94 protein-coding genes and 1 riboswitch are annotated in these 107427 nt (G+C 72.3%); of the genes, 40 read left to right on the top strand and 54 right to left on the bottom strand.

Annotation, left to right across the window (positions count from 1 at the left end):
- Window positions 1-116 precede the first annotated feature (116 nt).
- The 7 genes from ACFXOA_RS22130 to ACFXOA_RS22100 all read right to left on the bottom strand — a co-directional run bounded on the left by ACFXOA_RS22130 (window position 117) and on the right by ACFXOA_RS22100 (window position 5375).
- Window positions 117-449: a TcmI family type II polyketide cyclase gene (locus tag ACFXOA_RS22130; RefSeq protein ID WP_385031099.1), complete on the bottom strand. Its 333-nt coding sequence runs from the start codon at window positions 447-449 to the stop codon at window positions 117-119.
- Window positions 450-468: 19 nt separating this feature from the next.
- Entirely contained in the window at window positions 469-948 is a 480-nt protein-coding gene (locus ACFXOA_RS22125) for an SRPBCC family protein (RefSeq protein ID WP_385031096.1), read from the bottom strand.
- Between the two features lies 1 nt (window position 949).
- Complete coding sequence (locus tag ACFXOA_RS22120; protein WP_385031093.1) at window positions 950-1207, bottom strand: acyl carrier protein; 258 nt, start codon at window positions 1205-1207, stop codon at window positions 950-952.
- A 16-nt stretch (window positions 1208-1223) separates the two neighbouring features.
- Window positions 1224-2483 carry a beta-ketoacyl synthase N-terminal-like domain-containing protein gene (locus tag ACFXOA_RS22115; protein WP_385031090.1) on the bottom strand — a complete coding sequence of 420 codons (1260 nt, stop codon included), beginning with the start codon at window positions 2481-2483 and terminating at the stop codon, window positions 1224-1226.
- Window positions 2480-3748 carry a beta-ketoacyl-[acyl-carrier-protein] synthase family protein gene (locus ACFXOA_RS22110; protein WP_385031087.1) on the bottom strand — a complete coding sequence of 423 codons (1269 nt, stop codon included), beginning with the start codon at window positions 3746-3748 and terminating at the stop codon, window positions 2480-2482. Before ACFXOA_RS22110 ends, ACFXOA_RS22115 begins: the two co-directional genes overlap by 4 nt.
- Window positions 3745-4188, bottom strand: a complete 444-nt coding sequence (locus tag ACFXOA_RS22105; protein ID WP_385031084.1) for a cupin domain-containing protein — start codon at window positions 4186-4188, stop codon at window positions 3745-3747. Before ACFXOA_RS22105 ends, ACFXOA_RS22110 begins: the two co-directional genes overlap by 4 nt.
- 68 nt (window positions 4189-4256) lie before the next feature.
- The gene (locus ACFXOA_RS22100; RefSeq protein ID WP_385031081.1) at window positions 4257-5375 is read right to left on the bottom strand and encodes a TcmI family type II polyketide cyclase; all 1119 of its coding nucleotides are present in this window, start codon (window positions 5373-5375) and stop codon (window positions 4257-4259) included.
- A gap of 277 nt (window positions 5376-5652) precedes the next feature.
- Here ACFXOA_RS22100 and ACFXOA_RS22095 point away from each other — a divergent pair, with 277 nt between their 5' ends.
- Entirely contained in the window at window positions 5653-7287 is a 1635-nt protein-coding gene (locus tag ACFXOA_RS22095; RefSeq protein ID WP_385031111.1) for an FAD-dependent oxidoreductase, read from the top strand.
- Window positions 7288-7323: 36 nt separating this feature from the next.
- Here the strand turns inward: ACFXOA_RS22095 and ACFXOA_RS22090 are convergent, their stop codons facing one another.
- Entirely contained in the window at window positions 7324-8844 is a 1521-nt protein-coding gene (locus ACFXOA_RS22090; RefSeq protein WP_385031078.1) for an alpha/beta fold hydrolase, read from the bottom strand.
- Window positions 8845-9092: 248 nt separating this feature from the next.
- Between ACFXOA_RS22090 and paaK the strand changes: the two genes are divergently transcribed.
- Entirely contained in the window at window positions 9093-10382 is a 1290-nt protein-coding gene (gene paaK, locus ACFXOA_RS22085; protein WP_385031075.1) for a phenylacetate--CoA ligase PaaK, read from the top strand.
- Window positions 10383-10475: 93 nt separating this feature from the next.
- Here the strand turns inward: paaK and ACFXOA_RS22080 are convergent, their stop codons facing one another.
- The 3 genes from ACFXOA_RS22080 to ACFXOA_RS22070 all read right to left on the bottom strand — a co-directional run bounded on the left by ACFXOA_RS22080 (window position 10476) and on the right by ACFXOA_RS22070 (window position 13961).
- Window positions 10476-11405, bottom strand: coding sequence for a class F sortase (locus tag ACFXOA_RS22080; RefSeq protein WP_385031072.1), 930 nt, complete (start codon window positions 11403-11405; stop codon window positions 10476-10478).
- Window positions 11406-11495: 90 nt separating this feature from the next.
- The gene (locus tag ACFXOA_RS22075) at window positions 11496-11996 is read right to left on the bottom strand and encodes a sortase (protein WP_385031070.1); all 501 of its coding nucleotides are present in this window, start codon (window positions 11994-11996) and stop codon (window positions 11496-11498) included.
- Window positions 11997-12437: 441 nt separating this feature from the next.
- Window positions 12438-13961, bottom strand: a complete 1524-nt coding sequence (locus ACFXOA_RS22070) for an acyl-CoA synthetase (protein WP_385031067.1) — start codon at window positions 13959-13961, stop codon at window positions 12438-12440.
- Window positions 13962-14236: 275 nt separating this feature from the next.
- Here ACFXOA_RS22070 and ACFXOA_RS22065 point away from each other — a divergent pair, with 275 nt between their 5' ends.
- A complete protein-coding gene (locus ACFXOA_RS22065; RefSeq protein ID WP_385031064.1) occupies window positions 14237-16093 on the top strand; it encodes a serine hydrolase in 1857 nt (618 codons plus the stop codon).
- 670 nt (window positions 16094-16763) lie between these two features.
- Window positions 16764-18152 carry an endo-1,4-beta-xylanase gene (locus ACFXOA_RS22060; RefSeq protein ID WP_385031061.1) on the top strand — a complete coding sequence of 463 codons (1389 nt, stop codon included), beginning with the start codon at window positions 16764-16766 and terminating at the stop codon, window positions 18150-18152.
- A gap of 288 nt (window positions 18153-18440) precedes the next feature.
- Here ACFXOA_RS22060 and ACFXOA_RS22055 read toward each other — a convergent pair whose 3' ends face one another.
- The gene (locus tag ACFXOA_RS22055; RefSeq protein WP_385031058.1) at window positions 18441-20015 is read right to left on the bottom strand and encodes a phytoene desaturase family protein; all 1575 of its coding nucleotides are present in this window, start codon (window positions 20013-20015) and stop codon (window positions 18441-18443) included.
- Window positions 20016-20233: 218 nt separating this feature from the next.
- On the opposite strand from ACFXOA_RS22055, the gene ACFXOA_RS22050 reads away from it, so the two are divergent.
- Entirely contained in the window at window positions 20234-20866 is a 633-nt protein-coding gene (locus ACFXOA_RS22050; RefSeq protein WP_385031055.1) for a DinB family protein, read from the top strand.
- A gap of 9 nt (window positions 20867-20875) precedes the next feature.
- On the opposite strand, the gene ACFXOA_RS22045 is transcribed toward ACFXOA_RS22050, so the two are convergent.
- The 4 genes from ACFXOA_RS22045 to ACFXOA_RS22030 all read right to left on the bottom strand — a co-directional run bounded on the left by ACFXOA_RS22045 (window position 20876) and on the right by ACFXOA_RS22030 (window position 25938).
- Window positions 20876-23122 (bottom strand): tetratricopeptide repeat protein, encoded by a 2247-nt coding sequence (locus ACFXOA_RS22045; protein WP_385031052.1) that lies wholly within the window; start codon window positions 23120-23122, stop codon window positions 20876-20878.
- Between the two features lie 31 nt (window positions 23123-23153).
- Complete coding sequence (locus tag ACFXOA_RS22040; RefSeq protein WP_385031049.1) at window positions 23154-24044, bottom strand: oxygenase MpaB family protein; 891 nt, start codon at window positions 24042-24044, stop codon at window positions 23154-23156.
- Between the two features lie 88 nt (window positions 24045-24132).
- Complete coding sequence (locus tag ACFXOA_RS22035; RefSeq protein WP_385031046.1) at window positions 24133-25290, bottom strand: methyltransferase; 1158 nt, start codon at window positions 25288-25290, stop codon at window positions 24133-24135.
- A 435-nt stretch (window positions 25291-25725) separates the two neighbouring features.
- A complete protein-coding gene (locus ACFXOA_RS22030; protein WP_385031043.1) occupies window positions 25726-25938 on the bottom strand; it encodes a hypothetical protein in 213 nt (70 codons plus the stop codon).
- A 209-nt stretch (window positions 25939-26147) separates the two neighbouring features.
- Here ACFXOA_RS22030 and ACFXOA_RS22025 point away from each other — a divergent pair, with 209 nt between their 5' ends.
- A complete protein-coding gene (locus ACFXOA_RS22025) occupies window positions 26148-26957 on the top strand; it encodes an endonuclease I family protein (RefSeq protein ID WP_385031040.1) in 810 nt (269 codons plus the stop codon).
- A gap of 151 nt (window positions 26958-27108) precedes the next feature.
- Here ACFXOA_RS22025 and ACFXOA_RS22020 read toward each other — a convergent pair whose 3' ends face one another.
- The gene (locus ACFXOA_RS22020) at window positions 27109-27603 is read right to left on the bottom strand and encodes a DUF1269 domain-containing protein (protein WP_385031037.1); all 495 of its coding nucleotides are present in this window, start codon (window positions 27601-27603) and stop codon (window positions 27109-27111) included.
- Window positions 27604-27739: 136 nt separating this feature from the next.
- Between ACFXOA_RS22020 and ACFXOA_RS22015 the strand changes: the two genes are divergently transcribed.
- Together ACFXOA_RS22015 and ACFXOA_RS22010 are read left to right on the top strand one after the other, a co-directional pair.
- On the top strand, window positions 27740-28855 hold the full coding sequence (locus ACFXOA_RS22015; protein WP_385031034.1) for a chemotaxis protein: 1116 nt from the start codon (window positions 27740-27742) through the stop codon (window positions 28853-28855).
- A gap of 109 nt (window positions 28856-28964) precedes the next feature.
- Window positions 28965-29372, top strand: a complete 408-nt coding sequence (locus ACFXOA_RS22010) for a hypothetical protein (RefSeq protein ID WP_385031031.1) — start codon at window positions 28965-28967, stop codon at window positions 29370-29372.
- Window positions 29373-29451: 79 nt separating this feature from the next.
- Here the strand turns inward: ACFXOA_RS22010 and ACFXOA_RS22005 are convergent, their stop codons facing one another.
- From ACFXOA_RS22005 to ACFXOA_RS21980, 6 genes are all read right to left on the bottom strand, one after another.
- Window positions 29452-30858: an NADP-dependent succinic semialdehyde dehydrogenase gene (locus ACFXOA_RS22005; RefSeq protein WP_385031029.1), complete on the bottom strand. Its 1407-nt coding sequence runs from the start codon at window positions 30856-30858 to the stop codon at window positions 29452-29454.
- 136 nt (window positions 30859-30994) lie between these two features.
- Window positions 30995-31528, bottom strand: coding sequence for an ATP-binding protein (locus ACFXOA_RS22000; RefSeq protein ID WP_385031026.1), 534 nt, complete (start codon window positions 31526-31528; stop codon window positions 30995-30997).
- Between the two features lie 154 nt (window positions 31529-31682).
- On the bottom strand, window positions 31683-33779 hold the full coding sequence (locus ACFXOA_RS21995) for a xanthine dehydrogenase family protein molybdopterin-binding subunit (RefSeq protein ID WP_385031023.1): 2097 nt from the start codon (window positions 33777-33779) through the stop codon (window positions 31683-31685).
- A gap of 44 nt (window positions 33780-33823) precedes the next feature.
- The gene (locus tag ACFXOA_RS21990) at window positions 33824-34819 is read right to left on the bottom strand and encodes an FAD binding domain-containing protein (protein ID WP_385031020.1); all 996 of its coding nucleotides are present in this window, start codon (window positions 34817-34819) and stop codon (window positions 33824-33826) included.
- On the bottom strand, window positions 34816-35388 hold the full coding sequence (locus ACFXOA_RS21985; RefSeq protein WP_385031017.1) for a 2Fe-2S iron-sulfur cluster-binding protein: 573 nt from the start codon (window positions 35386-35388) through the stop codon (window positions 34816-34818). The genes ACFXOA_RS21990 and ACFXOA_RS21985 overlap by 4 nt, the downstream gene beginning before the upstream one ends.
- A 38-nt stretch (window positions 35389-35426) precedes the next feature.
- Entirely contained in the window at window positions 35427-35822 is a 396-nt protein-coding gene (locus ACFXOA_RS21980; RefSeq protein ID WP_385031108.1) for a hypothetical protein, read from the bottom strand.
- A gap of 392 nt (window positions 35823-36214) precedes the next feature.
- Between ACFXOA_RS21980 and ACFXOA_RS21975 the strand changes: the two genes are divergently transcribed.
- The 3 genes from ACFXOA_RS21975 (at window position 36215) to ACFXOA_RS21965 (ending at window position 38508) form a co-directional block, all read left to right on the top strand.
- Window positions 36215-36553: a DUF6479 family protein gene (locus ACFXOA_RS21975; RefSeq protein WP_385031014.1), complete on the top strand. Its 339-nt coding sequence runs from the start codon at window positions 36215-36217 to the stop codon at window positions 36551-36553.
- A gap of 109 nt (window positions 36554-36662) precedes the next feature.
- Window positions 36663-37577, top strand: coding sequence for a cation diffusion facilitator family transporter (locus ACFXOA_RS21970; RefSeq protein ID WP_385031011.1), 915 nt, complete (start codon window positions 36663-36665; stop codon window positions 37575-37577).
- A 103-nt stretch (window positions 37578-37680) separates the two neighbouring features.
- Window positions 37681-38508 carry a VOC family protein gene (locus ACFXOA_RS21965; RefSeq protein ID WP_385031008.1) on the top strand — a complete coding sequence of 276 codons (828 nt, stop codon included), beginning with the start codon at window positions 37681-37683 and terminating at the stop codon, window positions 38506-38508.
- Between the two features lie 3 nt (window positions 38509-38511).
- Here ACFXOA_RS21965 and ACFXOA_RS21960 read toward each other — a convergent pair whose 3' ends face one another.
- Entirely contained in the window at window positions 38512-39093 is a 582-nt protein-coding gene (locus tag ACFXOA_RS21960; RefSeq protein WP_385031005.1) for a DUF6328 family protein, read from the bottom strand.
- Between the two features lie 284 nt (window positions 39094-39377).
- Here ACFXOA_RS21960 and ACFXOA_RS21955 point away from each other — a divergent pair, with 284 nt between their 5' ends.
- Entirely contained in the window at window positions 39378-39764 is a 387-nt protein-coding gene (locus tag ACFXOA_RS21955; RefSeq protein WP_385031002.1) for a VOC family protein, read from the top strand.
- Window positions 39765-39800: 36 nt separating this feature from the next.
- Here the strand turns inward: ACFXOA_RS21955 and ACFXOA_RS21950 are convergent, their stop codons facing one another.
- Together ACFXOA_RS21950 and ACFXOA_RS21945 are read right to left on the bottom strand one after the other, a co-directional pair.
- On the bottom strand, window positions 39801-40283 hold the full coding sequence (locus tag ACFXOA_RS21950; RefSeq protein ID WP_385030999.1) for a GNAT family N-acetyltransferase: 483 nt from the start codon (window positions 40281-40283) through the stop codon (window positions 39801-39803).
- Between the two features lie 264 nt (window positions 40284-40547).
- Window positions 40548-40676, bottom strand: a complete 129-nt coding sequence (locus ACFXOA_RS21945) for a DnaJ family domain-containing protein (RefSeq protein ID WP_385031105.1) — start codon at window positions 40674-40676, stop codon at window positions 40548-40550.
- Between the two features lie 276 nt (window positions 40677-40952).
- Between ACFXOA_RS21945 and ACFXOA_RS21940 the strand changes: the two genes are divergently transcribed.
- Both ACFXOA_RS21940 and ACFXOA_RS21935 read left to right on the top strand, forming a co-directional pair.
- On the top strand, window positions 40953-41531 hold the full coding sequence (locus tag ACFXOA_RS21940; RefSeq protein WP_385030996.1) for a hypothetical protein: 579 nt from the start codon (window positions 40953-40955) through the stop codon (window positions 41529-41531).
- Complete coding sequence (locus ACFXOA_RS21935) at window positions 41528-42157, top strand: hypothetical protein (protein ID WP_385030993.1); 630 nt, start codon at window positions 41528-41530, stop codon at window positions 42155-42157. Before ACFXOA_RS21940 ends, ACFXOA_RS21935 begins: the two co-directional genes overlap by 4 nt.
- Window positions 42158-42256: 99 nt before the next feature.
- Here ACFXOA_RS21935 and ACFXOA_RS21930 read toward each other — a convergent pair whose 3' ends face one another.
- Together ACFXOA_RS21930 and ACFXOA_RS21925 are read right to left on the bottom strand one after the other, a co-directional pair.
- On the bottom strand, window positions 42257-43054 hold the full coding sequence (locus ACFXOA_RS21930; protein ID WP_385030990.1) for a tyrosine-protein phosphatase: 798 nt from the start codon (window positions 43052-43054) through the stop codon (window positions 42257-42259).
- 105 nt (window positions 43055-43159) lie between these two features.
- The gene (locus ACFXOA_RS21925; protein WP_385030987.1) at window positions 43160-43654 is read right to left on the bottom strand and encodes a DUF6325 family protein; all 495 of its coding nucleotides are present in this window, start codon (window positions 43652-43654) and stop codon (window positions 43160-43162) included.
- Window positions 43655-43857: 203 nt separating this feature from the next.
- On the opposite strand from ACFXOA_RS21925, the gene ACFXOA_RS21920 reads away from it, so the two are divergent.
- From ACFXOA_RS21920 to meaB, 4 genes are all read left to right on the top strand, one after another.
- On the top strand, window positions 43858-46245 hold the full coding sequence (locus ACFXOA_RS21920) for an ATP-binding cassette domain-containing protein (protein WP_385030984.1): 2388 nt from the start codon (window positions 43858-43860) through the stop codon (window positions 46243-46245).
- Window positions 46246-46404: 159 nt separating this feature from the next.
- Window positions 46405-48261 (top strand): methylmalonyl-CoA mutase subunit beta, encoded by a 1857-nt coding sequence (locus ACFXOA_RS21915; RefSeq protein WP_385030981.1) that lies wholly within the window; start codon window positions 46405-46407, stop codon window positions 48259-48261.
- Window positions 48261-50495 carry a methylmalonyl-CoA mutase gene (gene scpA, locus ACFXOA_RS21910; RefSeq protein ID WP_385030978.1) on the top strand — a complete coding sequence of 745 codons (2235 nt, stop codon included), beginning with the start codon at window positions 48261-48263 and terminating at the stop codon, window positions 50493-50495. Before ACFXOA_RS21915 ends, scpA begins: the two co-directional genes overlap by 1 nt.
- Before the next feature lie 10 nt (window positions 50496-50505).
- The gene (meaB, locus tag ACFXOA_RS21905) at window positions 50506-51495 is read left to right on the top strand and encodes a methylmalonyl Co-A mutase-associated GTPase MeaB (RefSeq protein ID WP_385030975.1); all 990 of its coding nucleotides are present in this window, start codon (window positions 50506-50508) and stop codon (window positions 51493-51495) included.
- 65 nt (window positions 51496-51560) lie between these two features.
- On the opposite strand, the gene pgm is transcribed toward meaB, so the two are convergent.
- Entirely contained in the window at window positions 51561-53207 is a 1647-nt protein-coding gene (pgm, locus tag ACFXOA_RS21900; protein WP_385030972.1) for a phosphoglucomutase (alpha-D-glucose-1,6-bisphosphate-dependent), read from the bottom strand.
- A 744-nt stretch (window positions 53208-53951) separates the two neighbouring features.
- Here pgm and ACFXOA_RS21895 point away from each other — a divergent pair.
- The 9 genes from ACFXOA_RS21895 (at window position 53952) to ACFXOA_RS21855 (ending at window position 63714) form a co-directional block, all read left to right on the top strand.
- Window positions 53952-55124, top strand: a complete 1173-nt coding sequence (locus ACFXOA_RS21895; protein ID WP_385030969.1) for a glycosyltransferase family 4 protein — start codon at window positions 53952-53954, stop codon at window positions 55122-55124.
- Window positions 55121-56611: a sugar transferase gene (locus ACFXOA_RS21890; protein WP_385030966.1), complete on the top strand. Its 1491-nt coding sequence runs from the start codon at window positions 55121-55123 to the stop codon at window positions 56609-56611. Before ACFXOA_RS21895 ends, ACFXOA_RS21890 begins: the two co-directional genes overlap by 4 nt.
- A 3-nt stretch (window positions 56612-56614) precedes the next feature.
- Entirely contained in the window at window positions 56615-57973 is a 1359-nt protein-coding gene (locus ACFXOA_RS21885) for an O-antigen ligase family protein (protein ID WP_385030963.1), read from the top strand.
- Window positions 57970-59586, top strand: coding sequence for a lipid II flippase MurJ (locus ACFXOA_RS21880; RefSeq protein ID WP_385030960.1), 1617 nt, complete (start codon window positions 57970-57972; stop codon window positions 59584-59586). Before ACFXOA_RS21885 ends, ACFXOA_RS21880 begins: the two co-directional genes overlap by 4 nt.
- Complete coding sequence (locus tag ACFXOA_RS21875; protein ID WP_385030957.1) at window positions 59576-60328, top strand: polysaccharide deacetylase family protein; 753 nt, start codon at window positions 59576-59578, stop codon at window positions 60326-60328. Before ACFXOA_RS21880 ends, ACFXOA_RS21875 begins: the two co-directional genes overlap by 11 nt.
- The gene (locus ACFXOA_RS21870; RefSeq protein WP_385030954.1) at window positions 60325-61470 is read left to right on the top strand and encodes a glycosyltransferase; all 1146 of its coding nucleotides are present in this window, start codon (window positions 60325-60327) and stop codon (window positions 61468-61470) included. The genes ACFXOA_RS21875 and ACFXOA_RS21870 overlap by 4 nt, the downstream gene beginning before the upstream one ends.
- A complete protein-coding gene (locus ACFXOA_RS21865) occupies window positions 61467-62135 on the top strand; it encodes a YveK family protein (protein WP_385030951.1) in 669 nt (222 codons plus the stop codon). Before ACFXOA_RS21870 ends, ACFXOA_RS21865 begins: the two co-directional genes overlap by 4 nt.
- A complete protein-coding gene (locus tag ACFXOA_RS21860; RefSeq protein ID WP_385030948.1) occupies window positions 62132-63298 on the top strand; it encodes a GNAT family N-acetyltransferase in 1167 nt (388 codons plus the stop codon). The genes ACFXOA_RS21865 and ACFXOA_RS21860 overlap by 4 nt, the downstream gene beginning before the upstream one ends.
- A gap of 110 nt (window positions 63299-63408) precedes the next feature.
- Entirely contained in the window at window positions 63409-63714 is a 306-nt protein-coding gene (locus tag ACFXOA_RS21855) for a chaplin (protein WP_385030945.1), read from the top strand.
- A gap of 84 nt (window positions 63715-63798) precedes the next feature.
- Here ACFXOA_RS21855 and ACFXOA_RS21850 read toward each other — a convergent pair whose 3' ends face one another.
- On the bottom strand, window positions 63799-64659 hold the full coding sequence (locus ACFXOA_RS21850; RefSeq protein WP_385030942.1) for a tyrosinase family protein: 861 nt from the start codon (window positions 64657-64659) through the stop codon (window positions 63799-63801).
- Between the two features lie 17 nt (window positions 64660-64676).
- Window positions 64677-65150, bottom strand: a complete 474-nt coding sequence (locus ACFXOA_RS21845) for a tyrosinase family oxidase copper chaperone (RefSeq protein WP_385030939.1) — start codon at window positions 65148-65150, stop codon at window positions 64677-64679.
- A gap of 191 nt (window positions 65151-65341) precedes the next feature.
- Between ACFXOA_RS21845 and ACFXOA_RS21840 the strand changes: the two genes are divergently transcribed.
- Both ACFXOA_RS21840 and ACFXOA_RS21835 read left to right on the top strand, forming a co-directional pair.
- Complete coding sequence (locus tag ACFXOA_RS21840) at window positions 65342-66634, top strand: cytochrome P450 (RefSeq protein ID WP_385030936.1); 1293 nt, start codon at window positions 65342-65344, stop codon at window positions 66632-66634.
- A 110-nt stretch (window positions 66635-66744) separates the two neighbouring features.
- Window positions 66745-67917, top strand: coding sequence for a glycoside hydrolase family 26 protein (locus tag ACFXOA_RS21835; protein ID WP_385030933.1), 1173 nt, complete (start codon window positions 66745-66747; stop codon window positions 67915-67917).
- 77 nt (window positions 67918-67994) lie between these two features.
- Here ACFXOA_RS21835 and ACFXOA_RS21830 read toward each other — a convergent pair whose 3' ends face one another.
- Window positions 67995-69419 (bottom strand): hypothetical protein, encoded by a 1425-nt coding sequence (locus ACFXOA_RS21830; protein WP_385030930.1) that lies wholly within the window; start codon window positions 69417-69419, stop codon window positions 67995-67997.
- 173 nt (window positions 69420-69592) lie between these two features.
- On the opposite strand from ACFXOA_RS21830, the gene ACFXOA_RS21825 reads away from it, so the two are divergent.
- The gene (locus ACFXOA_RS21825; protein ID WP_385030927.1) at window positions 69593-70858 is read left to right on the top strand and encodes a molybdopterin-dependent oxidoreductase; all 1266 of its coding nucleotides are present in this window, start codon (window positions 69593-69595) and stop codon (window positions 70856-70858) included.
- A gap of 307 nt (window positions 70859-71165) precedes the next feature.
- On the opposite strand, the gene ACFXOA_RS21820 is transcribed toward ACFXOA_RS21825, so the two are convergent.
- The 3 genes from ACFXOA_RS21820 to ACFXOA_RS21810 are packed head-to-tail and all read right to left on the bottom strand — an operon-like array spanning window position 71166 to window position 73335.
- Entirely contained in the window at window positions 71166-71951 is a 786-nt protein-coding gene (locus ACFXOA_RS21820; RefSeq protein WP_385030924.1) for a class I SAM-dependent methyltransferase, read from the bottom strand.
- On the bottom strand, window positions 71948-72607 hold the full coding sequence (locus tag ACFXOA_RS21815; RefSeq protein ID WP_385030921.1) for a DUF2064 domain-containing protein: 660 nt from the start codon (window positions 72605-72607) through the stop codon (window positions 71948-71950). Before ACFXOA_RS21815 ends, ACFXOA_RS21820 begins: the two co-directional genes overlap by 4 nt.
- Complete coding sequence (locus ACFXOA_RS21810) at window positions 72604-73335, bottom strand: glycosyltransferase family 2 protein (protein ID WP_385030918.1); 732 nt, start codon at window positions 73333-73335, stop codon at window positions 72604-72606. Before ACFXOA_RS21810 ends, ACFXOA_RS21815 begins: the two co-directional genes overlap by 4 nt.
- Before the next feature lie 124 nt (window positions 73336-73459).
- Between ACFXOA_RS21810 and ACFXOA_RS21805 the strand changes: the two genes are divergently transcribed.
- Both ACFXOA_RS21805 and ACFXOA_RS21800 read left to right on the top strand, forming a co-directional pair.
- Entirely contained in the window at window positions 73460-74227 is a 768-nt protein-coding gene (locus ACFXOA_RS21805; protein ID WP_385030915.1) for a response regulator transcription factor, read from the top strand.
- Window positions 74228-74231: 4 nt separating this feature from the next.
- Complete coding sequence (locus ACFXOA_RS21800; protein ID WP_385030912.1) at window positions 74232-75344, top strand: sensor histidine kinase; 1113 nt, start codon at window positions 74232-74234, stop codon at window positions 75342-75344.
- A 9-nt stretch (window positions 75345-75353) separates the two neighbouring features.
- Here ACFXOA_RS21800 and ACFXOA_RS21795 read toward each other — a convergent pair whose 3' ends face one another.
- Window positions 75354-76445, bottom strand: a complete 1092-nt coding sequence (locus ACFXOA_RS21795; RefSeq protein WP_385030909.1) for an NAD-dependent epimerase/dehydratase family protein — start codon at window positions 76443-76445, stop codon at window positions 75354-75356.
- A 215-nt stretch (window positions 76446-76660) separates the two neighbouring features.
- On the opposite strand from ACFXOA_RS21795, the gene dhaK reads away from it, so the two are divergent.
- From dhaK to ACFXOA_RS21780, 3 genes are read left to right on the top strand one after another with little or no spacing between them, the layout of a single operon-like run.
- Window positions 76661-77653: a dihydroxyacetone kinase subunit DhaK gene (gene dhaK / locus ACFXOA_RS21790; protein WP_385030905.1), complete on the top strand. Its 993-nt coding sequence runs from the start codon at window positions 76661-76663 to the stop codon at window positions 77651-77653.
- 35 nt (window positions 77654-77688) lie between these two features.
- Window positions 77689-78300, top strand: a complete 612-nt coding sequence (dhaL, locus tag ACFXOA_RS21785) for a dihydroxyacetone kinase subunit DhaL (protein WP_385030902.1) — start codon at window positions 77689-77691, stop codon at window positions 78298-78300.
- Window positions 78297-78707 (top strand): PTS-dependent dihydroxyacetone kinase phosphotransferase subunit DhaM, encoded by a 411-nt coding sequence (locus ACFXOA_RS21780; RefSeq protein WP_385030899.1) that lies wholly within the window; start codon window positions 78297-78299, stop codon window positions 78705-78707. The genes dhaL and ACFXOA_RS21780 overlap by 4 nt, the downstream gene beginning before the upstream one ends.
- 80 nt (window positions 78708-78787) lie before the next feature.
- On the opposite strand, the gene ACFXOA_RS21775 is transcribed toward ACFXOA_RS21780, so the two are convergent.
- Entirely contained in the window at window positions 78788-82279 is a 3492-nt protein-coding gene (locus ACFXOA_RS21775; RefSeq protein WP_385030896.1) for a phosphodiester glycosidase family protein, read from the bottom strand.
- 253 nt (window positions 82280-82532) lie between these two features.
- Between ACFXOA_RS21775 and ACFXOA_RS21770 the strand changes: the two genes are divergently transcribed.
- Window positions 82533-83039 carry an NUDIX domain-containing protein gene (locus ACFXOA_RS21770; RefSeq protein WP_385030893.1) on the top strand — a complete coding sequence of 169 codons (507 nt, stop codon included), beginning with the start codon at window positions 82533-82535 and terminating at the stop codon, window positions 83037-83039.
- Between the two features lie 230 nt (window positions 83040-83269).
- Here ACFXOA_RS21770 and abc-f read toward each other — a convergent pair whose 3' ends face one another.
- The 3 genes from abc-f to ACFXOA_RS21755 form a co-directional block, all read right to left on the bottom strand.
- The gene (gene abc-f, locus ACFXOA_RS21765) at window positions 83270-84907 is read right to left on the bottom strand and encodes a ribosomal protection-like ABC-F family protein (RefSeq protein ID WP_385030890.1); all 1638 of its coding nucleotides are present in this window, start codon (window positions 84905-84907) and stop codon (window positions 83270-83272) included.
- Between the two features lie 210 nt (window positions 84908-85117).
- A complete protein-coding gene (locus ACFXOA_RS21760; protein WP_385030887.1) occupies window positions 85118-86317 on the bottom strand; it encodes a PP2C family protein-serine/threonine phosphatase in 1200 nt (399 codons plus the stop codon).
- Between the two features lie 22 nt (window positions 86318-86339).
- Window positions 86340-87167 (bottom strand): GNAT family N-acetyltransferase, encoded by an 828-nt coding sequence (locus ACFXOA_RS21755; RefSeq protein WP_385030884.1) that lies wholly within the window; start codon window positions 87165-87167, stop codon window positions 86340-86342.
- A 417-nt stretch (window positions 87168-87584) separates the two neighbouring features.
- On the opposite strand from ACFXOA_RS21755, the gene ACFXOA_RS21750 reads away from it, so the two are divergent.
- Window positions 87585-88457: an RNA polymerase sigma factor SigF gene (locus ACFXOA_RS21750; protein WP_385030881.1), complete on the top strand. Its 873-nt coding sequence runs from the start codon at window positions 87585-87587 to the stop codon at window positions 88455-88457.
- 198 nt (window positions 88458-88655) lie between these two features.
- On the top strand, window positions 88656-89918 hold the full coding sequence (locus ACFXOA_RS21745) for a sulfite oxidase (RefSeq protein ID WP_385030878.1): 1263 nt from the start codon (window positions 88656-88658) through the stop codon (window positions 89916-89918).
- A gap of 99 nt (window positions 89919-90017) precedes the next feature.
- On the opposite strand, the gene ACFXOA_RS21740 is transcribed toward ACFXOA_RS21745, so the two are convergent.
- Together ACFXOA_RS21740 and ACFXOA_RS21735 are read right to left on the bottom strand one after the other, a co-directional pair.
- Entirely contained in the window at window positions 90018-90914 is an 897-nt protein-coding gene (locus tag ACFXOA_RS21740; protein ID WP_385030875.1) for an NAD(P)-dependent oxidoreductase, read from the bottom strand.
- A gap of 47 nt (window positions 90915-90961) precedes the next feature.
- Window positions 90962-91681 (bottom strand): adenosylcobinamide amidohydrolase, encoded by a 720-nt coding sequence (locus tag ACFXOA_RS21735; protein WP_385030872.1) that lies wholly within the window; start codon window positions 91679-91681, stop codon window positions 90962-90964.
- 243 nt (window positions 91682-91924) lie between these two features.
- Between ACFXOA_RS21735 and ACFXOA_RS21730 the strand changes: the two genes are divergently transcribed.
- Entirely contained in the window at window positions 91925-92965 is a 1041-nt protein-coding gene (locus ACFXOA_RS21730; RefSeq protein ID WP_385030869.1) for a PRC and DUF2382 domain-containing protein, read from the top strand.
- Between the two features lie 110 nt (window positions 92966-93075).
- On the opposite strand, the gene ACFXOA_RS21725 is transcribed toward ACFXOA_RS21730, so the two are convergent.
- The 5 genes from ACFXOA_RS21725 to ACFXOA_RS21705 all read right to left on the bottom strand — a co-directional run bounded on the left by ACFXOA_RS21725 (window position 93076) and on the right by ACFXOA_RS21705 (window position 99419).
- Window positions 93076-93876 (bottom strand): ABC transporter ATP-binding protein, encoded by an 801-nt coding sequence (locus ACFXOA_RS21725; protein WP_385030866.1) that lies wholly within the window; start codon window positions 93874-93876, stop codon window positions 93076-93078.
- Window positions 93873-94958, bottom strand: a complete 1086-nt coding sequence (locus tag ACFXOA_RS21720; protein WP_385031102.1) for a FecCD family ABC transporter permease — start codon at window positions 94956-94958, stop codon at window positions 93873-93875. The genes ACFXOA_RS21725 and ACFXOA_RS21720 overlap by 4 nt, the downstream gene beginning before the upstream one ends.
- A gap of 89 nt (window positions 94959-95047) precedes the next feature.
- Entirely contained in the window at window positions 95048-96079 is a 1032-nt protein-coding gene (locus ACFXOA_RS21715; RefSeq protein ID WP_385030863.1) for an ABC transporter substrate-binding protein, read from the bottom strand.
- Between the two features lie 70 nt (window positions 96080-96149).
- Window positions 96150-96337: riboswitch (cobalamin riboswitch) on the bottom strand.
- Window positions 96338-96574: 237 nt separating this feature from the next.
- Complete coding sequence (locus ACFXOA_RS21710; protein ID WP_385030860.1) at window positions 96575-98422, bottom strand: acyl-CoA dehydrogenase; 1848 nt, start codon at window positions 98420-98422, stop codon at window positions 96575-96577.
- A gap of 46 nt (window positions 98423-98468) precedes the next feature.
- Window positions 98469-99419: a carbohydrate kinase gene (locus ACFXOA_RS21705; RefSeq protein WP_385030857.1), complete on the bottom strand. Its 951-nt coding sequence runs from the start codon at window positions 99417-99419 to the stop codon at window positions 98469-98471.
- Window positions 99420-99634: 215 nt separating this feature from the next.
- On the opposite strand from ACFXOA_RS21705, the gene ACFXOA_RS21700 reads away from it, so the two are divergent.
- Window positions 99635-100204 carry a dihydrofolate reductase family protein gene (locus ACFXOA_RS21700; RefSeq protein ID WP_385030855.1) on the top strand — a complete coding sequence of 190 codons (570 nt, stop codon included), beginning with the start codon at window positions 99635-99637 and terminating at the stop codon, window positions 100202-100204.
- Window positions 100205-100603: 399 nt separating this feature from the next.
- Here ACFXOA_RS21700 and ACFXOA_RS21695 read toward each other — a convergent pair whose 3' ends face one another.
- The 7 genes from ACFXOA_RS21695 to ACFXOA_RS21665 all read right to left on the bottom strand — a co-directional run bounded on the left by ACFXOA_RS21695 (window position 100604) and on the right by ACFXOA_RS21665 (window position 107282).
- Window positions 100604-101479, bottom strand: a complete 876-nt coding sequence (locus ACFXOA_RS21695) for an ABC transporter substrate-binding protein (protein ID WP_385030853.1) — start codon at window positions 101477-101479, stop codon at window positions 100604-100606.
- Between the two features lie 5 nt (window positions 101480-101484).
- Window positions 101485-102177 (bottom strand): GNAT family N-acetyltransferase, encoded by a 693-nt coding sequence (locus ACFXOA_RS21690; protein WP_385030851.1) that lies wholly within the window; start codon window positions 102175-102177, stop codon window positions 101485-101487.
- Between the two features lie 49 nt (window positions 102178-102226).
- On the bottom strand, window positions 102227-103138 hold the full coding sequence (locus tag ACFXOA_RS21685) for a YihY/virulence factor BrkB family protein (RefSeq protein WP_385030848.1): 912 nt from the start codon (window positions 103136-103138) through the stop codon (window positions 102227-102229).
- A 125-nt stretch (window positions 103139-103263) separates the two neighbouring features.
- Window positions 103264-103581, bottom strand: a complete 318-nt coding sequence (locus tag ACFXOA_RS21680) for a cupin (protein ID WP_385030845.1) — start codon at window positions 103579-103581, stop codon at window positions 103264-103266.
- A 32-nt stretch (window positions 103582-103613) separates the two neighbouring features.
- Window positions 103614-105248 (bottom strand): glycoside hydrolase family 13 protein, encoded by a 1635-nt coding sequence (locus ACFXOA_RS21675; RefSeq protein ID WP_385030842.1) that lies wholly within the window; start codon window positions 105246-105248, stop codon window positions 103614-103616.
- A 108-nt stretch (window positions 105249-105356) separates the two neighbouring features.
- Window positions 105357-106304, bottom strand: a complete 948-nt coding sequence (locus tag ACFXOA_RS21670; RefSeq protein ID WP_385030839.1) for a carbohydrate ABC transporter permease — start codon at window positions 106302-106304, stop codon at window positions 105357-105359.
- 15 nt (window positions 106305-106319) lie between these two features.
- Window positions 106320-107282, bottom strand: coding sequence for a carbohydrate ABC transporter permease (locus tag ACFXOA_RS21665; RefSeq protein ID WP_385030836.1), 963 nt, complete (start codon window positions 107280-107282; stop codon window positions 106320-106322).
- Window positions 107283-107427 lie beyond the last annotated feature (145 nt).

The raw sequence follows: 107427 nt of genomic DNA, 5'->3' as shown, positions 1-107427 counted from the left end.
GTGGGGTTTTTTTTTTTTTTTTTAGGATTGGGGGGGGGGGGGGGGGGCGGCCGGCCCCCCACCGGGGGCCCCGCGGGGCCGGCGGGGGGGGCGCGCCGGGGCCCCCCCGTCCGCGTTCAGGCCGGGCGCTCCCGCTCCCAGCGGTAGAACTGCTGCGCCATCGCGTCCTTCGGACCACGCCACGTCTGCGGGTCGTACGGACTGACGTAGGCGGTGAGCCGGTCGCTGACCGCCTTGAACTCCGGGTGCTCGGTCACCTTGGCGATCTCCGGCCCCGGAGGCCTTTCGGACTCGATCAGGTGCAGGTACACGTCGCCGAACTGGTACAGCGTCCGCCGGTGGACACCGACGAGGTGGGGCAGCTCGGTGTTGTCCGACTCCGCGAACAGCTTCGCGATGTCCGGCGCGGATCCGGGCGCCATCCGGGCGACGATCAGTGCGTGATGCATCTGGCTGCCTTTCGGGGCATCAGTTGGCGGGGACGGAGGCGGATCGGCGTTCCCGGTCGCGCTGCTCGATCTTGTTCCGGATGAGCTCCATCTGGAGACGCGAGTTGCGGTTGATGTTGTCGGTCATCCACGCGTCGTCGACCGGGGCGTCGGGGCGCATCGCGAAGTCCTGGCGCCAGTGCATCCGCGTGCCGCCGGGGACCTCCGCGTACTCCCACCGGATGTCCATGTGCTGGAACGGGCCGGGCTCGACGCGGCGCGCCTGTACGTTGAGTCCCTGACGGTCCGTGGTGCGCTCCGAGACCCAGCTCCAGACCTTGCCGTTGTCGTCCGGGTGCATGGTGAGGCGGAAGGTCGTCTTCTGGCCCTCGCGCGCCAGGACCTCGACGGCCGCGTACTCGCTGAAGAGCTGCGGCCAGTTCTCCAGGTCGTTGGTCATGTCCCAGACGAGGTCCAGGGGGGCCGCGATGGTGATCTCGTTCTCGGTGTGTCCGGACACGTCAGACTCCTGTCACTGGGGTGTTGTTCACGAGGTCGAGGAACTCGCCGGGCGTCCTGCACCGGTCGGCGTCCGCGGGCAGCGGCCGGCCGTAGCGGTTCTCCAGGGCGGCGACGATCCCGAGCAGGCCGAGCGAGTCCAGGCCGTACTCGTCGAAGGCCGAGCCGGGACGGGCGGCCATCTCCGACGGGTCGACGGTCAGGCCGGCGCCGTTCTTCATGAGCACGGCCAGCTCTTCGTACGTCAGTCGGTCGTTCATGAGGGGCTGCTCCTTCTCACACAGTGGTTTCGGTGGGACGCCGCAGGACCAGAGCCGCGTTGGACCCCATGAGTCCTCGGCTCAGCACCAGCGCCGTCCGCATCTCGGCGGGCCGCGCGCGACCGGTGACCAGGTCCAGGTCGTGGTTCACCTCGAAGACGTTGGGCGTCGGAGGGACCAGCCCGTGCTCCATGGCGAGAACCGCGGCGGACGTGTCCAGGACCGGTGCTCCGCAGTAGGCGCGGCCGGTGCCCGTCTTGGGCGCGGTGACCGGGACTCGCCGTCCGTGCGCGCCCAGCGCGTCCGCGATGGCGAGGGCCTCGGCCCGGTCCGCCGCGGGTACGCCCATCGCGTCGGCGAAGACCACGTCGATCTCCTCGGGCGCGCAGTCCGCCTCGCGGAGCGCCCCTTCGATGGCGCGGGCGAGTCCGGCGCGGGACTCGTCCCAGCGTGCCGCGCCGGTGAAGGTGGCGGCGTGGCCGGCCAGTTCGGCCCTGACCCTGGCGCCGCGGGCGCGGGCCGCCGTCTCCTCCTCGACCACGAGCATGGCTCCGCCCTCGGCCGGGACGAACCCGCAGGCGTCCGCGGTGAACGGCCGGTAGGCGCGCGTGGGTTCCTCGCAGAGGCTGAGGTCGTCGTAGCCGAGCTGGCACACGACGGAGTACGGCGCGAGCGGTGCCTCGGCGGCGCCGACGACGACGGCGTCGGTGCCCCGCCTGATGGACCTCGCGGCGTGCATGAGGGCGTCCAGGCCCCCCGCCTCGTCGCTGGCCACCACGGCGCAGGGGCCCTTGAAACCGCCACGGATGGAGATCTGGCCGGTGCTCGCCGCGTAGAACCAGGCGATGGACTGGTAGGGACCGACGAATCGGGAGCCCTCCCCCCACAGCCGTTGCAGCTCGCGCTGGCCGAACTCGCCGCCGCCCGAGCCCGCGGCGGTGACGACGCCCACCTTGAACGGTTCGCTCTCGTAGTCCGCGCGCCCGAGGCGTGCGTCGTCGAGGGCGAGGTCCGCGGCCGCCATCGCGTAGTGGGTGAACCGGTCGGTCTGGACGAGGAACCTCTCCTCGATGAACGCGACCGGGTCGAAGTCCCTCACCTCCCCCGCCACTCGCAGCGGGAGGTTCTCGCAGCCCTCGCGGGACACCCGGTCGAGGACGCTGACGCCCTCCTGGGTCTGCTTCCAGAAGGCGCCGGCGCCGGTGCCGTTGGGGGCGACGACGCCGATCCCCGTGATGACGGAGTTGCGCCGCTCCGGACGTGCCGGGTGGTTCATGGGTTCCTCCCGCCTGATCGGGTCATGGCGACGGCGGACTGGAACCCGCCGAAGCCGCTGCCGACCGAGAGCACACTGCGCAGCTTGAGCGGCCGGGCGGTGCGGGGTACGTAGTCGAGGTCGCACTCGGGGTCGGGGACCTCGTAGTTGGCCGTCGGCGGTACCGTCTGGTTCTTGAGGGCCAGGACGCAGGCGGCGATCTCGATCGCTCCGATGGCGCCGAGAGAGTGGCCGACCATCGACTTGATCGAGCTCATCGGCACCTTGTACGCGTGCGAGCCGAGGGCCTTCTTGACCGCCGCCGTCTCATGGCGGTCGTTCTGTTTGGTGCCCGAGCCGTGCGCGTTGACGTAGTCCACCTGCGAGCCGTCGAGCCGGGCCTGTGCGAGGGCGCTGTTGATGGCCTCGGCCATCTCCAGTCCTTCGGTGGTGAGCCCGGTCATGTGGTAGGCGTTGCCGAAGGTGGCGTAGCCCGATATCTCGCAGTAGACGGTGGCGCCGCGGGCGCGGGCGTGTTCGAGCTCCTCCAGCACGAGGACCGCGCCGCCCTCCCCCATCACGAACCCGTCGCGGCGGGCGTCGAACGGCCGGGACGCGTGCTCCGGGTCGTCGTTGTTCGCCGAGGTCGCCTTGATCGCGTCGAAGCAGGCGACGGTGATGGGGGTGATGGGCGTGTCGGACGCTCCTGCGACGCAGATGTCGGCCCTGCCGTCCTCGACGGCGTGGAAGGCGTACCCGATCGCGTCGAGTCCTGAGGTGCAGCCCGTCGAGACGGTCTGCACCGGACCGTGGGCACCGACCTCCTCCGCGACGGCGGAGGCGAGCGTGCTGGGCGCGAAGGCCCTCTCGAGGTGGGCGCCGGCCGGCCGGTGGTCGACGTCCCAGCGTGAGCCGCTGCCGCTGACGGCGACGTAGTCGTGCTCCAGCCGGGTGGTGCCGCCGACCGCCGTCCCGAGGGAGACCCCGATGCGCCAGGGGTCCTCCCGCTCGAGATCGAGACCGGCGTCGCCCAGCGCCTCCCGGGCCGCCACGAGGGCGAACTGGATGTAGCGGTCGGAACGGGCGATGAGGTCCGCGTCCAGGCCGTGGGCGACGGGGTCGAAATCGCACTCGGCTGCGATGCGCGAGCGGAACTCCGCCGGGTCGAACAGCGTGATCCCCCTGGTCGCGGTGCGGCCGTTGGAGAGCAGGTCCCAGAAGGCCGGGGCTCCGATCCCTCCGGGTGCGACCACGCCCACTCCGGTGACGGCGACGCGCCGGGTCATGAGGCGGCTCCCGTTCGTTCTGGCGGCGCGTAGCCGTCGCTGGGGTCCGCGGTCTCCGTGACCTCGGTGTCCACGTGCCCGAGCTCCGGGCGCGGGGCGAGAGGGCCGAGGTGGAAGACCATGCGTGCCTCCACGTCACCGACGTTGCGGAAGCGGTGGCGGACGTGCGGCGGGATGAGCAGGCCCTGGTCGGGCCGCATGGCGAACGTCTCGCCGTCCAGGTCCACTTCGAGGAGTCCGTCCACGACGTACACGAATTCCTCGGAGTACGGGTGGTAGTGCTCGCCGATGCGGTCCCCGGGGTCGACGAGGGCCAGCCCCATGAAGCCGCTGGTGGCGCCCACCGTCGTGGGTGTGAGCATGGCGCGCAGGTCTCCGCCGCGCCTGCGGTTGGGCTGAGTCTCGCTGAGGTCCACGATGCGAGGCCGGTGGGTGGTCATGGCTGGTCTCCTCCAGGCACTTGTGCGGTGTGACGGCAGTGCGGGGCGTCCCCGGTGCCGCTGACGCGTCAGGACTCGGTGGCCCGACGGTCGGTGATCAGGTCCATCTCCGCCTGCGCGAGGATGCGCGCGGCCTCCTGGTCGGTCGTCGGCATGCCGTTCGCACCGCCGTCGAGCAGCCGGCCGAGCATGGCCGCCTTGCGGTGGCCGCCGATGCCGAGCGCCTGCGTGGGCTGCGCGTCGAGCGGGCCGCTGACCTCGAGGAGGCGGACCACGATGTCGTCGCGCTGGAAGATGGTGCTGCTCTCGATCGGGCTCGCGAGGTCGTCGGCGGCCTCCTCGTCCTGGCCGGCGAGCAGCTTGGCCAGCGCCATGCCGCAGCCTTCCTTCGCCTGGTAGAACAGCGCGTGCCGGTCCACGTCGGCGGAGCCGTGACGGCCGGCCTTGACGTGGTGGACCGTCGGGAGCGCCGCACGGGTGAAGAACATCCGCGCGGAGTCCGGGTCGCTGAGGTCCCTGTCCTGCTCCAGGTAGGGGTTGATGGCCTCCTCGACCGCCCGGACCTCGGGCTGGCGGGAGACGTGGCGCAGGGCGGCCATGAGATCGCCCTCGACCTCGACCGCCCGCACGACCCGGTTGCCGTGCATGAAGAGCGAGGTGCGGCGCAGCCGGGTGTTCTCGTCGACACGGGCCTGCGGGGAGTCGTAGTCGGCGAGGATCTTGGCGACCATCTCCTCGGTGCCCGGCTTGACCGTGAAGGTGAGGGCGTGGCGCACCACGCCGTCCCCGAGCCGCGGCGCGGACTGGAGATTGCCCTTGAGCGGCTCGGCGTTGTTCTCGAACGCCGCCCCGGTCTCCCGCAGGACGCTGAAGCGGAGGGAACGGGTGTCGCGTACGCAGCTGTGGAGGGGCTGCACCGTGGCGACGTGCTCCTCGCTGTTCACCCAGGCGAGGAACGGCGGGGCGCTCTCCCACTCACTGGTGATGAGCCACTGCGAGGGGTTCTCGATGGACTGGCACAGCTGGTCGCTGATGTGTCCCGGGATCGAGGCCACCTGGTTGCGCATGTGCTCGTACGCCTCGAGGAACTGGTTCTGGGCGCCGTCGTGCAGGTCCAGCAGCAGTATGACCCGGAGCCTCGAACCGTCGAAGGCGGACTGAGATATACGTTCCGAGAGGGTTGTCATCTTTCGCTCTCCTTCGAGACGGTACGGCGGCCACGTCCCGTGGCCCCTCGTGATCCGTCGGTGTCGGTCGGAAGCGGCACAGGTCCCTCCCCGTCGGCACGTGACATCCCGCCCCCGTGCCGCGGAGCATCGCTCCCGCGACTGATCGTGGAACGCCGCTCCGGGCGGCGCGAGATTTATGAACCGTTCAGGTGAGGCATGGGCGGATGTCCGGCCGAAGGCCCCCGTGGAGGGCATGAACAGTGCATCCCGTCATGCGTCCCAGCTGGAGCAGCAGATGAACGAGAACGTCGACCTACGCGTACCGGTCCTCATCGTGGGCGGCTCCCTGGTGGGCCTGTCCACGTCCCTCTTCCTGAGCCGGCTCGGTGTCCGCCACCTGCTGGTCGAGAAGCACAGCAGCACCTCGACCCATCCGCGCGGGCGCGGCAACAACGTCCGCACGATGGAGGTGTTCCGCGCAGCGGGCGCGGAACGGCTGATCCGGGACGCCGCGTCGGTGCTCGCGGACAACCACGGGATCCTCCAGGCCGGGTCGCTCACCGGCGACGACCAGGAGTGGCTGTTCAAGGAGATCGACCCGGGCGGCGGGCTGGCGCGGTTCAGCCCGAGCGGCTGGTGCCTGTGCAGTCAGAACGACCTGGAGCCGGTCCTGGTCACCCACGCCCGCGCGCAGGGCAGCGAGCTGCGCTTCTCCACCGAGCTGCTCTCCTTCGAGCAGGACGCGGAGGGGGTGACCGCGGTGGTGAAGGACCGGGAGACCGGGAAGCACACGACGGTGCGGGCGGACTACCTGGTGGCGGCCGACGGGCCCCGCAGCCCCGTCCGGGAGCAGCTGGGCATCGGCCAGACGGGACCCGGCGACCTCTTCCACAACGTGAGCATCACGTTCCGTTCACGCGGACTCGCTTCGGTGGTCGGTGAGCGGAGGTTCATCGTCTGCTATCTGACCGCCCCGGATGCGGACGGCGCGCTGCTGCCCGTGGACAACGAGGAGCGCTGGGTCTTCCACGCGCCCTGGCAGCCCGACCGGGGCGAGACCCTGGAGGACTTCACCGACGAGCGGTGTGCGGATCACATCCGCAGGGCGGTCGGAGCACCTGACCTGGACGTCGAGATCACGGGCAGGGCTCCGTGGCACGCTGCCGAGAGGGTCGCCGAGCGCTACGGCGTCGGGCGGGTCTTCCTGGCCGGGGACTCGGCGCACGAGATGTCTCCCACGGGGGCGTTCGGCTCGAACACGGGCATCCAGGACGCTCACAACCTGGCCTGGAAGCTCGCCGCCGTCATCGACGAGGTGGCCGGCCCGGGCCTGCTCGGGACGTACGAGGCCGAACGGCTTCCCGTGGCCAAGGCCACGAGCGCGCGCGCGTCGGCCCGTTCGAGCGAGCACAGTCACCCCGGGTACGCGCCCGCGGGCGGGCCGGGTGGTGGCCGTCAGGGTGGCATGCTCACGGTCGCCCTCGGCTACCGCTACGTGCGGGGGGCCGTCCTCGGCGTCGATCCGGGCCTGCCCGTGGTCCCTGAGGGCATGGGGCTGACGGGCGAACCAGGCACGCGGGCGCCGCACATGTGGCTCGGCAGGGACGGGGAGCGTGTGTCGACCCTGGACCTGTACGAGAAGTCGTTCGTGCTGCTGTGCGACTCCGGCCGGCAGGAGTGGCGTTCGGCGGCGCAGCAGGTCGCCAAGCGCCTGGGCATTCCGCTCCAGGCTTTCGGGGTCGGAACCGGCCGTGGTGCCGACCTCGAGCCGGAGAACGGTGCCGACTGGGCGGCCGCGCACGGTACTTCGGCCGAGGGCGCCGCGCTCGTGCGCCCCGACGGATTCGTGGCCTGGCGTTCGGAGGGTGCCGCGGCAGACCCCGAGGCGACGCTGTACGAGGTCATGCTGACGCTGCTGCACCGCGGCTGACGGGCCCCGGGCCGGCGGGCTCCGCCTCGGGGCCCGTCAGCCGACACCGAACGACACGAGGGCGTCGAGGAATGCCCGCGGGTTGTCCCGGTGCACGAGGTGGCCCGCTTCGACCGAGACGAATCGCCCGCCCGGTATCCGGTCCGCCATCGAGGCGAGCTGCCGCTGGTCGACGTGGCTGCGGGATCCGCCGACGACGAGTGTCGGGGCCGTGATGTCACCCAGGCACTCCAGGACGGCCGGGTCCGGATCGTGTAGCTGGGCGTCGACGGACGGGACGACCGGCCAGTCGAAGCCGAGTTCGCCCTCGGGCCGGTCGGCCCGGGGGCGTGGCGGGTCGAGCGGGACGAAGGTCGGGGAGTCCTCGATCACCAGGGCTCCGATGAGCGCCGGCTGGAGCTCGGCGAGGAGGAGGGCGGCCGCGCCTCCCATGGAGTGCCCGATCACGGTGGCACCGGCCAGATTGCGGGCCTCCAGGAATGCGTGCAGGTCGTCACGGAAGAATTCGAGGCTGTAGCGGCCTGGCCAGTCGCTGAGGCCGTGGCCCCGGAAGTCGAGCGCGTAGACCCGGTGGCGTCGGGAGAGCCGTTCGGCGATGTCCGTCCAGTCCCGGCTGCTGCCGCAGCGTCCGTGGGCGAGGACGACGGGGGGCGCGGAGGGGTCGCCCCATGTGCGGTGCGCGAGCCTGATTCCTCCGGCCTGCACGCTGGTCACGTCGGGGTCGAGGAAGGCCGTGACCGTGCGGACGAAGGCGCCGGGATCGTCCATCCAGGGGAAGTGGCCCGCCTCGCGCTGGACGGCGAACTCGCCCCGGGGGAAGAGGCCGACGAGCTCCGCGGCCCGGTCGGGGGTGGGGCCGCCGTCGTACTCCCCCGCGAGGACGAGCACGGGGACGGACAGTTCGCGGAGGGCGGCGACCGTGGCCTCGGTGTCGATCCCGCTCTCCGGGTAGTAGAACGACGCCGCCTCGGCGTTGCGCTGCACGGGGGACAGCGCGGCGTGCTCCCGGGCCGCCGCGTCCCAGCGGCCGTAGGTGAACGGCCGTACCGCTTCCCATGTCTCGGGGGTGGCCCGTCCCGCCAGGATCTCGTCCAGCGCGGCCGTCGCGTCCGGGTACCAGGGCTCATCGCGACGCAGTGCGGCGGCCTCGCGGCGGTCCTGGCCGGTCGCGGGGAGACCCAGGGTGCCGGTTCCCGGTGTGACCAGGGTCAGGGTGCGCAGTCGCCGGGGGTGTTTCGCCGCGTAGAGCGCCGCGAGTTCCGCGGCGGCGGAGTGGGCCAGGACGTCCGCCTGTTCGAGGCCGAGATGCACGCGAAGTGCCTCGACGTCGTCGACGAGCCGGTCGACGCGGTACGTGGAGGGATCGTGCGGTACGGCGGAGTCTCCGGTTCCCCGCAGGTCGAGCAGGACGAGCTGCCGCACCTGGGAGAACCCGCCGAGGTCCCCGAAGTACCGGGACGCCCGCATCGGTCCGCCGGGCAGGCAGATCAACGGTTCGCCCTCCCCCATGAGGTGGTAGGCGAGTTCGGTTCCATCGTATGAACTGAAGATCGGCATGTAGGCCATCCAAGCAGGGCGGGTCCTGCCTCGCGGCCCCGTCCGCCCTCGGCGAATCAGGACGGAGCCGCCTCTCGGGCCACCCGCCGCCGGTGTCGTTCCCGGGCCGCACCCGGCCGGCGCGGAGCCGCCGACCGGGGTTTTCCACAGCTCGTTCCCGCCCCTTGCCAAGACCACCGGCCTCCTGAATTACTGCTCACAGGAGGCGACCGAATGGTCGGTCGCCCGACGGCGAGGGGATGATCCATATGACCGCGCTGCTGGATGCCGGGGAGCGGCTCGACCGCGACGAGCTCGAAGCCCTTCAGCTGGAGCGCCTCAGGGCCACGCTCAGGCACGCCTACGCGAACGTGGGCTTCTACCGCGCGGCCTTCGACAAGGCGGGGGTGCGTCCGGAGGACTGCCGTACGCTCGCCGATCTCTCCCGCTTCCCGTTCACCGTGAAGGCCGACCTGCGTGACAACTACCCGTTCGGGATGTTCGCCGTTCCCGAGGACCGGGTGCGGCGCCTCCACGCGTCCAGCGGCACGACCGGCCGGCCCACCGTGGTCGGGTACACCGAGCAGGACCTGGACACCTGGGCCGACGTGGTCGCCCGCTCCATCCGGGCGGCGGGCGGGCGTCCCGGCCACAAGGTTCATGTCGCCTACGGGTACGGGCTCTTCACGGGCGGCCTCGGCGCCCACTACGGGGCGGAGCGGCTGGGCTGTACGGTCGTTCCGGCGTCCGGAGGCATGACCGCCCGCCAGGTGCGGCTCATCCTGGACTTCCGGCCCGAGATCATCATGATCACTCCGTCCTACATGCTGACCCTGCTGGACGAGTTCGAACGCCAGGGAGTGGATCCCCGCTCGACGTCGCTGAAGGTCGGGATATTCGGGGCCGAGCCCTGGACCGAGGAGATGCGCCGTGAGATCGAGGAGCGGTTCGCGATCGACGCCGTCGACATCTACGGGCTGTCGGAGGTCATGGGACCCGGAGTGGCTCAGGAGTGCGCCGAGACCAAGGACGGGCTGCACATCTGGGAGGACCACTTCTACCCGGAGGTCGTCGACCCCTTCACCGGCGAGGTGCTGCCCGAAGGGGAGCAGGGCGAGCTGGTCTTCACCTCGCTCACCAAGGAGGCCATGCCGGTGATCCGGTACCGGACCCGGGATCTGACCCGTCTGCTGCCGGGCACGGCCCGCACGTTCAGGCGCATGGAGAAGGTGACGGGCAGGAGCGACGACATGGTCATCCTCCGGGGCGTCAACCTCTTCCCCACCCAGATCGAGGAGATCGTGCTGCGGACACCCGGTGTCGCACCGCACTTCCAGCTGCGCCTGACCCGGCAGGGCCGCCTGGACGCGCTGACCGTACGGGCGGAGGCGCGGGCCGGCGCGACGCCGGCGGAGCGGACGTCGGCGGCCCTCTCGATCGCGGCGGCCGTGAAGGAAGGCGTGGGGGTGAGCGTCGAGGCCGAGATCGTCGAACCCGGCGCGCTGGAGCGTTCGGTCGGGAAGATCAAGCGGATCGTCGATCTCAGGGAGGCGCACTGAGGCACCCTCCGGGAGTACGCGAGGCCCGCCCTGATCCGACGCCGGCCGGCAGCACGCGCCTCTCTCGCGCTCATGACCCGGCGCAGGCGCCCGTCAGCGCGTACCGGTCAGAGCCGCGAAGACCACGACGTTGTCCTCGTAGCCGGCCTTCTTCGTGAAGGCACCACCGCAGGTGATGACGCGCAGCTCGGCACGGTCCGCCCGGCCGTACACCTTCTCGTCGGGAAAGTTCTTCTTGTCGTAGACCTCGACGGCGTAGACGGTGAACACCGCGGTTCGCTGGTCCGCCCGGACGACCTCGATGGTGGCGCCCTTGCGTACCGCGTCCAGTTGGCGGAAGACGCCGGGGCCGAGACGAGTGTCGACGTGACCGGCCACGACGGCGGTTCCGACGGCTCCCGGCACGGTGCCGCCCGCGTACCAGCCGGCGAGCACGGGGTTGTTGTCGGGCGGAGGCTCCAGGGCGCCGGTGGCGTCCAGGTCCAGCTCCATCATCGGCGCATCGACCTTGGCCGACGGGATCCGCAGCCTGAGCGGTGTCGACACGGGAAGCGGCCGAGCGCCGTGGGGCGACGGCCGCGTGCTGTGGTGAGGCGACGGGGCGGGTGTGGCGGCGCCACTCCCAGCGGGCCGGCTCCCCGGCCGTTCGGGGTGCTCCGGGCTCGGCGGGGCGAGGACCAGCGGTGCCGTGCGGACAGGGCCTACGGGGCGGAGGACGGGAGGTGCGGTGGAGCGGCGTACGAGCGCGGGAGGCTCCGCGGGGACACGGTCCGGCGCGAAGTAGTCGACGACCGGGCGAAGCGACGCGGAGGTGGCCGACGGATCGTGACCGGGCAGGGGCGCTTCCGGGAGGACCCGTGGCGCGGCTGCGGCGCCGGCCGCCGGGGGCCGCTCAGGAGTCTCGTCGCGCAGTCCTGCGGCCACGAGAGCGGTCCCCGCCACCAGTGCCCAGACGAGATGCTTCACCGCCGGGAACGACGAGGGTGGCGTGGTGCTGGTGCTGGTGCTGCGCCCGGTCTCCATGACTTCTCCCTCTGCTCACATCGGATCCTGAGGTGCTGCGGAGGGCCGGCCGGTGGGGCGGCCGGCCCCCCGTCGGGTCCGGGACCGGGGTCAGGAACGTGTGGCCGCGGTTCGGCGGCGCAGCCTGACCACTCCCCCGGCCGCGGCGGCTGCGAGCAGCACACTGCCGGCGGCGAGCTGGGTTCCCTGGTCGGTGGGGGCCCCGAATCCTGCGTCGACCCCGCCTGAGGGGGCGCGTTCCACGATCTCGTAGGTATCCGTCATCTTGATCCTCGGCGGGCACTTCACCGTCACCGTGTCGGTGCCCGGCTCCGTGCCGCGCGGGACCTCGAAGACACCGACGAGGGTGCCCTTCCGTTCCCCTTCGAACAGGTGGAAGGCCCCTCCGGCCTCGGATGTGCCCTTGCCGTAGGTCTCCTTGCCGCAGGCTCTGGTGCTGACGGTGACCTCGGAGCCGGGTGAAGTCCTGGAGGGACTGATGTGAATGGTCTGTTCGCCCGAGGGCTCGGCCGCCGCTCCGGCGGTCGGGGCCGCCAGGGTGAGGCAGCCGACGGCCAGACAGACACCCGCGGCGATGCGTGTGTTGCGCATGTGGATCCTCCAACGGAAGCAGGGTCCGGCCGGTCTGCACGGCGCCTCTGCTGTGCTCCCGAGAGAACCGACAGACCGTCACCCTCGCAACACGGGATCCGCGGGTCCTCGTCACCCGGCCAGTCGCCGAGCTCGGCGGTGGGTCCACCGTTTACGCAGGTCATTCGCTGCGGCGGGAAGAACTGAGGAGCGATCACGCCGGGGGCGGCGAACGGGCTAACCCGGCACGCCATGACGAGTTGAGGCCCGTGCGGTGAGGCGGTGCTCCCCGAGGTTCCGCAGGCCCCGTCGAATCCGCGCCCGTCGCGATGCCACCCCGGTGCGTCCGCCGACACGCCTGGACGTGTCCCGGCGTCCCTGATCTCCCTGCTCACCCGCCGCGGATCCCGCTACTCGTCCATCCGGCTGAGCGACGGGACCGGCCGCGTGACTGACACGGTGTCACGGCCGTGACGTGAACCGGTCCCGCAGATCACGCTTGAGGATCTTTCCGCTGGCGTTGCGCGGCAGTTCGCCGACGAAGACGACCCTCTTCGGTGCCTTGAAGGAGGCGAGCCTCGCGCGAGCGTGATCGATCAGTTCGGCTTCCCGCGGCACCGGCCCCTTCCCGTCGCCCCGCAGGACCACGAAGGCGGTGACCGCCTCGATCCAGCGGTCGTCCGGCAGGCCGACCACCGCCACCTCGGCCACTGCCGGATGGGTGTAGAGAGTGTCCTCCACCTGCCGGGAGGCGACCAGCACACCTCCCGAGTTGATGACGTCCTTCACGCGGTCGACGACGGTGAGGTATCCCTCGGAGTCCCGGACGGCGAGGTCCCCGGAGTGGAACCACCCGTCACGGAACGCCTCCGCCGTCTCCTCGGGCTTGTCCCAGTACCCCTGGCACAGCTGAGGGGAGCGGTAGACCACCTCGCCCGGCGTGCCGTCGGCAACCTCCTCGCCCTGTTCGTCGACGACCCTTGCCTCGACGAACAGGACGGGCCGCCCGCAGGAGTCCATACGCCCCTCGTGCTCGTCGGGACCGAGGACGGTGGCGAGCGGGCCGATCTCGCTCTGCCCGAAGCAGTTGTAGAACGCCAGGCCGGGCAGACGCTCCCGCAGCCGCTCGAGGACGGGAACGGGCATGATCGACGCACCGTAGAAGGCCTTGCGCAGGCCACCGAGATCACGGGTACCGAAGTCGGGGTGGTTGGCGAGCCCGATCCAGACGGTCGGCGGAGCGAAGAGGCTGTCCGCCCGGCCCGCTTCGACAAGGTCGAAGATCCGCCCGGCGTCGGGACCGTCGAGGACGGTGTTCTCCGCACCCACCGCCAGGTAGGGCAGCAGGAACACGTGCATCTGGGCGGAGTGGTAGAGCGGAAGCGAGTGCACCGGGCGGTCCGTGGCGCGCAGGCCGAGTGCGGTGATGGCACTGACGTACTCGTGGACCAGCGCCCCGTGCGTCATCATCGCGCCCTTGGGCTGGGCTGTGGTGCCTGAGGTGTAGAGCAGCTGGACCAGGTCGTCGGCACCGGGTTCCCGCGCCGGGAGGAAGGGGCGTGGCTGGTCCAGTGCGCCAAGGAGGGAATCCGGGGCGTCGCGCAGCGCTCGTACCGTCCGCCCCTTCGGGACGCGCGGGGCCAGGCCTGGATCTGCCAGCACGAGCGTGCTTCCGGACTGTTCGAGGATGTAGGCGAGATCGTCGCCCGTGAGGTTCTGATTGACCGGCACATGGACCAGCCCCGCACGTGCGCATGCCAGGAAGGCGATGAGGTAGGCATCCGAGTTGTGGGCGTACGACGCCACCCGGTCGCCGGGCCGCAGTCCGTGTGCGGTGGTCAGCACGGAGGCGGCGGTGCTGACCGCTTCGTCCAGTTCGGCATAGGTCCAGGACCGCTCGCCGTACCGCAGGGCGGTGCTCCCCGGGCTGCGCCTCGCACTGCGGGTCACGATGCCGTCGACCGTGCTGCTGCGTACACCTGTCATTCGGTGATCCTGTGCGGCTGGGCGCCGGGGGTCAAGAGTCCGGGCGCCGGTGTCCCGGGAACAGGGCGCCCGCGCCCGGACCCGGCGTGACGGGGGGCCGCGGTGACGGCGCATCACGGTACCCGGCCGGGGCGGGGCGTTTTGTGGCCACGGGGGCCTCCCGCCGACGACGTGTGTGACGTAACCTCCGCTTCGGCAGGAAGTTTCACGAACGAACGAGATTTCGAAAGTTACTTTCACGCGGGTGCTTTCGGCATGAGGGGAAGGGGTTCCGGATGACCGGGGACGTGTCGGAGCGGGGAGTGAGCCGCCGCGGGCTGGGCGGCGGGATACTGGCGCTCGGCGGAGCGCTCGCACTGGCTCCGATTCCCTTCGCCGGGGCCGCGGGAGCGGCGGCCGGGGCGGAGCGGACAGGACAGTTGCCGGACACACCATCAGGGACCGGGACGGACATGGCATCAGGCCGGGGCGGCACCACTCTGCGTCGCGGGCCGGCCGCTCGTGCCGGACTGCTGGAGGAGCAGCTCGAGCAGCTCGTCACCGACGCGGAGACGTACCTCGGCGCATCGCCGGTCCACCCCTGGTACGCGGGCGCGGTGCTGCTCGCCGGCCGCGGCGGCACCGTGGCACTGCATCGGCCGATCGGCCGGGCGGTGCGCTATTCGGCGTACGACGAGAAGACGGACACCGGGGTGGAGTTTCCCCGGGACCAGCAGATCGCCATGGCCGAGGACACTGTCTTCGACCTCGCGTCGGTGTCCAAACTGTTCACATCCATCCTCGCGGTGCAGCAGATCGAGCGTGGATCGCTGGAACTGGAGGCGCGTGTCGCCTCCTACCTTCCCGAGTTCGCCGGCGGGGGCAAGCAGGACGTGACGGTACGCCAGCTGCTGACGCACACCTCCGGCTTCCGCTCCTGGATCCCGCTGTACAGCGAGCCGACCCGCGAGGGGAAGCTGCGGCTCATCTGGGACGAGGTCCTGGCCTCGCCTCCCGGGACGAAATACCTCTACTCCGACCTCAATCTCATCTCGCTGCAGCTGATCATCGAGAAGATCACCGGTCGCGGCCAGGATGAGCTGCTCCGCGAGGAGATCACCGCTCCACTCGGGATGCACCGCACGCGCTACAACCCCCCGGCCTCCTGGAAGCCGAAGATCGCGGCCACGGAGGACGCGCGGCTGCCCTGGTCCGGACTCGAACGAGGCCTGGTCTGGGGTGAGGTCCACGACGAGAACGCCTTCAGCCTGGGGGGTGTCGCCGGCCACGCCGGGGTCTTCTCGTGTGCGTGGGACCTCGCGGTACTGGCTCGCACCCTGCTCAACGGAGGCGTCTACGGGAGCTCCCGGATCCTGTCCGATGAGTCCGTCGAGCTCCTGTTCACGGACTTCAACACGGCGTTCCCCGGAGACGAACACGGCCTGGGCTTCGAGCTCTACCAGCACTGGTACATGGGCGCGATGGCCACCCCGCGCACCGCGGGCCACACAGGCTTCACCGGCACGAGCCTCGTCCTGGACCCGACGACGGACTCGTTCCTGATCGTCCTGGGCAACTCCGTCCATCCGGTGCGCAACTGGCGATCGGGCAGCGCACCGAGGGTCGCGACCGCCAACCGCATGGCGCGGGCGGTCCCGGTCCGGCCCGCCCGCGGCAGGACGGCGTGGTTCTCCGGCATGGCGAGTTCCGCCTCGGCGACACTCGCCCTCCCGGCGCTGCGCCCCCGGTCCTCACGCGCGCTGCTGAGCTGCGACATCTGGTGGGACACCGAGCCCGCGTCGGACTTCCTGGTGCTGGAGTCCTCCTCCGATTCCGGGGCGACGTGGCAGCCGCTGCCGTTCACGACCACGCCGGCGGAGGGACGGTCCCCCAGTCCGAGTTCCCATCCGGAGGGCGTCGTCTCGGGCTGGTCGGGGCGTGTCTGGCACCGGCTGGAGGCGGATCTGGGAGGCTTGCGGGGCAAGGAGGTACGGCTGCGCTGGCGTTACACCACCGACCAGCTGTACGTGGGCCGAGGCGTCTACGTCGACGGTGTCCGGGTCGAGGACGGTGGACGCACACTCTTCGACGAACGAAGGTCCGCCGACGCACGCGGCATCGAGGCCACGGGGTGGACGGCGTCCGCGGACTGACGGCCGGCCGGAGGCCGGACGTACGGTGACCGAGCCGCAGCCCCCTGGCCGGTGACCGGAACCGCCCGGTCGGCCGAGGACCGGGCGGCACTTCGCACCGGTGCCGGGCAGCACGCCGGTACAGCCGGCCCCGCCCCATGCACGCCCCTTAAGGCGCAGCCCGAGCGGCGCGCCATCCGCACGCCGCGGGTGGCGCGCCGCTTCCGCGTCACGCTCCCGCCTCCGCGGAGCGGGCAGGAGTCTGCAGCGGGACACCCTGATCGCATCACGGCCTCCACGGTTCGAATGTTTCGAGATGTCCTATCGAGTATTTCGGTACACACGACCGGCACGCGGAGATCGCCGGCGCCCAGATCCAGCATCACACCAGGACACCGCACGTCTACGCTGGTAGAGCGCACAACCACCCTCAAATGAGCGGGAGTTGGCTCGGAAATATTTCGGAAACCTGGCGTTGACGCGACTTCTCGCTGCGCGCATACTCTCCCTCGCTCCCCTTGTTCCGCAGTCGGCGCTTCCGTCCGCGGACTCACCCCAGGAACCTCCGCCGCCGGCATCGCGGAGCGGGAGCACACGGAACACCCGCACAGCACCTCGAACGGTCCGAATCCCCCTGCCCGGGCATCAACTCACCTTGCCCGGCACCGGAAGAAGAGGCTGGAAAATCGTGATGGACCAGATTCCCCCACGCGGTGCCCCCACCCGTCCCCCGGCTCTTGCCCGACGGGCCTTGTCGTTCGTCGCGGCGGGTGCCCTCGCGGTCACCGGTGTCGTCGCGTTCGCCGGTGGCGCCGAAGCCGCCGGTGCACTGGGCGACGCAGCCGCGGCCAAGGGCCGCTACTTCGGAACGGCGGTCGCTGCGAACCACCTCGGTGAAGCGCAGTACGCCTCCACCCTGGACGCGCAGTTCGACTCGGTCACCCCCGAGAACGAGATGAAGTGGGACGCGGTCGAGAGTTCGCGCAACTCGTTCAGCTTCTCCGCTGCCGACCAGATAGTCAGCCATGCGCAGAGCAAGGGCATGAAGGTCAGGGGCCACACGCTCGTGTGGCACTCACAGCTTCCCGGATGGGTCGGCGGGCTCGGCGCCACCGATCTCCGCTCGGCGATGAACAACCACATCACCCAGGTCATGACCCACTACAAGGGGAAGATCCACTCCTGGGACGTGGTGAACGAGGCGTTCCAGGACGGCGGAAGTGGTGCCCGGCGCAGCTCGCCCTTCCAGGACAAGCTCGGTGACGGCTTCATCGAGGAGGCGTTCCGGACCGCCCGTACGGTCGATGCCGACGCCAAGCTCTGCTACAACGACTACAACACCGACGGCCAGAACGCCAAGAGCAATGCCGTCTACGCGATGGTGAAGGACTTCAAGGCGCGCGGCGTCCCGATCGACTGCGTGGGGTTCCAGTCCCACTTCAACAGCAACTCGCCGGTGCCGTCGGACTTCCAGGCCAATCTGCAGCGCTTCGCCGACCTCGGGGTCGACGTGCAGATCACAGAACTGGACATCGAGGGTTCCGGGTCCGCCCAGGCGGCCAACTACACCAAGGTCGTCAATGCCTGTCTGGCCGTCACACGATGCAAGGGCATGACCGTCTGGGGCGTCACGGACAAGTACTCGTGGCGCAGCAGTGGGACACCGCTGCTCTTCGACGGTGACTACAACAAGAAGCCGGCCTACGACGCCGTGCTCGCGGCTCTCGGCGGCTCGACCGGCGGCGGTGACGACGGCGGCGAGGACGGCGGTGGGAACACCGGTGCCTGCACGGCCACCTACACCCGGACCGCGGCATGGGACGGGGGCTACAACGGGCAGGTGACCGTCAAGGCGGGCAGCTCGGGGATCACCTCATGGTCCGTCCCGATGACCGTTCCGGCCCCCCAGAAGATCTCCGCCCTGTGGAACGGAACGCCCACCACGTCCGGCAGCCTGGTGACGGTCAAGCCTGCCTGGAACGGGACGTTGGCAGCCGGCGCCTCGACGACCTTCGGTTTCACCGTCACGACGAACGGCAGCACCGCGGCCCCCGTACTGGGCGCCTGCTCCGCCTCGTGACGGTCCCGCGCGGTCGGGGGACGGCACACACCGCCTCCTGAGCGGCCGCGCCAGGACTCCGCCGCGATCGGGTCGCCTGCGCACCAGCGCCCCCACCCGGCACCCCGGTCCGGCGGGCCGGGTGGGGGTGGCGAGGCCCGCACCCGCCGCCTCCACCCGAAATCGCTCCGCCCCGCCCCCGCCGTCGCCCGGCCGGGCGGGGCGGAGCTTCGTACCTTCACCGGCCGGACCCGAAGTGCCGTTGGGGGGAGAGCCGTTCCTCTCGCGGTCGGGGCCGGTCCGCAGTTCTCACCGGCCGAGCGCCGCCATGGCCGCGTTGTGGCCCGGTACCCCGCTGACTCCGCCTCCCCGGACGGCTCCCGCGCCGCACAGCAGCACGTGGGGATGCGCGGTCTCCACACCCCAGCGGCCCGTGTCGCCGGTCGAGTAGGGGAACGCCAGGTCGCGGTGGAAGATGTGGCCGCCGGGGAGTCCTAGATCACGCTCCAGGTCGAGTGGTGTCCTCGCCTCGATGCACGGCCTGCCGTCGGCGTCCAGAGCCAGGCAGTCGGTGACCGGCTCCGCCAGATGGGCGTCGAGTTCGGCGAGGGTGGCCCGCAGGAGAGCGTCGCGGGCGGTCTCGTTGTCGGCGGTGAAGAGCCGGGCGGGGGCGTGCAGTCCGAAGAGCGTGAGGGTCTGGTAGCCGCGGGCGGCGAGGCCGGGGCCCAGGATCGACGGGTCAGTCAGGGAGTGGCAGTAGATCTCGGAGGGCGGCGCGGCCGGCAGCCGCCCGGCCGCCGCCTCCCGGTAGGCGGTGGCCAGCTGTTCGTACCCCTCGGCGATGTGGAAGGTGCCGGCGAAGGCATGGCGCGGGTCGACCGAGCGGTCGCGCAGCTCCGGCAGCCGCGTGAGCAGCATGTTCACCTTCAGCTGGGCACCTTCCGCGGGGGCGGGGGGTTCCTCGCCGAGAAGTGCGGCCAGTTCCTGCGGGGACGCGTTGACGAGGACCTTTCCCGCGCCGATGACGTACTCCGCGTCCGGGGAGCGGACGCCGACCTCGGCCTGGCCCTCGTCGGTCTCGATGCGCGTCACCTCGTGCGACGTCCTGATCTCGGCGCCTGCGTCCCGTGCCGCCGCGGCCAGTGCGTCGGTGAGCGCTCCCATGCCGCCGACGGGGACGTCCCAGTCACCGGTGGAGTTGCCGATCACGTGATAGAGGAAGCAGCGGTTCTGGACGAGGGACGGGTCGTGGGCGTCGGCGAAGGTGCCGATCAGCGCGTCGGTGAGCACGACACCGCGCACCAGGTCGTCCGCGAAGGCCCGTTCGACCGCGAGGCCGATCGGCTCCTCGAACAGCGTCCGCCAGGCGTCCTCGTCGTCCACGCGTGAGCGCAGGGATTCGCGGTCCGGGAGCGGTTCGGTGAGGGTCGGGAACACGCGTCCGGCGACCCGTCCCGTCATCCCGTAGAAGCGTCTCCAGGCGTCGTACTCCCGGTCGTCCCCGGTGAGCGCGGCGAACGACTCCCGGGTGGCGTCCCCGCCCACGAGCAGTCCGGTGTGCCTGCCGCCCCGCACTGCCGGGGTGTACGAAGAGATCGTGCGCCTGCGTACGGCGAAGTCGAGGCCGAGCTCGTCGACGATCTTCCGGGGAAGGAGCGAGACGAGGTAGGAGTAGCGGGAGAGCCTGGCGTCGACCCCGGCGAAGGGGCGGGCCGACACGGCGGCTCCCCCGGTGGTGCCGAGGCGTTCCAGGACCAGGACGCTCCACCCGGCACGGGCCAGATAGGCGGCGGCCACGAGGCCGTTGTGACCGCCGCCGACGATCACCGCGTCGTAGCGGGTGAGCGCCGGGCCGCCGGGGAAGGACGTCTCGTCTGCGGGCATGCTCCTTGGTAGCACGGGACGCTTCCCCCGGACAGAGGAGCGCCCCGGTGCCGGGTGGAGCCCGCTCCCCGGAAACCACGGGTGCCGGGTGGAGCCCGCTCCCCGGAAACCACGGGTGCCGGGTGGAGCCCGCTCCCCGGAAACCACGGGCGCCGCGCCCGGTTCGTGTGCGACAGTGCCGGTCCCGTCCGTGCTTCCCACCCGCCGCAGGAGCCGCTGTGAAGACACCCGCCCGCCTCGTTCCGCTGCTGGAGCAGTTCGACTGGGGCTGCGAACGGCTCACGAGGAGAATGGCGGGTCCCTTCGTCGACAGCGGGAACGGCACCGACGTGGGGACTCCGGCACTGACCGACGAGGAGTACCTGTGGGAGCCCGTCCCGGGGTGCTGGTCGGTGCGGCCCCGCCTCTCCGGCCCGGGTCCGGGGGCCGCCGCGCTGACGGGATCGGGTGACTGGGGGCGCGACACCGCTCCCTTCCCGCACCCTTCCCCGCCGCCCTTCACCACCCTCGCGTGGCGTCTGAGCCACCTCGGCGAACTGCTGGCGCTCCGGGCGGATCACACGGCGGGGAGCCACAGCATGACGAGGGAGGACTACCGCGTGGCGGGGAGCGCGGCCCAGGCGCTCACCGCCTTCGCCGCCGCGGCGGCCGCGTGGCGTGCGGCACTTCTCGGCGCCGACGACGCGGCACTGGACACGGTCGGGTACAGCACGTACCCGTACGGCAGCGATCCCGAGGACGCCTTCCTCGACGTGGTGTGGTGGGTCAACCAGGAAGTCCTGCACCACGGCGCGGAGATCGCCCTGCTGCGGGATCTCTACCGTGTGCGGGTGGCCGGGTCCGAGGGCTGAGGCCGAGGGTCAGCGGGCCGGCGTCCGGGTGGTCGGCTCCCGCAGATCCGCGACCCTTCGGTAGAGGCCGGCGGCTTCGTCGCCACGGCCGAGCCGTTCGAGGCACTGCGCCTCGTCGTTGCGGCCGGCGAGTGTGTCGGGGTGGCCGGGCCCCAGGACCCGTTCACGGACGTCGGCGACCGTGCGGTAGTCGGTGAGCGCCTCGGCCCAGCGTCCCAGCCAGCCGAGTGCGACAGCCACTTCACGTCGGCTGAGGAGGGTGTCCGGGTGTCCGGGGCCCAGGGTCCGCTCGCGTATCGCGCAGACCTCTCGCGCCTCGGCCAGCGCCTCCTCCCAGCGTGCGAGACGGCCGAGGCTGACGCAGAGTCCGTGCCTGGCGCGGAGCGTCTCGGGGTCGGTGGGACCGCAGGCGCGGGTGCGGTCGTCGACCAGCGACCGGTAGAGCTCGAGGGCCTCCGCACCGCGGCCGAGGCGCCCCAGGCTGACGCCGGTCCCGTAACGCGCGGAGAGCGTGTCCGGGTGATCGTCCCCGAGCTCGGCCGCACGCGCGTGCGCCACTTCGCGGTACGTCCGGAGGGCCTCGGCCCATCGGTCCATCCGTCCGAGCGAGCAGGCCACTTCGTACCGGGTGGCCAGTGTGTCGGGGTGTGTCGCGCCGAGCACGCGGCCGCGTACTACGGCGACGTCCAGGGCCATGCTGTACGAGTCCTCGACACGGCCCAGCATGCCCAGGCTGAGGGCCAGGTCGTGGCGGCAGCGCAGGGTGTCGGGATGCTCCGGGCCCATGGAGCGCTCCCTCGACGCGAGCAGCGCCGCGTGGAGCTGGTGCGCCTCGAAGTGACGGCCGAGCCGGCCCAGCGCGTACGCACTCTGCTGACGGGCCGTGAGGGTCTCGGGGTGGTCGGGGCCCAGCGTACGCTCGCGGCCTTCGCGGACGCGGGTGAACTCACGCAGCGCCTCCGCGGTGTGTCCGGCGCGGCTGAGCGTACGGGCGGCCTCGTACCTGCTGGCGAGGGTGTCGGGGTGGTCGGGGCCGAGCGCGTGTTCGCGCTCCTCGGCGACGGCCCGGTGCACCTCGCAGGCCTCCTCCCAGTGGCCCAGCCGGCCGAGATTCACCCCGGCGCTGTGTCTGCTCGCGAGGGTCGCGAGCAGCGCGGGTGCCGGCACCGGGCGGCTCGGAACCCCGGGAGGGAGGCCGGTGACGTGAGCGCCCCGGGCGGTGGTCCACGCCCCCGTCAGCGCGGTCGCCCCGTCGAGGGCGTCCGCCCCGCCGGACTTCGGGCGGCCGGGCTTGTGACCGGTGGTCATGTCGCGGGTCCAGTCGGGCAGTCGGGGCTCCCCGGAGCCGACGGCGGGCCCCCGGACGGCACCGGCCGGGCGTCCCGCCCCGGGCACACGCTGCTCCCCGGTCCGTCCGGACACGATTCTCTGCCGCAGGTCACCGGCGTCCGCGGGCCGGTCCTCGGGGGTCTTGGCCAGCAGGTCCAGAACCATGTCGTCGAAGAAGACGGGGAGTTCGGCCCGGCGGGACCGGGGCGGTTCGGGAGCGGTGTCGCGGTGCCCGATGAGGACGGACCACGAGTCCTCCATGTCGAACGGCGGTACGCCGGTGGCGATCTCGTACAGCACGCAGCCGAGGGAGTAGAGGTCGCTGCGGTGGTCGACCTCTCCCCCGCTGATCTGCTCGGGCGACATGTAGTGCGGGGTGCCCATGGCTATGCCGGTGCCGGTCAGCCGTGAGGTGAACCCGATGTCGCGGCCCAGCCTGGCGATGCCGAAGTCACAGATCTTCACGGCCCCGTCGTGGAGCCGCATGATGTTCGCGGGCTTGAGGTCCCGGTGCACGATGCCCTGCTGGTGGGTGTAGCCGAGCGCGTCGGCCACCTGCTCCGCGATGTCCACGACGTCGTCCACCGGCAGCGGGGCCTGCGCGTTGTCCTCCAGGAGCTGGCTGAGGTTGCGTCCCTCCAGGAGCTCCATGACGAGATAGAGGATCCCTTCCGACTCCCCGAAGTCATGGACGACGGTCACCCCTCGGTGCTGGAGCGCGGCGGCCACACGCGCCTCCCGCCGGAAGCGCTCGCGCAGGACGCGTGTGAAGTCCTGGTCGTGCGACGGGCCCACGGGCTTCAGGCACTTGACGGCCACCTGCCGTCCCAGCGACTCGTCCCGCGCACGCCACACCTCACCCATTCCACCGCGCCCGATGACGTCGAGCAGCTGATAGCGGCCATGGATCAGCCTGGTGTCCCCCATCGTCCGCTGCCGCCCCCGTCCACTCCGCCCGCTACCGCTGCCGCGCTCTCCCAGGTCCGTCCAGTATGGCTGCCTGTCTGCGGAGTTTGTACGGGGTGGGGCGACTCCCCTTGCCGAGCCGGGCCATCGCCTTCTCGACGTGTCCGGGTGGCAGGCGCCGGCGGAGCCGGGCGGGTACGGCGCGCAGGACCCTCCCGGCCGCGTGCAGGCGTCGGTCCACCGTCGCCTGGGGCGGCGCCGGCCTGCCGTACAGCTCGTGGGCGTACGCGGGCAGGGAGTCGTAGGCGAGTGCGGCCACCCTCCGCCAGAGCAGCGCACGTACCGGGGTCAGCAGGGCGGGGACCGGGGGGTCACGCAGGAATGCGTCGACGTCGCGGGCCTCCGGTCCGGCCGCCAGCTCAGGCCGGATCCGCGTGAAGTAGGCGTCGAGGGCGGCAGCGTCGCCCGGGACTTCCTCCGGGGCGAGGCCAACGAGCCGGGCGGACTCGCGCTGCTCGTCGACGTAGCGGTCGGCCTGGGTGCCGGTGAGCGGGAAACCGGAGCGGATCTGGACCCTCAGATAGGAGTCGATCTCGGCGCAGTGCACCCAGAGCAGCAGATCCGGCTCGTCGATGCCGTAGACCTCCCCGGTCCCCGGATCGGTGGCCCGGAGCAGCCGGTGGATCCTGCGGACCTTCGCCCCGTACGCCTCTGCGGCCTCGGTGGTGCCGTAGGTCAGGGTGCCGACGAAGTCCGCGGTGCGCATCAGCCGTCCCCAGGCGTCCTCGCGGAAATCGGAGTTCTGCATGACACCACGGACCGCCCGCGGGTGGAGTGCCTGAAGGTACAGGGCACGGATGCCGGCCACCCACATCATGGGATCCGCGTGCATCTGCCAGGTGACCGAGCCGGGGCCGAAGAGACCCGGGTCTGGATTCCTCATGGCCTCGTGCCTTCCCTTTCGCCGGGGAGCCGAACCTCGCCGCGGGTGTACGCGGTCGCCCCTTGCCGGGTGCGCCTCACCCGTCCCGTCAGCGTCTGACGGCCCGAAGGACGACGAACTTCGGATCGCCGGCGACGGTGACGCAGTTCCCGAAGATCCTTCGGAGCTGGGTGTGGTAGCCGAGGTGCCGGTTGCCGACGACCCACAGTTCGCCGCCCTGGCGCAGCGCCGCCCGTGCGCCGTGGAACATGTTCCTCGCGGTGGAGTCGGTGACGGCCTGGTGCGAGTGGAACGGCGGGTTGCTCAGGACCAGATCGACGGAGGCCGGGGGAACGTCCGCCATCGCGTCGCCGACCAGGAACGCGGCCTCGGCGCCCGGCGGGGTGTTGTCACGGAAGGTCGCCTCCGCGGAGGCGACGGCCTGGTACGACTCGTCGATGAAGGTGACTCCGGCCTCGGGGTTGGCGAGCGCGGCAGCCGTACCGACGACCCCGTTCCCGCAGCCCAGGTCGACGACCCGGTCGGGACCGGTCCGGTCCGGGAGGTGCTTCAGGAAGAAGCGGGTGCCGATGTCGAGGCGTTCCGCGCAGAAGATCCCCGCGTGGTTGGTGACGGTGCGACCGGACACCGCGCCGATGCCGTCCGGCAGACGGTAGCGGTGGGGCCAGGGGCTGGGCGTCCTCGGCAGAGCCGGGTCCGGGGTGCAGAAGATCAGCCTGGCCTTCTTCACGGCGAGGGAGGTGCGGGTGGGCCCGATGATCCGCTCGAACAGGTCGAGGGTGGAGGTGTGGATCTCCTTCACCATGCCGGTGCCGATGACGACGGTCCCCGCGTGCACGGCGGGCGCGATCCGGTGGAGCTGGTCCTCCAGGAGGGACAGGCTCTTGGGCACCCGCACGAGAAGGAGATCCACGCGCCCGGGCGGGACGTCGCGCACCGACCGCATGTCCACCGAGCCGGGGGCGGCGCCGTTGCGCGCCAGATTGGCGAGGGTCGCCCGCCGGGCGAGATACGAGTCGGTGATCTGTACGGGGCTGTGGGCGGCCAGCACGGTGGAGAGTGCGCCCCAGCGGTCGCCGACGACGGCCACGGTACCGGCCGTGCGGACCGGCTCGCCCTCCTCCGCCCCTTCGAGGTGGCGCAGGAGGTACTCGTCGGCGGCGTCCCAGGCTCGGAGCTGGTCGCGCGGGTCGTCCGGAAAGCGGGCGAGGTCGAATTCGCCCTGTGACGTCGTCAAACGGTTCATGTTGCGTTCAGGCTAGCCGAGCGGCGGGGCGCGGCTCGCACGCTCCCCGCCGCCGCGGCGGCCGCCTGCCTCCGGGGTCCCGGTGACGGACCGTGCCGGTTCGCGGGTTCCGGGCGCTCCTCCACCGCGCCGTCGCCGGCGCCGCCCCTTCGTCGACTCCCTCCTCGGCCTCGCGGGCGCACGCACCGGGACACGCTTTCCGGTCCCCGGTCCGATGGGAACCGGAGACCTGACCGAAGACCCAGGGTCTTTCGTCTGGATCAGGCCGGATCAGGGAGCGGCGCCTGGTGCCGTGCATCACACGGCGGAGTCGCATGGGGTCTCCCCTGCTCGAACGGAGTCGAGAGCCGGGGGAAGGAGCGTCGGGGACCGACGACAACGCCGCGAGGTGCGGCACCAGGGCACGCGAGCCCGGCGTGATCCGCACGAGAGGCTCTAGGGGAGCCGCTTCTCGATGGCCGACCTCCCCTCCTCGGAGATCCTGTGCCGCGCCCATTCGAGGCTTTCCGGTGTCAGGTCCCGCCCCGAGGCGAGGACCAGGTCCTCCGCGGTGGGCTGGTCGTCGCCGCCGGTGTGCAGCAGCCGGTCGGGGGTGACCCCCCGTGCGTCCCGCGCGGGTGCGGATAGGGATTCAGGCTCTTCGCTCATACCGCCTCCTCGTCCTTGCGGCAATTCTCGCGCCGGGGAGGCATCGGCGCATCCGATGCGGCCGGACAGGAGGCCGGACAGCCACTTGACTTGCACATGATAATCACGCAACGTTCACATGGCGGCACCGTGCGTGTGGAAGGCTCCCGGTCCGGAGCCGGATTCCGGACACACGACAGCGCTCAGCCGCCCCGGAAAGGACACCCCACATGTCCGTTCGTCGCCGTATCTACGCGCGTCCGCTACTCGCCACGGCCGCCTCGGTCCTGATTCTGACCTGCGCCGCCGCCACCGCCCCCGCGACCACCCCCGACGGATCGGCCGTCACCACCCTCGACGACACCTACTACCAGGACGCCCTGGGCAAGACCGGTACCGCGCTCAGGAGTTCGCTCCACACGATCATCAGCGACCAGACCACCCTCTCCTACAGCCAGGTGTGGGACGCCCTCAAGGCCACCGACGAGGATCCGGCCGACGCCTCCCGCGTGATCCTCCTCTACACCGGCCGTTCGCAGTCGAAGAACGACAACGGCGGCGCCGTGGGGGACTGGAACCGCGAGCACGTGTGGGCGAAGTCCCACGGCGACTTCGGTACGTCCACCGGCCCCGGGACCGACATCCACCACCTGCGCCCCACGGACGTCCAGGTCAACTCCATCAGGGGCAACAAGGACTTCGACAACGGCGGCAGCGCCGTGGCGGGCGCTCCCGGCAACTACACCGACGGAGACTCCTTCGAACCACGTGACGCGGTGAAGGGGGACGTCGCCCGGATGATCCTCTACATGGCGGTGCGCTACGAGGGCGACGACGCCTTCGCCGACCTGGAGCCGAACGACAGCGTGAACAACGGCTCGGCCCCGAACATCGGGCGGCTGTCCGTGCTGAAGCAGTGGAGCCAGGAGGACCCGCCGGACAGCTTCGAGCAGAACCGGAACGACGTCATATTCGAGCGGTTCCAGCACAACCGGAACCCGTTCATCGACCACCCGGAGTGGGTCGAGGCGATCTGGTAGGCGGCCGGACCGGCCGCGCGCAGCGCGCCCCGGGCTCCTCGCGGGAGCCCGGGCACGGCCGGTCCGCTCCCGCGCCGGACCACCCGGCTCGGCCAGGACGGCCCCCGGGGAGGATGCGCACCGGCCGGCCCCACGGCCCGGCACCCCGGCGTCACTCCCCCTCGTCGCCGAAGATCTCCCGGAGCTTCGCCTCCCGCTCCGCGTCGAGGTTGCTGTGCAGCAGCCGCGCCCCGCCACCGGGGAGCGACTCGCTGATACGGCTGGGGACCTCGTCCGTGGTGAGGAGGAAGAGAGCGGACGTACCCGGGGTCACCTTCTCCTTGACCTCGGCGATGAACTCGTCGTCGATGCCGATGTCCGCGAGCCGTCCCCCCAGCGCCCCCGCCGCCGCACCGATGGCCGCCCCCAGCAAGGGCATGAGGAAGATGAGCCCGAAGAGCATCCCCCAGAAGGTACCGCTCAGGGCGCCCGCGCCGACGAGGTTGATCAGCTGCTTCGTCTTCGGCTTCGGCCGGTCGACGGGCCAGGTGACGACGGCGGCGTCGAGGATCTTGACCAGCCCCTCCTTCTGCAGCGACTTCAGGGAGGTCTCGACGTTCTCGGCGCCCTCGGCGGACTGGAACTTCCACACGGTGAGCGTGGACATGGCACACACCTCCGGAACAGGCGGAATAATTCGCCCATATTAGGATCAAACGGTATGAATTGACTCGTCGAACGATCCGCTCCCCACCCAGGGGCGACATCAGCAACGCCGACCCAGAGCCCTCCGGGAGGGAACGATGGATACGGACGCCCTGACGCCCGGCCTACTGCAGGAACTTCGCGCCACCAGGACCTATCCGGCGCTGTCACTGACGATGCCGACCCACCGCCGGGCACCGGACAACGCCCAAGACTCCGTGCGCCTGAGGAATCTGGTGGCCGAGGCCGCCCGCCGCCTGGACGAGGACCCGCGCGTGACCCCGGAGGCCCGCAGTGCGGTGAAGGCGCAGCTGGACCGGGCGGTCGCGGAGGTGGACCAGCGCCGGGCGCAGGACTCCCTCGTCATCCTCGCCGACGCCGACGAGTACCAGATCTGGCAGCTGCCGCGCACCGCACCCGAGCGGGTGGTCCTCAGCGACAGCTACCTCACCCGCAATCTCGTCGCGGCGAAGGCCGGCGCCCAGCCGTTCCGGGTCCTCACCCTCTCCGCGGAGCACGCGTGCCTCTTCTCCGGCACGAACGACGGACTGACCCCCGAGCACCGGGGCGGATTCCCCCTCACCGCTCCGCACGAGGCACCCAACCCCCAGCGCGAGGAGCGGATCGGGGACACCCCGAGCACCTACAGCAGCGAGGACGCGCGCAACTTCCTGCGCACGGTCGACGAGAAGCTGCGCGCGGTGACGGCCGCGGATCCGCGGCCGCTCTTCCTCGTGGGCCTGGCGCCCGCTCTCTCGCTCCTCGACGAGGTGGGCGAGAGCGCGAAGCCGGCCATCGGCCGGGTCGCGAAGGGTACGACCGCCGGCACGAGCGGCCCCGAACTGGCCAAGGAGCTGGCTCCCGCCCTCGAGGAGTGGCGCCGGGACACCGCGACGGGCATCCGGACCAGGCTCGACGGCGCCCAGAGCAGTCACTCCTTCGCCGGAGGACTCGACGAGGTCTGGCTCGCCGTCAAGGAGGGCCGCGCGGGACTGGTCGCGGTCGAGGAGCACTTCGAGCGGACGGTCAGGGTGACGGACGGCCATCTGGAGCCCGTGGGTCCTGACGTCGCCGCCTCGTCGGACGACCGGATCCGCGAGGACATCGTCGACGAACTGATCGAGGCGGCACTGGACAAGGGGTGCGAGGTCGCGTTCGTCGCCGACGACTCCCTCGCGGACCACGGCCGGCTGGCAGCGGTCCTGCGGTTCTGACGGCGCGTCGCGCGTGAGGATTATGTGAACGATGTCTAGGTTTGGCGCTCCGAAGTCGATCTCACCGCGTGATCTCACCGATCACGTCGTGCACGAAGGAGAGCCATCCATGGACCGATTCAGGCGCGCGTCGGCTGCGGCGCTGCTCACAGCGGCGGCGCTGGCCGGCGCCGTGGGCGGGGCCGCGGCGTCGTCCGGTGTCCCCGCACCGCCGTCCGGGGAGCGCGCGCAGGACCTCGCGGCGCGACCGGCCCTCTCCGCCTACGCCACCGCCCGCAACGTCGCGGCCTGGGAGGAGTTCCGTATCCACGGCTCCGCCCGCAACATCGGCGCCGGCACCCCGGTGACGCTGCAGCAGAAGCAGGGCGAGCGCTGGGTGGCGCTGCCCGCCACGATGAGCACCGGCCGGACCGGCGAGTACAGCCTCCGCGTCAGGCTGGGGATGAAGGGCGAGAACGCCCTCCGTATCGTCGGCGGCGGCGCCGTCTCACCGGTCGTGCACACGGTCGTCGGCTGAGCCCTCTTCCGCGCACGCCTCGGCCGCCCCGCACGCACGCAGGGCGGCCGAAGCACGTCGTGCGGGGCCGGGGCCCCGCTCAGCCGGCGTCAGGGGCCGGGCCGTACCAGACGGTGGTGGCGTTGCAGAACTCCCGGATTCCGTGGCCGGCGAGCTCCCGGCCGTATCCCGATCGCTTCACCCCGCCGAAGGGCAGTGCGGGGTGGGAGGCCGTCATCCCGTTGAAGAAGACACCGCCCGCTTCGATGTCCCGCACACAGCGGTCCATCTCCTGCTGATCGCCGGTCCAGACGTTCGAGCTCAGCCCGAACGGTGTGTCGTTGGCGAGGTCCACGGCCTCGTCCAGATCGGCGACCCGGTAGAGCGTCGCCACCGGCCCGAAGGTCTCCTCCCGGTGGATGCGCATGGCCGGCGTGATCCCGGTGAGCACGGTGGGCTCGTAGAACCAGCCACGGTCCAGGCCGTCGGGGCGCCGCCCACCGCACAGCGCGGTGGCACCCTTGCCGAGGGCGTCGGTGACGAGCTCCTCGAGGTCGGTCCTGCCCTGTTCGCTGGAGAGCGGCCCCACGTCGGTGGACTCCTCCAGCGGATCGCCCACGGTCAGGGCGCGCATGCCCGCGGTGAACCGCTCGGCGAACGCGTCGTACACGTCCGTGTGGACGATGAAACGCTTGGCCGCGATGCAGGACTGGCCGTTGTTCTGGACGCGGGCGGTGACCGCGGTCGCCGCGGCCTTCTCGATGTCGGCCGACGGCATGACGACGTAGGGGTCGCTGCCGCCGAGTTCCAGCACCGTCCTCTTCACCTCGTCGCCGGCGACGGAGGCGACCGCGCGGCCGGCGGGTTCACTTCCGGTGAGTGTCGCCGCCGCCACCCGGGGGTCCCGGAGCACGGCCTCGACCGCGCCCGAACCGATGAGGAGCGTCTGGAAGCACCCTTCGGGGAAACCCGCCCTGGAGAACAGGTCCTCGATGTACAGGGCGGTCTGCGGGACGTTCGAGGCGTGCTTGAGCAGTCCGGTGTTCCCCGCCATGAGCGCGGGCGCGGCGAAGCGCACGACCTGCCAGAGAGGGAAGTTCCACGGCATCACGGCCAGGACGACGCCCAAGGGCCGGTAGTGCACCCGGGCCCGCGCGGCGCCGGAGTCCTTGACGTCCGTGTCGGAGGGGTGCTCGTCGGCGAGAAGGCGCTCCGCGTTGTCCGCGTACCAGCGCATCGCCTTGGCGCACTTGGCGGCTTCCGCGCGGGCGGCCTTGACCGGCTTGCCCATCTCGACGGTCATGGTGCGGGCGATGCCGGCCTGGTCGTCGTCGAGGAGGTCGGCGGCCCGGTGCATGAGGCGCGCCCGCTCGGCGAAGTCCGTCGTGCGGTAGCTTCGGAACGCCTGGTGGGCCGTGGCGATCCTGCGCTCGGTCTCCTGCTCGTCCAGCGCGTCGAACGTCCTGATCGTCTCGCCGTCGGCGGGATTGACCGTCGCGATGGGCATGCTGTCTCTCCTTGCGTCGCTCTTCGTCCGTCCCGCGTCGCGGGCGCGCGACGCGGCTCCCCCACGCACACGTACCCGGCCGGCGCGGATCATGCGTGCCGCGGGCACGCCGTCCTCGCCGGCCGGGCCGGTGCGGTCACACGAGTTCGGCGACCGGTGCCCCTTCGGCGGCCGGCACGGCCTCGGGCGCGGGGGTGACGTCGGCGACCGGCGCACCCTCGCCGGCCGGGCCGCCGAGGAACGTACGGCCGCCGGGCAGCGGGGTCCGCGGAAGGAGGCCGGTGGTACACGGCGTCTCCGCGTACCGCGTGAACCACACGACCTTGCCGTCGGTGGTCCGGCAGGTGCCCCAGCTGTCGCTCAGGGCCATGACACGGCTGAGGCCGCCGCCGCCGCCGTCGAGCAGGCGGGGCATCCGCGGATCGTTGTCGGCCACCGACACCGTCAGGTGCCGGCCCGTCCAGCGGAGTTCGACGACGCACTCGTTGTCGTCGCCGACGTGCCTCTGGACGTTCGTCAGGAGCTCCTCCGCGGCCCGGCACACGGGCCGGACGTGCAGATCGAGACTCCAGTGACGAAGGTGCGCGGCGACTATGCGCCGCAGCTGGGAAATGCGCTCTGCCGACACCTGCAGTTCGACCAGATAGTGCCGGTCGAGTGGAACGGTCATCGTCGAGGCTCCTCACCACGCGAGGCCCACGGCTTCGACCCGTCTGAACCAACGACCCCCGAACACGAAGCGTGAGCAGTAATCACTTCTGGGTCACTCATCAGGGTGACCCCGGGGGGCCGGTTGCGCAACCGAAGCGGTCCGTCACCGGGTGTCACGGCAGGTAGGGCAGCACCTTGTCGGGGGTGAGGGGCAGTTCCCGCAGCCGGGCGCCCGTGGCGTGCCGCACCGCGTTCCCGATCGCCGCCGCCGTTCCGACGATGCCGATCTCGCCGATGCCCTTGCTTCCCATGGGGTTGAGGTGCGGGTCGTCCTCGTCGATCCAGTGCGCCTGGATGTCCGGGACGTCCGCGCAGGAGGGCACGTGGTAGGAAGCCAGGTCGTTCTCGGTGAAGTCACCGAAGACGGGGTCGATCCCGCTGCCCTCGGTGAGGGCCATGCCGAGGCCCATGACCATGCCGCCGATGAACTGGGAGCGCGCCGTACGGGAGTTGAGGATGCGTCCGGCCGCGTACACGCCGAGCAGCCTGCGTACGCGGATCTCACCGGTGAGCGAGTCGACCGCCACCTCGGCGAAGTGGGCGCCGAAGGCGTGCCGGGCGTAGGGGGATTCGAGCGCCGCCTCCTCCCGGGTGTCGGCGGTGACGGTGACGCCCTCGGGGGGCAGCGGCCCTGTGCGGGCGGCGAGCCGGTCCCGGAGGGCGGTCGCGGCCTTGTGCACGGCCGAGCCCCAGGAGGCGGTTCCGGAGGAGCCGCCCGCGACGGACCCGAAGGGCAGGTCGCTCCTGCCGATGTCGGTCCGCACGTTCTCCACGGGTGTCCCCAGGACCGAGGCGGCGATCTGTGCCAGCACGGTACGGGCTCCCGTGCCGATGTCGGTGGCGTTGACGCCGACGCGGTACGAGCCGTCGGGCGCGGCGTGCGCGGAGGCGGCCGACGGCGCGACGAGGACCGGGTACGTCGCCGACGCGACGCCGGTGCCGAGGAGCCAGGGCCCGTCCTCACGGACGGCGGGCTCCGGGTCCCTGCCGTTCCATCCGAAGCGCTGTGCGCCCTCGCGCAGACAGGCGGCGAGACCGCGGCTGCTGAAGCGCCGTCCGCTGTCGGGTTCGGTCCGCGGCTCGTTGCGCAGGCGCAGCTCGACGGGGTCGATCCCGAGGGCGCAGGCCAGTTCGTCCATCGCGGACTCCAGGGCGTACATCCCCGGCGCCTCTCCCGGGGCGCGCATCCAGGACGGGCTGGGCACGTCGAGTGCCACCACGCGGTGTTCCGTGCGACTGTGCGGCGAGGCGTACATGACACGAGCGGGGACCGCGGCCTGCTCCACGAACTCCTTGATCCGCGAGGTGTGGGTGACGATCTCGTGGGTGACGCTGGACAGGACGCCGTCGCGGCCGGCGCCCAGACGTACGCGCTGGAGGGTGGGCGCACGGTGGCCGACCACAGCTGCCATGGAGCGCCGGGGCAGCGCCAGCTGCACCGGCTGCCCGGTGTGGAGGGAGGCCATCGCGGCGAGCACCACCTGGGGGCGTGGGGTGCCCTTCGAGCCGAAGCCTCCGCCGACGTGCTCGGAGAGGACCGTGACGTCGTCGCCGTCGATCCCGAACGCCTTGGAGAGGCTGTCGCGCACCGCGTTCGAGCCCTGACTCGAGTCGTGGACCGTCAGGTGCCCGTCGGCCCAGGAGGCCGTGGAGGCGTGCGGTTCCATGGGGTGGTTGTGCAGTGGGCGCAGCGTGTAGACCGAGTCGATCCGCACCGGCGCGGCTTCGAACGCCCGCATGGCGTCACCGCGTTCACGCAGGCCGGGGTGTCCCCCGTTGGCCTCGTCCGGCGTGTAGAGCCCGGGATGGTCGCCGGTGAGGACGACGTCGTGCCCGTGGGTGGAGTACTCGACGTGCACCGCCGCTGCCCCGGCCCTCGCCGACTCGGGGGTCTCCGCCACGACGAGGGCGACGGGCCAGCCCCGGTGGGGCACGTGGTCGTCCTGAAGTACGGAGAGGATGGGGTCGTCCGGCTCCTCGAGCCGTGGGGCGTTCTCGTGGGTCAGGACTGCGCGCACGCCCGGGTCGGCGAGGGCGTCGGCGGTCCGGACGGCGGTCACGCGGCCGCTCGCGACGGTCGCGGGGACGATCCAGGCGTGGAGGTGGCCCGGTCGGGTGTGCTCGGCGGCGTAGCGGGCGGCGCCGGTGACCTTGTCGCGGCCCTCGCGGCGTACGACGGGCGCGCCCAGCGCCCGGGGGGTGTCGCTCATGACGGAAGCCTCGGTTCCTCGGGGTGTGCGAAGCGGCTCGCGGATCAGGCGCTTCCTGTCCGGGAGCCGAGCTCGGTGAGGGCGGCGACGGCCAGCCTCCGGGCCAGGACGACCTTGAAGCCGTTGTCGCGCAGGGGGGTGGCGGCGGCGAGCTCCGCGTCCACCGCACGGGTCAGGACGTCCTCGACGGGCTGCGCCCCGCGGATCATGTCCTCGGCGACTCGGGCTCGCCACGGCCGGTGCGCGAGCCCGCCGAACGCCAGCGCCACCCGCTCGACCCGGCCGTCACGGACGCCGAGCACCGCCGCGACGGAGGCCAGGGCGAAGGCGTACGAGGCGCGGTCCCGTGCCTTGCGGTACAGGGAGACGGCGCCGTCCGGCGGTGGCGGCAGCACCACTTCGGTGAGCAGTTCGCCCGGACGGATCACCGTGTCCTGGTCGGGGTTGTCCCCCGGGAGCCGGTGGAAGTCGGTCACCGGGACGGTCCGTTCTCCCTCGGGGCCGTGCAGCTGCACCGTGGCGTCGAGGGCGGCGAGGGCGACCGCCATGTCCGAGGGGTTGGTGGCGACGCACTCCTGCGAGTGGCCCAGCACCGCCAGATCGCGGTGCGCGCCCTCACGTGCCGGGCAGCCCGATCCGGGAGTCCGCTTGTTGCAGGGTTTGGAGACGTCCTGGAAGTAGGGGCAGCGGGTGCGCTGGAGCAGGTTCCCGCCGGTGGTGGCGGTGTTGCGCAGCTGCCCCGACGCACCGGCCAGCAACGCCTGGGACAGGGCGGGGTACCGGCGCCTCACGTCGGGGTGGGCGGCGAGGTCGCTGTTGCGTACGGTCGCGCCGATCCGGAGCCCTCCGTCGGCGGTGGGTGTGACCCGGTCCAGCGGCAGCCGGGTGACGTCGACGAGCAGAGCGGGCGACTCCACCCCCAGCTTCATCAGGTCGACCAGGTTGGTGCCGCCTCCGAGGAAGCGTGCGCCGGGGTGCCCGGCCCCTGCTCGGACGGCCTCCGCCACAGATCCGGGGCGCAGGTAGGCGAAGGGCTTCACGGGGCCACGTCCTCGATCGCCTCGACGATGTGGGGATAGGCGCCGCACCGGCACAGGTTGCCGCTCATGCGTTCGCGGATCTCGTCCCGGTCCAGGGGCGCCGGTCCCTCCGCGGCGAGCGCGGTCCACGGGGTCACGTGGGACGGGAAGCCGTCCTCGGCCTCACCGAGCATGCCGGCGGCGGAACAGATCTGTCCCGGGGTGCAGTACCCGCACTGCAGCGCGTCCCGCTCCAGGAACGCGGACTGCAGCGGATGCGGCTCGTCACCCGAGGCCAGCCCTTCGACGCTGGTGATGTGCGCGTCCTGCTGGGCGACGGCCAGGAGGAGGCAGCTGTTGGCGCGACGCCCCTCGACGAGGACGGTGCACGCACCGCACTGCCCGTGGTCGCAGCCCTTCTTGGCTCCGGTGAGTCCGAGGTGCTCACGCAGTGCGTCGAGCAGCGTGGTGCGGTGATCGAGCGTCAGGGTCCGTTCCTCACCGTTGACATGGAGGGTGAAGGTCGAACGGTCGCCGTCGGAGGGGGCCCGTGCCGCTTCCGTGCCGACGGCCCCCAGGGTGTCGTCCATCTACGCGTGCCTTCCTGCTCGGGTGTGGTGCGTCGTGGTCACGCGGGACGGTGGCTCTCCAGCCGCAGACGGATCTCCTGCTCCTGGTCGCCCGCCGCCGTCCCGACGAGCCGTACGGAGAAGGCGTCCGCCAGGAGGGTCCGCAGCCGGTCGACGGCCCAGTAGCCGCCCTGCGCCTCGACCATCACCGGCACGGAGAGGCGTTCGGGCCCCGGACCGGCCTTCGTCTCCGAGACGTCGACGGTCGCCGTCCACACGGTGGGACGGGTGTCCGACGCCTCCTGCGGGGTGTCGCTCTCGGGGCGGTCCGACACGAAGGCGCGGCGCAGCACGTCGAAGACCGTGCGTGCGTCCTCCTTCGGGCAGCCGGTCACCGCCACCACCACGTCTCCGCTCTCCTGGTGCGGCTGCGTCTGTTCCTTCGCGCTGTTCACCATGGTTCCTTTCGGTGGAGGCGTCCGGACGCCCCTCGGAGGACCCACCGCGGTCACGGGCCGGGAAGTCGTCGTCCACGACACGCGGCACCACCGCGGGGCACTCCTCGTGCGTCCCGGGCCTTACTCCAGGCTCACCCCACGGCGTCGTGTCTGCGACACGAGCGAGGGCCGTGCGCCCAGCGGTGCCGGCTCAGGCGGCCGGCCGCCTGAGCCGGGGCGGCATGGGGGGCGTGCCCCTGGGAACCCGAGACCCAGGCGTGGATACCCGCCCCGTGATCATCGTGTAGCCGATTCGCGCCATATGAAACACATTTACCTTGACATCGCCATAAAACATGAATTCATGTCAATGGCTGTCTGTGATCGACTCCCCGGGGTATGCGCCATGCATGGACGTAACGAACGGAGCAAGGGACACGCTCGCCGCCACCCTCGCCGACGACGGACCGGGCGCGGTGGGTGTGGTCGTCGGCGTGGTCGGCCTCGCTGTGGTGGTTCTGCTGATCGGCGCCTTCTGGTTCGGCATGAGGCGCCGTGACAAGGAGTCGCCGCCTCCGCGCCCCGAGGAGCAGCCGCCCCGTCCGGACCACCGGACCGAGATCCGGGAGAGCGGCCCCCACCACCGGGACGACTTCCCCGCGGACGGCCGGGCGATGACCCCGTACGAGCTCAGCGACCACGGCAACGAGCCGGTCCGGCCGCCGGAGGACGACGAACGGCGTGACTGAGACACGTTCCGCACGGCTGTCCGCGCCCGCCGACGAGTACGGCCGGACAGCCGTTTCCGGCCCTGAGCGCTCACGTCTTCGATCGGAGGAACATGAAACCGGGGGGCATATGAACCAGCCCGAGTCGGACCGCAGGACACGCGTCACCGTCCTCGTCGCCCTGGCCGCCAATCTGGTGATCGCTGCGGCGAAGACAGTGGGGGGACTCCTCTCGGGGTCCCCCGCACTCCTTTCCGAGGCCGCCCACTCCGTGGCGGACAGCGTCAACGAGGTGTTCCTGCTGGCCGCGCTGCGGCGCAGCAACCGTCCGCCCGACGCCCGCCACCCCTTCGGATACGGCAAGGAGCGCTACTTCTGGTCGCTCCTCGCCGCCGTCGGCATCTTCGTCGTGGGCGGCTGCTTCTCGTTCTTCCAGGGCTTCGAGGCGCTGGGCCGGGACGAGCAGGAGTCGTCGGGCGGGTACACGGTCGGCCTGATCGTCCTCGCCGTCGCGCTGCTCGCCGAGGGGGCTTCCCTGGTACGGGCTCTGCTGCAGCTGCGCCGCGAGAAGGGCGCCGCCCGCGATCCGGCGCTGCGCACGGTCATCGCCGAGGACAGCACGGCCGTGCTGGGCGTCCTGCTGGCCATGGCGGGCATGGTGCTTCACCTGGTGACGGGCGATGCCGTCTGGGAGGCCTCGGCCTCGCTGGGAATCGGGCTGCTGCTGGTCTACGTCGCGTTCCGGCTCGGCCGGGACGCCCGCGACCGGCTGATCGGGGAATCCGCCGACCCGGAACTCCGACGGGGCGTGGAGGAGATGCTCACGTCGCAGGCGGAGATCGACAACGTGGCGGCGCTGTTCACCATGGGCCTGGGCCTCGACTCCGTGCTGGTGGCCGCCAGGGTCGATCTGGCGCCCGGGATCGACAGCGAGGAGGTGGAGCGGGTCTCCGTCCGGATCAAGCGGTCGATCGGCGACAACTGGCCGGAGGCGGAGCACGTCTTCCTCGACATCACCAACGCTCCCCCGCGCGGCGGGGTCTGATCCCCCTCCTCGGCGTGTTGCGGGAGTCGCCGGAGCGCATGAGGCTGGTCCTGGCCGCGCGGCACCGGACAAGGCATGCCGCAGAACGATAAGGCAGTGGACCATGACCTCTAGCGATCCGCGGACCGCTCCCGAACCTGCGGTGCTGAGCGGTGCGAGCGCCCCGTGCTGGGTGCATCTGGTGACCCGCGACCTCGAGGACGCGCAGCGCTTCTACAGCGCCGTCCTCGGCTGGACCTTCCGCCCCGGACCCCTGGGCCGCGAGTTCGTGATGGCACGCTCCCAGGGTGTGCCGGTGGCCGGGATCGGCGCCGTCGCCACCGCCTACCAGGTGGCCGTCGCCTGGATGCCGTACTTCTCGGTCCGCGACGCGGACGTCGTGACCGACCGGATCCGTGAACGCAGCGGAACCGTGGGGGTGGGCCCGCTCACCGTCGGACAGGGACGGGCCGTGCTGGCCGCCGACCGGGACGGAGCCTCCTTCGGTGTCTGGGAGTGGACGGGGCGGGCCGCCACCCTCGCACCGTCCGGCAACCGGGCGCACGCCTGGCTGCGTCTGCGTACGCGGGACGCGTTCGACGCCGCGATCTTCTACGGCGAGGTGCTCGGCTGGGAGAGCGGTGAGCCGGGCGGCTGCGAGGTGGCGTACGTCAAGGAGGAGGTCCTCGTGCGCTGCAACGGCCGCCCGCTGGCCCGGATCAGTTCCGGTGCGGTGGAAGCCGCGCCCGATCCGCAGGTGCGGCCGCACTGGCAGGTGCAGTTCCCGGTCCCGGACGTCAGCTCGACCGTCGAGGCGGCGCAGCGAAGCGGTGGGACCCTCGTGGAACTCCGGGAGGTGCAGCACGGCAGTGAGGCGACCCTGCGGGACCCGGACGGCGGGCTCTTCACCGTGACGGATGTGCGGGGCCCCGCAGAGCCCGGCGAGGGCTGACCCTCAGGGGCGCCGGCCCCGGTCCTCGGTGTGCCGGGCCTCGTCCTCGTCACCGGTCGCTCCGTCGCCGCCCCGTGCCATGGCCCACAGCGGGAAGACGAACCAGCAGACCAGGAACCACAGGGCCATCGCTCCCACCAGCCACAGGGCCGCCGTGTTGTGCAGCGCGACGCGCAGTATGAGCAGGAGGGTGCTGCACATGGTGCAGAAGAGCAGACCGAGCCCCAGCTTGGTGAGGCGCGACGCCCAGGTGACCGTCTGCGGCTTCATCCGGCGCCCGGTGAGCAGCCGGTGGTAGGACACGGGTCCGATGAGCGCCGCGGCGGTCGCCGATCCGAACATGACGGTCACGACGTAGATGTTCCGGTCGGTTGTGGAGAGGTCGGCGAACCGGGGCTGGAAGACCACCGCGAGCAGGAATCCGAAAAGGATCTGGACGCCCGTCTGCGCGACCCTGAGCTCCTGCAGGAGCTCTCCCCACTGCCGGTCGGCCCGCTCCTCCTCCGTCTCTCTCCGCCCGCTGCGCGGGTTGGTCCCTCCATCGGTTCTGCCGTTTCCGTCGCTGCCCGTGGGTATCTGTCCCATGGAGTCCTCCGCCACCTCGTAGAGGTGGTACTGGTTCCCCGCGGATCCGCTGTGAATCCCGGCGCCGCACGGACATGGCCGACGGGCCGGCGTACCAGCCGTGCTCTCCAGGGTGGGCCTGCGGCCGGCTTTCCACCATCGCACCGGACGCGTGCCGGCCGCGGGCCGAGGGCTCGACGCCTCTCGACGACACGCCTAACATCGGCGTACGGCATCGCGCGCCGGTCACCGTCCGGGTGAGGCGTGGAGGTAGCCCGTGAGATGCCTTCTGGAGGCATTCCACCGTGTCCGTCGAGCTGAACCACACCATCGTCCACTGCCGGGACAACCGCGAGTCCGCGGAGTTCCTGGCGCACATCCTCGGCCTGACCGCGGGAGCGGAGTGGGGCCCGTTCGTCCCGCTCGTCCTGTCCAACGGGGTCACTCTCGACTTCGCCACCGTGCCCGCCGCCTCGATCTCGGTGCAGCACTACGCGTTCCTCGTGTCGGAGGCGGAGTTCTCCTCCGCCTTCGAGCGGATCGAGGCGCGGGGGATCACGTACTGGGCGGATCCCCACCGCAGGCACCCCGGCGAGATCAATCACAACGACGGCGGGCGCGGGGTGTACTTCCCCGATCCCAGCGGTCACGGGATGGAGCTGATCACCCGCCCGTACGGCGGCCGGCCGTAGCACTCCCCGTCCGCCGGCGGGGTCCGGGGCCGCGCTCTACGGGTGTTCCGTGGGCAGGACGAATTCCGGCCGGTCCCACATCACCGCCGGCGGACGGGCCCGGACGGTTCCCGCGCGTTCCGCGCCCACCGCGCGGTAGAAGCCCTCGGCCGGCGGGTGCGCGACCACACGCACGGAGTCCAGCCCCGCGCGGCGTGCCTCGTCGCGGAGATGGGACACGAGGAGCCTGCCCACGCCCGTCCCCTGGACGTCGTCCGCGACGAACATCAGGTCGAGTTCCGGCGGGGACAGGATCAGGGAGTAGAAGCCGAGCACCCGGCCGTCAGCCGCTTCGGCGACATGCACCGCGTGGGCCTCGATGTAGTCGGGTCCCACCCTGTATCCGGCGACCATCGGGGCGTACGGCCCCTCGTACGCACGTGACGACGTGACCAGGCGGGTGAGCCTTCTGGCGTCCCGTGCGACGGCGCGCCGGACCCTGACCTCCCGGCCCCGGCCGACCGTAATGCTCGATCTCATACCGCGAGTATTACGCACGTGGGGCACCGACCGCGCCACAGCGGCCGCTTCCCTCCGCCCGCCGGCGCGCGACGGGGCCTCGACGTCCAGCGGCGGAGGTTCGGCAAGGGGCCCTCCGGCGGCCGGGCGAGCGCCGCGCGGATCGCGTCGTGCCTCGTCCAGGATGCGCCGGACCTCTGCCTCCGACCTCGCTCCCGCGGCTCCTCCCTGGCGTCCTCCACCGCATTCCGCAGTGCCGGCGACGGAGGGAGGGCGGACAGCCCCTCACGCTCCGTCTTCGCCTTGATCCACCACATCGGGTCGTACGGCTTGTCGAGGCCCTGCAGGGGCTCCCGCACCCGGGAGATCGGTGAAGGCGCCGCGCTGCTCCGCCTCACGGATCTGCCGGTCCACCCAGGTCTCGGAGCTCACACCGGCGGGCCTGCGTTCGGACACTCCGCACGCCTTTCACAACTCGCCCCGCGATGAGGCGAGTTCGGCCTCCCTGCGGCTCGGCCGGACGGCGTCTTCCAGGATACCGGCGACATCGTCGGCATGAACGCGCCTGAGGGGGTAACACGGCTGGTGCACAGAGCCCGGGCCGAGCACGGAACCGGGCCCGCACCGGAAGGGGTTGACGAGAGTGGAACAGCACGACGCACCGAACGCCGGCCGACGGGAGCGTCGGCCATGACCACTGTGCTGATCGTTGTCGCCGTACTCCTGGTGGCGGCGCTGGCCTTCTTCCTCGTCCGTGGGAGGGGTACCGGCGGGCACGGGCTGCGGCGACGCTTCGGACCCGAGTACGACCGGACCGTCGCCCGTCACGACGGCGACACGAAGGCGGCCGAGCACGAACTGGCCGAGCGCGTGAAGCAGCACGGCTCGCTGTCCGAGCGGCCCCTGCCGGCGGAAGCCCGCGAGGCGTACGCCCGCCGGTGGACCGAGGTGCAGGAGCAGTTCATCGACTCCCCCAAGGACGCCGTCGTCGCGGCCGACGCCCTGCTGGCCCGGCTGGCCCGGGACCGCGGCTTCCCGGACGGCGCCGGCTTCGAGGAGCAGACGGCCGCGCTCTCCGTCCACCACGCCCACGAGGTGGACGGCTACCGCAGGGTCCACACCGCGGTACGCGGCCAGGGCGACACCGAGGAGATGCGGAAGGCCCTGATCGAGTCCCGTGCGCTGTTCGACGTGCTCCTCGCGGACGCACCGGACACGCACACCAGGACGGACCGACACGAAGCGAAGAAAGGCAGTGCGACAGCATGACCGACCGCAACGAGCACACGACGGAGTCCGTCCCGGCCGCGGAGCGGCTGCGTGACGCCGGCACGAACGGCGCCACGCCCGAGGCCCGGCCCGCCGCGGCGACGGGCAGAAAGCCCGGACGGACGCCGGACTCCGAGCTCACCACCGCTCAGGAGCACAGGCCCGGCGCCGTGTCCGCCACCACGCCCGGCGAGAAGCCCGGCGCGACCGCCGGACTCACCCCGGGCGAGGGGAAGGGCCTGGACCCGAAGCACGCGGGCAGCGGCGAACCGGCCGTTCCTCCCGCGCCGCGTACCGCACCCGAGGTTCCGCCGACGGCCGGGCGGACCGGCCGTGACGGATCGGCCGGCACGGAAGGGCCCCTGGTACCGCGCGGCGAACAGGACAAGCTGGCGCAGCGCATGCAGCACGCCGTCACGGAGTTCGTCGAGAGCCCGCGCAGGGCGGTCGAGGAGGCCGAGAGCACGTTCGACGAGATCGTCTCGGGTCTGACCGAGGCGCTGGCCGAACGCAAGCGTGTGCTGCGCGCGAGCTGGCAGGGGCAGGACACCGAGGCACAGACCGAGGAACTGCGCATCGCGCTCCAGCGCTACCGGGACGTCGGCGAACAGCTTCTGAAGATCTGAGGCGGTGCGCCGCCCGCAACGGGCCCGGTGCCGTGTCCCCCGCGTCGCGGGAGCACGGCACCGGGCCCGTCCGCGCGCCGGGAGTCTCCGGGCGAGCCGTCAGACGGGGACGGCCAGGTCCGCCCGGAGGCTCTCGGCCACCGCCGGGGTGGGGCGCAGCGCCTTGACGAGGTACCCGTCGAGCCCGCCCCAGCGCTCGTTCATCGCGTCCAGGGCGGCTTCGAGGTAACGGGGCCGTGCCTCGATGACCGCGGAGGCGATGCCCGGATCGCCTCCCTCGTCCAGGAAGCGGGCCACGGCCGGCGCGTACGCGGCGCGCACGGCCCGGTTGACGGCGAGGAACTCCGCCCGTACGACCTCATGGGAGGCGCCCGCCAGCATGAGCAGCAGCGCGGTGGCCCAGCCCGTCCGGTCCTTGCCGGTCGCGCAGTGGAAGAGGAGCGGACGCGACCGGGGGTCGGCGACCGTGTCCAGGAAGGCCCGGTAGGCGGCGGCCGCGCCCGGGGACAGCACCATCTTGCGGTAGGTCTGCGCGAAGAGTTCCTCGGCCTTGCCACCGCCGAGCAGGGCGTTCGCCCCCTCGGGGTCGGCGAGCAGGGCCCGCAGCCTCGCCGGGGACACGCCCGGGTTGTCGCCGAGGACGTCGGCCACGAAGAGCCTGGCGCCGGCCGGCAGCCGGTCGGGGGCCCATCGGCGTTCCTCGGCGGTACGCAGGTCGACGACGGTGCGGATGCCCAGTGCGGCGACCGCCATGTCGTGTTCGGCGTCGAAGTCGCTCAGCTGGCCCGAGCGCAGGAGTATTCCCTGTCTCAGGCGGCGAGTGCGGCCCAGGGCGATGCCGCCCAGGTCGCGCAGGTTGACAACGGTCGATGCGGGGACGGCCCGGGCGGTCTGCACGATGAATGCCTCTTTCCCGACAGACTGCAGGTCGGAATCAACGTCGCACGGCGTGCGAGTATTCGACGAAGGAACGTGAGGTACCGGAGTGCCGTCCGGCAGTGGTCAGTCGGCGAGGATCCTCGTCTTCTGCTCCGAGAACTCGGACTCGGTGATGGCTCCCCGCTGCCTCAGGTCCGCGAGCCGTTCGAGCAGGGTGATGACGTCGTCCCCGCCGTCGGCCGGCACCCGCTCGTGGGCCAGCAGCTGTCCTCCGGCCTCCCGGACCACCCGGGTGAGCGGAACCGACCAGAGGTCCTCCCACACGATCAGCGCGGCGGAGCTCCCGGCGGGCATGCGGCCGAGTACGTCGAGGTCGGTGAGTCGCGGCAGCCCGGCCGGAAGGTCCTCCGGCGGCTCGAAGGGCACCAGCCCGCCCGGGTCCATCTCCCCCGGCGCCACAGGCTCGGGAGCGTCGTCGCCGGCTCTTCGGGCGAAGGCGAGATCGAGGATGCGCACCGCCTCGGACGCGACGGCGTCGGACAGGGCGGGGGCGATCGCGTCGGCGAAGCTTCCGCCGGGAAAGGTGACGACGAGGTACTCCACGGGTCCCACGGCCACGGTGCGTCCTTCCCCTGCGGTTCTGGATCGACAGCAGCTTAACTTCGGACATTCAGTGACGCACTGTGAAATAACATCCCGCTGCGCCGTCGGCTTCGCGTGACCGGTCAGGAATGGAGAAGCAAAGGCCCCCTGCCCCCCCGTAGCGTGTCGAGCAGGGGGACCGCGCGGAGGTCCCGCGAGCAGATGGGGAGTCGAGGAGCATGACCACCAGGAAGACCACGGGGTCGTCCGGGCCGCAGGCGTCCGACAACCACGACCGCATCCGTGTGCACGGCGCGCGTGTGAACAACCTTAAGGACGTCAGCGTCGAGATCCCCAAACGGCGGCTGACGGTGTTCACCGGAGTGTCGGGCTCGGGCAAGAGCTCCCTGGTGTTCGGCACGATCGCCGCCGAGTCGCAACGGCTGATCAACGAGACCTACAGCGCCTTCGTGCAGGGGTTCATGCCCACGCTCGCCCGCCCCGAGGTGGACGTGCTGGAGGGGCTGACCACCGCGATCAGCGTCGACCAGCAGCGGATGGGTGCCGATCCCCGGTCCACGGTCGGCACGGCGACGGACGCCAACGCGATGCTCCGGATCCTGTTCAGCAGGCTCGGGAAGCCGCACATCGGCCCGCCCAGCGCGTACTCCTTCAACACCGCCTCGGTCCGGGCGAGCGGCGCGATCACGGTCGAGCGCGGCAACAGGACCAAGGCCCAGAAGGCGACCTTCCACCGCACGGGCGGGATGTGCACGCGCTGCGAGGGCCGGGGCTCGGTCTCCGACATCGACCTGACCCAGCTCTACGACGACTCCAAGTCCCTGGCGGAGGGCGCGTTCACCATCCCCGGATGGAAGTCGGACAGCCAGTGGACCGTCCAGGTCTACGCCCAGTCCGGTTTCGTCGACCCCGACAAGCCCATCCGCGACTACACGAAGAAGGAACTCCGGGACTTCCTCTACGGGGAGCCGGTCAAGGTCAAGGTCAACGGCGTCAACCTCACCTACGAGGGGCTGATCCCCAAGATCCAGAAGTCCTTCCTGTCCAAGGACAAGGAAGCGATGCAGCCGCACATCCGGGCCTTCGTGGAACGCGCGGTCACCTTCACGACCTGCCCTGAATGCGACGGCACGCGGCTCAGCGCGGACGCCCGGTCCTCCAGGATCGAGCGCGTCAGCATCGCCGACGCCTGTGCGATGGAGATCCGTGACCTGGCCTCATGGGTCTCCGGTCTGGAGGAGCCGTCGGTGGCCCCCCTTCTGGCCTCCCTGCGTCACACACTCGACTCGTTCGTGGAGATCGGCCTCGGCTACCTCTCGCTGGACCGGCCGGCGGGCACGCTGTCGGGCGGTGAGGCACAGCGGGTCAAGATGGTGCGCCACCTCGGCTCCTCGCTCACCGATGTCACCTACGTGTTCGACGAGCCCACCATCGGGCTGCACCCGCACGACATCGAGCGGATGAACAACCTGCTGCTCAGGCTGCGCGACAAGGGCAACACCGTCCTCGTCGTCGAGCACAAGCCGGAGACGATCGCGATCGCCGACCACGTGGTCGACCTCGGCCCGGGCGCCGGTTCCGGCGGTGGCACCGTCTGCTTCCAGGGCACCGTGGCGGGTCTGCGGGCCGGTGACACCATCACGGGGCGGCACTTCGACGACCGCGCGGCGGTCAAGGAGACGGTGCGCGAGGCCACCGGCTCCCTGGAGATCCGCGGGGCCACGGCGAACAACCTGCGCAAGGTGGACGTCGACATCCCGCTGGGGGTGCTCGTCGCCGTCACGGGTGTCGCCGGTTCCGGCAAGAGTTCCCTGGTGCACGGGTCGATCCCCGCGGGCGAAGGCGTGGTGACGGTCGACCAGAGTCCGATCCGCGGTTCCAGGCGCAGCAACCCGGCGACGTACACCGGGCTGCTCGACCCCATCCGCAAGGCGTTCGCCAAGGAGAACGGCGTCAAGCCGGCGCTGTTCAGCGCCAATTCCGAGGGAGCGTGCCCCACCTGCAACGGCGCGGGTGTCGTCTACACGGACCTGGCCATGATGGCGGGCGTCGCCTCCCCGTGCGAGGACTGCGAGGGCAGGCGGTTCCAGGCCGCTGTGCTGGAGTACCGGCTCGGCGGCCGCGACATCAGCGAGGTGCTGGCGATGTCGGTGGCCGAGGCGGAGGAGTTCTTCGGCGAGGGCGAGGCCCGCCTCCCGGCCGCGCACCGCATCCTGGAGCGGCTCTCGGACGTCGGTCTCGGCTACCTCAGCCTCGGGCAGCCGCTCACCACGCTCTCCGGCGGTGAGCGCCAGCGCCTCAAGCTGGCCACCCACATGGGCGACAAGGGCGGGGTGTACGTCCTGGACGAGCCGACCACCGGTCTGCACCTCGCGGACGTCGAGCAGTTGCTCGGACTGCTCGACCGGCTCGTCGACTCCGGCAAGTCCGTGATCGTGGTCGAGCACCACCAAGCCGTGATGGCTCACGCCGACTGGATCATCGACCTGGGCCCGGGCGCCGGACACGACGGGGGCAAGGTCGTCTTCGAGGGCACCCCGGCCGCTCTGGTCGAGGCCCGGTCCACCCTCACGGGCGAGCACCTCGCCGCGTACGTCGGCGGCTGACGGGTTCACCGGTCCGGCCCCGCGGGCATCAGGCTCCGGAAGCTGATGCCCGCTCATGGACAAGGCCCCGTCACCTGGGAAAATCACCGCATTCCGACGAGGGCAAGGTCACAACCGATGCCCCTGCTGCTCCGAAGAGCGCTGACCTAGCATCTGAGCATGACGGTCCTGCCTGCTGACGGGCTTTCGCCGGCCGCCGATCTCCCAGCCCCTTCGCACGACCGTTGGCAGAGCCTTGTAGAGGGCGTCCTGCGCAGGTCGGGCAAGGAGGCCACGGGAGCGGCCGCCGAGGAGGCGCTGTCCACCGCGCTCGGGGACGGGCTCACCGCCCGCCCTCTGTACACCTCCGCCGACGTCTCGCCGGACTCCGGTCTGCCGGGCTTCGCCCCCTTCACCCGGGGAAGCCTGGCCGCCGGGAACGCCCCGGACGGCTGGGACGTGCGCCAGCGTCACGCGCTGACCGACCCCGTGCTGCTGAACGACGCGCTTCTCGCCGACCTGGAGAACGGCGTCACCTCGCTCTGGCTGTCCGTGGGCCGGCCCGGTGGTGTCCCGGTCTCCGGGCTGGCCCGGGCGCTGGAGGGTGTGCTTCTCGACCTGGCGCCCCTGGTCCTGGACGCCGGCGCCGATCCGGGCCCCGCGGCCGGGGAACTGCTCCGCCTCTGCGAGGCCCGCGGCATGGCGAAGGAGTCCGTGCGCGGCGGCCTCGGGATCGATCCCCTCGGGGAGTCCGCCCGCGCGGGAACGCCGCCGGGACTGGAGGCGGCGGTCCACTGGGCGCGGCTGTGCTCCGACGCGTACCCGGGGCTGCGCGCCCTGACGGTCGACGCACTCCCCTACCACGAGGCCGGCGGCTCGGCAGCCGAGGAACTGGGGCTCTCCCTGGCCACCGGTGTGGCGTACCTCCGGGCTCTCACCGGGTCGGGGCTGTCCGTCGAGGAGGCGTGCGGGCAGCTGGAGTTCCGGTACGCGGCGACGGCCGACCAGTTCCTCACGATCGCGAAGCTGCGTGCGGCACGGCGGCTGTGGTCCCGCGTCGCCGAGGTCTGCGGCGCCACGGAGGCGGGGGCCCAGCGCCAGCACGCCGTGACCTCGCCCGTGATGATGACGCGCCGTGACTCGTGGGTGAACATGCTGCGGACCACACTGGCCTGCCTGGGCGCCGGCGTCGGCGGGGCCGGCTCCGTCACCGTGCTGCCGTTCGACCACGCTCTGGGCCTGCCCGACGCGTTCGCGCGGCGGATCGCACGGAACACCTCCACGATCCTGATCGAGGAGTCGCATCTGGCCCGGGTGACGGATCCCGCGGGCGGTTCCTGGTACGTCGAGCGGCTGACCGACGAACTCGCCGTCGCCGCATGGTCGTTCTTCCAGGAGATCGAACGGGCGGGAGGCCAGGCCGAGGCGTTGGCCTCCGGCATGGTCGAGGAACGGCTCGCCACCACCTGGGCGGCCCGCAGCGAGGGCCTGGCGCGGCGGAACGAACCGGTGACCGGGGTCAGTGAGTTCCCGCATCTGGCCGAACGGCCCCTGGAACGCGAGCCGCACCCGGAGGCCGCTCCGGCGGCCGGGCTGCCCCGCGTCCGCCGCGACGAGGCCTTCGAGGGACTGCGGGTCAGGTCGGACGCGCACCTGGCGGCCACCGGAAGCCGGCCCAAGGTGTTCATCGCCGCGCTGGGGCCCGCCGCCGCGCACACGGCCCGGGCCGCCTTCGCGGCGAACCTGTTCCTCGCCGGCGGTGTCGAACCCGTCCACGAGCCGGTCTCCGTGGACGCGTCGACCGTGGGAGCCGCCTTCGCGGCGAGCGGGGCGTCGAGCGCCTGTCTGTGTTCGACGGACGCGCTCTACGCCGAACAGGCCGAAGCCGTCGTGACGGCCCTGCGGGCCGCCGGCGCGCGGCGCGTCTTCCTCGCCGGACGGCCGGAGGAAGCCTCCGGGGCCGACGTCCACGTCTTCGCCGGCTGCGACGTCGTCGCCGTCCTCTCCTCCGAACTCGACCGCATGGGAGTGGCGTGATGCAGCCCCACGAGAACACCGGGGCCGCGCAGCGCCCCGTGCCGGACTTCTCCGGCATCGGCCTGAACGGGGAGACCCCCGCGCCCGTCTCCGAGGAGCGGTGGCGTGCGGAGCTCAAGGAGTCGGCCGGACGGCCCGAGGAGGAACTGCTCTGGGAGACCCCCGAGGGCATCACGGTGAAGCCGCTCTACACCGGGCGCGACCTGGAGGGGCTGGACTTCCTCGGCGGCTACCCGGGCATCGCCCCCTACGTGCGCGGCCCCTATCCGACGATGTACGTCAACCAGCCGTGGACCATCCGCCAGTACGCCGGATTCTCCACGGCCGAGGAGTCCAACGCCTTCTACCGGCGCAATCTCGCGGCCGGGCAGAAGGGCCTGTCCATCGCCTTCGACCTGCCCACCCACCGCGGCTACGACAGCGACCACCCGCGGGTGACGGGGGACGTCGGCATGGCGGGGGTGGCGATCGACTCGATCTACGACATGCGGCAGCTGTTCGACGGCATCCCGCTGGACCGGATGTCGGTGTCGATGACGATGAACGGGGCGGTGCTGCCGGTACTGGCCCTGTACATCGTCGCCGCGGAGGAGCAGGGGGTGCCCCCGGAGAAGCTGGCCGGGACCATCCAGAACGACATCCTCAAGGAGTTCATGGTCCGCAACACCTACATCTATCCGCCGGGCCCCTCGATGCGGATCATCTCGGACATCTTCGCCTTCACCTCGCGGAGGATGCCCCGCTACAACTCCATCTCGATCTCCGGCTACCACATCCAGGAGGCCGGCGCGACGGCCGATCTGGAGCTGGCCTACACCCTGGCCGACGGGGTGGAGTACCTGCGCGCCGGCCGGGAGGCGGGCCTGGACGTCGATGCGTTCGCACCGCGTCTGTCCTTCTTCTGGGCGATCGGCATGAACTTCTTCATGGAGATCGCGAAACTGCGCGCGGCACGCCTCCTGTGGGCCAGGCTGGTGGGCAGGTTCGAACCGAAGAACCCCAAGTCCCTCTCGCTGCGCACCCATTCGCAGACGTCGGGCTGGTCACTCACCGCGCAGGACGTGTTCAACAACGTGACGCGCACGTGTGTGGAGGCGATGGCGGCCACACAGGGGCACACCCAGTCGCTGCACACCAACGCACTCGACGAGGCGCTCGCGCTCCCGACGGACTTCTCTGCGAGGATCGCCCGCAACACCCAGTTGCTGCTCCAGCAGGAGTCCGGGACGTGCCGGGTGATCGACCCGTGGGGCGGCAGCGCCTACGTGGAGCGGCTCACGCACGACCTCGCGGAGCGGGCCTGGCAGCACATCGAGGAGGTCGAGGCGGCGGGCGGCATGGCCAAGGCCATCGACGCCGGTATCCCGAAGCTCCGGATCGAGGAGGCGGCGGCCCGCACGCAGGCGCGTATCGACGCCGGGCGCCAGCCGGTGATCGGCGTGAACAAGTACCGGGTGGAGAGCGACGAGGCGATCGACGTCCTCAAGGTCGACAACTCCTCGGTGCGCGCCCAGCAGGTCGAGAAGCTGCGACGGCTGCGCGAGGAACGGGACGAGGCCGCCTGCCAGGACGCGCTGCGGGCGCTGACCGCGGCGGCCGGGCGGGACCCGGGCCCGGAGCTCGAGGGCAACCTCCTCGCCCTGGCGGTCGACGCGGCCCGGGCGATGGCGACGGTGGGGGAGATCTCGGACGCGCTCGAGAAGGTCTACGGGAGGCACGCGGGCCAGATCCGTACGATCTCCGGGGTGTACCGCAAAGAGGCAGGGGAGTCACCGTCCGTGGAACGCACCCGTACGTCGGTCGACGCCTTCGAGGAGGCCGAGGGGCGGCGTCCGCGGATCCTCGTGGCGAAGATGGGGCAGGACGGCCACGACCGGGGGCAGAAGGTGATCGCCACGGCCTTCGCCGACCTGGGCTTCGACGTCGATGTCGGCCCGCTGTTCCAGACGCCGCGCGAGGTCGCCCGGCAGGCGGTCGAGGCGGACGTCCACATCGTGGGTGTGTCCTCCCTGGCCGCCGGTCACCTCACGCTCGTCCCCGCCCTCCGCGAGGAACTGGCCGCCGAGGGCCGGGAGGACATCATGATCGTGGTGGGCGGGGTGATCCCGCCGCAGGACGTGGAGGCGCTGCACGCGGCCGGCGCCGCCGCGGTGTTCCCGCCGGGGACGGTGATCCCGGACGCGGCCCACGGCCTCGTCGCGCGGCTCGCCGCCTCGCTCGGCCACGAGCTGTGAGCGGTCGGCTGTGGCGGTGAACATCGACGTCGACGCCTACGTCGAGGGCGTGCTCGACGGCAGACGGTCGTTCGTGGCCCGGGCCATCACCCTGGTGGAATCGGTGCGCCCCGATCACCGGGCGCAGGCCCAGCGGCTGCTCGGCGCGCTGCTGCCGCACTCGGGCCGTTCCAGGCGGATCGGGATCAGCGGCGTCCCGGGGGTGGGCAAGTCCACGTTCGTCGACGCCCTGGGAACCATGCTGACGGGCCTCGGGCACCGTGTCGCGGTGCTTGCCGTGGACCCGTCGTCGAGCCGTACGGGGGGTTCGATCCTGGGCGACAAGACCCGGATGGAACGGCTCGCGGTGGACGACCGGGCCTTCGTACGCCCCTCCCCCACGTCCGGCACGCTCGGCGGGGTGGCCAGGGCCACCCGGGAGTCGATCGTGGTGATGGAGGCCGCCGGCTACGACGTGGTGCTGGTGGAGACGGTGGGTGTCGGCCAGTCGGAGACCGCGGTCGCCGGCATGGTCGACACCTTCCTGCTCCTCACCCTGGCCCGCACCGGCGATCAGCTCCAGGGCATCAAGAAGGGGGTCCTGGAGCTGGCCGACGCCGTCGCGGTCAACAAGGCGGACGGTCCGCACGAGCGCGACGCGCGTTCCGCCGCACGCGAACTGGCGGGCGCGCTGCGGCTGATGCACCCGGTGGACGCGGCGTGGACGCCTCCGGTGCTGACGTGCAGCGCCAGGGAATCGACCGGGCTGGACGCGCTGTGGGAGCGGCTGGAGCAGCACCGCACGCTGCTGGAGTCGACCGGCCGGCTGGCGGAGAAGCGCAGTGAGCAGCAGGTGGCCTGGACCTGGGCGATGGTCCGCGACGAGCTGCTGGACGCCCTCCGAGGCCACCCGGAGGTGCGGTCGCTCGCTCCGGTCGTGGAACAGCGGGTCCGGGAGGGCGAGCTGACGGCCACGCTGGCGGCCGAGCAGATCCTGCGCGCCTTTCGCGGGGAGCGCTGAGGGCCCCCGGCGCCGACGGTCTCCCGAGAGGCCGTGGGCCCGGGGATCCGGGCCCACGGCCTGCCTCAGCCCGCCGATCCCAGTGCGTCGGAGACCAGGGTCCGGGCCTCGTCCTGCACCCTGGCGAGGTGCTCGGGCCCCTGGAAGCTCTCCGCGTACACCTTGTACACGTCCTCCGTGCCTGAGGGCCGTGCCGCGAACCAGGCGTTCTCCGTGCAGACCTTGAGCCCGCCGATGGCCGCACCGTTGCCCGGCGCCTCGGTGAGGACCGCGGTGACCGGCTCTCCCGCGAGGGTTCCGGCGGTGACCTGCTCGGGTGAGAGCCTGGCCAGGACCGCCTTCTGCTCGCGGCTCGCGGGGGCGTCGATCCTGGCGTAGGCCGGGTCACCGAACCTGCCGGTGAGTTCGCGGTAGTGCTGGGAGGGCGTCGAGCCCGTGACGGCGGTGATCTCCGAGGCGAGCAGGGCGAGCAGGATGCCGTCCTTGTCGGTGGTCCACACCCGGCCGTCCCGGCGCAGGAAGGACGCCCCGGCGGACTCCTCCCCGCCGAAGCCGAGGGTTCCGCCGAAGAGGCCGTCGACGAACCACTTGAATCCGACGGGGACCTCCACGAGCGGGCGCCCGAGGTCGGTGGCGACCCGGTCGATCATGGAGGAGGAGACGAGTGTCTTGCCGATGCCCGTGCCGGCCGGCCAGTTCTCCCGGTGGGTGTAGAGGTAGCGGATCGCGACGGCCAGATAGTGGTTGGGGTTCATCAGACCCCCGTCGGGGGTGACGATGCCGTGCCGGTCGGCGTCGGCGTCGTTGCCGGTGGCGATGGTGTAGGCGTCGCGCTTCTCGATCAGGGAGGCCATGGCGTGGGGGGAGGAGCAGTCCATCCGGATCTTCCCGTCCCAGTCCAGCGTCATGAAACGCCAGGTGGGGTCGGCCAGGGGGTTGACCACCGTGAGGTCCAGCCCGTGCCGTTCGGCGATACGGCCCCAGTAGGCGACCGAGGCGCCGCCGAGCGGGTCCGCCCCGATCCGGATTCCGGCGTCGCGCACCGCGTCCAGGTCGAGGACGGCCGGGAGGTCGTCGACGTAGCCGGTGAGGAAGTCGTGCCGGCCCGTGGTGCCGGCGGCGAGGGCCCTGGCGTGGGTGACCCTGCGGACCTCCTTCAGCCCGCCCTCGATCAGGGCGTTGGCGCGGTCCTGGATCCACGACGTGGCGTCGGAGCCCGCCGGGCCGCCGTGCGGCGGGTTGTACTTGAAGCCGCCGTCGGCGGGCGGGTTGTGCGACGGGGTGACGACGATTCCGTCGGCGAGGCCGGACGTGCGGTCCCTGTTGTACGTCAGGATGGCGTGCGACACGGCGGGGGTGGGTGTGTAGCCGTCGTCGGAATCGATCAGGACCGTGGCCCCGTTGGCTGCCAGCACCTCGAGGGCGGTGATCCGGGCGGGTTCGGACAGGGCGTGGGTGTCGGCGCCGAGGAACAGGGGTCCGTCGGTGCCCTGGCGGGCCCGGTATTCGCAGATGGCCTGCGTGGTGGCCGCGATGTGGTCGTCGTTGAACGCCGCCGCGAACGCGGATCCGCGGTGCCCCGAGGTACCGAACGCCACCCGCTGGCCGGGGTCGGCCGGATCGGGCCGGAGCGTGTAGTAGGCGGTCACCAGGCGTGCCACGTCCACCAGGTCTCCGGGCTGCGCCGGCTGACCGGCACGTTCGTGAACCATCTGTTCTCCTCTTGTCCTCGTCGGCCGTTCGCTGACCGTGACCGGGGACCGTCGTCCCCCGTCGCACCCGATACTGCCCCGTCGACGGTGCTCACCGGTACACGGCACCCGAGGGCGGCCCCGAGGCCGGCCGGTGACGCGGACCCCGGCATCCGGGAGCACGCGGCAGCCCCGGTCCGGGCACCCCGCCTCGCACTCGGAGCCCTCGCGCACGTCCGGTGCGCGGCCGCGCGGCCCTGACGTGGGTCATGGGCGACGCGGTGCGCGGTCCCGCAGGCCAGGACGGCACCGCCTTCGGTGCGCGGGACGGAGGGCCGCACCGGTGCGGTCCCCCGGCCCCGGTCCGCTTCGCACGGGACAGGCCCGGGAATGCCGCGCCCGAATGGCGGACACGACGGAGCGAGGAATTGCGAGTCACAACTCCGCGCCGAATTCGGCGTAATACCGCTCGGCACCTCCGAGCCCCGCAGGTGCGCCGAGGGTGTTCGGCCGGGCCATCATGCGACACCGTTCAGGACGGTTACTGTCAGCGGCGTCTGACACGCCGTCGCATTCGGTAACCGGTGGTCGGGGGCGTCGGCGGCGGCGATCCACGAAGACACGAACGCGAGTCCTCCGTGTTTTCCCAGGCACTCTCTGCCACAGTGCAATTCGGTTTTACCTACTTGATCCCCGCCACCAATTGCCTGCCGCCGGTGCATTCCCGAAACCGGCTCTTCGGGGTCCTGTGAAAGAGAGCCGTGCGTGCTGCAGAAGAGTTGCACCGATGAGAAACGACTGACGGTCCTCCACCTGGTCCAGCCGGTCGAAGGGGGCGTCGCGCGAGTCGTGACCGACCTCGTGGCGGCACAGGTCCGGGCCGGACTGCGGCCCGTCGTGGCCTGCCCGCCGGACGGGCCGCTGGCGGACGGGGCGGCCACCGCCGGCGCCCGGGTGTATCCCTGGCCCGCGGGGCGCTCGCCCGGTCCACGCCTCGCCCGGGAAGTCCTCACCGCCGCCCGTCTGGTGCGCGCGTGTGCTCCTGACGTCGTCCACGCCCACAGCGCGAAGGCGGGACTCGCGGGCCGTCTGGCCGTGCGGGGCACGGTTCCGACGGTGTTCCAGCCTCATGCCTGGTCGTTCGAGGCGCTGGAGGGCCGGGCCGCCGAACTCGCCGCCGCCTGGGAACGGTACGGGGCCCGATGGAGCGACCGCATCCTCTGCGTCAGCGAGTCCGAGCGGAGGAGGGGCCAGCACGCGGGTATCAGGGCACGCTGGTCGGTGATCCGCAACGGCATCGACCTCGGCCGCTTCCGTCCTGCCCACGGGGACCGCACGGCTGCCCGCGCCTGCCTCCCGTCACGTGCCGGACTCCCGGCGGGCGCCCCGCTCGTCGTGTGTGTCGGGCGCCTGAGCCGGCAGAAGGGACAGGATCTGCTGCTGCGGGCCTGGCGCACGGCGTCGGTGGGTGACGCCCGGCTGGTCCTGGTGGGCGACGGTCCGTGCGCGGACGAGCTGCGCCGGGCGGCACCGCCGGGGGTGGTCTTCGCCGGGGCCGCGGCGGACGTGCGGCCCTGGGTCAGGGCGGCCGACCTGCTGGTCCTGCCGTCGCGCTGGGAGGGGATGGCCCTGGCCCCGCTCGAGGCCATGGCCTGCGGCACGCCGGTGCTGCTGACCGATGTGGACGGGGCGAGGGAGAGCCTTCCCCCGGAGCACCTTCCCCACTGCCTCGTACCGCCCGAGGACCCGGCCGCCCTTGCGTCCGCGCTGACCACGCTGCTCGGCGACGCCGCACTGCTGGCGGAACTGGGCCGCACCGCTCAGGCGCGTACCCGGTCGGTCTTCGACGTCACCAGGACCGCCGGTGCGGTCCTGACCCTCTATCAGGAACTTGTCGGCCTGTCCCGCCCCACGACGAGGAAGCGCACCGAGCGATGACGACGGAGAGTGCCCCTGTCCCCCGAGCCGCCCAGGCCACCGCCGTACGGCGTGCCGCCTCGGCGATCCGCCCGCAACGCAGCGGCGACGACGGCGCCCCGGTTCCGCGGCGCGCCGCGGGGGCGTGGCGCCGCGGCGCTCCCGCCGCCCTGCTCGCCTCCGACGTGCTGGCCCTTGGCCTGGCCGCGGCGCTTGCCGCCCCCGGAGGCTGGCCGGTGACCGTCCTTCTCGCGCAGGCCGCCGTCCAGGTGCTCCTGCACGCCCACCGGGGGCTCTACCGGACGGGACTGTCCCCTTCCGTCCTGGCCGAGCTTCCCGCGCTGACCGGGCTGGCCGTCGCCCAGTGGTACATCGTCGCCGAGGTGGTCTCCGCCCTGGCCCCCCGTCACTCGACGGGCTGGGCGGCGCTCGCGTGCGCGGCGGGAGTCCAGATCGCGGTGAGCTGCGGGGCGCGGGCCTTCGTGCACCGCGGGGTGCTGTGGTCGGCCGCGCGTCATCCGCGCTCCACCCTCGTCGTGGGCGACGGCCCTCTCGCCGACGCCGTCGTCGCCGTACTCCAGGAGCACGGCCGTTACGGCATGCGGCCGGTCGGCAGGGTCACCGGCGCCGGTCAGGACACCGAGGTGACGGCGGACGCGGGTGCCGGCGAGGCACCGCTGCCGGTCCTGGCCTCGGTGCAGGACGCCGGCAGGGCCGTCGTGCAGAACTCCGTACGGCATGCCGTCTTCACCGTGCCGCCCGAGGCCGCACCGGACGGGGAGGAGCTGTTCTCCCTGTTCACCCGGCACGGATGCAGGGTCTGGCTGATCAGCGATCAGGGAACGGTGGTGCGCTCCCGGACCGCACCACGCCCCGACCACGTCTGGGGGTTCGCGGTCCACTCACTGCACCCGGCGGCGGGCCGATGGCCGGCCCGGCTGGTGAAACGCGCGATGGACGCCGTCCTGGCGTCGGCCGCGCTGGTGGTGGCCTTCCCGGTGATGGCCGCCTGCGCACTCGCCGTGCGGGTGTGCGACGGACCCGGGGTGATCTTCCGCCAGGAACGTATCGGCGAGTCCGGACGCCCCTTCGTGCTGCTGAAGTTCCGCACCCTGCGTCCGGCCGACGAGAACGAGTCCGCCACGCGGTGGAACGTCGCGTCGGACGGACGCATGAGCCGGGCGGGCAGGCTGTTGCGCAGGACGTCGCTCGACGAGCTGCCCCAGCTGTGGAACGTCGTCCGCGGCGACATGAGCCTCGTCGGACCGCGTCCCGAACGCCCGTACTTCGTCTCGCAGTTCAGCAGGACTCACCCCGGTTACCGGGCACGGCACCGGATGCCGGTCGGCATCACGGGGCTGGCGCAGGTCAACGGTCTGCGGGGGGACACGTCGATCGAGGACCGGGCCCGCTTCGACAACCGGTACATCGAGACGTGGTCGCTGTGGCAGGACATGTGCGTGCTGGCGCGCACGGCCGGCTCGGTGTTCAGGCTCGGAGGCAGCTGAACCGTGGCCCTCACCGTAACCGCCGCGCCCGCCCCGCCGACCGCCCGGGAGGCCACGCCTCCCGGCGGCCCGGGCCACCGGTGGACCTTGCTTCCGCTGATCGCGGCGGTTCTCCTCGTGGCTCTTCCGCCGGGCACCCTGGGGGACGGACCGGCCGGAGTCCCGGTGGCCGACCTCGTGTCGGGTGCGGCCGTGCTCGTCTGCGCCGGCCGGCTGCTCCTCCTCCGGCGGCGTCCGCTCTCCCCCACCGCGGCGGCGGTGCTGGGGCTGCCCGTGGTGGGTCTGGCGGTGGCCACGGTCACCGCCGCGGACCCCGTGGCGGCCCTGCCGGGTTTCGTCCGGTACCTGCAGGTCTTCGTCCTCGTGCCCGCCACCGTGGTCCTGCTGCTCAGGAACGCCCGGGACTTCCGGGTGCTCGCGGGCGCCCTGGTCGTGCTGGCGTCGATCGAGGGCGGGGTCGGAGTCCATCAGTACGTGACGGGCTCCGGGGCCTCCTACATGGGTGAGGAGATCCGCGCGGTCGGCACGTTCGGGCCCGGTGACGTCATGGGGATGGCCACGGTGGTCGGCTACGGCCTGGTGGCGGCCACCGCGTTCGCCCTGCGCGGGTCCCCGGGAGCGACCGGCCGGGCCAGGCTGTGGGCCGGTGCCACCGCCGCGCTGCTGGCCGTCCCGCTCACGCTCTCCTTCAGCCGCGGCGCGTGGATCGCGACGGCGGCGGGGGCCGTCGCCGTGATCGTGCTGACCGGGCTGCGGCAGGCCGTGCGCGCCCTCGCGGTGACCGGAGCCGCCGCTGTCGTACTCGTCGGCGGCTTCGGCATCGGTTCCGACATGATCGCCCAGCGGCTCACCAGCATCACGGAGGTCACCAGCGCGCCCGACCGGTCCGTCAACGACCGCTACACCATGTGGGCCGCCGCCACCGGGATGTGGCGTGAGCAGCCGGCGACCGGAGTCGGCCTGAAGGGCTTCCCGGCGCACCGGGACGGCCATGCCTCGATCGGGCTCTCCTCCGGCAGCGACACGGAGGGGGCGGGCCAGGAGTTCCGCAGGCAGCCGCTGCTCTCCCCCCACAACATGTATCTGCTGGTGCTCAGCGAGCAGGGGCTCGTCGGCTGCGTCCTCCTCGCCGGATCGTGGCTCGCCCTCCTGGCCGCCGGAATCCGCCGACTGGCGCGGGCACGTGCCGGCGGGTCGGCGGCACTCGACTGCGGCCTCGTGGCCGTCGGCCTGATGACATGGCAGACGGTCGACTTCCTGTACGCGGACATCGGCGGCCCCTCCACCCTCCTGACCGGGATCGTGCTCGGTCTCGCCGCCTGGTGGGCACTGGCCGCCCACGAGGGGGCGACCGCCGGGTGAGTGGTACGACGACCGGGCCCGCCGCGGAGAGGACAGCCGTCGGGGCTGAGGTTCCCGGGACCCCGGCACGGTCCGGGGGCCTGCTGGCCCGCGCGGTGGGCGGGGCCGCGGGACTGACCGTGGTGGCCGCGCTGCTGGGGCTCGTACGCGACCAGGCCGTCGCCCGGCTCTTCGGCGCCAGCCACGCCAGCGACGCCTTCCTGATCGCCTGGACCGTACCCGAGATGGCGGCGACCCTGCTGATCGAGGACGGTATGGCGCTGCTGCTGGTGCCCGCGTTCAGCCTGGCCCTGACGCGGCGCGCGGCCGGCGGCCACGCACAGGACCCGGTGCGGGCGCTCGTGGCCGACACCCTCCCCCGGCTGTTCGCCACGCTTGCCTGCGCGGGCGGTCTGCTGGTGTGGGGGGCTCCCTGGGCCGTCGGCGTGCTCGCCCCCGGGCTGGACGATCCCCGGCTCGCCGTGGACTGCACCCGCCTGACGGCCGTGACCGTCCTCACCTTCGGCGTCACCGGCTACTTCAGTGCCGCGCTGCGGGCGCACGGCCGTTTCCTGGCGCCGGCCGGCGTCTACATCGCGTACAACATCGGGATCATCGCGACGACCCTGGCGCTGCACTCCCTCTGGGGGGTGCGTGCTGCGGCCGCGGGCGTGGCTCTCGGCAGTCTGCTGATGATCCTGACCCTGCTGCCCGCGTTCGTCCGGCTGATGCCCCGCCGGCGTGCCGGCCGGAGGGTGAGGGGGCGTGGCCCCGCCCTGCTCGGAGCCACGGTGCTGGCGCCGGTCGTGCTGTTCGTGGTGAGCCGTCAGGCGCAGGTGCTCGTCGAGCGGATCCTGGCCTCCTCCCTGCCGGACGGGGCGATCTCGCACCTGAACTACGCGCAGAAGGTGGCTCAGCTGCCGATGGTGCTGTCGATGATGATCTGCACGGTGACCTTCCCCCTCGTCGCGCGGGCCATGGCCTCCGGCGACGCGGAGGGGGCGCGCCGCCGGGTGGAGCGTGACCTCGCGCTCGCCGGGACGGTGGTGCTGCTCGGTACCGCCACGGTTCTCGGCTGCGCGGAGCAGATCGTCGAAGTCCTCTTCCAGCGCGGGGCCTTCGACGCCGCCGACACCGCGGCGACGGCGGCGGTCATGCGGGTCTACGCGCTGGGGCTGCTCGGCCACACCCTGGTCGGCGCCCTGTGCAGGCCGTACTTCTCGGCCGGGCGGCCCACCTGGTACCCCCTGGGCGCCATGGCCGCCGGACTCCTCGTCACCACCCTGGCCGGTCTTCTGCTGACAGGTCCGTTCGGCGTCGAGGGCATCGCCGCCGCCAACGCCGTCGGCATCACCACCGCGGCGCTGCTGATGCTGCTGGGCCTGGGCTCACGGGCGGTCGCCGTGCGGGCCGGTGCCGTCGCGTTCTCGTTGACCCGTCCGGTGGTGGCGGCCGCGGCGGCGGCCGGCGCCGGACGGCTCGCGGCGGACCTGGCGCCCGGGCCCGTCGTGGGCCTGGCGGTCTGCTGTGCCGTGATCCCCGCGGCGTTCCTCCTCACGGCTCTCGCGCTCAGGGCGCCCGAAGCCCTTCATCTGATGGCACTCATCCGACAGAGGTTCCCCCATGGCCGCTGACACCTCGGCACTCCCCTCCCGTACGCTGCCCCGCCGTTCACCGCCGTGGATCCTGACCTACCACTCGGTGGGCGACCCCGTCGACGATCCGTACGGCATCACCGTCTCCGCGGACCGGCTGGACGAACAGCTGACCCGGCTGCGGCGCCGCGGCCTGACCGGCGTGGGCATCTCGGAGCTGCTGCGCGCACGGGCCGCCGGACGGCGCGGCCTGGTCGGGCTGACCTTCGACGACGGGTACGCGGACTTCCTCGACGAGGCGCTCCCCGTACTGCTGTCGCACGGCTGCTCGGCGACGGTCTTCGTGCTTCCCGGCAGACCCGGCGGGTCCAACGAGTGGGACCCGCTCGGCCCGCGCAAGCCCCTGCTCACCGAGGAGGGCGTGCTCACCCTGGCCGCGTCGGGCATGGAGATCGGATCGCACGGCATGTTCCACCGGGATCTGACGGCGCTGTCCGACGACGAACTGCGCGCGGAGACGCACGGCAGCCGGGAGGCCCTCGGCCGGATCCTCCGGCAGCCCCCGGAGGGATTCTGCTATCCGTACGGGACGGTGGACCGCCGAGTGGTCGAGTCGGTGCGGGAGGCCGGCTACACCTACGGCTGCGCGCTCGTCCCCGGCTCCCTCTCGGGCCCGCTCGCCCTTCCGCGCACGCACATCAGCCACGCGGACCGCGGAGCGCGCCTGCGGGCCAAGGAGGTGCGGCACCGGCTGCGCAACCGGTCCGGTGAGGCCGGATGAGGGCACTGCACGTCATCACGGGCCTGGGCATCGGCGGGGCGGAGCAGCAGTTGCGTCTGCTGCTGCGTCACCTGCCGGCGCGCTGCGACGTCGTGACGCTCACCAACCCCGGTGCGGTCGCCCGGGGTCTTCGCGAGGACGGCGTGCACGTCCGGGACCTGGGGATGCGGAGCAACCGGGATCTCGGCGCGGTGCCGAGGCTCGCCGGGCTCATCCGCCGCGGCGGCTACGACCTCGTGCACACGCACCTCTACCGCGCCTGCGTCTACGGCAGGATCGCCGCGCGTCTGGCCGGGACCACCGTGGTCTCCACGGAGCACTCGCTGGGAGACGCGGAGATCGAGGGCCGGCCGCTGACCCGGGGCACCAGGGAGCTGTACCTGCGCACCGAGCGGCTGGGGGCGGCGACGGTCGCCGTGTCCGACACCGTCGCAGGCCGGCTGCGTGCCTGGGGTGTACCGGCCGCCCGGATCCACACGGTCCCCAACGGCATCGACGTGGCCGCCTTCCGCTTCGACCCGGAGCGCCGACGCACCACCCGTCACCTGCTGGGCCTGCCCGAGGCGGCCTTCGTGGTGGGAGGCGTGGGCAGACTCGTCCCCGGCAAACGCTTCGACCTCCTTGTCCGCGCGGTCGCCGCCCTCCCCGGCGCGTGGCTCGTGGTGGCGGGCGCCGGGCCCGAGGACGCCTCGCTGCGCGCCCTCGCGGCCCGTCTCGGCGCCGCCGCCCGGGTGCGGTTCCTCGGTGAGTGCGGTACCACCGACGCGGTCCCCGGGGTCCCCGATGTGCTGAGCGCCGCCGACGTGTTCGTCTCGGCGTCCCGCGAGGAGTCCTTCGGGCTCGCCTGCGTCGAGGCGCTGGCGGCCGGCCTGCCCGTGGTGTACGCCGCATGCCCCGCCGTCGAGGACCTCCCGGCAGGCAGCCGGGGTGCGGGCACCACGCGGATCGGGGCCGCTCCGGGGGATCCCGAGGAGCTGAGGGCTGTCCTGCGGCGCCACATGGACAGGGGCACCCCCAGGCTGCCGCCGCCGGCGGCAGTGGACCACTACGACATCAGGCTCAGCAGCCGGCGCCTCATGAGCGTCTACGCACAGGCCACCGGCCTGACCACCGTTCCCCAGACCGAGAGAGCACACCCATGACCGAGTCGCCCGAGCAGCAGCCGGCCGTCCCCGGACGGTTCCGCAGGCTGCGTCCCGCTTTCGCACCGCCCCGCTGGTGGCCCCTGCCCGCCTGCGCCCTGCTCGGGGCCGCCTGCGGATTCTCGTACGGGCTGCTCGCCACACCCGAGTACGCCTCGACCGGGTACGTGATGGTGACCGCCGGCAAGGGCACCGATCCCGCCGCGGCACTGGGGTACGCCCAGTCGTACGGCCGGCTCGCCACCAGCGACGCCACACTCGCCTACGCCAAGGGAGCCGCCGGGGAACCGGTGCGCGAACTGCGGACGCACGTGCGGTCCGAGACTTCCCCGGACTCACCCATGATCGCGGTCACCGGTACGTCGGCGGACCGTGACCGCGCCTCGGACATCGCCAACGCGGTGACCGAGGCCCTGGTCGTCTCCGGCGGGCACGTGGCCAAGGACACCGGCGTGAAGCTGGTCAAGTTCTCGCACGCCGTGCCCCCCACCGATCCCGCCTCCCCGTCCACACCGCTCGGCACGGCCGTGGGTGCCAGCGCGGGAGGGCTGGCCGGCGCGCTCGTGCTGCTCGTACGTCCGCGCCCCGCCCGCCGGGACGTCACCGCGCAGGTTCCGGGTCCGTCCCACGGCGGCTCGGCCGAGGAGAGGGAATTCGTACGATGAACACCGACCGCCGGGGACGGATCACCGTCACCCTCTGCAGGGATCTGCCGGACTTCGCCGACCTCGCCCCCGAGTGGGACGCGCTGCACCGTCGCTGCCCCACCGCCACACCGTTCCAGAGCCACGCCTGGCTCCACTCGTGGTGGCTCTCCTACGGGACCCCCGGCCGGCTCCGGGTCCTCCTGGCGCGCAGGGACGGACGCCTCATCGGGGCGGCCGCCCTGATGCTGGTGCACCGGCCGGTGCCCCTGCTGGTGCCGTTGGGGGGCCCGATCTCGGACTTCTTCGACATCCTGGTGGACGGCGAGGACACCCCGGCGGCGGTCGCCGCGCTGGAGCGGGGCCTGGACCGGGCGGCCGCGCACACGGTCGTGGACCTGCGTGAGGTACGTCCCGACGCCTCGGCGAACCTGCTCTTCGAGCAGTGGTCCGGCGCCCGGAGCAGCCTCACGGACTCGACGTGCATGGAGCTGCCGGGCGAGCCCATCGACGCCCTCATCGGCCGGATGAGCGGTTCCCGGGCCCAGCGGGCGAGGGCCAAACTGCGCAGGATCGACACGCTGGGCATCGAGTGCCGCCCGGCGTCCGTGCACCGTGTGTCGGGAGCCATCGGCAATCTGCTGAGGCTGCACGAACTCCAGTGGCTCGGCCGGGGGGTGAACCCGGAGCACCTGCGGTCCCGGTTCTGCGCGCATCTGGTGCGTTCGACGCGCCGGATGGTGCGGGACGGCGAGGCCACGGTCCGGGAGTTCGTGCTCGACGGGGAGGTGGTGGCCGCCGATCTGTCGTACCGGTCGGCGCGGCTGACCGGGTGTTATCTCTACGGCGCCGACCCCCGGCTCAGGGAGCGGAAGGTGGACGTCTCCTCGATGCTGCTCCGCGAGATCGCCAGGGAGGCGGGTGAGCTGGAGCTCGGCGTGCTCAGCCTGCTGCGCGGCTCGGAGCAGTACAAGACCAACTGGGGTCCCGTGCCGGTCGTCAACCGGCGTCTGCTGCTGGCCCGCTCCTCGCTCGAGCCGCTGCTGCGGCTGCGCGAGAGCCAGGTCAACGTGCGGGACATGGCCGCACGGACGGTGAAGGCCCGCTTCCCCGGCGCCCGGGACTGGCGGGTCCGGCTGAACGAGCTCCCCTCCGCCGGACTCGCGCTCATCGGCCGGAGTTGAGCCGTGATGATGACTTTTGCGGTGATCCGTTACCGTCTGTCGAGTTCCGCGTTGAAAGGGCATACCGGCCGCCGCTCGGCAGCCGGTCCCGATCCTTACAAGGAGAACTGATGTCGCGTATCTCGAAGGTGGCCGCTGTCATGGCAGGTACCGGTGCCCTGATCGCCGGCGGCGCCGGCATGGCTGCCGCCGACGCCGGAGCGGACGCGGTCGCGGCCCACTCCCCCGGTGTCATTTCGGGCAACGCCGTCCAGGTGCCGGTCAACATCCCGGTCAACGTCTGCGGCAACACGGTCAACGTGATCGCCCTGCTGAACCCGTCCTTCGGCAACACCTGCGCCAACGTGTCCGACAGCCACGCGGACAAGCACGAGGACAAGCACGAGGACGAGGGCGAGTACGGCTACGGTCACTGACCGGGCCTCGTCACCTTCAGGGCCTCCCCGCTCCGCCTCCGTGCGGAGCGGGGAGGCCCTGCCCCGTTTCCGGGACGGATTCCCTCAGACGTACCGGTAGAACCGGGTGTGGTCCATGAGCCGGGAGGGGGGCACGTCCCACGGCGGCATCGGCCGGTCGAGCGGGAAGACCCGGTCGGACTGCGGGTCCTCCGCCGGAAGCGCGCGGGCCGGCAGGTACCGGGAGCGGGGATGGGCCTTCTGCCAGCGCGCCCACAGCAGGTCGATGAACGCGTGGTGCAGCCAGAAGACCGGGTCGTCGGGCGAGGCCGCGCCCGCCATCGACCCTCCGATCCAGCGGTGCACCCGGTTGTGGTTCGCCACGCCACGGCCCCCTCGGATTCCCCAGCCCTCGATCCGGTTCCGGAAGCCCGTGGTGCTGACGCTGTTCCAGGGTGCGGCGTCGTAGACGGGGTCCTTCAGGGCGCGTTCCACCTCGCCCGCACCGGGGAGGGTGACGGGCGACGACGGCCTGCCGAAGTTGCGCCGGAGGAACGGGTCGTCCGTGACTCCGGCGCGGATCCGCCAGTTGCCCTGGCGGTAGGCGAACGGCCCGGTCATCACCTGCCGGTCGCCGGGTCTGCCGTTGCCCCCGAGGAAGTCGTCCCCCCAGAGGGAGGCACTCGCCGTGCCGTCCCGCGTCCAGTCCCAGTAGGGCAGGGACACCCGGGGGTCCACGGACCGCAGGGCCGTCTCGAATTCGATCAGGTACTGACGGTGCCACGGGAAGAAGGACGGCGTCATGTGCGCGGGCCGCGGCCCGCTCTCGCTGTCCGTGACGTAGTACTGACGGTGCAGTGCGACGAATTCGTCGTAGCGGCCGGAGCGTTTGAGCTCGAGAATCGCGTCGACGAGTCGTTTCTTCTCCGTGCGTGTGAGATCGCGTTGGTTCTTCCGGCTGTGCACGTGACCGTCCTCCGGGCTCAGATGGTGTGCGGGGAGGCGGCCGACAGCTGGGCCTCACCGAGCTCGTCGACCGCCGCTCGGGCCGTCTCGAGGAGGGTCGGGAACGACTCGTAGTGGTTGACGGCGCTGAGGTAGCTGCCGTCCGCCCTCCGCATCACGTGCAGGCTCCGTCCGTCGACCCGCACGTCGATGCCGGGCACGGCGGCCACGGTCCCGGCCTCGGCCGCCCCGTGCTGCGCGCCCGCGGGCACCACGGCCGTCGCCGTGCCCTGGATCTCCCGGCCCCGGTAGACCTCGGAGAACCGTTCGGGACCGACCGCGTCGCGTCCCGGTACGGGGCCGGCAGGCGCCGCACCGTGGAGGACGACGGGGGCGAGCGCGGCGCCCGTTCCGGCGATCACGGCCGCGGTGAAGGCGGTGCGCAGCACGGCCCGGCGCCCCGCTCCCGGGGTGCCGGACGGCTCGTGCTCGGTGCTGTCGCTCGGCTTCATGGTGGGTGTACCTCCCTCTCGTCCGCTCCTGCGAGATCTCTCGCTCGAGTGGGCAACGACGCTCGGCGCGATCGGTTCTCGTCGCTGGGCCATCGGGCGACCGTGGGAATTCTCCCGCTGCTCCGGCCGTGTCGGGCGCCGCGCGCCGTGAGCCGGGACAGCATGGCCGTCCGAGCACCCGGAGGTCGTACATGAACGCGCTGACGCATCGGACACCCGCGGACCGCGCGGCGGAGGACGGTCCCGCCGATCTGGCGGATCCCGAGTTCTGGCGGCTCCCACGGGATCGGCGGCTGGCCGCCTTCGCCCGGCTGAGGGAGGCCGGAGGACCGGTGCGGTTCACCCCGAGGTCGGGGGCGCGCACGCCCTTCCACGCGCTGGTGACGCACGCGGACGTGAAGGCCGCCAGCCGGCAGCCGCAGCTCTTCGCCAGCGCCCCCGGGGTGACGACCCCGGAACCTGCACCCTGGGCGAAGGCGCTGTTCGGCAACTCCATGGTCAACATGGACGGGGCGGAGCACGCCGGGCTGCGCAGGACCATCTCCCGGGCCTTCACGCCCCGCCTGCTGGCCGCGGCCGAGGAGAACATCGGGTCCGTGGCCCGTCGGCTGGTGGACGAGATGGCGCTGGAGGGGCCCGGGGATTTCATGCGTTCGGCGGGCGCCCGAATGCCGTTCGAGGTCATCTGTGACCTGATGGGCGTCCCCGGTCGCCACCGGTCGGACATCGCGGCCCGTATCGACGGGGCATCGGAGTACGTCGGGGTGCAGCGGCGGGGCCGGGCCCGGCTGCGGATCCCGGGACGGGGTCTGCGCTCGCTCGCGCGTATGCAGTGGGACATGGCGGGCATCGCCCGCGAGCGGCGCCGCGCCCCCGCGGACGACGTCATCTCGGCGCTCGTGCGCGCGGACGTGGGCGGGCGGTCCCTGTCCTCGCGTGAACTCGGCGCGTTCTTCTCGCTGCTGCTCGTCGCGGGCGTGGAGACCACCCGGAACGCGATCGCCCACGGGATGGTCCTGCTCAGCACGCATCCCGGCCAGCGGGCCCTGCTGGAGTCCGACTTCGACCGGTACGCCGACGGGGCGGTCGAGGAGATCGTGCGCCATTCGACCCCCATCATCCAGTTCCGGCGGACGGTGGCCGCGGAGTGCGCGCTCGGCGGCCGTTCCTTCCTGCCCGGGGACAAGGTCGTGCTCCTCTACGCGTCCGCCAACAGGGATGCCGCCGTATTCGATGATCCCGATTCCTTCGACATCACCCGGTCGCCCAATCCGCACCTCGGATACGGAGGCGGTGGACCACATCACTGTCTGGGCGCACACCTCGCCAAGCTGGAGATGAAATCCCTGTTCCGCGAGATGCTCACCCGGCTCGGGGGGATCCGGACCACGGCCGGACCCGGCCTTGTGGATTCGAATTTCGACAACCGCGTGGGTTCACTTCCGTTCACCTTCGAGAAATCCCACCCGAACGGCCCCATCTGAATCCCCGCGTGTCGCGAATGGCCTATCGCCGACGACCCCACAGCCCATTGTTGAATGTTTCTCCTTAAGGTCGAGAACGTCGGAGACCGGCCTCAAGCCAAGGAGGAGCCGTGCCCGTGAACCGCCGTCTCATCAATTTCGGTGTCGGCGCCAGCGCCTTCTGCCTCCTCGTCGGGGGCGCGGTCCTGACCGGTCCCGGCCCCGAGGACACACAGGCGGGGAAGAGCCCGGCCCCGGGGGCGCCGGACGAGGATCGTACGACCGCCGTCGGCGCCTATCTGGACTACGGCCCCAAGGGGGTGCAGCGGATGGCGGAGCTGTCCCGCTGGCTCGGCGGGACGGAGCTCCGGGTCGGGCACAGCTACCTTCCGGGCGACCTGTGGGAGAACATCGAGGGCCGTCCCGGCTTCCTCGCCTCCTGGGCGGCCTGGCGCAAGGCGGACGCGGACCGGATGTTCGTACTCAACACGCCGATGCTGGAGCGGAACGAGGCGCGGGTGCCGGACGGCGAGGTGCGCGCCCTTCTGCGGCGGGGCGCGGCGGGCGAATTCGACCAGCACTTCGAGAAGCTCGCCGAGCGTTTGGTCCTGCTGGGGGTGCCGGACACCGTGATCGTCCTCGGGTGGGAGATGAACGGGACGACGTACACCCACCGGTGCGGCCCGGATCCCGTCGCGTGGAAGGCGTACTGGAGACGCATCGTGACCGCGATGCGTTCGGTGCCCGGACAAGGGTTCCGCTTCGACTTCGCGCCGAGCAGGGGGCGCGACGCCGTGCCCTGGACCGAGTGCTATCCGGGCGACGACGTCGTGGACATCATCGGGATGGACTCCTACGACCAGCCCCCGGCCCTGACCTTCGAGGAGCAGGTGGACGAGCCCTACGGGCTGCAGAAGCAGGTGGACTTCGCCGCCGAGCGCGGCAAGCCGGTCTCGTATCCGGAATGGGGGCTGTTCCGCAACGGCGACAACCCCGCCTACATGCGGGGCATGCTGGAGTGGATGGAGCGCCACAAGCCGCTCTACCAGACCATCACCGACTACTGCCCGCACGGGGTGTGGCAGTGCTCCGAGAACCCCGAGTCGTCCCGGTTGTTCCGTGAGGCGCTGAGCGGGCTTCCGGACGCCCCGGGGACGGCTCCGGACCCGAGCGGGACGCCGACGCCGCCGGTGACGACGCCTCCCGCACCGGGCACCAACGATCCCGGATGGTGCATCACCGTGCCGCTGAGCGAGTGGTTCGGGCAGTGGCTGAACGACCGCGAGTTCTGCGTGCGCGACTGACCGGTCTCACGTACGGGGCGGTCCGAGTACCGGGCGGTGGCCTGTGCCCGGCGCGTGTGCGCCGGGCACAGGCCCATTCACCATCCGGTCCAGAGCAGGTGGTTGACGAGCAGGGCGACCGCGGCCTGCGCGGCCAGCCAGCCTCGCCTGCCGGGGTCAGGGAGCAGTGCCGCGGCGGGGATCAGCCAGACGACGAAGGGCTGCCAGATGCGTTCGGTCTCCGCCTTGCTCATCCCTGACAGGTCCGCCACCACGAGGGCCAGGACCGCGGTCAGGGTGAGCAGCGCCAGTCTCTGGACGGCGGTGGTGGTGCCGGAGGGGATCGCGCGCACGGCCTCGGGAGCGGCCCGCCCCGCCCGGCTCAGACCGGCGGCCGTGGCGAGGCCGGCGGCCAGTGTGGTGCAGGCGAAGTTCGCCCAGACCCAGTATCCGTAGGGGCGGACTCCCCCGGCGCCCTGGTAGTAGCGCTCGACCAGTTGGTGGTAGGCCTCCCACCAGTTGAATCCGGCGAGCGTGAAGGCGACGGGAGCCACCAGGGCGCCGAGGACGAAGGGGAGCACCGGGCGGGCGGTCCGGGTGAGCAGCAGGACGGCCGCGGGCAGGACGATGACGAGCGTCAGGCCGTAGCTGAGGTAGCAGGTGAACCCGAACAGGGTTCCGGAGCCGAGTGCCGCGGCCGACGGGAACCGGACGGTGCGGGTCGCGGCGAGTGCCGTCAGGGCGACGCACCACGCGGCGACAGCCGCGAAGTAGCCGTCCGCCGACGTGCCGGTCCAGACCGCGAAGGGCGCGAGCACGAGGAACGGGGCGGCCCGGCGGGCCAGGTGTTCGCCCGTCAGCGCACGCAGCGCGACCATGACCGCCATCGCGGCGGACCCTCCCACCACGATGCACCAGAGGCCCGCCCAGGCGCCGCCGCCGAGTCCGATCCGGTCCAGCCCCACGAACGTGAGGGTGGCCCCCGGCGGGTGCCCGGCGACGTGTGCGGGCCAGTTGCCGGGCGGGCCGATCACGATGTGGTCGGTGAATCCCCGCAGGGCGGCCCCGACGTCGTCGAAGCGGTCGATCACCCGCAGGTACTCGTGTTTGGTGGTCAGTCTGCGGGCGACTCCCCGGTACCAGCCCTCGATCAGCGCGAGCGAGAGGATCCAGGCCACGGAGGCGGCCCAGCACCCGAGGAGCAGCCTCCGCCAGGCCAGCCGCTCGGCGATCCGTGGGCCGTAGGCGATGACCGTCACCGCCACGGCGATCGAGGCGGGAGTGCCGGGACCGAGGTGCGGGTCCCAGGAGGCCAGGAGCGGCGGCCAGTGGACCTGCAGGCTGCCGTCGCCCTTCTGGATGACCCATCCGACGCCCGCGGCCGTGGCCACGAGCGCCGCTCCGGCGGCCGCGGCCGTCAGATCCCGCCGGCGGCCGGTCCTGGCCGCGGTCTCCTCTTCGGTGTCCTGCTCCCGCCCGGGGCCGGACGGCAGGATGTGGTCGCTGCGCTGGTGGGTCGTCACGCAGGCACGTTACGCACCGGAGGGGCGCTGCGGGCGGTGCGACGCCGCCGCGTCACACAACCGTCAGATCCGGTGACGACGGCGCCGGAGGTCCTCGGCCCGCGGACCGACGTCAGACTTTCGTCAGGAGTCACGGGCCGCGTCCGGCGTGGTGCCGGGCATAGCGTCATCGCATGGGCGAGACACACGGCGACACCACGGCACGGCGCGCTTCGCCGCCGCTGCCCACCAGCCCCGCGTTCTGGCGCAGTCCGGTGCGGGGGGTGAGGTTCACCGCCGTGCTCGGCGTCGTGCTCCTGGTCGGGCTCACCGTGCTGTTCGTGACGGGGCTGCTGTCGTACGCGGCCTACAACCCCGGCCTGGCGGCCGTGAACGACAGGACACCGGACAAGGGCTGGCTGGGCTTCTACCTCTTCGACTGGCCGACGGGGCCGCGCTGGCTGTACCGCCTGGACCAGGGGGTCCACGTGACCCTCGGGACCGTGCTCGTGCCCGTGCTGCTGGCGAAGCTCTGGTCGGTCGTCCCCCGGCTGTTCACGCTGCCGCCCGCACGGTCCGCCGGACACGCGCTGGAGCGCCTCTCCTTGCTGCTGCTGGTGGGCGGCGCCCTGTTCGAGTTCCTCACCGGGCTGCTGAACATCCAGCTGGAGTACCTGTTCCCCGGCTCGTTCTATCCGCTGCACTTCTACGGGGCGTGGGTCTTCTTCGCGGCGTTCACCGCGCACACGGTTCTGAAGCTCCCCCGCGCCCTGCGTGTGCTGCGGCACGGGATCCCCTCCGGTGACGCGGACGAGCTGGCCGCGCCCGACCCGGCCGAGCCGACCGTCTCCCGGCGTGGCGCCCTGGCCATGGTGGGGGCGGGTTCGGCGCTCCTCCTGGTGACCTCGGCCGGACGCGGCTTCGACCCGCTGCGGCGCACCGCGCTGCTGGCCCCGCACGGCGGGGCGGAACCGGGGCCGGGGCCCGACGGCTTCCAGATCAACAAGACCGCCGCCAAGGCGGGCATCCGCCCGTCCCAGACGGGAGAGAGCTGGCGGCTGGTCCTCACGGGCCCCGCCGGGGAGGTCCGGCTGTCCCGGGCGGAACTGATGGCGATGCGGCAGCACGGGGCAGCGCTGCCCATCGCGTGCGTCGAGGGCTGGTCGACGTCCGACCAGTGGTGGAGCGGGGTGCGCCTGCGCGATCTCGCGGTGCTCGCGGGCTGTTCCGGCGCCGCACCGGGGGTTCTGGTGGAGTCCCTCCAGCGCGGCGGGTCGTTCCGGATGGTCGCGCTACGGGAGAACCAGGTGCGCGACGGCCGGTCGTTGCTCGCGCTGGGGGTCAACGGCGCGGAGCTGTCCTCGGACCACGGCTACCCGGCCCGCGTGATCGTTCCCGCCGCGCCTGGCGTGATGAACACCAAATGGGTGAGCCGTCTGACGTTCGGGGGGTTGTCATGAGCCGTCTCCGCCGCTGGTACGGGGAGGGCCCGCTGCATCTGGTGCTCATGGCCTCGTCGTTCGCCCTGGCCGGGTGGGCGGGGGTGCGGCTGCTGGCCGGTGACACCTTCCGGGTCCTCATCTGGTTCGCGGGCGCGGCGCTGGTCCACGATCTGATGCTGCTGCCGTTGTACTCGGCCGCGGACCGCGCGCTGCGGGTACCCCGCGCGCGACGGTCCGGCCGGGTCGGATTCGTACGCGTGCCGCTGTTCCTGTCGGGTCTGCTCCTGCTCGTCTGGTTCCCGCTGGTGGCCGGTCCCTCCGAGCGCTACGAGCCCGCGAGCGGGATGTCACCGGACAGGTTCCTGGGGAACTGGCTGCTGATCACGGCCGCGCTGTTCGCGCTGTCGGCGCTCTGGCTCGTCCTGCGCACCGTGCGGGAGCACCGCAGGGCCAGGAAGGTACGGCCGTCGGCCTCCCACTGCTCGACGGGCCTCCAGCCGTCCGACCGGGCGTAGTCCAGCAGGGCGGACGCGCCGACCCGGGCCCAGGGGAAGTGGGGGGCGGACGACTGCCCGCCTCCCCTTCCGTCGTCGAGCCGTACGTGTACCCGCTCGTCGACGTCGTGCGGAGCCGCCTCGGTGATGAGCAGTCCCCCGGGTGCCAGCAGGGCCGCGACGCGGCGGAGCAGAGCGCAGGGATCGCCGCCGATGCCGATGTTGCCGTCGATGAGCAGTGCGGTGTCCCACCGGCCTTCGCCCGGCAGTGGCTCGAAGACGCTGCGTCGCAGCGCGGAGCCTCCGAGTGCCTGGGTGTGTCCGATGGCCGCCTCGCTCACGTCGATGCCCAGGGCCCGGTGCCCGCGCGAGGCCAGCGCCGCGACGAGCCGGCCCGGGCCGCAGCCGATGTCGATGACCGTGCCCTCGCTGCGGCGGAGGGCGGACTCGTCGGCGGCGTCGGCGTCCTGGCACCAGCGTTCGACGTCCAGGGGCAGCAGCCAGCCGTCCGGGCGCCGGAGGAAGAGCGGGCCGTGTCCCCTGCTCAGTGCGCGGGCGTACGGGTCGGTCCCCCAGGCGGTGTGGCCCGCGTCGGCAGCGGGTGTCACCGTGCTCATCGGACCACCGGCCGGCCGAGTCGGGAGAGGGTGGCGGCGAACAGCCCGTCGGGGGCTTCGGCGGCGACCCGTGCGGCGTCCTCGGCGTCGTCCACGTCGCGGAGTTCGGCGAGATCCCGCACCGTCAGGCCCGCGTCCGCGAGCCTGGCCCGCTGGAGCCCGCCGGTGTACGGGAGGGACATCGGCACCCCCCGTACGAGGCCCGGGTCGGGCCTCGCCAGGCCGAGGGCCCAGAACCCGCCGTCCTCGGCAGGGCCGAACCAGGCGTCGCAACCGTCCCATCCGTCCGGGGCGAACGGGAGCGCCAGATGGGCGGCGGTGACCTGCGGGGTGTCCATGCCGATGAGGAGGGCCGGTCCGGCGCACGCGCCGAACGCCGCAGCGATGCGCTCGTCGAGCGTGCCCGTGCTCTGCGGCATCACCTCGAAGCCCTGGGGCAGCCAGGGGCCCGGGCTGCCGTCCAGCACCAGGACGTGCCGCAGCGCGGGCAGGGTGAGGGCGGCGCTGAGTGTGTCCTCCAGCGAGGCGGCGGCGAGTTCCGCCGCCTCCTGCGGGCTGAAGGGCGGGGTCAGACGGGTCTTGACCCGGCCCGGAACCGGCTCCTTGGCGATGACCAGCAGGGTCGTGTGGCGGGCGGAGGGTGTGCTCTCGGTCATCGGGCTGCCTCCGCCGTGACGGCCCGTGGGGCGGGCCGGGCGGGTTCCCGCAGCACCGCGCGCATGTCCCGCACCGCGTTCCAGGTGCCCCGCCAGGTTCCGGTGACCTTGGACCGGCCGGTCCGGGGGAGGTAGGGCACGTCCGTCTCGGTGACCCGCAGTCCCGCGTCGGAGGCGCGCACCACCATCTGGAGGGGGTAGCCGCTGCGCCGGTCCGTCAGGTCGAGTCGCAGCAGGGCCTCACGGCGTGCGGCTCGCATGGGCCCGAGGTCGTGGAGACGCAGACCGGTGCGTGCGCGGAGCATGCGGGAGAGCGCGATGTTTCCCGCGCGCGCGTGGGCGGGCCAGGCGCCGCGGCCGGCGGGCCGCCGTCTGCCCAGGATCAGGTCGCTCTCCCCAGCCGCGATCCCGCGGACGAAGCCGGGCAGGAGCGCGGGATCGAGGGAACCGTCGCAGTCGCAGAAGCAGACGTACTCCGCCTCCGCCGCCATGAGCCCGGCGTGGCAGGCGGCGCCGAAGCCCCGGCGCGGTTCGTGCACGACGGTGGCGCCGAGGGAGCGGGCGATGTCCGCGGAGCCGTCGGTGGAGCCGTTGTCGACCACGACGGCACGCCAGCCCGCCGGAATTCGGGCCAGCACCTGGGGCAGCGCGGCGGCCTCGTCGAGGCAGGGCAGGACGATGTCGGCTCGGACGGAGTCGGCGGGGTCAGCCGGAGAAGTGTCGGTCACGTAGATCACCCTACGGAGCGGAAAGCGACATTTCGGTCTTCGGGTTCTTACGAAACGTGGACGTCGACCGTGTGGCGGCCGGGTGCCGTCCGCCCGGCCGGACGGCGGTGCCACAGTAGTCGGCATGCAGAACATCTCCTCCGTCCCCGGTCCCCGTGTCGTGGCGTCCCCCGGTCCCGGGAGCGGCGCGCCCCGGGGCCGCGTACTCGTCGTGGACGACGATCCGACCGTCGCGGAGGTCGCGACCGGCTATCTGGAACGCGCGGGCTACGAAGTCGCCCGGGCGGGGGACGGTCCTTCGGCCCTGGCGCGGTTCACGGAGCGCCGGCCGGATCTCGTGGTGCTCGATCTGATGCTTCCCGGCATGGACGGTTTCGAGGTGTGCCGCCGGATGCGCGCGCACGGCCCGGTGCCCGTCATCATGCTCACCGCGCGCGGTGACGAGGACGACCGGATCCTCGGCCTGGAGACGGGGGCGGACGACTACGTGACCAAGCCCTTCAGCCCTCGCGAACTCGTGCTGCGCGTCGACTCGGTGCTGCGACGGGCCCGGCGGGCCGAGGACGGCTCCGCCGCGGTGCTCGGGGGCGCCGGACTCGTGCTGGAGCCCTCTGCCCGCCGCGCGTCCCGCGACGGCCTGGACCTCGCGCTCACGCTCCGCGAGTTCGACCTGCTGGCCTTCTTCCTCGCCCATCCGGGGCGGGCGTTCACCCGGGAGGAGCTGATGAAGGAGGTGTGGGGCTGGGACTTCGGTGACCTCTCGACGGTGACCGTGCACGTGCGCCGGCTGCGCGGGAAGGTCGAGGCGGACCCGGCGAGCCCGGGTCTGATCCGCACGGTGTGGGGCGTGGGCTACCGCCTGGACCTTCCGGCCGCCGGAACGGCGGGCTGAGCAGATGACCGACATGCTGCTGATCGCGCTCTTCGCCTTCCTGGGGGCGGCCGCCGCCGGGCTGCTGGGCGCGCTGGTCCTGTGGATGCTGCGCCACCGTTCCCTCGCGGTCTCGCTCGCGGTCGTCGCGGCGGTGGCCGTCACGGCGATGCTGGCCGGAACCCTGACCGTCGCCTGGGCGATGTTCCTGTCCGCGCACGACCTGTCGGTGGTGACGACGGTGGTCGCCATGGCGGCGGTGGTGTCCCTGGCTACGGCGGTGCTGCTCGGGCGCTGGGTCGCCGCGAGGAGCCGGGACCTGACGCTCGCGGCTCGCTCCTTCGGTGACGGCGGTACGTTCGACGCTCCCGCCGAACAGGCCACCGCGGAACTCGCCACCCTCACGCGGGAGCTGGCGGCGACCAGCGCGAAACTCGAGAACTCCCGTGAGCGCGAGCGGGCGCTGGAGCGGTCGCGCCGCGAGCTGGTCGCCTGGATCTCGCACGACCTCCGGACCCCGCTCACCGGGCTGCGGGCCATGTCGGAGGCGCTGGAGGACGGCATGGCAGCGGACTCGGGCCGCTACCTGCGCCAGATGCGCAAGGAGGTCGAGCGGATGAACGACATGGTCGGCGACCTCTTCGAACTCTCGCGGATCCACGCGGGTTCGCTCACCCTCACCCCCACCCGGGTCTCGGCGCACGACCTGGTCGGCGACGCGCTCGCCGGAGCCCATCCGCTGGCCCGGGAACACGGGGTACGCCTCGTCGGCGACCTGGTCGAGGAGGTTCCGGTGGAGGTCGACAGCAAGGAGATGAGCCGTGTGATGGGCAATCTCCTGATCAACGCGATCCGCCGCACACCCGCCGACGGGACGGTCGCCGTGGCCGCGCGGCGGTCGCCCGACGGGGTGGTGCTCTCGGTGACCGACGGCTGCGGCGGCATCCCCGACGAGGACCTCGACCGCGTCTTCGACACGGGCTGGAGGGGGAACCACGCCCGCACCCCTCCGGGAGGCGCGGGCCTCGGGCTCGCCATCGTCCGCGGGATCGTGGAGGCGCATTCCGGCCGGGCGGGGGTGCACAACGTGTCGGGCGGATGCTGCTTCGAGGTCACCCTGCCGGCGGTCGCCGGCTGACGGCCGGCGTCAGGAACCGCGGGACACCCTCCGGGCGCCGCGCAGGGGCGCGGTGGCGAACTCCCGCATTCCCGCCGCGAAGTCGGTCTCCGGCTTCCAGCCCAGCTCCTCACGGAGTCTGCGCGAGTCGGCGGTCACGTGCCGGACGTCGCCCAGCCGGTACTCGCCCGTGACCACCGGGTCCGGGCCACCGTGTGCGGAGGCCAGGGCCCAGGCCATCTCGCCGATGGTGTGGGGGGTTCCGCTGCCCGTGTTGTACGCGTCGAAGCTGCCCGGCCGCCGGTCGCCCAGGGCCGAGAGGGCCACCGCGTTGGCCGCGGCCACGTCGCGTACGTGGACGAAGTCGCGCCGCTGCCTGCCGTCCTCGAACACCCTGGGGGCTTCGCCGCGGGCCAGGGCCGAGCGGAAGAACGAGGCGACGCCAGCGTAGGGGGTGTCGCGTGGCATTCCCGGGCCGTACACGTTGTGGTAGCGGAGCGAGACGGCCCGGCCCCCGGTGGCGCGCGCCCAGGCGGCGGCGAGGTGCTCCTGGGCCAGCTTCGTCACCGCGTAGACGTTGCGCGGATCTCCGGGCGCCTCCTCGGTGACCAGTCCGGGGGCCAGCTCCGCGCCGCAGGAGGGACAGAGCGGCTCGAACCGGCCGGCGTCCAGATCCGCGACGGTCCGGGGCCCCGGACTCACGCGTCCGTGGCGGTCGCAGTCGTAGCGTCCTTCTCCGTAGACCACCATCGAGCCGGCGAGTACGAGGTCCCTGACGCCCGCCGCCGCCATCTCCGCGAGGAGGACGGTGGTGCCGAGGTCGTTGCAACCGACGTACTCCGGCGCGTCGGCGAAGTCCTTGCCGAGACCGACCATCGCCGCCTGGTGACACACCGCGTCGACGCCTGACAGGGCCCGGGCGACCGCTTCCCGGTCCCGCACGTCGGCGACGGTCACCGGGACGCCCGGGGGCAGCTCGCCGGCGGTGCCCCCCTCCTCGCCCCCGCCGTGCGCGGACGGCAGCAGTGCGTCGAGGACGACCGGTTCGTGACCGCCCGAGGCGAGAGTCCGGACGATGTTCGACCCGATGAAACCGGCTCCGCCGGTGACCAGTACACGCATGGCAGCCACGCTAGGGCGCCCGCGGCCCGGGACGGCCGCACGGCACGCCCACGTCACCGGACCGTAAGGACGGCCGTCGGTCACCACCGGATGGCGGCTGCGACGCGTCGCTTCCCGATCATCCGGGTCTCTTCGATACTGGGAGACGTACGCATCTTCACTCCGACGGCCGGACGGCACGAGCGTCCGGCCGGCACCGCACTCAGGAGGACCCGTTGCGCATGCTCATCAACGTGCCGGAGACCGTGGTCGAGGACGGCCTGCGTGGAATGGCCGCGGCCCACCCGGAACTGGTCGTGGACGTGGAGAACCGCCTCGTCGTACGGCGGGACGCGCCCGTCGCGGGGAAGGTGGGGCTCGTCTCCGGTGGAGGGTCCGGCCACGAGCCGTTGCACGCCGGGTTCGTAGGGCCCGGGATGCTGTCCGCCGCCTGTCCCGGCGAGGTCTTCACCTCACCGGTGCCGGACCAGATGGTGCGGGCCGCCGCCGCTGTCGACAGCGGCGCGGGGGTGCTCTTCGTGGTCAAGAACTACACCGGTGACGTGCTCAACTTCGACATGGCCGCCGAGCTCGCCGAGGACGAGGGCGTGCGGGTCGCCCGGGTCCTGGTGGACGACGACGTGGCGGTCGCCGACAGCACCTTCACCGCCGGACGCCGCGGCACCGGGGCGACGCTGTTCGTCGAGAAGATCGCCGGAGCGCTCGCCGACGAGGGAGCCCCCCTGGAACGCGTGGAGTCCATGGCACGGCGGGTCAACGAGGCGTGCCGAAGTTTCGGGGTGGCGCTGAGCTCCGTGACCACACCCGCCAAGGGAACCCCGACGTTCGACCTGCCCCCGGGCGAACTGGAGCTGGGCATCGGGATCCACGGGGAACCGGGCCGCGAGCGACGCCCCATGATGACGTCCGGGGAGATCGCCGACTTCGCGGTCCACGCGGTGCTGGAGGATCTCACCCCGAGCGGGCCCGTGCTCGTGCTGGTCAACGGGATGGGGGCGACCCCCCTCCTCGAACTGTACGGGTTCAACGCCGAGGTGCAGCGCGTGCTGTCGGAACGGGGGGTGGCGGTCGCCCGCACCCTCGTGGGCAACTACGTGACCTCGCTCGACATGGCAGGCTGTTCGGTGACGGTCTGCCAGGTGGACGAGGAGATGGTGCGGCTCTGGGACGCACCGGTGCAGACGCCCGCCCTCCGCTGGGGCCGTTGAACGGACTGTCCACCGTGTGAGGAAATGGAGATCCTGTGCTCGACACCGACTTCTTCCGTCAGTGGATGACCGCCACCGCGGCTGCCATGGACCGGGAGGCGGACCGTCTGACGGAGCTCGACGCCGCCATCGGGGACGCGGACCACGGAACCAACATGCGGCGCGGCTTCGCCGCCGTGGGCGACGTGCTCGGCAAGGAGGCGCCCGCCGCCCCGGGGGACGTACTGACGCTGACCGGCCGTTGTCTGATCTCGACCGTGGGCGGAGCCTCCGGTCCGCTGTACGGGACCCTCCTGCGGCGCACCGGCAAAGCCCTCGGTGAGGCGCGGGAGGTGAGCCGGGAACAGCTGGCCGAGGCGCTCGGCGCCGGAGTGGCAGCCGTGGCGCAGCTCGGCGGGGCGAAGGCGGGGGACAAGACGATGCTCGACGCACTGCTGCCGGCCGTCGAAGGGCTGGGGTCCTCGTTCGGCCGGGCCCGGGACGCGGCCCTGGAAGGCGCCCTGGCCACCGTTGGGTTGCGGGCGCTGAAGGGGCGGGCGAGTTATCTGGGCGAGCGCAGCGTCGGGCACCAGGACCCGGGGGCCGCCTCGGCGGCGCTGCTGGTCGGAGCGCTCGCGGAGGCGGCGGGCTCGGGTGACGGCGCGTGAGCGGGGACGAGCAGGTCGGGATCGTGCTGGTCTCGCACAGCGGGCCGGTGGCGCAGGCCGTCGCGGAGCTGGCCCGAGGACTCGCCGCGGGTGGGGCCACCGCACCGGTGGCCGCTGCGGGCGGGACGTCCGCGGGTGGTCTGGGCACCAGTACGGAGCTGATCTCCCGGGCGGCGAGAGCGGTGGACCGGGGGGCGGGCGTCGCTCTGCTCGTCGATCTGGGCAGCGCGGTACTCACGGTGAAGTCGATGCTCGCGGACGGCGACGAACTTCCCGAGGGCGCGCGGCTGGTGGACGCCCCATTCGTGGAGGGAGCGGTGGCCGCGCTGGTGACCGCCTCGGCGGGAGGCGATCTGGCGGCGGTCGAGGCGGCCGCGGCGGAGGCCTACGCCTACCGGAAGGCGTGAACGCCGGCCCCGTGTCCGACGGGGTGGGGGCGCCGCACGGCTCCCAGGGCCTGCGGGAAGCCGTGCGGCGCCTGCGCGGGTCAGGCGGCCGGTGCGACCGCCGTGGCGGCGATCCGGACCACCACCCGGCGGGTGACACCGTTGACGGTCGCCGCGAGCGTGACGGTCCCGGGCCGAAGCGCCCTGAACGTACCCGTGGACGGGTCCAGTGACGCGATGTGGCGTCCCCGGGCGTCGCCGGCCTCCCCGATGCGGACGTTCGGGGAGCCCGTCCAGTCCACGCTGAGCGGGAAGCGGGCCGGTACGGACCGCGCGCCCTGGGTCACCTGGGCGGTCACCGTCGCGCGCTCACCGGCGACCAGGGCGGCGGGGGCGTCGAGGGTCAGCTCGTCGACGTGCGCACGGGTCTGCACGGAGACCCAGTCGGGTCCGCCCTTCCACGGCTGTCTGCGTGCGGCCTCCCACTCGACGGGGGAGACGCGGTCCGCCCCGATCAGGGACCAGCCCGTGAACCCTCCCTCGTCGGCCGGCCCGGACGGCGCCTTCCCCGAGTTGCCGTTGACGAGGTAGGGGACCCCGTCGACGTGCGACGCGTGGAAGACGCCGACATGGCTGCCGATCATCGCCGCGCCCTTGCCCGTCGTACGGCGGAAGCCGGCGAGCCACTGCTCGACGAGGGCGGCCTCCTTGCGGTCGCTCAGCTGACTCCCCTTCTGCACGGTGGGATCACGGGGCGGCACGTGCTCGACGACCATCACGGAACCCACCGACCGGTCCTCCGCGGCCGCGTCGAGCTGGGCACGCAACTCCTTGATCTGCGCGAATCCACCGCCGCGCAGGCTGAGGGCGGAGGTGTCGAGGGTGATGAACCTGGTGCCCTCGTGGTCGAACGTCCGCCGGGCCGGGCCGAACTCGGCGGTGAAGTTCTCGATCTTCCCACCCATCACCTCGTGGTTGCCCGGTACGTAGTACCAGGGCAGGGATTCGCCGAGTTCCTCCTGGAGCACCCGGCGGGCGAAGGCGAGGTCGGCCGGGGAGCCCTCGTCGACGAGGTCGCCGTTGACGACGAGGAAGTCGGGCCGTGCGGCCTTGATCTCGCGCAAGGTGCGGCGTGCCTGCCGGACGATGGCACCGTCCGGGTCGCGCGCGACGAACTGGGCGTCGGACATCACCGCGAACCGCCAGTCCCTGCGCTCGGTGACCGCCGCCGGATCGATCAGCGGGTCGGCGGGTTCCGCCTGTTCGGGCACCTCGACGGTGGGCGGTACCTGAGCGGTGAGGTCGTCGATCACGATCTCACCGCTGTACTGCTCGGCCGCCGCTGTCTCGGCGAGGTAGAAGCGGTACACGGACAGCGGCATCGCGACGCCCGGGGGAACGGTGAAGGTGACCTCCCGCCAGCCCGTCCAGGTGACGTACGGGCCCCGCAGCAGCTGGTCGGAGCCGGCGGCGTCCTTGAGGTGCAGGGTCGGCCACGCCCCGTTGCCGTCGCCCTTGATCCAGAGGGTGTACGCCTGCGGCTGCCCCTCGACGGCCACGGGCTGCGGCGGCGAGGCGTAGGCGGCGCGTGTCGCGGTGGACCGGGTGAAGTCGTAGGAGAGCCGCAGTCCCGTGCCGGTGTGTCCCTCGGGTGTGGCGCCGAGGGAGCCGTCGGCGCGGGCCTGGCTGAACTTCCAGGAATCCGCGTCGTCGAAGTCCGAGACCGCCTGCCTGGTGAGGCCGACGCTCACGGCGAGGGTGGTACTGACGCCTCCGACGCCGGCCGTGACCCGGCCGGATCCCGAGCCGGTGCGGGAGCGGACGGTGAAGTTGCCCTCACCGTCGTCGGCGATGTCGAACAGCGAGTGGTCGTAGTCCAGATCGATGTCGTCCGGCTCGACGGGCGCGCTCGCCCCGTGGGCGTCCAGGCCGACGAGCCCGAACGTACCGGTCGCGTCCGCGTCCGCGAGACCCACGCGCGTGGTGGTCGCCCGGACGCGGGCGAGCCGGTCGAGGACGGTGATCCTCGTGCCGCCTCCGGCCCCGTCCCGCTCCGCGCGGACTTCGGTGGTGCCGCTGCGGCGCGCGGTGAAGGTGCCCCGGCCGTCCACCGTGCCGATCGCGGGGCTGACGGTACGCCAGCGGGGCGTGCCCTCCGCGGGTCCGTACGTCTCGTCGTACCCGGCGGCGGTGAGACGCCGCGTCAGCCCGGGGAACACGCGCTCGGGGTGGCCTCCCGCGACCGGGTCGTCGCCGGGAGCCTCCGCCGGCGGAGTGCGGGTCTCGACCCAGAACCCTCTCAGCCGTCCGCTGCCGTCCGGGGCCGTGAGGGCGAGACCGTTGGGAACGGTGCGCTCGCTGCCGTCCGACGGGCTGTTCTCGACCTGGAGGGCGTCGCTGCCGGGCTCACGGGCCACCAGGGTGGAGGACCCGCCGCCGTCCAGGTTCAGGGCGCTGTACGAGCCTGCCTCGCGCATCATCTCGCCCAGCTCGGTGAGGGTGACGCCGCCGCTGTCGGTCTGCCGGCCGTCGACGGTGAGCACCTGCATGGTGCGGCCGTCCCGGGAGAATCCGACGGCGGTGCGGGGCGCGGCGGTGTTGTTCCCCTCGCCGTCGTGGTTCTGCGCGGCCCCGTCGACGACGAGGAGTTCCCGCCCGCCCACGGCGGTGCGCGGCACGGCTCCGCCGTCGGTGCGCGCACGGTACGTGATGCCCACCGGGTCTCCGGGCCGGAGTCCGGCCAGCAGTGCGGCACCGTCCTCGCGGCCGACGAGCACCACGGTGCCCTGCGGCACGGGTCCTTTCCCCGGGGTGTCCGACACCGAGACGGCCCTGCCGTCGCGTACGGACACCTCTGTGACGGGCTTCGCCCGGTCGACGGTGAGGGCGCGGTCGGCGCTGCCCCAGGCGGAGGTGTAGGCGCCCACACCCTGGGCCGGGACGTCCGCCGCGTTGTACGCGGCGAGCGGGTGGGCGCCGTCGGGGAGCGTCAGCGTGCCTTCGAAGTACAGCTGGAGGACACGGCCCGCGTTCTCCGGGCCGATGGCCACGGCCCGGTTGACGCCGGGAGCGGGCGAGTGGTCGGTCTCACCGTCGCGGATGCCGGGCCCCAGGGGTGCGCCCGTCTCGTTGATGTCGAAGAAGTCCGCGTTGATCGCGGCGACGGTGCGCCGTCCGCGGCCGGCGTCGTGCGCCGCGGCGAGCTCGGAGACCGTCCGGCGGTCGGAGACCCCGCCCGCGGAGAGGTAGTCGGCGCGCACTCCCGAGCCGTCCAGATCGACGGAGAGACTGTCGACACGCAGCCACTTGTCCGATTCCAGCCGGTCGTAGGAGCTGAGGCTGACGCCGGGAGCGAGCGGCCGGGACGCACGGGCGGTCTCGATGCCGTCGCCGTCGACCACGGATCTCGTACCGCCTGGCGCCGCGCTCGCCGCGGGCGGGGCGACGGGTCTGAGGATCTCGGCAGCGGTGTGCGGGCGGGGGTCCGGAGCCGTGTCGGCGACCGCCGGGGCGACCGCCCCGGCCAGCGTCGCCGACACGGTCGCGAGCAGCACGAGTGGCCGCAGCGCGCTGCGGAGGGTGCCAGGGCCCACAAGTCCTCCTGGTGCGGGTTCGGTTGTCCGTGGAATGCGCTGTCGGCGGACAGCATGACGGCGCTCACCGGGACGCACCAGAGGGCGACAGGTACATCAGGAGGAACAGCGTGCGGCGCCCGGGTGACTCGTGCCCTCGGGAGCGGGGGCGGTCACGCACCGGGGTGCGGGCGTGCCGCGGGCCCGGGTGTCGGACGCGCGCGTGGCGGCTGCCCGCTGGCCTCCCGTCGGCTCGGACCACACACTTGACGACATGTCGACAGTGCGGCGCAGTGCCGGGGTCCTGTTGTTCCGGGTCGTCCGGGGGGACGACGGCCGGCCCGACGTGGAGGTGCTGATCGGCCACATGGGCGGACCGTTCTGGGCGCGGCGGGAGGCCGCGGCCTGGTCGGTCCCCAAGGGCGAGATCGAGCCCGACGAGGATCCCGCCACCGCCGCGCGCCGGGAGTTCGCCGAGGAGCTGGGCCTGCCGCTCCCGGACGGTGAATGGGTGCCGCTGGGTGAGGCACGCCAGTCGGGTGGCAAGACCGTGACCGTCTGGGCCGTGGAGGCGGACCTCGACCCGGCCGCCGCGGTGCCCGGCACCTTCACCATGGAATGGCCCAGGGGGTCCGGTGTGATGCGCGCCTTCCCGGAGATGGACAGGTTCGCCTGGTGCACACCGGAGGAGGCGCTGTCCAGGCTGGTGACCGGACAGCGGGTCTTCGTGGAGCGGTTGCGGGAGCGCGTCCGGGAGGGCGACGCCTCCGCCGGACGCTGAGGGCTGCCCCGTACCGCCTGGTGGGGTCGGCGGGCGGGACGCGGGGACGTCCGCCCGCGGATGTCCGCGGACGGCCGCCCCGGCAGCGCGGCGGCAGTGGGGGGCTTCCCCGTGCGAGCGCGGCCCGGGGTCTCGATCGCGCGGCGGTTCCTCGCAGCCCCGGTGCGTTCCCGTGCGAGCGCGGCCCGGAGCGCGGAGGCACCCGGCGTCGCCGTCGTGCCGGCGCGGCGTCAGGAGCCCCCTGCGGGCCGCCCTTCGTGCAGCGCCAGGCGGTCGCCGGAGAAGCGCCGGCGGAAGCTCCGGTCGTGGGAGACCACGACGACGGCCCCGGCGTACCGCTCCAGCGCCGCCTCGACCTCCTCCACCAGGCCGAGCGCGATGTGGTTGGTCGGCTCGTCGAGGATCATCAGATCGGCGGGGCGGCTCACGAGTCGCGCGAGGGCCAGCCTGCGCTGTTGTCCGACGGAGAGTGCGGCCACCGGCACCGTCAGGTCCTCGCGGCGGAACAGCCCGAGGGCGACCAGTTCGTCGGCGTACTCGTCGGGGGGCCCGGGCCTGCCCGCGGCGAACGTGGCGAGCAGGGAGCGCCTGGTGATCCTGGCGGGGAGTTCCTGCGGCAGGTAGCCGGTCCTCCCCCGCCGCCGAACCGTGCCGGAGTCCGGCGCGAGGTCACCGGCCAGGACGCGCAGGAGAGTGGTCTTGCCCGCCCCGTTGGGGCCGCTGACCAGGAGTCGCTGCCCCGGGTGGACGCGGAGGGCCGGCACGGCGAGACGGTTGCCCACCACTACGGAGTCCAGCTCGGCGAGCGGGCCGGAGCCGTCGCCCGACGGCCCCAGGGCCAGTTCGGCCGTGAGGCTCAGCGGCCGGGGCGGCGCCGGCACGGGCGAGCGGCGCAGGGCTTCCATCCGGGTCCTGGCGGCGGTGACACGTCCCGAGAGCTTGGCCTCGTGCGACCGGCGGTGCTTGCCGAAGCCCTGCCCGGGGTCCTTCCCCGTGGCCGCGAGGCGCCGGCCCGCGGCGTTCACCAGCTCCTCCGTACGTTCGAGCTCCTCGAGCCATTCCTGGTGCTCCCGTTCCCTCCGGCGACGCCCGGCCGCCCGGGCCGCGCGGTATCCCTCCCAGCCGTCGCCGTGCCGGGTGACGTCCCGCAGATCACGGTCCACCTCGAGGATCACGGTGCTGATCCGCTCCAGGAACGCCCTGTCGTGGGTCACCGCGAGCACGGTGCCCCGGTGGGCGCGGAGGTGGTCCTCCAGCCAGTGGACGGCGTCGGCGTCGAGGTGATTGGTCGGTTCGTCCAGGAGCAGGAGTTCCGGTGCGGCGGCCAGCACGCAGGCCAGCGCGAGGCGCGACTGCTCGCCGCCCGAGAGAGTGCCGATCCGGCGGTCCCGTGGGAGTCCGCCGAGCCCGAGGCCGTGCAGTGCGGCTCCCGCCCTGGCGTCCGCGCCGTATCCGCCGCGTTCCTCGTACGCGGTGAGCAGGTCCCCGTAGGCGTCGAGCTGCGCGGCGGTGGGATCTCCGAGGGAGAGGGCCTCCTCCGCTTCTCGGATCCGCCGTTCGAGGGAGCGGAGTCCGGCGAGGGCCGCATCGACCGCGTCCTGTACACGGGCCCCGGCGTCGAGCCCGATGGTCTGGGCGAGGTAGCCGGTTCCGCCCGGGAAACCGACGTCGATCCGGCCGCTGTCCGGGGACTCCACTCCGGCCAGCAGCCTGAGCAGGGTCGACTTCCCGGAGCCGTTCTCGCCGATGATCCCGGCCTTCTCTCCGGGACGGACCGTGAACGAGACCTGGTCGAGGACGGAACGTTCGCCGTAGGCCTTGGACACGGCGCGCACGGCCAGTTGCCTGTGGTGGTGGTGAAGAGACATAGGTGCTTTCCCTGGGGTGACAGGGCTCCGGCGGTGCACGCCTCGACGTCCTGGACGGAGGAGCACCGCGGAGCCGGGTGCCGGACGGCGGAGGGGAGGCGGCACGCGGCGTGAAGTCACGCGCGGCGCGTCCCGGCCGGCTGTCAGAGAAAGAAGTAGAACGAGCCCATCATGCGGGTCATTGTAGTGACGGGGAGCGCGGGGCCGAACTCATTTCCGGGAGCTGCCCGTACGGCCGCCCCCGCCGGGCGCAGCCCTGTCGTGACCGGACGTGGGCCTGTTCAGGACGAGCACGGCCACGTCGTCCCTCCTGACGCCGCCGGAGAACTGCTGCAGATCGGCCTGGAGCTCGTGCAGCACCTCGCCCGGTTCGCACCCCGCCCACCGCTTCAGCCGTTCGTCCAGGGGATAGAAGGCACCGGCGGGATCGCGGGCCTCGGTCACCCCGTCCGTGTAGACCATCAGGGCGCCGCCGGGGGGAAGGCCGATCCATTCGGCGGTGCGCGGCTCGTCGCTGAGTTCCGCCATGCCCAGCGGTACGGAGGTCCTGTGCAGCGTGACCGCGGACGCGGCCCCGTCATGCAGCAGCATCGGTGGGAGGTGGCCGCAGTTGACGCATCTCACCCGTTCACCGTCGTCGAAGCCGAGCAGCAGCGCGGTCACGAAGCGGTCCACCTCGCCCGTCTCCGCGGAGAAGACGTTGTGCCGGACGACCGCGTCCTCGACGGCGCCGGCCACCGCGGTGAGGTCGGCCTCCCTCACCGCCGCCTCCCTGAACGCTCCGAGCGCGGCGAAACCGACGCCGATCGCGGGAAGCCCTTTGCCCTGCACGTCGCCGATGATCACCCGCGTCCCGTGGGGCGACTGCACGACCTCGTAGATGTCACCTCCGACGAAACGGTCCTCCTCGATCGGCTCGTAGAGGCCGTACGCGCTGACCTGCCGGGTGAGCACGGGAAGCGGGCGCAGGATCTGGCGCTGCAGGGCGACGGCCGCCGAGCGCAGCCTCGCCACCTCCGTGGCATGCCGGATGCGCGCCGCGCAGGCTGCCACGCCCAGGCCGCAGGCGAGTGCCGTGAACCCGATGAGGAGGACGACGTCCCAGAAGGAACCGGCCGAGGCCAGTTGGGACGCCACGACGGCGAGGACGACCCATACGGCCACCCAGGTGGTCTGGCGGACCGTGCAGAAGACGGAGGCCAGAGCGGGGAGCACGATCATCAGCGGGACGAGCGGGAGCCCGTCACCGGTGAAGACGTCGAGCACCACCACCCCGGCGGTCAGCAGAAGGAGCGAGAGGGCCAGCGCCAGGCTTCCGATACGGGGTTCACCCGCAGCGGCCTCACTTGTGTCCGGTCCGGGGGGCGACGCGCGGCGACCCGACGACGGACGCCGGAGTCCCATGACCACAGCGTGCCTCCCGCTCGTCCGGTCACTGACGCCCCACGTGTTCCAAACTACCCGCCATCCGCCCCCGGGGCCCGGCATCGGCGCCCCCGGGGACCACGGCCGAGAGGAACGCGGTCCTGCGGCGCAGGGCGAAGCCGAGGGACTCGTAGAGACGGACCGCCGGGGTGTTCGACGCGGCGGCGTGCAGGAACGGTGTCTCGCCCCGCTCCCTGATCACCTGGGCCACGGCCCTGACCAGCCGCGTGGCGAGCCCTTGGCCCTGCACGGACATGTCCGTGCAGACGCCGCTGATCTCGCTCCAGCCCGGCGGGTGCAGCCGCTCCCCGGCCATCGCGACCAGCACGCCGGAGCGGCGGATCCCGAGGTACGTACCCAGTTCCACGGTGCCCGGGAGGAAGGGGCCCGGTCGGGTGCGTCCGACCAGGTCGAGCATCTCCGGCACGTCCCCCGGTCCGAGGCGCAGCGCCTCCGGGTCCGGTGCCGCGTCCACGGACTCATCCACCATCTGGACGCCCTCCGCGTGGAAGACGATCTCCCAGTCGGCCGGCGGGGGTTCCCGGAAGGCGGTGACGGTGACGGTTCCTCCCGGACCGGCGAGGGCGGCCGCCTCGGCCCAGTCCCGGGCATCCGGTTCGTCGGGGAGCGCGAGCCAGGGGGTGACGTCGGGACGGTAGCGGAGGACACGTCCGCGTCGCTCGGCGAAACGGGCGTGCGGGCCGGTGAGCGCGGAGCGGACGGGATTGTCGAGCGGGTGGGGTGCGCCGGGCACCTCGCCCGCGCCGGCAGCGCCCTGCTCTTCCGGGGCGCGCCTCGGCGGATCCGTGGGCTGCTGAGGGGCGGCCTCGGGCATGGGACTTCTCACTCCGTTCGGTCGGTGGCGGTGGCGGTGGCGGTGGCGGTGGCGTCCGGGCAACGGTGGGCGGCGGTCGGTGTATTCCCGGCCTGCCCGCGGCCCGGGCGCCCCGGCCGCGGGGGCGATGCGCGCCGGACGCCGGGATCCCCCGCACGACTCGACGCGATAAGCCTCCGACGCGCCCTTGGCTGTGGCACCCTGAATATGACCGCCCCACCGGGCTCCCCCGTACCGGTGGGGCGGTTCTGTGCGCCCGGCGCACGGCACGCGCACCGCGTACGAACCCGGCGGTAACGGCTCTTCCCAGCCATTACCTTCCCAGTTGTGGCCCAAATCAGCTCCTCCACACATGAGTTGGGTGTCATCGGGCAGGCGGACACACCTCAAGGCACGCAACCTGAGGAGCGTGACGGGATGACCGCGCACCCTGCACCGACCGCCGGAGCGGTACGAGCGGACGCCCCGGACGGTCTCCCCCGGATCGAGGACGCCGGGCAGATCGCTCCGAAGGACGCCCGGCGGTTGTCGAAACTCTTCTTCGACCGCCTCCGGGTGCTGGAGGAGGGCACCCCTGAGCACCAGTACGCCCGCAACACCCTGATAGAGATGAATCTGTCGCTGGTGCGCTTCGCCGCCGGGCGGTTCAGGAACCGGGGCAGCGGCGACATGGAGGACATCGTCCAGGTCGGCACCATCGGGCTGATCAAGGCGATCGACCGCTTCGACCTCTCCCGCGAGGTCGAGTTCACCTCCTTCGCCGTGCCGTACATCGTCGGGGAGATCAAGCGCTTCTTCCGGGACACCACCTGGTCCGTCCATGTACCGCGCAGACTGCAGGAGCTGCGGGTGGACCTCGCGAAGGCAAAGGAGAGGCTCGCGACCGATCTCGACCGGGACCCCACGGTGGGCGAGCTCGCCCGTGAGCTCGGTATGGACGAGGCGGAGATCGCCGAAGGCATCGTGGCGGCGAACGGCTACACGGCCGGATCGCTGGACATGCCGGCCGCCGGGCCGGAAACCGTGGGACGGGCGGCGGGCACGCGCACGTACGCGGACGTGCTGGGTGAGCCCGACCCGGCGATGGAGGCGGTGGAGAACCTGTCCGCACTCGCCCCGCTCCTCGGTGACCTCGACAGCCGGGAGCGTCGCATCATCGACATGCGTTTCGGCCAGGAGATGACGCAGGCTCAGATCGGCGAGGAACTCGGCATCTCCCAGATGCACGTGTCCCGGCTGCTCAGCCGCATCCTCGGCAAGCTGCGGAGCGGGATGCTCGCCCAGGACTGAGTCACGGCGGCCGTGTGCCGGGCCCCACGTCGTGGGGCCCGGCACACGGGTGTTGCGGCGGCATTGCGGGTTCGTGGCGAGACGGGCGGGCAGCTTCCGGCAGGCGCGGGCAGGCCCTACGGTCCGGTACGGAAGGCCACCGGACCCGGCGACCGGGTCCGGTCCCGCCGTGCCGCCCACCCCTCCCACGGAGCGCCCATGACGTCCGCACCTCCGTCCGAAGCCGCGTACGACCGTCTCCGGTTGCGCCAATGGGCGCGGGGCCGCGCCGTGTCGGCGGGGACGCACCGGCGTGATCTGCTGAAGCTGGTCGCGGCGGCCTCCGTGGCCACCCCTTGGGTGGCGGCCGCAGCGGCCCCCGCCGCGGCGTCGCAGCCGGGGCTGCCCGGGGTCGTGAAGCCTCTGCCGCCGGAGTTCTTCACGTTGCGCGGGACCAACGCCGAGACGAACTTCGAGGCGCTGCGCGACACGGGCCTGCTCACGCCTGTCGACCGCTTCTTCGTGCGCAACCACACGGCGACCCCCTCGGTGGACGCGGCGCGGTGGACGCTGACGGTCTGGGGCAACGGGTTGCGCGGCGGACCGGTCGACTTCTCCTACGACGCACTGCGCGCGCTGCCGTCGGTCACCCGGACGGCGTTCGTCGAGTGCGCGGGCAACGGCCGCAGCTTCTTCACGTCGCAGCAGGGTCAGCAGGTCAGCGGGACGGCCTGGACCCTCGGCGCGATCGGGACGGCGCGCTGGCGCGGCGTGCGCCTCGCGGAGGTGCTGCGGCGCGCCGGGATCGGCCGGCACGCGGTGGACGTGCTCCCCCGCGGCCTGGACGCGGAGGTGGCCGGCGACGGTGTGAACCTGGGCCGCGTGCGCAGGCCCCTGCCGGTGTCGAAGGCGATGGACGACGTGCTCCTCGCCTACGAGATGAACGGCGAGCCGCTACCGCCGGACCACGGCGCGCCGGTACGGCTGATCGTGCCGTCCTGGGTGGGCATCGCGAACATCAAGTGGGTGGGCGACATCGAGGTGAGCGAACAGCCGCTGCTGAGCCCCTGGAACACGGGCCTGTACCGGCTGTTCGGACCTGGGCACCCGCCGGAGGGCAGTGCGCCCCTGACCCGGCAGACACTCAAGAGCGCGTTCGAGCTCGCGCCCGGGGCCTCGTTCGCCGTCGGACGCGAGCACCGGCTCACCGGCCGGAGCTGGTCGGGCGGCACGCCCGTGCGGTCGGTCGAGATCAGCACGGACGGCGGCGGCCGGTGGCGCCCCGCTCGCCTGCGGGACGAGCCTCGGGCGGGGAGCTGGGTCCGGTGGGCCGCCGACTGGGTGCCGCGTGCGACGGGCCCCACCGTGCTGCTCGCGAGGGCGACGGACCGGTCGGGCCGTGTGCAGCCCGCCGCCACCGCACACAACACGCAGGGCTATCTCTTCGACGCGGTGGTGCGACACGCCGTGACGGTGGTCTGACCTTCAGGCGCCACGGCCCTCCACCCGGGCGGCGTCCCGCCACGGCGGGCGCTCACGCACGACGGCGGCACGCACGGCTCCGTTCACCCACAACACCGCTCACGCACGGCGCCCGGCGTGGTAGGTGGCGATCATGTCCTCGTCGCCGTGGCCTGCGGCCTCGGCCCGGGTGAACCGCTCGGCGGAGGCTTCCACCAGGTCGAGCTTCACTCCGGCCGCCTCGGCGGCCTCGAGGATCAGGCCGGTGTCCTTGAGCGCCGTGCTGAGAGCGAAGCTGGGGCTGAGATCACCGGAGAGGACCGCGGCGGACTTGCCCTGGAGGTAGGGCGTGTCCAGCGGGCCGCCCTTCATCGCGTCGAGGAAGAGCCTCGGGTCGAGGCCCAGCCCCTCGGCGAGGTTGAGGCACTCCGCGACCGCGTTGACCATGTTGATCACCCAGGTGTTGGCGACGAGCTTCAGCCGGGTGGCCGCCCCGGGTTCCTCGCCGACCCAGAGGGTCCGCTGCCCGATGGCGTCCAGCACAGGCAGAACGCTGGTCCTGGCGGTGGAGGGACCGGAGACGAACACGGTGAGGGTGCCCTGCTCGGCAGGCTGCCTGGTACCGGAGACCGGTGCGTCGAGGTAGACGAGCCCAAGTTCCCCGGCCCGGTGGGCGAGGTCCGTCGTGGCGTCGGTTCCGACCGTGGAGCTCTGCAGCCAGACCTGACCCGGCCGCAGACCGGGAGCGGCGTCCTTGAGGGTCTGCGCGACCGACGGGCCGTCGTTGAGCGCGGTGAGGACGACATCGGCCCCGCGCACAGCCTCCTCAGCCGTGTCCGTCACGGTGGCGCCGTCGGCCCGGAGCGGTTCGGCCCGGGACCGTGTGCGGTTCCAGACCCTGACCGGAATGCCTGCCCTGAGCATGCTGCGGGCCATGCCCGAACCCATGATCCCGGTGCCGAGCACGGCGACGGCCGGCGCGCCTGGGGCGGTTCGGGCGGAATCTGCGGCGGTCATGGGGTTCCCTTCGTCGCGGGGGCGGGTCACGGACCGGAGCCGGGGTCTCAAGGGTGCCGCAGCGCGCTCTCCAGGACGGCACGGTGCACGGCCCGGGCGAGTCTCGCCCCCCAGCGCGAACGCGGCCCGGCGAACAGTTCTCCGGGAAGCCCGGCCGGGTCGGGCGCCGCCACGCAGACCGCGTCGGTCGGTGTGCCGGAGCAGTCCGTACCGGCGTCCAGGAGGGCCTGGACCTTGGCCTCCGTTGCTGTGGCCACCGCGTTGACCAGAGCGGCGTCGGCCAGCGGCACCGGAAGGACGACGACGATGTTGACGGTGCCCGGCGGCAGTGCGGCGTCGGCACCCTCGTCCGGGGTGGCGGCCCATCCGCGTACACCGAGGCCGCTGGTGACCGTCGCCGTGGCGCCCTCGTCGTCGGCGACGGCGAACGCGGTGACGTCCGCCGCGGTCATCAGACCGGCTCCCGGGCCTTCGAGCGCCTCCGCCGCGGCGATCTCCGCGAGGTGCCGGTCGGGATCGAGCCGTGGGTACCCGCCCGGCACCTGGGCGTTCAGGATCCACTCCCGTGCTCCGATCCCGCCGCCGAGCACCGCGCTGCTGCACACACGCCAGCCCGGCCCCAGTCGCCAGACCAGATGGTGCAGCGACGCGCCGTCCTCCTCGCGGGACAGCAGTTCGCCGCGCGGGCGGAGCGGCGAGATACCCGCGATACCGATGACGCACCCCCGTGACAGGCCTGCCGACCGCTTCGGCAGCCCGTTGATCATACGGGCCGGCCGCCGCCCGGGCCCCGCGCGCCGGCACCTGGCCTCTCACCCGAATGGCCTAATGCGGCAGGCGGGCGGATCAGGGCCTGGAGCGGGGCCACCGCCCCTCCCCGGTGTCCGGGGCCGCTCACCGTGCGGGCCGGGAAGTTGCAGCGTCCAAGCGGGTGAGGCGCGATGGAATCCGGACGCGCCTCCCCTGCTGGACCCACCCACAGGACGCGCCCGGGCGAGGAGGAATCGGCCATGGGAGCCGCTGACGGTTTCACGGATTCCGGAGAACTCGACGGTCTGACCGTCTACGACAGCGACGGTGAGAAGGTCGGAGCGGTTGGCCGGGTGTACGTCGACGACGACACCGGCAAGCCCGACTGGATCACGGTCAAGACCGGCATGTTCGGGATGAAGGAGAGCTTCGTACCGCTTGCCGGGGCTCGCCGTGTGGGCTCCGACCTGCACGTCTCGCACACGAAGGACAGCGTCAAGGAAGCGCCTCGGGTGGATGCGGACGCGCACCTCTCCGTGTCGGAGGAGGAGGAGCTCTACCGGCACTACGGGGTGACCCGGAAGGGAGCCGCGGGCTCCGGAGGCGACGCGCGCACGACCTCCGGGACCGGAACCGCTGCCATGGGCGCCGCGGGCGCGGCCGGAGCGGCCGGAGCCGCGGGCACGGGCCGTACCACCGGCCAGGCGAAGCCCACCGGCACCAAGGCCGGCATGGGCGCGGCCGGGACCACGGCGGGCGCGGGCACCGCGGGCACCACGGCGGGCGCGGCAGCCGGAACCGGCAGGCACCGCGACATGGACGCCTCGTCCACGTCGCGCCCGCTCGCCGGAGCCGGGGCCGAGCGGTCCGCGACGGGCGCCGGTGGCCGCGAGGAGATGATCCGGTCCGAGGAGCAGCTCCAGGTCGGAACCGAGGAGTACGAGAGCGGCACGGCACGCCTGCACAAGTACGTCGTGACGGAGAACGTCACGCGCACGGTGCCGGTGTCGCACGAGGAGGTGCGCGTGGTGCGCGAGCCTCTGCAGCCGGGCGAGAAGGGAGCAGCCACCAAGGGCCAGCTCGGTGAGCAGGACGTCGAAGTCACCCTGCACGCCGAACGAGCCACCGTCCGCAAGGAGGCCGTCCCGGTGGAACGGGTCCGTCTCGAAACCAGCAAGGTCACCGAGCAGAAGGAAGTCTCCGCCGAACTCCGCAAGGAGAAGATCGACTACGCGGACGGCAAGGAAACGGGCAGCGACAAGGACATGGGCGGCGAGTTCGGCCAGGGACGTCGTCGCTGACCCCCTCGGACAGCGGCGGAAGGCCGCGTGACAGAAGCGAGGGGCGGACCCGGTCGTTCACGGGCCCGCCCTCTCGTCCGTCCGGCGCCGCCGGGGCACCGGCCCCGCGGTCAGCCCGGCAGGAACCGTACGGACGGCCGGCCGTCGGGCCCGTCCGGCGTCACCACCGCGCGCACCCGGTAGACCTCGGCGATGAGCTCCTCGGTGATGACCTCCGAGGGCGTGCCGCCGGCCACCACCCGCCCTTCCTTGAGCACGGTGATCCGGTCGCAGAACATCGCGGCCAGGTTGAGGTCGTGCAGCGCCACCACCGCGGTGACGGGCAGGGCGGCGACGAGGGACAGCAGCTCCAGCTGGTGCTGGATGTCCAGGTGGTTCGTGGGTTCGTCCAGCAGGAGTTCGCAGGGCCGTTGGGCCAGAGCCCGCGCGATGTGGACGCGCTGACGCTCGCCGCCCGAGAGGGTGCGCCAGGACCGGGCGGCGTGATCGGTGAGCGCGGTGCGTTCCAGCGCCTCGCGCACCGCCGTCTCGTCCTCGGGACCGGGCGCGCTCCAGACGCGCCGGTGGGGGATCCGGCCGAGCCTCACGACGTCCCGCACCGTCAGGTCCACCTGGGTGTCCGCCTGCTGCTCCACCACGGCCACGCGGCGGGCGACGTCGCGGCGGCCCGTCTCGGCGAGCGTCCGGCCGTCCAGGCTGACCGTCCCCGCACCGGGGGCGAGCACACCGGCCATCACGCGCAGCAGCGTGGTCTTGCCGGAGCCGTTCGGGCCCAGGAGCCCGAGCGTGGTGCCGGGGGCCGGCGCCACGCTGACCCCGTCCAGCAGGAGTCTCCCTCCGGCCTCCCGGCTGACGCTCACGGCACGCAGCCCGTCGCCCGGGCCGCCCGCCCCGGGCGGCGGCGCCTTCATACGCCCCTCCGTGTGCGGTGGAGGATCAGGACGAAGACCGGCACGCCGACGAGCGAGGTGACCACACCGACCGGCACCTCCTGCGGTACGAGGACGGTCCTGGCCAGGGTGTCGGCCCAGACCATGAACACGGCCCCGGAGAGAGCGGTCACCGGCAGCAGCCTGCGGTGCCCGGCACCTGCCAGCGCCCGGGCCGCGTGCGGCAGCACCAGGCCGACGAATCCGATGGCACCGGCGGAGCTGACCAGGGCGGCCGTCAGGAGCGCCGTGGTGCAGAGCAGCACGGTCCTGGTGCGCCCGACCCGCACGCCGAGGGCCGCCGCCGCGTCCTGGCCGAACGCGAAGGCGTCGAGCGTGCGGGCGTGACCGAGACAGACCGCCAGCGCCACCGCCAGCACGGCGGCGCAGATCCTCACGTCGCTCCAGCCCGCGCCGCTCAGGGAGCCGAGCAGCCAGAAGAGCACGCCCCGTGTCTGCTCGGCGTCGGCGGCCGTCATCACGACGAACGAGGTGAGTGCGGAGAAGAGCTGCATGACCGCGACCCCGGAGAGGACGACCCGGTCGGTGGATCCTCCGAGCGTGTGGCTGAGCATCAGGACGAGCGCGAACGCGCCCAGCGCGCCGGCGAAGGCGCCGCCCGGGACGGAGACCGCTCCCCCGCCTGCGCCGAGGACCACCACCACGACGGCCCCGGTCGAGGCTCCCGAGGAGACACCGAGGACGAAGGGGTCGGCGAGCGGGTTGCGCAGCAGGGACTGCATCACCGCGCCGCACACCGCGAGTCCCGCTCCGCACACCGCGGCCAGCAGGGTCCTGGGCATGCGGAGGTTCCATACGATGCCGTCCCGGATCGGGGTCAGTCGTGCGTCGCCGATGCCGAGGTGCGAGGACACCACCGACCAGACGTCCGGGACGGAGATCCGGGCGGGGCCGATGGTGACGGCGACCGCGACGGACAGGACGAGGACGACCGGTCCGGTCGCCCACAGCAGGCCCCGGCGCACCGGGGACGTCGGCGTGTCGGCGGCTGCGCCGGTCGTCCCGTACCCGGGCGGCGCCCCGGTGCGCCTGCCGTGGACCACCCGGCGCACGGGCCCCGCCGGGCCCTCGACCGGACGCGTGCGCACCGGGCGGTCCGGCGCCTGCCCGTCCGGAACGTGTCCGTTCCCGGTCACCTGGCGAGCCCGAACGACCGCAGTCCGGCCGCGACGCGCTCGACACCCTCCACGGTCCGGATCGTCGGGTTCATCGCCTGGCCGCTCAGCAGGACGTACCTCTTGTGGCGGACGGCGTCCATGGTGCGGGTCACGGGATCGTTCTCGAGGAACTCGATCTTCTTCGCGGCGCTCTCGGCGGTCTGCGACCGCCGTGTCAGATCGCCGATCACCAGGACGTCGGGGTTGCGGTCCGCGACCGTCTCCCAGCTGACCTGCGGCCATTCCTCGTGCGTGTCGTGGAGGACGTTCCTCGCGCCGAGTTCCCCGGTGATCACGCCGGGTGCCCCGCAGCATCCGGCCATGTAGGGAGCCTCGGCGTTCGCGAACCAGTAGAGGAGGGTGGTGTCCGACGCCTTGATGCCCGCGGTCGCCTTCGCGATCCGGGCCCGCAGATCCGCCACCAGCTTCTCCCCGCGCTCGGGCACCCCGAACACGGCTGCCAGGTCCCGCACTTCGCCGTAGACCGCGTCCATCGTCAGTGGCTCGGTCCGGGCGCCGTCCCCGCCTCCGCTGTTGTCCTTGCCCGAGCAGTCGGCCGGTGACAGGTACGACGGCACGCCCAGCTCGTCGAACTGTGCGCGGGAGGCCACACCGCCCTTGCCCAGCGTGGACTCGAAGGAAGCGGTGACGAAGTCGGGTTCCTCGTCCAGGACCCGTTCGTAGGAGGGCCGGTTCTCGGCGATCCGGTCCACCGCGGCCTCGTCCTTCTCCAGGCCCTTCATCACCGGATCCGTCCAGGTCGCGGTTCCGGCGATCCGGTCGGCGAGTCCCAGGGACAGCAGGATCTCGGTCGATCCCTGGTCGAGGGAGACCGCGCGGCGTGGCGGCTGGTCGACGGTCACCGTGCGGCCGCAGTTCTCCAGGGTGACGGGGAAGCCCGCGGCGGAGGGCGTGCGCGCGGCACCGTCCGACGCCCCGCCTCCCCCGCCACACGCGGCCAGCAGGGCAAGTCCGGTGATGAGCACGGATGTTCGGCGTACGGTCATGGCTATGTGCGGCACAGGGTCCCTCTGCGTCCGGGGCTCATGCGCGGAGCCCGCTACGGCGTACGCTCCCGGTGAGGAAGCGGGTGCCAGCAGGTCTTCGGACTCGGGGTCGTCCGGACGGAGCGCCTTCCCATTGCACCCGAGAGTGCCCCAGTGGCCTTGGCTCCGCCCGTCCCCCTCACCGCTGCGCGTCAGCTCCGGATTCACACCGGATTCCCTGACTCCCGACGGAGTGTGACTGGCTTCTGCAAGCTATCACGCACCTTGGCACCCGGAATCCAGCCGGTGGGCGGGTGCGCCGGGGCCCCGGGACACCGCACCGGCCCACCTCTCCTCAGCGCGGGAGACGAACCGATTCGCCGTGGCCGCGACCCGGGCGACCACCGCGACGGGCCAGCAGGGACACCGTGCCCCAGTAGGCCAGGAGGACCACGCGCAGCCCGAGGATCTCCAGCCTCTCCCCCGCACACGCCGTCAGTCCGGCGCGCCGGGGGTTCAACGGGCGCTCCCACGCGGCTCGTTCCAGGGTGCCGACGGATCGTCGTAGGCGTCCGCGTAGCCGGGCCCGGCGATCGGCCAGTCGGCGAGCAGTTCCCCGGGCAGAGCAAAGGAGGCCGCCAGTTCGGGGGCGTGGGCGGCTACCGCCGCGATCAGTTCCTCGGCTTCCCCCGGCAACTCGTCCACCTGCCCGGCCGTCAGGAAACCGGCGGCCAGGAGATCGCCGCTGTTGCGGGACACCCACTCGATCGCGAACAGCCGCTCCAGCTCACCGAGCCGGTCCCTGGCGAATCCGTGGGGCAGCGCGGCACGAGCCTCGTCACAGGCCCGGAACGCCTGGTGGTAGGCGTACGCCTCCACACCGCGCACAGCCGCGCCCGAGGCGGCGTTCCACTGCCCCAGGGGGTCGGAGCCGGACGCCCCGAGCGCGCGTTCGCCGGCGCGGGCGAACCAGATGTGCTGGAGGGCCGCGAGCAGTCCGTCCAGGAATGCGGGCTCGGCGAGGGCGCCCGGCCGGGCGGGGACCGGATCGCGGGGGCCGCCCGGCTCCGGGGCCAGGAGCATGTCGGCGGCGGCCTTCGCGTACAGGGCGATGTTGTCGCCCTCCGCGGTGATGGCTCCCTCCACCCCGGTGACGAGTTCGGTCATGCCGTTGTTCTCCAGCAGCGCCTGCGCCCCGCAGCGTTCGCGGCTCTCGACGATGACCTCGCGCGCCCGCCAGGTGATCCACGCCTTCGCCACGTCGACGAGCCGCCCCGCCTCCGTCCGGCCGTCCTCGTCCGTACAGGAGTCCCAGCGCTCCATCGCCGTCCGGGAGAGCAGGGTCATGGCGAAGACCGTGGCCATGGCCGACGCGAGCGGACCGTGGTGGGTACGGTGCGTGTTCACCGGAACCGGGGGCATGCCACGGCTGCCGGAGATCATCCGGTGGCCGCCGTACCGTACGGCGACGGCCAGTGCGGCCCGGGCCGAGCCCGCCGCGCAGGCGCTCATGGCGATCCGCCCCGGTGTGACCCGGCCGATCGAGGCGAGGAAGCGCCGCCTCCGGTCGCCCGGACCGGTACGGAAGTCCCCCTGTCCCGCTGCCTCCTCACCGGACTCCAGGAGGGCGTCGCGGGGCACGAACAGCCGGTCGAACGAGGTCAGGCAGTGGTCCACGGGACTGCCCATACGGGCAGGCAGCCGCCGTACCCGGACCCCGGGGAGCGCCTGTACCCCGTCGTTGAGCGGCACCAGGAAGAGGCGTACCCCGTGATCCGCTCCGTCGGCGACCAGCCGCGCGGCGACCAGCCCGGACTTGGCGCCGCCCGCAGGACTGGTGTTGGGCATGAACTTCTGCGCACCCGCGTTCGGCGTGTGCAGGACGAATCCGTCCCGTTCACGGTCGTACGTCGCCGTCGTCTCCATCGCGGCGGCGTTGTTGCCGTGCGCCACCTCGGTACAGAGGTAGGTGCCGATATGACGCATCGACAGGTAGTCCGACAGATCGCGGCGGCCGACCGGGTCGTGGTCGAGGAGGCTGCCGAGGAAGAGGTTGTAGTGGATCCCGGCGACGGTCGCCAGCGCTGGATCGACCGGGCCGAGCCAGGCGTGCAGAGCGGCGAGCGCCCGGGGGTCGGAGGCGAGTCGCGCCCCGCTGTCGAGCGAGCGGTTGAGGATCCGGAGCCGCTCGTAGGCGAGTCCGAGTCTCTCCTCGGGGGTCCCGCCGGGCGGGCGGCGGAACGGTTCTGTGCTGATCAGCCGCCGCCAGAAACCGTGTTCGCGGCGGTGATCCGGACCGAGGAGGACGCAGGTGAGCTGTTCGGTGGTCGAGGGAGGGGAGGTATCGGCAAGGGTCACGGTCATATCGGAATCAACGACCGCGGTGGGGACGAAGACACCCCCTGGCCGGCTACCGCTCGGGAGACGGCGCGCTGATCAGGGCGGCGGCCAGCTCCTTCGCGTCGGGCGGGAGGGCGCCCGCACGTGTCACGGTCACGGAGGCCGAGGCGACCGCGTGGCGCAGCACTTCGCCCAGGACCACATGGTCCAGTTCGTGGAGCCGTGCGCGCGCGGACGGGCCCCCGAGGAGTCCTCGCTCTGCCAGAGCGTGCAGGGTGCCGGACATGAAGGCGTCGCCCGCGCCCACGGTGTCGGTGACGGCCACGGCCGCCGCGGGGATGCTCACGGATCCACCGGGCAGGAGGGCGACGGCGCCTCGCTCGCCCCGGGTGACCAGGACGGCGGCGGGCCCGGAACCCAGCCATCGTCCGGCCACCGCCTCGGGCGCGTCGTCCGGGTACAGCCACCGCAGGTCCTCGTCGCTGGCCTTGACGACGTCGCTGAGCGCGACGAAGTCCTCCGCCCGGCCGACGGCGCTCGCCCGGTCCCCCATCAGGGCCGGCCGCACGTTGGGGTCGTAGCTGACGGTGGCGTGTGCCCGGAGGCCGCGGACCAGGTCCAGGACCGAGTCCGCCCCGGGTCCCACGGCGGTGGCGACCGAACCGGTGTGGACGTGCCCGGCCCGCGCGCAGGGCTCCACCGGTCCCAGCGTCCAGTCGATGTCGAAGGTGTAGGTGGCCCGGCCGGCGGCGTCGAGTGCGACGGTGGCGGACGGGGTACGGCCACTGCGTCCGTCGGTGAGCACCCGGACACCCGCCGATGTGAGGTGATCCTCGATCAGCCGCCCGTCGGGGTCCTGCCCGAGCTGGGTGAGCAGCGTGGTGTCGCGCCCCAGTCTCGCCAGGCCGTACGCGACGTTGGCGGGACTGCCCCCCGGATGGGTCCGGTCCGGTTCACCCGGCAGCCGGACGACGTCGGCCACACATTCGCCGATGACCAGCAGGGCAGGGCTGTCGGACATGAGAGCGGTCTCCTGGAGAGCGGGCGGAGTGCCGGGGCACGGCGGTCACGGAAGCGCTGCGCCCGATTCTCCCCCGGGCGCCGCCCGGTGTGGCACCCGGGCCGGGTGTGACGGTCAGCGGCGTCGCCGACGCCCCGGACCGGCGCGCCCGGTGGCGCGCGGAGTCCGTGTACGGTCCGGTGGACGCGGGGCGCGCACCAAGGGAGAGCGACAGGATGAGACCGCTTCGATACTCGATCAACGTGACGCTCGACGGCTGCTGCCATCACGAGGCAGGGCTCCCCCCGGACGAGGAGTCCATGCGCTACTGGACCGCTGAGATGGAGCGGGCCGACGCGCTGCTGCTCGGCCGGGTGACCTACGAGATGATGGAATCGGCGTGGCGGAAGCCCGCCACGGGTGTGTGGCCCGCGTGGATGGATGAGTGGGAGATCCCCTTCGCCGAAGCCATCGACCGGGCGAAGAAGTACGTCGTGTCGGGCACGCTGAGCGGGGCCGACTGGAATGCCGAGCTGGTGCGGGGCGACCTGGGGCGAGCGGTTCGGCGGCTCAAGCAGGAGCCGGGCGGCGGCCTGTGGGTGGGCGGCGTGACCCTCCCCCGGGCGTTGGCAGATCTTGGATTGATCGACGAGTACGAGTTCCTCGTCCAGCCGGTCCTCGCCGGACGCGGGCCGACGTTGCTGGCCGGGCTGGGCGAGCGCGTCCGGCTCGAGCTCGTGGACCGCCAGGAGTTCCGGTCGGGGGCGGTGGCCCAGCGGTACCGGCCCACGCGTCCCACCGCGTGAGGTGACGGGATCCGGCACGTCCGCCGTTCGTCGCGACGGAACGGCGCTTCGTTCCCTGCCCCGGCATCGCGAGGACCGCCATGTGGGGCGGGGAGATCATTCGGATGAACACCGAGCGGTGCCGGGGCTGTCGTGGCAGTCGCGTCGGTGGTTCAGGAACGGTGCTCGTCCTGCCGCACGGCTGCTCCAGGGGTCACGGGTCTCCGCGGACCCGACGGGCCCCCGACGGGCGTGGACCGCGCGATCCGCGCCGCCCGTACGGAGCACGGAGCCGTCCTCCCGCGCGAGGGCGATGCCGGTGCCGGACGCGGAAGGCCTGGCCGGTGCGCCCGAAGGCTCGCGCGGAGGACCCGGGTACCGCCTGCGTCCGCTCCGGGGTGCTCCGCTCGGCTCAGCGGGTCAGTCGTCCCGCGATGCCTCCAGCGCCTGCGCCACCTGCCCGAGGAACCGCGCGTGCGCCTGCGGACTGCACAACGGCTCCGGGTTCCAGGGCACCCTGCGCGGAGCTCCCCCGGTCCGCGCCCGGACGGGATCGGTGACGGCGTCGAGCGGGAACGCGTTGGACCGGATGTCGGTCAGGACGATGTCCGGGCCGAGGGCGGACGCGGCAGCCCAGTCGACGGTGGCCCAGTTGACTCCGGGACCCTCGGGAGGGGACACCAGTTCGACGCCCAGTTCGGCGAGGACCCGCAGTTCGGGCCACATCTGCGGGCGTGCGACGTATGCCTGGTCCGGGCTCGCGGGTGAGAGCGCCAGCACCCTGCGGCCGGCACCCGCGGCGGCCGCGCGCAGGCGCTCGCGGGCGCTGCCCAGCTCCTCCGCCGCGCCTGCCGCCGGAGCACCGCCGAGCGAGGCGGCGAGCTCGCTGAACCGGTCCGTGACCCGGTCGAGCGTACGGGCCTGCCCGACGTCGATCACGACGACCGGGACGCGCTCCTCGAGGTGCTTGGCGGTGTCCGGGTCCAGTCCGTAGACCTGGCCGTGTCCGTAGCTGACCGCGACGACCAGGTCCGGGGCGCCTCGTAACAGCGTGTCCACGTCCAGAGCGTCACCCGCGCCCCGGTAGTCCACCCTGCCGAGGGGAAGTCCGCCCGTCTTCGCCCGGTCCGGCTCCGCTCCGTCGTGTCCGGAGCCGAAGACGCCCTCCGGGAGGATCCCGTGGTCCCACAGCGTGGCACCCGCCTGGACGTACGCGAGTATCCGGGACGGCGGGCGGTCCGCCACCGCCGACTGCCCGCGGTCGTCCGCGAAGCTCCAGGCGTTCTCGTCGGTCATTCCACTCACCCCTCCGTGCCGGCGGCCCGGGCCCTCTCCCGGGCTCGCCCCCCACTACCTGCCCACGCCGCCGGTTCCACACCCGTCGTGACACGCCCGAGATAGGTGAGCGGCCCCGGGTCGGGTACGTCGATCACCTCGAAGCCGAGCCGGTCGTAGAAGGCCCTGGCCGGGGTGTTGGCGGTGAGCATGGAGAGATGGACGGCCGGGACGCCCTTCTGCCTCAGCGCGTCCAGGAAGGCTCCCATCAGTTCACGGCCGAACCCCTTGCGCTGCCACGGCGGCAGCAGGTCGATGTGCAGGTGGGCGGGATGGCCGTCCAGCTCCGGGAGGATCATGCGTTCGGGGCGGTACAGGAGTGCCGTCATCGCCTCTGTGAGGGTGCCCGGCTCACCGTCGGGTTCGGGGAAGCGGTCGGTCACCCGGGGGATCCAGACCTCGCGGAACCGCTCGACGAACCGCCTGGTGTCGGCGGTGCCCAGCACATAGCCGACCGGCTGTCCCGAGCCGTCGTCGAGGACGAAGGCGAGGTCCGGCTCGAGGTGGGCGTAGGGCTCGGCGAACAGTGCGGGCATGAGGCCCGGATCCGGGTACAGACGGGTGCTGTCGCCCCCGTTGTCAGCCGTGCGGACGCAGATGTCCGCGAGAGCCTCGCCGTCGGAGGGCCGGTAGGGACGCACGTACGGAGTGCTCGTCATCGCCCCATCCTTCACCGTTGGGAGCGCTCCCACAAGGCCCCGGAGGGCTTCAGGAAGGTGCACCGTCCTGCCGCGCACCGGTACGTGCGAGTTCCACGTTGAACTGCGCTCCGGCCAGGAGCGCGAAGTTGGTGAACCAGATCCAGATCAGGAAGACGACCAGCCCGGCGAGCGAGCCGTACAACCGGCTGTAGCTGCCGATGTGCGTCGCGTACAGCGCGAATCCGGCGGAGGCGATCAGCCAGAGCGAGGCCGCGAGCACGCCCCCGGGCAGGCCGGGCCGCACCCCGCGCGCCGAGCGCGGGCCGGTGTTGAAGAGGACGACGATGAGGCAGGCGACCAGGCAGAGCAGCACAGGCCATTTGAGCCCCGCCCAGAGTGCCTCGCCGGCTTGTTCGAGGCCGAGGCGGCGGCCGAGCCACCGGGCCAGCGGCCCGGTGAGCACCAGGGCGAACGCACTGGCCATGAGCAGGACGAGCAGACCCATCGCGGAGGCCACGATGATGGGTGCCTGGCGCAGCGGGGGCCTGGTGTCCTTCACGTCGTGCATGGCGTGCAGCGCGCGCCGGAAGACCGCCAGGTAGCTGGAGGCGGACCAGACCGCGCTGACACTTCCCGTGGCCACGAGCAGCCACACCGCGGTGCGCTCGTGCGTCGCCGCCTCCAGGGGCCTGCGCAGGGCGGCCCCCGACTCGGCCGGGGCGAAGGCGGTGATGTCGGCGATCAGGGCGCTGGTCGCGCCGGGATTAGCGAGACCGATGACGGAGACGGTCACCAGGAGCGCCGGGAGGAGCGCGAGGATGGCGTAGTAGGTGAGGGCCGCCGCCCAGTCGGAGATGTCGTCGTTCCACAACGAGACGGGGGTGCGGCGCAGAGCGGTGCGCCATCGCCTGACCGTCGCGGTGTTCCCGCCCGTGCGCGGTGGTCGGTCCGCGAGGGGGGTGGGGGGCCTGCTGGGCACGCGGGGTCTCCGGGGACGTAGGAGGGAGGCAGACGAGCGGGCCGGGCGTCGTCACCGCTGATCGGACGTCCCGGCCGCCTACCTTTCTCTCATGCCTCGTTCCCGCGGGTGTACTCCAGGTGCGCTCAGTCGTTGACCGCCGTGAGCAGCACCACCGCGTCCTCCAGCGCCAGCAGCCCGTGCCGCTCCTGGGGGACGGGGTGCAGACCGCCCGCCGGGAGCTCCACGTCGCCGGACCCTGCGGTGATCCTGACCGCGCCCCGGAGCACCTGGAGCGATGCGGCGGGGGGCGCGTTGTGCTCGTCGAGCGCCGAGCCCGCGGTGAGCGCGATCACCGTCTGCCGCAGTGGCTCCTGGCGCAGCAGCAGGTGCGCGCTGCGTCCGTGCGCGCTGGCGCGGGCCGCGGACAGGTGCTCGTCGGCGAGAGCGTTGAGATCGTCCATAGGACCACCATGCCGCAGCCCTCGCCGCCCCGCTATCCCTCCCCGCGCAGCCAGGCGGCGGCGTCGGCGGGGAGTCTGCCGGAGCCGTCGAGCGGGGTGCTGGTCAGCAGGACCGTCTCGTGGGCCGGGAGCTCCACCGGGGCGGACGTGAGGTTGACGACGCAGATCAGCCCGTGGGTGCGTGCGAACGCCAGGACGCCGGGCTCGGTCGGCAGCCAGTCCAGCCGGCCGGCCGCCGTCTCCCCCGGGGCCGCGGCGAAACCGGGTTCGGTGCGCCTGAGCGCCAGTGCCCGCCGGTAGAGGCTGAGCATCGAGGCAGGATCGGTGGTCTGTCCGTCGGCGGCGTAGGACGCCCAGCCCTCCGGCTGCGGCAGCCAGGGCTCGGCGGTGGATCCGAATCCGGCGTGGGGCGCTTCGGCGGCCCACGGCATGGGTACCCGGCAGCCGTCCCGGCCGGGGTCGACGCCGCCCGAGCGCAGGTGCATCGGGTCCTCGATGCGGTCGAGCGGGATGTCCGCCTCGGGGAGGCCGAGCTCCTCGCCCTGGTACAGGTAGACCGCGCCCGGCAGCGCGAGTGAGAGGAGCGCGGCGGCCCGGGCCCGGCGGGTGCCCAGCTCCAGGTCCGTGGGGGTGCCGAAGACCTTCGCGGCGAAGTCGAAGCCGGTGTCCTCGCGCCCGTAGCGGGTGACGGTGCGCGTCACGTCGTGGTTGCAGAGCACCCAGGTGGCGGGCGCGCCGACCGGGGCGTGCTCGGCGAGGGTGTCGTCGATGGAGGAGCGCAGACGCGCCGGGTCCCAGGGGCAGGCGAGGAAGGTGAAGTTGAAGGCGGTGTGCAGTTCGTCGGGGCGCAGGTAGCGGGCGAAGCGCTCGGAGTCCGGGAGCCAGACCTCGCCGACGAAGATGCCGTCGTACCGGTCGGCGATGGCGCGCCAGGAGCGGTAGATGTCGTGGAGTTCGTCGCGGTCGACGTAGGGGTGGGGGTCGACGCCCTCGGTGAAGTCGGGCAGGGCCGGATCCTTGGCGAGCAGGGCGGCGGAGTCGATCCGTACGCCGGCCACGCCTCGGTCGAACCAGAAGCGCAGGACGTCCTCGTGCTCCTGCCGGACCGCCGGGTGGGCCCAGTTCAGGTCGGGCTGCCCGGGGGCGAAGAGGTGGAGGTACCACTGCCCGTCGTCGAGTCTGGTCCAGGGGGTGCCGCCGAATTCGGAGACCCAGTCGTTGGGCGGGATCTCACCGTGTTCACCGCGCCCCTCCCGGAAGTGGAAGAGCTCGCGTTCGGGGCTGCCGGGAGCGGCGGCCAGGGCGGCCCTGAACCAGCTGTGCCGGTCGGACACGTGGTTGGGAACGATGTCGATGATGGTGCGGATGCCCAGGTCGCGGGCCTCCGCGATGAGCTTCTCCGCCTCGGCGAGGTTGCCGAACGCCGGGTCGATGGTGCGGTAGTCGGCCACGTCGTAGCCGCCGTCGGCCAGCGGGGAGAGGTACCAGGGGGTGAACCACAGTGCGTCCACGCCGAGTTCCACGAGGTACGGCAGTCGCGCTCGGACTCCCGCGAGGTCGCCGGTGCCGTCTCCGTCGCCGTCGGCGAAGCTGCGTACGTAGACCTGGTAGATGGCGGCGTCGCGCCACCACGGTGCGGTGGCCTCGGTCGGACGGATGGCTGCCACGTGACGTTCCTTTCGGGCAGGAGGTACTCCGCCCCCGGCCCGGACACGGGGCGTCGGTTGGTGGGCCGGGGGCGGAGTGCTGGTGAGGAGACGGTGTTCGGCGGGGCGTCAGCCCTTGAGGCCGCCCGCGGTGAGACCGCTCATGATGTTGCGCTGGAAGAGCAGGAAGATGAGCAGCGTCGGGAGCGACGCGATGGTGAGCGCGGCGATGAGGACGTTCAGCGGCACCCCGTTGGACAGCGAGTAGATGCCCACGTTGAGGGTCTGCTTGGCCGGGTCGGGCAGGGTGAGCATCGGCCAGAGGAAGTCCTTCCACACCCCGACGATCGCGAAGATGGAGACGACGCCGAGGATGGGCCGGGAGATCGGCAGGACGATGCTGCGCAGGGTGCGCGAGGGCGAGGCCCCGTCGATGGCCGCGGCGTCGAGGAGCTCGCCGGGGATGGAGTCGAAGAACCGCTTCAGCAGGAAGATGTTGAAGGCGTTGGTCACCGAGGGCAGCCAGATCGCCCAGGGCGAGTTGAGCAGGTTGCGCTCGAAGATCGGCACGTCGAGGACGGTGAGGTACTGCGGGACGACGAGGACGGTCGCCGGGATCATCAGGGTGGCGAGCATCATGCCGAGGATGGCCTTGCCGAAGACCGGCCGCAGCTTGGACAGCGAGTAGGCGGCTGCGACGTCGAGGACCAGTTGGAAGGCCAGCGCCCCGAACGCGTAGTAGAGGGTGTTGAAGAGCAGCTTGGACAGGTCCATCACGGTCCACGCCTGGGAGTAGTTCTCCGTGTGGACCGACGAGGGGACGAACGTCGGCGGACTCTGCACGACCTCCTGGGTGGCCTTGAGGCCGCCGGTGACCATCCAGTAGAGAGGGCCGAGGAAGGCCAGGGTGAACGCGGCCACGACCAGGGCGAAGACGGTCCAGTAGAGCGCCCTTCCCTTCGGACGGCCGAGCTGGGCCGGTGAGATCAGGGTCCGCTGGCGGCCCCGGTCCATGTCCCGGCGCCGGCCCGCCCTGCCGCCGGCGCCGCGCCGGGAGACAAGCGTGTTGGATGCCATCGTCGTGCTCCCGTCCTAGTCTTCGCTGCTGCGGCTGAGGCGTACGTACACGGCGGAGAAGCCCGCGAGCACGACCAGCAGGACGAGTCCGAGTGCCGCCGCGCCGCCGTAGTTGTTGAAGTTGAAGGCGTACTGGTAGATGAGGTAGACGACGGTCGTGGTGGAGCCCTCGGGGCCGGCGCCGTTGGTGAGCAGGAAGGGCTCGGTGAAGACCTGCATCGTCGCGATGATCTGCATGAGCAGCAGCAGCGACAGGATGAGCCTGGTCTGCGGGATGGTGACGTGCCAGATCTTCCGGAGCAGTCCGGCGCCGTCGAGCTCGGCCGCCTCGTAGAGCTCGCCGGGTATGCCCTGGAGTGCGGCGAGGTAGATGAGTGTGGCTCCGCCCATGTTCATCCACGTCGAGGCGATGACGACGGAGAGCATGGAGGTGCTCGGGTCCTGGAGCCATTGCTGGGCGGGCAGATGGAGGAATTCCAGGATGCGGTTGAACAGCCCGTAGCCGGGGTCGTAGAAGTACTTGAAGAGCAGCACCGAGGCGACCGGCGGCAGCATGACGGGGAGGTAGACCAGCAGCCGCAGGTATCCCTGCGCGTGCCGGAACTCGTTGAGCACGACGGCGACGACGAACGGGACGGCGAACCCCAGCAGGAGGGCCAGCACCGTGAAGAGCAGGGTGTTGCGCCAGGCCTGCCAGAACGCCGGGTCGTTGAAGACGTAACTCAGGTTGGACCAGCCGGCCCAGGTGGTCTCGCCGTCCTCCGTCTTCTGGAAGGCCAGGATGAACTCCCTGACCATCGGATACCAGGAGAAGAAGGCGAAGCAGAGGACCGCTCCGATCAGGAAGCCGTGGGCAGAGATGTTGCGGCGCAGGGCGCGCACGAACTCCTCACGGCCGGAGTCCGGCCCGGTGGCGCGCTGGTGGTGCCCGGGTGGCGGTGCGCTCGCCTTCCCGGTGGACAGGGTGGGGGCCGACATGGTCTCTCCTCGGTGCGCGTGCTGTCACTGGACGGTCAGGACGCGGTGGGCGGGGCCCCCCCCCCCCCCCCCCCCCCCGCCCCGACGGGGTAGGCCCGGCCAGGGTTTACAGCTGCGACGCGGGGGGGGGGAGCGTGTAGATTTT

Origin of the sequence: Streptomyces sp. NPDC059166 (assembly GCF_042755185.1) — a bacterium.
Lineage (GTDB): Bacteria > Actinomycetota > Actinomycetes > Streptomycetales > Streptomycetaceae > Streptomyces.
Note: the sequence above shows the minus strand (reverse complement) of the source record. Positions and strands in the feature narration are given on the sequence as shown.

Excerpts from the sequence above, each read along its gene's own strand:
- ACFXOA_RS21970 (WP_385031011.1), top strand. The coding sequence starts at position 36,663 with ATGAACCAGCCCGAGTCGGACCGCAGGACACGCGTCACCGTCCTCGTC.
- ACFXOA_RS22095 (WP_385031111.1), top strand. The coding sequence starts at position 5,653 with ATGAACGAGAACGTCGACCTACGCGTACCGGTCCTCATCGTGGGCGGC.
- ACFXOA_RS21845 (WP_385030939.1), bottom strand. The coding sequence starts at position 65,150 with ATGAAGCCGAGCGACAGCACCGAGCACGAGCCGTCCGGCACCCCGGGA.
- ACFXOA_RS21935 (WP_385030993.1), top strand. The coding sequence starts at position 41,528 with ATGACCGACCGCAACGAGCACACGACGGAGTCCGTCCCGGCCGCGGAG.
- ACFXOA_RS21665 (WP_385030836.1), bottom strand. The coding sequence starts at position 107,282 with ATGTCGGCCCCCACCCTGTCCACCGGGAAGGCGAGCGCACCGCCACCC.
- ACFXOA_RS21855 (WP_385030945.1), top strand. The coding sequence starts at position 63,409 with ATGTCGCGTATCTCGAAGGTGGCCGCTGTCATGGCAGGTACCGGTGCC.
- ACFXOA_RS21870 (WP_385030954.1), top strand. The coding sequence starts at position 60,325 with ATGAGGGCACTGCACGTCATCACGGGCCTGGGCATCGGCGGGGCGGAG.
- ACFXOA_RS21995 (WP_385031023.1), bottom strand. The coding sequence starts at position 33,779 with ATGAGCGACACCCCCCGGGCGCTGGGCGCGCCCGTCGTACGCCGCGAG.
- ACFXOA_RS21965 (WP_385031008.1), top strand. The coding sequence starts at position 37,681 with ATGACCTCTAGCGATCCGCGGACCGCTCCCGAACCTGCGGTGCTGAGC.
- ACFXOA_RS22040 (WP_385031049.1), bottom strand. The coding sequence starts at position 24,044 with ATGAGGAATCCAGACCCGGGTCTCTTCGGCCCCGGCTCGGTCACCTGG.
- ACFXOA_RS22065 (WP_385031064.1), top strand. The coding sequence starts at position 14,237 with ATGACCGGGGACGTGTCGGAGCGGGGAGTGAGCCGCCGCGGGCTGGGC.
- ACFXOA_RS21700 (WP_385030855.1), top strand. The coding sequence starts at position 99,635 with ATGAGACCGCTTCGATACTCGATCAACGTGACGCTCGACGGCTGCTGC.
- ACFXOA_RS21670 (WP_385030839.1), bottom strand. The coding sequence starts at position 106,304 with ATGGCATCCAACACGCTTGTCTCCCGGCGCGGCGCCGGCGGCAGGGCG.
- scpA (WP_385030978.1), top strand. The coding sequence starts at position 48,261 with ATGCAGCCCCACGAGAACACCGGGGCCGCGCAGCGCCCCGTGCCGGAC.
- ACFXOA_RS21755 (WP_385030884.1), bottom strand. The coding sequence starts at position 87,167 with ATGCCCGAGGCCGCCCCTCAGCAGCCCACGGATCCGCCGAGGCGCGCC.
- ACFXOA_RS22105 (WP_385031084.1), bottom strand. The coding sequence starts at position 4,188 with ATGACCACCCACCGGCCTCGCATCGTGGACCTCAGCGAGACTCAGCCC.
- ACFXOA_RS22115 (WP_385031090.1), bottom strand. The coding sequence starts at position 2,483 with ATGAACCACCCGGCACGTCCGGAGCGGCGCAACTCCGTCATCACGGGG.
- ACFXOA_RS21985 (WP_385031017.1), bottom strand. The coding sequence starts at position 35,388 with ATGGACGACACCCTGGGGGCCGTCGGCACGGAAGCGGCACGGGCCCCC.
- ACFXOA_RS21940 (WP_385030996.1), top strand. The coding sequence starts at position 40,953 with ATGACCACTGTGCTGATCGTTGTCGCCGTACTCCTGGTGGCGGCGCTG.
- ACFXOA_RS21860 (WP_385030948.1), top strand. The coding sequence starts at position 62,132 with ATGAACACCGACCGCCGGGGACGGATCACCGTCACCCTCTGCAGGGAT.
- ACFXOA_RS22000 (WP_385031026.1), bottom strand. The coding sequence starts at position 31,528 with ATGACCGTTCCACTCGACCGGCACTATCTGGTCGAACTGCAGGTGTCG.
- ACFXOA_RS22100 (WP_385031081.1), bottom strand. The coding sequence starts at position 5,375 with ATGACAACCCTCTCGGAACGTATATCTCAGTCCGCCTTCGACGGTTCG.
- ACFXOA_RS21740 (WP_385030875.1), bottom strand. The coding sequence starts at position 90,914 with ATGACCGCCGCAGATTCCGCCCGAACCGCCCCAGGCGCGCCGGCCGTC.
- paaK (WP_385031075.1), top strand. The coding sequence starts at position 9,093 with ATGACCGCGCTGCTGGATGCCGGGGAGCGGCTCGACCGCGACGAGCTC.
- ACFXOA_RS22055 (WP_385031058.1), bottom strand. The coding sequence starts at position 20,015 with ATGCCCGCAGACGAGACGTCCTTCCCCGGCGGCCCGGCGCTCACCCGC.
- ACFXOA_RS22080 (WP_385031072.1), bottom strand. The coding sequence starts at position 11,405 with ATGGAGACCGGGCGCAGCACCAGCACCAGCACCACGCCACCCTCGTCG.
- ACFXOA_RS21825 (WP_385030927.1), top strand. The coding sequence starts at position 69,593 with ATGGGCGAGACACACGGCGACACCACGGCACGGCGCGCTTCGCCGCCG.
- ACFXOA_RS21915 (WP_385030981.1), top strand. The coding sequence starts at position 46,405 with ATGACGGTCCTGCCTGCTGACGGGCTTTCGCCGGCCGCCGATCTCCCA.
- ACFXOA_RS21800 (WP_385030912.1), top strand. The coding sequence starts at position 74,232 with ATGACCGACATGCTGCTGATCGCGCTCTTCGCCTTCCTGGGGGCGGCC.
- ACFXOA_RS21695 (WP_385030853.1), bottom strand. The coding sequence starts at position 101,479 with ATGACCGACGAGAACGCCTGGAGCTTCGCGGACGACCGCGGGCAGTCG.
- ACFXOA_RS22090 (WP_385031078.1), bottom strand. The coding sequence starts at position 8,844 with ATGCCGATCTTCAGTTCATACGATGGAACCGAACTCGCCTACCACCTC.
- ACFXOA_RS22005 (WP_385031029.1), bottom strand. The coding sequence starts at position 30,858 with ATGCCCATCGCGACGGTCAATCCCGCCGACGGCGAGACGATCAGGACG.
- ACFXOA_RS22030 (WP_385031043.1), bottom strand. The coding sequence starts at position 25,938 with ATGAGCGAAGAGCCTGAATCCCTATCCGCACCCGCGCGGGACGCACGG.
- ACFXOA_RS21875 (WP_385030957.1), top strand. The coding sequence starts at position 59,576 with ATGGCCGCTGACACCTCGGCACTCCCCTCCCGTACGCTGCCCCGCCGT.
- ACFXOA_RS21735 (WP_385030872.1), bottom strand. The coding sequence starts at position 91,681 with ATGATCAACGGGCTGCCGAAGCGGTCGGCAGGCCTGTCACGGGGGTGC.
- ACFXOA_RS22130 (WP_385031099.1), bottom strand. The coding sequence starts at position 449 with ATGCATCACGCACTGATCGTCGCCCGGATGGCGCCCGGATCCGCGCCG.
- ACFXOA_RS21815 (WP_385030921.1), bottom strand. The coding sequence starts at position 72,607 with ATGACCGAGAGCACACCCTCCGCCCGCCACACGACCCTGCTGGTCATC.
- ACFXOA_RS21725 (WP_385030866.1), bottom strand. The coding sequence starts at position 93,876 with ATGAAGGCGCCGCCGCCCGGGGCGGGCGGCCCGGGCGACGGGCTGCGT.
- ACFXOA_RS21950 (WP_385030999.1), bottom strand. The coding sequence starts at position 40,283 with ATGAGATCGAGCATTACGGTCGGCCGGGGCCGGGAGGTCAGGGTCCGG.
- ACFXOA_RS21840 (WP_385030936.1), top strand. The coding sequence starts at position 65,342 with ATGAACGCGCTGACGCATCGGACACCCGCGGACCGCGCGGCGGAGGAC.
- ACFXOA_RS22035 (WP_385031046.1), bottom strand. The coding sequence starts at position 25,290 with ATGAACCGTTTGACGACGTCACAGGGCGAATTCGACCTCGCCCGCTTT.
- ACFXOA_RS21865 (WP_385030951.1), top strand. The coding sequence starts at position 61,467 with ATGACCGAGTCGCCCGAGCAGCAGCCGGCCGTCCCCGGACGGTTCCGC.
- ACFXOA_RS21745 (WP_385030878.1), top strand. The coding sequence starts at position 88,656 with ATGACGTCCGCACCTCCGTCCGAAGCCGCGTACGACCGTCTCCGGTTG.
- ACFXOA_RS22015 (WP_385031034.1), top strand. The coding sequence starts at position 27,740 with ATGGATACGGACGCCCTGACGCCCGGCCTACTGCAGGAACTTCGCGCC.
- ACFXOA_RS22070 (WP_385031067.1), bottom strand. The coding sequence starts at position 13,961 with ATGACAGGTGTACGCAGCAGCACGGTCGACGGCATCGTGACCCGCAGT.
- ACFXOA_RS22110 (WP_385031087.1), bottom strand. The coding sequence starts at position 3,748 with ATGACCCGGCGCGTCGCCGTCACCGGAGTGGGCGTGGTCGCACCCGGA.
- ACFXOA_RS21805 (WP_385030915.1), top strand. The coding sequence starts at position 73,460 with ATGCAGAACATCTCCTCCGTCCCCGGTCCCCGTGTCGTGGCGTCCCCC.
- ACFXOA_RS22045 (WP_385031052.1), bottom strand. The coding sequence starts at position 23,122 with ATGGGGGACACCAGGCTGATCCATGGCCGCTATCAGCTGCTCGACGTC.
- ACFXOA_RS22010 (WP_385031031.1), top strand. The coding sequence starts at position 28,965 with ATGGACCGATTCAGGCGCGCGTCGGCTGCGGCGCTGCTCACAGCGGCG.
- ACFXOA_RS21730 (WP_385030869.1), top strand. The coding sequence starts at position 91,925 with ATGGGAGCCGCTGACGGTTTCACGGATTCCGGAGAACTCGACGGTCTG.
- ACFXOA_RS21715 (WP_385030863.1), bottom strand. The coding sequence starts at position 96,079 with ATGACCGTACGCCGAACATCCGTGCTCATCACCGGACTTGCCCTGCTG.
- ACFXOA_RS22025 (WP_385031040.1), top strand. The coding sequence starts at position 26,148 with ATGTCCGTTCGTCGCCGTATCTACGCGCGTCCGCTACTCGCCACGGCC.
- ACFXOA_RS21690 (WP_385030851.1), bottom strand. The coding sequence starts at position 102,177 with ATGACGAGCACTCCGTACGTGCGTCCCTACCGGCCCTCCGACGGCGAG.
- ACFXOA_RS21705 (WP_385030857.1), bottom strand. The coding sequence starts at position 99,419 with ATGTCCGACAGCCCTGCCCTGCTGGTCATCGGCGAATGTGTGGCCGAC.
- ACFXOA_RS21750 (WP_385030881.1), top strand. The coding sequence starts at position 87,585 with ATGACCGCGCACCCTGCACCGACCGCCGGAGCGGTACGAGCGGACGCC.
- ACFXOA_RS22020 (WP_385031037.1), bottom strand. The coding sequence starts at position 27,603 with ATGTCCACGCTCACCGTGTGGAAGTTCCAGTCCGCCGAGGGCGCCGAG.
- ACFXOA_RS21680 (WP_385030845.1), bottom strand. The coding sequence starts at position 103,581 with ATGGACGATCTCAACGCTCTCGCCGACGAGCACCTGTCCGCGGCCCGC.
- ACFXOA_RS22060 (WP_385031061.1), top strand. The coding sequence starts at position 16,764 with ATGGACCAGATTCCCCCACGCGGTGCCCCCACCCGTCCCCCGGCTCTT.
- pgm (WP_385030972.1), bottom strand. The coding sequence starts at position 53,207 with ATGGTTCACGAACGTGCCGGTCAGCCGGCGCAGCCCGGAGACCTGGTG.
- ACFXOA_RS21975 (WP_385031014.1), top strand. The coding sequence starts at position 36,215 with ATGGACGTAACGAACGGAGCAAGGGACACGCTCGCCGCCACCCTCGCC.
- ACFXOA_RS21795 (WP_385030909.1), bottom strand. The coding sequence starts at position 76,445 with ATGCGTGTACTGGTCACCGGCGGAGCCGGTTTCATCGGGTCGAACATC.
- ACFXOA_RS22120 (WP_385031093.1), bottom strand. The coding sequence starts at position 1,207 with ATGAACGACCGACTGACGTACGAAGAGCTGGCCGTGCTCATGAAGAAC.
- ACFXOA_RS21960 (WP_385031005.1), bottom strand. The coding sequence starts at position 39,093 with ATGGGACAGATACCCACGGGCAGCGACGGAAACGGCAGAACCGATGGA.
- ACFXOA_RS21890 (WP_385030966.1), top strand. The coding sequence starts at position 55,121 with ATGACGACGGAGAGTGCCCCTGTCCCCCGAGCCGCCCAGGCCACCGCC.
- ACFXOA_RS21820 (WP_385030924.1), bottom strand. The coding sequence starts at position 71,951 with ATGAGCACGGTGACACCCGCTGCCGACGCGGGCCACACCGCCTGGGGG.
- ACFXOA_RS22075 (WP_385031070.1), bottom strand. The coding sequence starts at position 11,996 with ATGCGCAACACACGCATCGCCGCGGGTGTCTGTCTGGCCGTCGGCTGC.
- ACFXOA_RS21920 (WP_385030984.1), top strand. The coding sequence starts at position 43,858 with ATGACCACCAGGAAGACCACGGGGTCGTCCGGGCCGCAGGCGTCCGAC.
- abc-f (WP_385030890.1), bottom strand. The coding sequence starts at position 84,907 with ATGTCTCTTCACCACCACCACAGGCAACTGGCCGTGCGCGCCGTGTCC.
- ACFXOA_RS21710 (WP_385030860.1), bottom strand. The coding sequence starts at position 98,422 with ATGACCGTGACCCTTGCCGATACCTCCCCTCCCTCGACCACCGAACAG.
- ACFXOA_RS21770 (WP_385030893.1), top strand. The coding sequence starts at position 82,533 with ATGTCGACAGTGCGGCGCAGTGCCGGGGTCCTGTTGTTCCGGGTCGTC.